This window comes from Streptomyces sp. NPDC027663, assembly GCF_055566415.1.
The window spans coordinates 1-113,875 of sequence record NZ_JBVHSK010000016.1; the positions used below are offsets into that span (position 1 = coordinate 1).

A 113,875-nucleotide genomic window follows, 5' to 3' on the forward strand; every position below is an offset into this window, starting at 1 on the left:
CGCGGACGCCCGCCACCACGCGAGCAGCTGCTTCAACGGGCGCGGAGTCTTCTTCTCAGGGCGGGTGTCCTGCGCCGCCTGCCACCCGAGGCCGTGGCGGGCGCGCTCGCCGGGCAGCCGCCCGTGCTCCTGCGCGAACTTGTAGGTAAGGCCCTCCAGGACATCCTCGATCCGCTGACGGCGGGTGGAGGACCAGTCGATGAGCTCTGAGTCGACACCGGCTATCTCCATCACCGGGCGCAGGCCCGGCGTCACCTCCCGGGGCGCCGTCGCCAACCCCAGCTCCTCACACACCTCGGTCGTCATCGCGAGGGTGTAGAGCGTCCCGGCCGACACCACATTCGGGTAGAGACGGAAGGTGTCCAGGGCACCCCACACCGGCTCGCCGTCGTCGTCCAGGCGCTGCACGCGGTTGAGGACCAGGCAGTGGTCGTGCAGGAGCGGGAAGCCGTCCCGGTTGTCGAAGTGCCGGAAGGCGGCAACCACGAGGGCCGGGGTCTTCGCGCGGCCGCGGCCCGAGGACCACCGGGTCTCCGCGACCTCATCCTCCAGCCAGCGCAGCGCCTTGGCGATGGCCCGCTCGTGCGCCCGCTCGATGATCCGCCGCGTCTTGGCGTCTCCCAGCGCCCACAGCACGATCAGGGACGCCTGCGGACGGAAGGTGAAGTCGAGGGCGATCAGCGGGGTCTGCTTGCGCGCCTCGATCTCTTCGATCGGCTGCCCGAGCACGGTGGCCAGTCGTGCCGTGGCGGGGTCGGCGCCGTCGTCCAGGAGGCCGCGCTCGATGCGGTCGGCGTCCGGGTGCCGGCCCTGTCCGAAGACGAGCTCCATCTGCCGCTCGGAGACCTCCTCGCCCTCGGTGAGCCCGAGCGCGGCCAGGCCGCGCCCCAACCACCTTCCGGGCGGGAGGCCAGCCATCTCCTGGGCGTCCTTCAACGACTGGCCGACCGGACGACGGCCATCCCCGAACGCGACCCCGCGCACGTAGTACCGCCACGCATTACGCCTCTGAACCTTCGCAACACTCAGCATCCCCACAGGGGACACCGGCTCTGACCTGCGGAAAAGCACGATCCCGTGAGCCGGGAGAGTTCACCGGAACTTCACGACCGATCCCGTACGCCGGGCATCCGCGGCGACACCGTGCCCGCCTGGCGGACACCGCCGGGGCCATGCAAATGCTGCGCGGGGCTTCTTGCTGCCATGTCATACGAGGTTGCCATCGGATGTGCAGTGCCGGACTCATCCTGATGCGACCCATAGTTGTCAACTCGGGGAGTGAACTCGGCTAGCGGCAACGGTCGTTGTGCTAGCTTCGGAGCAATCTCAGGCCGGGCCCAGTGCTCGGTCTGTCCGCGCCCTGGGCGGCCCGGCTTAGTGCTGGGGTGCCAGGAAGGTTTCCACAGAACCGTGTCCGCCTCCGACACAGGCGGCCGAGGAGTGGATTCGAACACGCAGGCACCCAGGCCTGCATGCACCACCCTGCAAGAAGCCCCCGGGAGCTTGTCCCGGTCTGAGTTCTTGGTGTCGGCAGGAAGTCAGTTCTATCCACGCCCAGCGTGGTCGAACTGAGCCTGCCTTCCAACCGGTTCGACCACTATCACGAAAGGTCAGCCGGTGAGCGACTCAGCGGTACTCACGCTCCTTGCAGGCGCAGGTGTTATCTCCGTTTTCCTGTTCGCTGTGCGAGGCATTCTGGAGCAGCTGCCTGACGTTCTCCGGTCATGGCAACGGGTCCGTCAGGCCTGGCGTGACGCGGCATCCGATGATGACCAGCCTGCTCCGTGACACGGCGACACGTGCGTAGGTGTCCAGGCGTTGGTAGCTCCAAGAGCCACCCAGGTGGCGCTTGATCTTCTGGCAGCCCTATAGACAGACCCGTCACTCGGGCCAGAGGAAACCCGCCTGGCACTTCATCGGAAAGCAGGTCGCTGAGTGCGATGTCCAGCGAGGCGACGAGATGTGTAGGCCAACGCAGGGGGGCGGTAGCCGGGAGTCCCGGATACCGCCTCCGACAAGCCCGATGCTTACTGGTAAGCACCCGTCAGCCGACGAGTAGCTCTACGAGCTCTTCGATCTGCTGTGATGTGAGGCGTCGCTTCAGATCTGCGGCGAGTGCCGTCACATCCTCTTTCGTCCGTTGTGCACTGGCGGCGGCTGCAGGGTCGCCTTGACGCTTGGGGGCGGCCGGAGGGGTGCTTACCGGGTAAGCACCCCTCGGCTTCCGGCTGGACTCGCTCTTCTGCTGAGCCCGCTGCGCGAGTGCCTCTTCTGCGGCACTCTGCTGCTGCTGTTCGGGCAACTGCCCGACGGTGCGGGCGATCTTGACCGGCAGTGCCTTGTCTTCCAGGGCCTGCTTGAGTTCCGGTGTGAGCTTCAGCAGCGCAAGGCGTTGGGTCACCCATCCGCTGGACTTGCCCAAAACCCGGGCCACGGCACGCTGGGAGCCGTGAACCTGCACAAGCCGTTCGAGGGCTTTTGCCTCGTCGAGCGGCTCCAGGTCTTCGTGCTGGACAGCTGCGATGAGTGCGGTCTCCAGCAAGGTGTCGGCGTCGTGGGCGAGCGCGTCGTCGACATGGACGGGAACCTCGTCAAGGCCGGCGAGCTTCGCGCCGGCGAGGCGGCGGTTGCCGTCGACAACGACGTAGTCGGCTGATGCGAGTTCCTGTGCGTGGTCGGGGTGTGCTGCCAGGAATGCTTCGCGTGTGACGACGGTGAGGGGCTGGATGATGCCCTTGCTGGTGAGACTGTCCGCCATCTCCTCTATGGCCGCGAGGGTGGCGCGGGGGTTGTACGGGTTCGGTGCCAGCCGGTCGACAGCAACCCGGAGTGAGCTGTGGGTGGCGGGTGCGGCCGGGGCCGCTGTGGTCTGTCCGGCAAAGGCGGCGAAGCTCGCGGCGCGGCTACTCATCGGTCGGGCGACGGCATCGAACGTGGCGGAGCCGCCGAGGGCATCGGCTTTGCTCATGTCAGCCTCCGAGCGATCTCACGCATGTGGTGGGCCTGGTCGGATTCGGGGGAGTAGGCGAGGAGTGCTCGCTGAAGCCGAACTGCTTCGCGCTGCTCTTTCAAGTCGCCGATGACCGCGAGGACGGGCGGTGCCCCCAAGCTCCTCCATTTTTCGAGGGAGGAGGTAGCGATGTAGCCGCGTCGCGAGTCGTATTTGTTGACTACGAGGCCGAGCTGGTCCACGTCGATGTCGTAGTCGGTGGCGAGGGAGTGGACCTGGTTGATGAGCATGCCGTACGCCTGCGCGGAGGTGTCCTCTGCTTCGACGGGGATCACCAGGCCAGAGGCGCCGGGCTTCTCTCCCTCGCGGCGACGGCCGTAGTAGATGGCGGCATCCATGGCCAGCCCCAGGCTGGGCGGTGAGTCGATGACGATGACGTCGAAGTGCTCTTCGAGTGGGGACAGTGCTCGCTCAAGGGCAGCGTGCCGGGGCCCGCGGAACATGGTGAGGCCGGAGTCGAGCAGGAAGGCGTCGAACGCCGCGGGCAGGATGCGCAGCCGGTCACCGAAGCGGGCTTCCTCTATGGTGACGGTGAGGTCGATGAGCGGGGTGCGCGCCTGCTCCCTGTTCAGCATGTGCGTGATGAGGCTCTCGCTGCCGGCAGGGATGGCCTTCAGACCCAACTGGTGGGAGAGGTGCCCCTGGGGGTCGTAGTCGACCATGAGGACACGGAGTCCAGCCCGTGCAGCGGCTTGAGCGAAAGACGCGGTGTCGTCTGTTTTGCCCGGCAGCGCGTGGGGGTCTTCTGCAAGTGCCTGCGCGAGGCCGGCGGTGACGGCGGTCTTCCCTACGCCGCCTTTCTGGTTGCAGACGATGATTCGCCGTGTGGGTGCGGCTTCTTCGTCTGCGGGATTTTGCTCGAGCCACAGTGCCACGGACTGGGCAAGCCCTTGGATGTAGGAGACGCCGCGGGTGGCGCAGTCTCGCTTGAAGTCGTCGTAGAGACCTTCGGGTAGCCATGTCCCGAATGACTCGGCTCCCGCCGTGTCGATGGCGGGGAGCGGTTCGGAGTGGGCGCGCCATGCCTGGATGCCATCGGTGACAGCGTCTTGCACGTCGGTACTGAGCTGCGCTGCCCGGACTTTGAGGGCTTGTCGGAGGGGGGCGGGCAGCTTCGATGCGAGCTTTTCCCGCTCCCCTCCCGGTGCCGGAGACGTCATGCGCGGCAGCATACTGCCGCAGGAAGCTGGATGAACGTGAGGGGAGTGGGTGATTCACTCCTTTTGACGTCAGTTCCTGCATGCCAGGGGGTGCTTACCGGGTAAGCACCTCTGCATGCGTATCCGGTTGCTGTCAGTCCCCAGTCATAGAGTCGACCCGACAACGAGGAGGACTTGTGGCTGACCACGGCAGCGAAGCCCGGAACTACGCGAACTTGGCCGACCAGGAACTCGCACAGGTCACGGATCCTGGTCAGCGGGCGACTGCGTACGCCCTCTTGGCCCTGACTCACGCAGTGCTCAGCGGCGGAGAAAACGTGAGCAAGATCAGCTCCACCTTGTGGGAGATGGAAGACGTCTTCCGCGGCTGATGCAGCAGCAGACAGCACGCTGATCCGGCGATGCGCTGTGATCCGCGTCGGTGGCCGATCGGACCGGGATACGGCTGGAAACGCAAGAAGGCCCGTGCCTCCCCGTCAGTTCACGGGGAGGCACGAGCCTTCACTAATTGCAATCACGGCCTGTCAGGCAGACCAGGGCGCAGGTTCATCCAGAGCGCCCGGTCGGTGTAGTCGGTGAAGTTGGCGAGCAGTTCGCGGGCGCCGGGGGTGTTCAGGACGACGTCCTGGACGCGGGGGTTGAGGCCGTCGAGGTCGAGGATGTCGCGGGCGGCGGCCGGGTCGCGGAGTCGGTCGCGGACGTCCTCGATCCGGTCGGCGGCGGGCGGGACGGGGGGCCGTACGGGCCGGTGGGCAGGTGCAGGTAGCCGAACGAGATCAGACGGGTCGTGCGCAAGGGAGCCTCCTGCTGGGGGTGAAGGGCGGGAACGTGCGGAGCGCCGCGCCCGGCCGGGAAGGACGGGGCGCGGCGCTCCGCGGCGGTGCTACTGGGTGGTGGTGTCGGTGACCACGAGGAACTGGTCGGTGCGCAGGTCCATGACGACCTGAGCGTCGGTGCCCTGGGCGCGCTGGTTGGCGGCGTACTCTTCGGCCGGCCAGGAGCCGCGGGGGCCTCCGGCGGGAAACCGCTCCAGGATGGTCCGGGTAGCCTGCACGGTGGTGGTGGCCATCAGGCGTCGCCGCCGTTCACGCGCCGCTCGTGGATGTCGATGAGGGTGACGATGGCGTCGGGGTTGTCCGCGCGGCCGACCCACTGTCCTTGCGTGGTGAAGACGGGGATCTTGTCCTGGTCGGCGTCGAAGATGACGACGTAGTCACCGTACCTGTCGAGCACCATCTCCCGCAGGACCGGGACCAGCGCGGTGTCCAGGACCTCCAGGGCGTCGACGGTGAGCCGGGCGGGCTCGCCGGGCGCCGGCGGCTGGACCAGGGTGCCGGTCGCGCGCAGCAGGTCGCCGGGCTGTATGCCGTTCAGCAGCTCGTGGGTGATCCGGGGGTCTCCGCTGGTGCAGGTGACGACCGTGTCGGGGGCGTCGTCGGGAAGCGTGTCGATGTCGGCGGGCCGGACGACCAGGTCGAAGGAGACGGTGCCGCGCGGGCCGGGGACGGGGATCGCGTCGACCCAGCCGTCGACGGCGCAGTGCTTGGTGTCCATCAGCTGGCCTCCGCCAGGGGCTCGGTGGGGTGAGGGGAGCGGGGTCGGGTGGTGCGCTGGGCGATGTCCAGCAGCTCGCGGTTGCGCCGCTGCTGTTCGGGGGTGAGCGGCCGGGCCTTCGCGCCGTGGCGGTGCCAGAGCGGCGAGGCGGGCGGCTCGGGGTAGGTGAGGGCGTGGTCGACGTCGCGTTCGGTGCTGCTCATGGAGGTCCTCCAGGTGGAGGTCAGGCGTGGTCGCCTTGGCCCTTGGACTTGGGCTTCGGCGCGAGGTCGGAGGCGAACCGCCCGAGGCGGGCCTCCACGGGGTTGGCGGTGAGCCAGTCCTCAGCGCATGCCTTGTGTACGGGCTCGCCGGAGTGGGAGCGCATGGGCGTGGGCTGGCCGCACAGCGTGCAGGGGAGGTCCTGCCAGCGGTCGAAGTGCTGGCCGTCGCGCCAGACGAGAAGTTCACCGGGAGCCGGGATCAGGCCCGGCTCGAACGGCGGCTTCTGCTTCGTGCGTCCCCTGCGGGTCACGGCCGGAAGGCGGCAGCTGCTGGAACACGCGGTCCAGCAGGTCCTCGGTCGGCTTCCAGGGCCCGAGCTGCCCGGCGGTGGGGACCGGCAGCGGCAGCTCCTGGACGTCCTGGAGGACCAGGTGCCAGGTGCCGGCCTGCGCCCACGGCGTGCAGGGCTCGGAGCCCTCGGGGTCCTGGTGGCAGTCAACCAGGCGCGCGATGCCGATCACGGCTCCGGTGGTCAGCTCCCGGCCGCGGATCGTGCGGGCGATCAGCGGGACGCGCAGGGCGGGCCGGTCGATCCGCTGGCCCGCGTGCAGGATCATCCAGCCTCGCCAGCTCCAGGGCCTGGGGCGATTCTCAATGCCCTTGGCGCCGGTCAGGATGCAGGTGGCGTGAGGCTGCTGAACGCTGATGCCGCGGATCCAGTCGCCCTGCGGGAGGGTCGCGGTGCTCATGCTGCCCGCCCCCATACGGCCGTTCCCAGGCGCCCGGTGCGGCGGCCGTTGATGGACGGCACCGTGGTGTGGGCGGTGTCGGCGACGGCCGCGCGGCCCGAGTGTTTGCCGTCGTACAGGGCCGCGTCGGCGGCCCGCTGCAGCACGGTCAGGTCGCGGGAGCCGACCGTGTGCGGGGTCGCGGCGCCGACCGAGGCGGCCACGTCGACGGTGCGGCCGTCCTCGAGGACGACGGGGGCGTGCAGCATACGGACCAGCTGCGCCAGGCGCTGCTCCAGGCGGCCGGCGGGCAGCTCCAGGACCACGGCGAATTCATCGCCTCCGAGGCGGCCGACGGCGGCGCGCGGTCCCGCCCACGCGGTGAGCCGCGCGGCGGTCGCCGCGAGGACGGCGTCTCCGGCCGGGTGCCCGAAGTCGTCGTTCACGGCCTTGAAGTGGTCCTGGTCGACCAGGACCACGGCCGTGTCGTCACCGTGGCGGGCCAGGAGCCGGCGGGCGCGGGCGGTGTAGGCGTCGCGGCGCAACAGGCCGGTCAGCGGGTCGCGGCGGGTGGCGGCGAGCTGCCGGTGCAGCGTGACCGCGTGGACTGCCCAGCCGGTCAACGGCACGGCGGCGGTCGTCAGTAAGAGGGTGCGCTGGCCGATCCGGCCCTGAACGCGCAGGAGGGACGACATACTTGGGTTCTCCGTCTCGTCTCGTGCGGGATGGATGGGCCCGGGGCAGCCGTCCAGCCGCCAAGCAGAGCGGCTGTCCCGGGGCGGAGCTACAGCGCGAAGTCGCTGCGGTTGGTCCAGCTGACGGGGTTGTGCCAGAGGCCGGCCTTCGCGGCGGGCCACTCCATCTGCCAGCCGGGCCGAAGCCCGCGCGCTCCCCAGCTGTCCGGCTGTTTGCCGGGGATCTCGAGTCCGGCCGTGTGGGCGGCGAGCGCGGCGTCGTACACCTCGTGGGCGCGGCGCAGGGCAGCGGCGGGGGAGTCGGCGACGCCGGTGAAGACGTGCACGCCGTGCCGGTCGGGGTGGTTGGTGTCGTGTATCGGGACGTCGACCTCGTAGATCCGCAGGTGCATGACGTCCAGCTCCTCTCGTGCTCGGTGGTGAGGGACCACCGCGACCGCCCCGGCCTCCGTCGAGCAGGGAGGGCCGGGGCGGCACGGAACGTCCGTCACGCCGGTGAGGGCGGGTTCAGAACTCCAGGTGGATCGTGATTGGGCGCCGGGAATCACCGGCGCTGGTGTGGACGGTGCGGCGGTGCGCGGCGAGGCCGGCGGCCCCGCCCTGGATCGGCAGGTGGCAGTCCCGGCAGCCGTGCCACCACTCATCCCTGGCCGGGAGTTCGGCCGGGGTGAGCGGGTGCGGGTGCGGGCCGTCGGCGGCGCGGCTCACGCGACCGCGTCGGCGTACTGCGCTTCCAGGTCCACGCGGCCCTCGGGTCGTCGGCGACGCCGTCGCCGTGGACGGTGCAGACGATGTCCGGGTCGCTGTCCATGGCGCCGGTCAGCGCCTTGTGCAGGTCGGTGACCGAGTAGACCGGCGCCCACGCCTGCCCGGCGCACTCCGGGTCGAGGCCGACTCCAAGGCGTCATCGCTGCTGCTCTGGCTGTCCCACCAGCAGCCGAAGCAGATCCTGCGCACCCTGGCCGAGGGAACGGGTCCAGTCACACACGCCACATTGGACGAGATGCCGGCATCGAGGGCCGTGACCTACTTGCGAGCCGCTCTCGCGGCCACCGAAGTGCTGCCCGCTCGAGATGAGCAACTCGCGTCGCTGGAGCGCTGGCTGAGCGCGTTCCTCCAACGAGTGGAGGACTCGCAGGAGCGAGCGCTCATCAGCCGCTTCGCCACATGGGTACACCTGAGGCGTCTACGGTCCCGCGCACGGCGCCGCCCCATCACGCACGGGCAGTGCCAGACCGTGCGGCACGACATCTACGCGGCGGTTGCTCTGCAACGCTGGCTGCGTCAGCACGGAAGCAGTCTGTCGACCTGCGACCAGGCCCAGATCGACGAGTGGCTTGCTCAGGCGGGCCGAAAGCACATTCAGGCCCGGAGCTTCCTCGCGTGGTCCGCGGCGCGAGGCCACATACCCGCGGTGCACGTTCCCCCGCGCGGCACGTCGCGCGGCGCTGAGCAACTCGCTGAAGAGGACGAGCGCTGGCAGATCAGCAAACGCCTTCTCCACGACACAGATCTCGCCCTGACCGACAGGGTGGCCGGCTGCCTCGTCGTGCTCTACGGCCAGCCGGTATCGCGCATCGCCCGGCTCACCACAGACAAGATCCTGACTGGAGCCGAAGGGGTTCAACTTCAGTTGGGGTCACGTCCAGTGGAAATTCCTGAGCCGCTGGGGTCATTGCTCCTGGAATCACCGAAAGCCGCCAGGCTTTCGGTGTCCTGGGACAGAACGAGCAAGGTCCGTGGCTCTTCCCGGACGGTCGCGCCGGACAGGCCATGACCGCAAGTCACCTGACAGTACGGCGCAACAGGGTCGGCATCCGCGCTCGTGCCAGCCGCAACACGGCACTGCTGGATCTTGCAGCTCAGATCCCGGCGTCGGTGTTGAGCGACGTACTGGGCATATCTATCACCTGTGCGGTGGCCTGGTCCCACGACACTGGCAACACAAGGCTCGGCTATGCAGCGGACTTCGCACGTCGGGAATTCCGCAAGTCCGAACAGCCGCAGTTGCCTGTACGCCCAGGGAAAGTGATGTCACACCCATCATGACAGGTCAGAGCTCGTTTTCGTAGGAGGAACGGCACAGGTGAGGAGCCTTGTTCGGCCCTCTCTGGGGCACCCAGAATCTCCGTCATGAATCACTCGGGGAAAGTCGATCAGGACGACATTGTGCGAGCGCGGAATGTGCTGCTCGCATCGGGGCGCCGCACGCCGCGCGAGGAAGTCGACGCCTACCGGGTGCTCGCCCAGGTCAGCCCCGCCTCATACCTGCCGCTCTTGGCCAGGGCGCTGCAACGTCTGAGTTACGACACGAGCTCCGGCAAGAAGCACGCGGCCTGCCTCGCACTGTGCGAGGAGGCGGTGGCCGTGGCGCGGTCCATCGATCAGGCCGAACCTGCCCGTGCGGATGTTCTGTACGAGGCCCTCAACACGTGCCAGAGAGAGCTGTACGACCTGGGGCGACGCGCCGAAGGGCTGGCCATGCGCACCGAGATGCTCGCCATTGGGCGTGCGCAGGCCGAACTGTCCGAAGACTCCGTGGTCAAAGGACTGCGTGTATGGGCTGCCGGTCTGTCCGAGGAAGGCCGGTATGCCGAGGCTGCCGATGCCATGACCGAGCTGGTCGCAGCGATCCTGCCCGATGGGCCCGCCAGCGGGGGTCTCGCCTGGACACTTCTGGAGTGGATCGCCGCTCTCCATGACGCTGGTCGGTCCGGCGAAGCACTCGCCGCGTTCGAGACGCTCGTCAGTATGGAAGCGGCCGAAGCCGCGAATGACCGCGGTCCGATGGCCTGCCATCTCTACTCCCTCATCGGGTACGCGCAGATGCTCGACACCCACGGCCGAAGAGGGCAAGCGGCCCTCGTGCGGCAAGAGGCACTCGCTTTGCTGACGGAGCTGGCCGACACCGGTGAGCGGAAGTCCTGGAGTGGCTACCAGGCGTCGTTCTGGGCGGTGCTGCTGACCTTCTCCGGTGCCGAAAGCGATCGGCCTGCACCCGATGGACCGCGTCCGCCTTCGGGGGCGGCGCCCATGCAGTGGTCACCCGATGCCAAGCGGCGCTACTTCGACAGCCGTCACGCCCTCCGTGAAGAGGTGGACACCCTTGCTGCGCGAGCCACCGAGGATCCGGACCAGCATCTGGCCGAACTGGTCCGGCTGCATCGGGTCCTCACCGTCCGCTCCGCCGTTTACTGGGAGAACCGTACCCATCTGTTCGCGGAGCGAGTGCGCTCCCTGTTCGATGACGGAGTGGGTCTGGCCCGTCGGTTGTCTCAGCACGATCCGACAGACGGAACGCGAACACTGGCCAGGATCCTGATCGACCGATCGACCTTCCACACCGCAGCCCACGAGTTCGGGGCCGCCCTCGACGACTTCCGCCAAGCCCTGAGCTACCTGGGGGAGGCGAACTAACCCGAGCCGGCCGACGTCCGCCCCAGGACTCGTACACACGAGCCGCTCCGCCAGACCGAGGAAGATCGGCGATTCCGCAACTTCCAATAGCCCGGATTACCAGTATCCGGCAGGTCCGGGTACAGCGGCATGAGCGAGGTCATACGTGATCTCCTTGCAGGTCGAGGAACGGGTCGCGCAGCTCAGGGGCAGGGCGTCGTCGGTGATGAGCGCGGCGGTCTCGTGCACGTGGCAGGAGGCGTCGTCATCGCGGGCGTCGGGGCAAGGGTCAGCTGATGCGGATGCGGAGGCGCCTGGCGGCCCACTGCCGCAGCTGGTCCCAGCGGGTGGGGTGTGTGTGCCGCCAGGCAGTGCGGTCCAGGCCGTGCTGCGTGGGGAAGCTCCGGGAGGCGCCGCAAGTGCACGTCCATGCGTAGGGCTCGGGACGCGTGTCGTCGCGGGTGGCGGTGACCGTGACCTGGGTGCCGTCGTGGCGTCCGTGGTAGGTACCGACCCAGAACTGGGTCTTCTGGTCCTTCATTGGATTTCCTTCGGGTTCGGGTTGCGCCCCCAGGGCGCGCCGACGTGAAAGCCAGCGGAAGTGGTGTCGTCGGGTCCGTGCTGAAGCCGGTGGACGTTGTCCGTTTGGTCGTCCAAGCCGTCGGGGTCGGGGCAGTCGGCGCCGGGATGTGGCTCTCGGGCCGGACGTCGATCTGGGGCTGGATGGCGGGCGCCTGGATGACGGCGGGCGCAGGCTCGGGCGCCCGCGAGAGGTCGGAGCGTACGCACCGGCCTGCGTGCGACACCGCCCCCGCCCTCACCGCTCGGATGCCGCGATGACGGCCGCGACGGTCTCCACGGTGTGATGGAACGCCTGGTCAGTTGACTGCACTAACTCAGGCCACGGCTCGACTCTGTCGCGGTGTGTCAGGAGCATCTGGGCATGTCGTTGTCGCATGAGTTCTCCCGTGTACATCGAGATCTGATGGACGGCCGTGTACGGCTGTCGAGGATCGGGGCGGTTGCTGCGGGTACGTCGGTGTCGTTGCCGTGGCTTGTGGTGGATGGCGCGGGGTGTGAGGTTGAGCCAGTCAGCAGCTATCTGCGGGACCGTTTGCTGGGGGACGTGAGTCCGCTGACGTGTCGGAGTTACGCGTACGACTTGCTGCGCTGGTTCCGAGTGCTGTGGACGGTGGATGTCGGCTGGGAGCAGGCCACGGAGGCGGAGGCGTCCGCGATGGTGGGCTGGCTGCGGTCGGCCCGCAATCCTCAGCGGCAGCGCCGACGTGAGGGCGGCTATCCGCCTGGGGCGGTGAACCCCACGACGGGCAAGCGGGTCCTGGCGGCGGGCTATGCCCCGGCCACGATCGCGCACAGCCTGTCGGCGGTGCACGGTTTCTATGCCTTTCACCTGCACTTCGGGCGTGGGCCGGTGCTCAATCCGGTGCCGGAGAATCGGGCCCGTCGCGCGACGCTCGCGCACCGGTCGCCGCTGGAGGTTCCTGGCCGGCATCGCCGGGGCCGTCTGCGCCCGAAGGTCCCGGTCCGTCAGCCGCAGGCGATTCCCGATGCCCAGTGGGAGGAGTTGTTCGCGCGGATGCGGTGCGCCCGGGATCGGGCTCTTCTGGCCTGCTGCGTCTCCTCCGGAGCTCGGGCCACCGAGCTGCTGGGCGTCGGGCTTGCCGATGTCGACTGGCAGAAGGGCCGGTTGTGGGTCGTTTCCAAGGGGACCCGGGACCGTCAACCGGTGCCGGTGTCGCCCGAGGCTCTGGCCTACCTGGCGGTCTACCTCGACGATGTCGGCCTGCCTGACGACGGCGGGCCGATCTGGCGCACTCGTCGGGGCGAGACGCGCCCGCTGACCTACTGGGCGGCCCGGCGGATCCTCCAGCGGGCGACCGAGCAGTTGGGCATGAACTGGACACTCCACGACGCGAGACACACGGCGGCAACGCGGTTCGCCCGGGACCCTGCGATGACTCTGGTGGAGGTGCAGACGATCCTTCGGCACGCGCATGTCACCACCACCGCCCTCTACACCGTGGTCGGCCTGGAGGACCTGGTCGACAAGCTCGCCGAGCACTACGGCCGCCCTGCCCAGCCAGCCGCGTGGTCTCAGCAGTACGACCCGCAGGACGTGGCGGTGGTGTTCGGTGCCCGGTAGTCAGGCTGGCAACAGCGCCCGGGTGAAGGGCCCGACCACCGGGCGGGTGCGCCGTCATTCAGTGGAGATCTACGAGCGGGACTTCAGCTTCAAGCCGACCGCGGTGGAGCCCGCGCTGCCCAGCGGCCCGTCCATCCGCCCAGGCCGCTGGGCGAGTTGTCGACCGCCGCCATCGAGGACATCGCCGAACTGGCCGGGTCAGTCCTCGGGACCGGATCCGGTGTCGCGAAGTGGACCACGGCGATGCAACGGCTGCTGGAACACCTGCAGGAGTTCCCCGGCACCACGTGGCAGGAAAGGTGGGAGGCCGCCGGCCTCAACGAGCGGGGACGCCAGGCCCAGCAGCTCTACAAGGGCCGCGGCAAGGCAATCAAGAGCACCATGAACACCGCCGCAGGTCACGCATTTGCGATGCGCCTGATCCAGCCGTCGCTACTCGCCTTCCGCTCCTACCGCTTCTCCCACTACCTGCGCTGGTTCCGCACCGTCGCCAAGGACCCCGTGCTGGAGGCGTTCTGCGAGCGGACCCTGTCTCTGAATGTGAGCCGTCAGTCGATCCGGCGGGCACAGTTCGACGTGATCGTCCCGTTGACCGTCTTCGGGATCGACATCGCCGACCTGACGCCGGAAGCCCTGCTCTACTACGCGACGGAGTCCAGGAAGTACGGCGTTGTCTCCGGAGAGGCGGGCGGGGACGGCTGCTTCGCCGCCACCCAGGCCTGGCCGATTCTCTCCGACATGGGGCTCTTCCCGTCGTCGACCCCAGGCACGCTCCGGGCCGCCGTGGTCAAGGGCCAGCGTCCCGTCGCCGAACTCGTTGACAAGCACAAGATCCGCAACCAGGGCGTCCGCGACCTGCTCATCCACTACATCAGCCGACGCTCGGTCGAGGTCGACTACTCCACCCTCACATCCCTGGTCACCAACCTCGTCCGGCTGTTCTGGAAGGTGATCGAGGACTTCAACCCGCACCAGCCCGACCTGCGGCTGTCCTCCGAGGCAGTCACCCACTGGAAGGAGAGCCTGCTCGTCCGGCCGGACGGCAAGCCGCGGCTGCACATCGAGGGCCCCTTCCTCGCGGTTCGCGCCTTCTACCTGGACCTGCACACCTGGGCGGTCGCAGAGCCGGAACGCTGGGCCCAGTGGGTGGCCCCCTGTCCGATCCGCGATGAAGATCTGCGCTGGTTCCATGTCCGCCGGCGCCATGTTCAGGAGCGGATGGCCAACCGCACGCGGGAACGCCAGCCGCTGCTGCCGATCCTGTCCCAGCACGTCACCGATCAGTGGCAGCGGCAACGCACTCTGCTGGAGAGCGCCCGCGCGGTCGGGCTCGGAGAGCGTTTCACCGTCGATGGGACCGAGTGGCAGCGTGTCTCCGCGAAGATCGACGCTCAGCGCCGGGACCCGATGACCGCACCGATCCGGGCGGTGAACCGGGTGACCGGGAAGTTGGTACAGCTCACGCACACCGAGAACCAGGCGTTCTGGCAGTGGGCGATCGTGGAGACGCTCCGCTTGGCCGGCCTGCGCGCCGAGGAGCTGACCGAGCTGACCCACCTGAGCGTGCGCAACTACCAGCGGCCCAGCGGTGAAGTCGTCGCCCTGCTGGTGATCACGCCGTCCAAGAGCGACCGGGAACGGGTGATCCCGATGTCCGCGGAGCTGTTCCACGTCATCGCCCAGATCATCCGCCGTCACATCAGCGCGCACGGCACCGTTCCGATCTGCATGCGCTACGACCTGCACGAAAAGGTCTGGAGCGAGCCGCTGCCCTACCTGTTCCAGAACGTGCACGCCGGGGGACTGAGGGCGATGTCCACCACGACGATGTGGCGGATGATCCGCCGGGCCGCCGAGGGGCTGGTCGACACCGACCCGCGGTTCGCCGAGGTGAAGTTCGCTCCCCACGACTTCCGCCGGCTGTTCGCGACCGAGCTGGTCAACAGCGGCCTGCCCATTCACATCGGTGCCGCTCTGCTCGGTCACCTCAATATCCAGACCACTCGCGGCTATGTCGCGGTCTTCGACGACGACGTGGTCCGCCACTACCAGCAGTTCCTCGACCGCCGACGGGCTCAGCGACCCGAGAGTGAGTACCGCGAGCCGACCAAGACGGAATGGTCGGAGTTCAACGAGCACTTCGACAAGCGCCGGGTCGAACTCGGCTCCTGCGGACGTCCCTACGGAACTCCCTGCCAGCATGAACACGCCTGCATCCGCTGCCCGATGCTGAGCATCAACCCGAAGATGCTGCCCCGCCTGGATGAGCTGGAGGAGGACCTCCTCGCCCGCCGTGAGCGAGCCGTCGCCGAGGACTGGCGAGGAGAGATCGACGGCCTCGACCTCACCCTCACCTTCCTGCGCAGCAAGCGAGAACAAGCCCGGCGCTTCGAGCGAATCGGTCCTGTCCCGCTCGGGCTTCCCGCAGTTCCCCATCAAAATTTCCAGCTCACAGAGAGGTAATCAGGCGGGCGGGTTGGAGGCGGCAGTCTGACGAGCAGCAAGAAGGTGATCTTGGAATTCTGCGTGCCGGAATTGATAAACCGGGCCAACGGCACGCAGGAGACCGAGTCGATGGGCGTCGTCAAGGAATGGCATCAGGCTCAGGGGAAGGTCATCGCGCGCGACCAAATAGCAGGTGGCAACTCGGTGGGCAAACCATGCTCGACGGCTGCTGAACAGTCCCACCGACAGCCCCAGACTGCCAGCAAATGCCGCTCCCAAGACAGCCAGGTCCCACTGGTGCTCGACCAGGCCGCAGAGGCTGCCCAGGATTGCGCTGAACACAACGTAGGCCACGAGTCTGACGAGGGATGCATCGCGATCTGCCCGCCAAGATACGAATGGGGTATTCAAGCGGCGGGACCTTGGGGAGAACTCAGCCCATGAGTCCAGGGCGAGCGCCAGGGCTGCGGCAACGGCTCCCGGGAAGTACACGAAAAAGCCAACGGTGGGCGGGAAATAGTCGAGCCATGGCAGATGCGGTCCCTCCTCCCTCCGGTGATACGCTCGCTGGTTCAACCAGGAGAAGAAGACACCAAACGCCGCGCCGCCGAGCAGCCCCAAGCAAAGATGCAGCGCGAGCCGTCCGAGTTCCCTGGGACTCCGCGGGTCAGCGGTGAAAGGGGCATGACCAAATGCCTCGTCCGCTTTCGCGGCAGGCCAGCAGCCCACGAATCCACCGAGCAGCCCGCCGAGCAGGGTGAACAGGAGCACGCTGGCAGGGCCGCCGCCGAGGATTTCGCGGTTCATGCTCAGCGCAATGACCGCTCCGATGAACGCCCCCAGTGGTACGCACATCAGTGCGGTGAGCAGGGGCAGGGCTCGACGCGGCAGAGCCACATAGGGCAGCCGTGGCCAGTGGAAGTCGCGGTTGCCGTGCGGCGGCGGCTCCGGTGCTCGATAAGGGTGGAGCCCGCCCCGAGGTGCCGGGGGCATCTGGTCCAAGTAGAAGGCGAGCGACTCCATCCACCGACGGACGTCAGCAGGGGAGTACTCGCGCCGTGGCAGGAAAGGATGTCCGCCGCCCTGGGCGGGCTTCCTCGCGCCTAGGAGCGCGGGAATCAGCTGGTCGAAGAGGTGACCGCGCACGGCCTCGACGGAGGTGCGTCGGGCGCTGTCCAGCAGCGCGGTGGAGTCGGACTGCGGATCGGCGTGTGTGACGCGCAGCAGCCACAAGCCGAGTGGTGTCGAGACGACCTCAGCCAGCGCAGTGGGTGGGTCCACCGCCTTAAGCACGTTGAGGATCGGTTCCTGTTGCGCGCTGGGTGGGTGCCAGGCACGGCCCAAGTACTCAGCGGCCTCGGCCGGTGTGAGCGAGGTCGGCTCGACAACCGCCGTAGCTGGCAGTGCCTGCCCCTGCAGGGCTTCGCGGTAGTGCTCCGTACGGCAAGTGAGGATGAGTTGCTGGTCGTTCACTTCCATAGCCTCGCGCAACACGGACATCACCTGTACACGCAGCTCGTCGGGCAGTTCGTCCAGCCCATCCAGGACTGGCAGGACACCTATCGGCTTGACCAGCTCATCCAGCGTCTCCCTACCGAAGGTCGGCAGCGACGGGTAGTCCCGAGTGAGCCGTGCCTTCAGCCATTTCCGGAGCCCCTCTCTGCCTGTGTCCTCGGGGTTCCAGCCAGTCAGGGTCAACAGCACAGGAACTGGTTCCCCCGCTTCCCGGGTGCTGAGCAGGTGCCGGAGGAGTTGCACTGCCAACGTGGTCTTGCCCGCCCCAGGGCCGCCGAGGATGACCAGCCGACGTCGCGGCGAGGCTCGGAACTGCTCGGTCAGTTCTTCGATCTGGTGACTGGAGCCCGTCGGTGGGGTGCCGATCAGATCGGGGTGAGCAGTGATGCGGTGCGCGGTGGGTCGCCACTGCACAGGCATCAGATGAGTGTCGCCCAGCCCCAAACGGGCCTCCTCATCCTCCCAATGTTGCCATACAAGATCGGCGAGCTCCTTCCGAGCAGCCTCCAGCTCAACTGGCGACCGTTGACGGGACCACACCCACAGTCCCCAAGCGAGCCCCGGGAATACTGTGAGGGCAGCCACCAGAGCAGCCACCTTCCCGGCGGTGTCGAGATCGCGCAGCAACACTGCCGCACCGATCGCAGTCAGCCCGGCGGCAAGTCCCAACATCCCGGCGAGAAACAACTTCTGTCGCCTGCCCGTCCCCCGCATGCCCTCATGATGGCGGGACCCGGTCACGATGTCCCTCCTTTTCAGCGTTTCTACGTCGTGCCTGGTGGTGAAACCGTCCCGTCGTCGGTGAGCACGAACCCGGCCGCTGCTTATGTCCGGTGAACACCCCGTCGTCGTTGGGATGCAAGGTCACCGGAGCTCCCAGCAACCACCGACTTGGTGCAGAGAACGTCGAGGTGGAAGGCGCCGTTCATGCCGAAGTCGGCGAGCTTGTAGAAGCCGCCCTTGCCGGTCTTGGTGGCGATCCTGTCCAGCAAACCCTTGCCCGGGACGCGTCGGTCCGCGGCGTAGTGGGTGCCGAAGGAGATGGCGAGCGCGGCGGCGGCGGCGGCCGGGTGGACCCGGATACCGAGCGCGCGGGCACCGGCCCCGGCGACGATCGCCTGCGTGGCCGTGTAGGTCAGGCAGTGCTGGAGGCACGCCTTGCGGCCGTCGGCCGTGCCGTGGGTCGTCTTCTCCTCGGTGACCGGGTCCTGGTAGGTGACCGGGTGGTCGTCGGAGGCGCCCTTCACGCGGGCACAGAAGTCCGACTGGACCCAAAAATCACCGACGGCGCTGGCCGCGCGGGTCAGTCCGAGCAGGGCGGCGAAGACGGCGGGACGGTGAGCATGCATGCTGGGGTTCTCCTGATCTCGAAGGGTGAGGGAGCGGGCGGCCGGCCTTTGCCGGTGCTGCGGCCGCCCGGATGGGCCCCGTCCCGGCCTGTGTGGCTGGGACGGGGTTCGCGCTATGCGGCCAGCCGGTGGAGGACCGGGGCCGGGGACGCCATGTAGGTGTCCGGGCTGGGCTCGTAGCCCTTGTCGCAGGGGTCGCAGACGCCCTGGGTGCGCAGCGGGAGGCAGAAGTAGTACCTCCGGCGACACTGGGGGCACGTGGCCCTCGCGGCCATCGCCCGGTCCAGCGCCTCTTCCTGCGCGAGCGTCGGCACCCGCTTCGGCCGGGCGAGCTCCACGCTGTAGAGCCAGGCCCGGGTGGGGTGGATGCACGACTGGTCGGGCCGGTAGGCGCACGTCTTGCAGCGCAGCACCGCGACCGGGCCGTGCCCGCCGGGGCTCAGTCCTCGCTCGCGTAACTGCCGCCGGGTGACCAGGCCCTCTGGACAAGCGCATCGGTCGAACTCCGGCAGCGTCGCGTCGCTGCGCGGCACCCGTTTCACCTCGCGGCGGCGCTTCTTCCTCGGGCGCGGCATCACCTGCTCCAGGCGCCGGGCAGCCGGTCGGGGCGGTGCGGGTAACGAGGGCCGGGACGCTGCGGGCGGGGCCGGCCGATCCGGCGGCGCGGGCGGGGGATGAGCACGAGTGATCTCCTCCAGTCGTCGGGTGACACCGCTGCGCCCCGCCGACGTCGTGCTGGTGTCGGCGGGGCGCAGCGGGTGGTGCGTTCGGCCAGGCGGCCTGTCCGGTCCTCGCCCGCCCTCGGCGTGCGGGGGTGGGGCGAGGACCAAGCAGGGCGCCGGGTCAGCGGGCGGTGCGAGCGCTGAACAGGCGGGCGGCCCATGACCGCAGCCGGTCGAAGCGGGTGGGGTGGGTGTGCCGCCAGGCGGTGGGCCACACGCCGTCCTCGGTCGGGAAGGAGCGGGACGCGCCGCACGTGCACGTCCAGACGTACGGCTTGAGGCGGGTGTCGTCGCGGGTCGCGGTGACCTTGGCGGGGCGGCCGTCGTGGCTCCCGTGGAAGGTGCCGACCCAGAACTCGGTCTCTTCCAGCTGCGGCTTCATCGGATTCCCTGCGATGCTCGGTGCTGGTGCTGGTGCTGGACGGGGCGGAAGGCGGGTCAGCGCTGGAGCCGGTGGACGTTGTCGGGTTCGTCGTCCAGGTCGTCGTGATCGGGCGCGGGCTGCGGCGGGAAGTGGAACGCGGGGTAGATGTTGACCTGCGGCGTAGCCGGTTCCGGGTTGTTGATGACCGGGCGCAGGCTCAGGCCGCGCAGGGCGAAGACGCTCGCGAGGGCCCACAGGAGGGCGGCGATGCCGGTGGCGACGATGCGGCTGCCGTCGGGCGTGGCGGACCACACCATGGCGACGCTGGAGAGGCCCCACCCGGTCCAGAGGATGCGCGCGCCGGTGCTGCCGGCGAATCCGCCGATGAGGCCGATGAGCCCGGTGAACTGCCAGAAGGCGTAGACGGCGGTGCCGGGCACGGTGAGGCCGACGCTGTGCTGCCCGATGTAGGAGCGGATCGGGTTGTCGATCACGCCCCACAGGCCGCTGGTGGTGTCGACTCCGGGGGGCTCGATTACGTGCGGGTGGCGGACAGGCGGTGCAGCACGGCGCTGACGATGTCGCTGGCGGCGTCCAACAGGACGATGACCGCGCAGACCCCGGCGAGGCTGAGCACGGCCTTGATCCAGTTGGCCATCTCATGCCAGCCGAGGCGCCGGGCCTCGAACAGCTCCTGCCACCGCTCGTACAGGAAGCCGCCCTGCTCCCAGGACGCGTCCCATGCCTCGCGCAGCCCGGCGAAGCGCTTCGTGCGGGGCACGTCCTCCACATCGGGCAGCGGCGGCGGGGGCGTCTGGTCGAACAGGTCGAAGAAGCTCGGGCTGTTCGTGTCCTGGCCGTTGATGGGCTTGTCGTTGGACTGCATGGCGGGGCGACTCCCTCGCTCGGGTTCGTGTGGTGGGCGGTGGTGCGCAGGCCGGACGGCCTGGCCCGCACCCGACCGCGAGGGTTCGGGTGCGAGGCAGGTGGTCCGGAGCAGGGGTTAAAGGCCGCGGGCGTCGGCGAGGCCGGCGGCCTGGTCGAGCATGCGGATCGGGACGCGGCCCGTGCCGTGCGCGTCGTTGAAGGACGGCACGGAGGTGACGTCGTCGCCGAACTTGCGGCGGATCGCGTCCAGGAGCACGGCGGCCGCGCCTGCTTCCAGGCCGCTGTCGCCGCGGGCCTCGATCCGGATGGCCCCGAGCATGCAGCGGGCGCCGTCCTCGTCGACCAGGGCGTCCTTGCACCAGCCGCCGGTGAGCAGCCGGTGGTGGGCGCGCTGCAGAAGGGCCGCGACCGAGGTCGGGTACAGGTCCGGCAGCGGGGCAGGCCCGGTGTCGACGGGGCCGGTGACGACGTCGGCCAGGTCCACGGGCTCGATGTCGATGTGCGCCGTGTTGACCTCGTATTTGACCGCCGCTTCGTCCAGCTTCACGGTCATCTCCGCGTCGATCAGGGTGAGGCGTTCCTCGAGGGACAGCTCCGCTGGCGGCGCGGGCGCTGGGGCGGTCTGGTCTATGGCGGTGACGGGGTGGGTCTGGGGCATCGGGGCTCCCTGGGGCGTCGAAGTCGCGGGCGGGTGGCTGCTTTCGACGCCGGCGGCCGGGGCGGTGTCAGATGCTGGAGATCCAGCCGGTGACGGTGCTGATCGCGTCGTTGATGGCGGGGGCGGCGCCGGTGGAGGCGAGGAAGAAGCCGAACAGGCCGCAGGCCAGGGCCGGTCCGAGGCGTACGTAGCCGCCCCGGATGAGGACGAAGACGACGATGCCGAGCAGGACGACGGCGGAGATCGATACGGCCACGAGCGGTGTGTCCTTCCAGGTGTGAGCAGGGCCCGGCCGGTGCGGCCGGGCCCTGCGGGGGTTGGGGTGCGGGGGTGGGTCAGACGCCGGAGAGGTTCTTGATGGCCTCCAGCGCCTGGCGGGGCGAGGTGACCGCGTCGCGGCGCGCGGCGGACTTGCTGCCGCCGCGGCGCTTGCCGCCGCCCTTCTTGGGCGCACCGTCGTCGCCACCGTCTTCGTCGTCGCCCGGCTCGGGGCCGAACTCGCCGGGCCGGGGCGGTTCGGTCCAGTCGAACCACAGGTCCCGCGCTTCGAGCTCGCGGATCTCGTAGTCGGTCAGAGTGGCGATGGTGTCGGGGAAGTAGCCGTCGATGCCCGCCTTGAAGTCCATGAACAGCGTGCGCAGGACTTCAGGCTGCTTGCCTTCGACGATCCAGCCGGCGCCACCGGTGTTGGAATCGGCGGGCGGCTCGGGCTCGCCGCGCATGATCCGCTCGATCCGGCCCTTCTCTTCGGGGGAGAAGGAGCGGGGGAGCGGGTCGGGGATGTGCTCGGGTGCGATGCCGAGGGCCTTGAACATGTCGGTGACCTTCTTCGGCGCGACCTTCAGCACGACGGGGATGCAGTTGTCGCGCAGGTTCTCGCACAGCAGCTGCGTGAACCCGTCCTGGACGTAGATGGACTGGCCGGCCACCTTCAGGCCGACTCCGTACTTGCGGCCCTTGACCGACACCAGCTCCGCGAGGTCCATGATCTCTGCGCCGTAGTCGCCGTGGCGGGCAGCGGAGAGGAACTCATCGAGGTACGCGGACAGCATCCGGTAGGGGCAGCCCGGCCGGGTCGGGTCCCACTCGTGGACCTGGCCGTCCTCCCACGGCATCTCGCCCCGGATCTCCATGAGCGCGACCATGGCCCGCAGGAGCCGGATCATGTAGAGCGCGCCGACGCCGTAGCGGGCGGTGTGCTTGCCCAGGGCGGCCGTCTTCTCATCCGGTGCCTCCGTGGCCAGCATGACCACGGCCCCCCACAAGGCATCGGCTGCGGCGTGCAGGCCCATCAGCTGGGTCTTGCCGCCGCCGGAGGGGGCCACGAAGATCCCGTGCGCGGCTCCCCGGTCGGTGTAGACGCGGTTGCGGGCCGGCTGGCCGTTGCCGAGGTAGCCGGTCACCCAGCGCCCGTCCTTGTCCGGGGTGAGCAGCTCCCTCGTCGCGGGGAAGACCTGCGCGAGCGGGCTGGAGTCCCACAGGGAGACCAGGACCTGGTTGCCGTCGACGGTGACGAACAGTCGGCCTTCGTCGTACTTGGTGCGCAGCGCGGCCGCCAGGGCGTGCTTGTTGACGCGGGGCTCGCCCATCTCGTCGGGGACCTGAGCGATGTAGTGGGTGACCCGGCGAGCGTGGTCGCGGACTTCCTTGACGAACTCCGAGCCGGGCACGGGCCCGCCGACGCAGCCGATCCGGTCGGCCCACCACTCGTGGGCGGTGGGGGCCTTGCGGCGCCGCTCTGCGGCATCGGGGGTGACGTGGACTTCCTTCCAGCCGGGCCCGCCTCCGCGGCCGTGCTGCCGGGCCACGTCCTCGATCCGCACATCAGTGACGTCGACTTCGAACGCGGCGGCGACGTCCTCCTCCTTGAGGCCGGTGATGGGCCGTCCGGCCTCGGAGGCGCGCAGCAGCAGCGAGAGGTCATGTCGCATGCCGGGGTGCGGGGTGGCCTTGATGACGATGGTGCGGCCGGGCAGGCCGCGGTTCTCCCACAGCTGGCGGACCTGGCGGGTGAAGTGGTCGGCTCCGTCGTCCGGCTGCACCAGCGAGGGCTCGGGCGCGGCGGGCTCGAGCTGCGGCGCGGGGGCCGGGGCGGCGAGCGCGGGCCGGTGTCCCCGGCGAGTGTGCCGGGAGAACGGCATCACCAGCAGGCCGGCCGCCGCCCACCCGGCGGCGAGCAGGGCGTCCATGCACCACGGGCCCCAACCGATGGTGTTCTTCGCGGCGACGTCGACGGCGGCGGCGAACACGAGCGGCGACCAGCGCAGGAACTTGCGTCCCGTGCCGGGCTCGTCGCTCTTGTACGCCAGGACCCAGCCGCCGATGCCTGCGGCGCCCGCCATCTGCACGACCGTGTTGACGGGGCTGTCAGGGGCGATGTTCGGGGCCGCGGCGAGGACCGGGGCGGCCAGGCTGTACAGGGTGCGCTCCAGGGCGACGCTGCGCGGCACGGACACGGGGTTCTCCTTCGAGAGATGGCGATGGGCGGCCCGCCGTCGTTGGCGGGCCGCCCATCAGGGGTGCGGGGGGTCGGGGGTCAGTGGGCGAAGAAGCCCGGCTTGGGGGTGCGCTCCTTGCGGCCGGAGCGGACGGTGTCCAGGCCCTCGTACAGCCGCGCGTGCGTACGCCGCGCGTCATGGGCGAGACCGGACACCTCCTGGGCCGTCTCGTTGAGCTTCTGGACCTCCACGGCCGCGCCGCCCAGGGCGACGGCCACCTGGTTCGTCATCTCCACGAACTTGCGGTCCAGTTCGGCGTTGGCGATCTCGACGGCCAGGCCCTCCGCGCGCTGGGCGTTCATGCGCATCCCGCGCAGCAACGCCTCCAGCTCGTTGTGGGCCATGTCCATCGCCTTGCCAAGCGTCTTGAGCTTGTTCTGGACAGCCTTGTAGCGGTTGTCGCCGTCCGTGTGGACAGCAGCGCCGCCAGTTGTGGGCGCGAGGTCGCTCACAGCGAACCTCCTTCCTAGTCGTGGTGGGCGGCGGCGGAGGCGTGGGCCAGGCCCGCGTCGTCCATGGCCTGGATGTCCTCGCCGTAGACGCGGCCGACCGACATGGCGGCGATCCGGGCGGCCTCCGAGGCGATCTCGCACTCAGTGGCGCACCGTTCGGCGAGCTGCTTCATGCGGTCCGCGGCGTCGGCCAGATCGGTGATCTGGCCGACGACCTCGGTGACGATGTTGTGGTCGCCGACCAGGTCGGCCGCCATGTCCCGCAGGGCGTCGGCGACCTTGCCGAGCGCGATGGCCAGGTCCTGGGCGCGGTCCTTGTCGAGTGCGGCGGCGATCGCGATGTTCACGATCTCCATCAGGTACTCGCCGAAGGTGATGTCGGTGCGGTGCTTGGCCGCCATGCCGGCCTGGCCCGACGTGGGCCTGCTGACCTCCGATGCCACGGGGTCCTCCTGTGCGGTGGGTCGGGTGGTGCCGGGACGCTGGGTGTGGGGCTCCGGGGCCCGCGGGAGACTCGCCGGGCTTGAGACGGTGGCTCCGAAGGGGTCGGCCGGGTCGTCGACGATGACCGCGTCCGGGATTTCTTCCTCAACCGGCTCGGACTTCGGAGACGAAGTCGGGCCGCCGGGGCGGTCCATCGTGACCCCGAGGTCCTCCGGCGTTGCCCTGCTGGAGGGCTCCCCCGCCTCGGGCGGGGTGGTGTCCTCGTCTGGCTTGGCGAAGAAGTCCTTGAGCTTCTCCTTGAAGGAGCGGCCGTCTCCGCTGTCGTCCGTGCCCGGCGGGTCCTTGACGTCGTCGGGCTTGGGGCCGTCGTCCGTCCCGGTGCCGCCCTTCACGTCCTTGTCGCCGGAGCCGTCGGAGGGCTTCTCGCCGCTCTTCTTGCCGTCGTCCGGCTCCTTGGTCGCGGAGTCGTCTTTCGGGCCGTCAGCGGCCTTTTCGGGGCCGTCCTTGGGCATCTTCTTGGTGGTGGCCTCGGAGTCCTTGTCGTCCTTCGCTGCCTTGTCCTTCTCGGCTGCGCGGCGCTTGTCCCAGCGGCGCTGTGCTTCCTCCGCCACGGCCTCACCGAGGGTGGTGCGGTCGTCGGCGGCCTTGGCGGCCTCCCGCTTCGCCTTCCTCGCGGCCTTCCGCTCGGCTTTCGCCGCGCGACGCTGCTCCCGCTCTGCCTGCCGGTTGACGCGGTCCCGGTCGCGGTCCTTGCTGCGGTCGGCGAGGTTGGCGGCCTGGTCGGTGCTGCGCCGCTGCTGCCGGGCGGCCTGACGGGCCGCGGCGCGCTCCTGGCGGCCGCGGGCGCGTTCGGCCCGGGGGCTGGAGGCCGACGAGTTCTGCGTCCTGCCGCCGTCGCCCTTCGAGCCGCCCTTGCCGGAACCCGAGTTGCCCGAGCTGTTCTTGCCCGGGCCGCCCGAACTTCCCTTGCCTGTGCCGGACTTGCCCGCGCTGGAGCCTCCAGAGCCGTTCTGGCGGCCTTTCGGGCCCCCGGACGAATCATTGCCCTTCGAGGCGCCCCCACGGCCGCCAGCAGAGCGATCAGAGCCCTTCCCGGTGCCCTTGGGGGAGTTGCCGCCCCCTGAACCGCGACCCGTGCCGCCGGACCCGTTCGTTCCCGAGCGCCGGCCACCGCCAGTTCCACCCCGGCCTGAGCCGCCAGAGCTGCCGCCGCCTGAGCGTGAGCCGCCCCCGCCGCCGGCCTTCGAGCGGCCGCCCTTGTCGGCGCCCATGCCGGAGCTGGAGGACCGCGCCGCGTCGGCCTTGCCGCGCGCCGCCGCCTTGTCGGCCTTCGCTTTCATCTGCGCGGTGTGGAGCTTGGCGTTCTGCTCCATCATCGCGGTTTCCTGGGCGGTGCGGGCTTCCAGCAGCGCGGCCTTTCGCGCTATTTCCGCCTCACGGAACGGCGCTTCGGAGGCGTGCCGCTCCCTAGCCATCTCGATCCGCAATTCCAGCCAGTCACCGAGCCGATCGGCGAGAGAACGAGGCTGGACGTATTCGCCTTCCTCATATTCTCCGTCGCCGGAATCCGGCGCGGCGGGCATTCCCGTTTCCCGCAAAGCGGTTTCCGGAGAAATGGGCCCGCGAATGGGCGGCAGTTCCATGGTCGTCTCCGCCGGGGACTCCGGGGGAACGACGCTGCCCCAGCCGCTGTCGGGCGGTTCGGAATAGAAGAGATCCCCGCCGTCGGGAGCGTCCGGCATTCCTCCGGAATCACTGCCCCGGGTGGGGAGGTGAAGCACGTTGCTGTCGGTGTCGTCGGACACGCGACCCCTCCTCCTGGGCTTGGCAGTCGGCACCGGCCGCGCGTACGCGCGTGCGCGACACGCGCGGCACGCGTCACGCGCGGCACGCGTTGGGATCGCCGAAGGGCCGCCCCCGGGGATCGGGGCGGCCCTTCCTGCGGGACGCGGGGAGCTAGCCGCCGTGACGGCTGTAGACGTTGTGCAGGGCGAGCGTCACCTCGCGGATGAAGTCCTTGTTCCCTGCGCGATAAGCCTGTGTGCCTCGGATATTCACAATCCGAAGCCAGGCGTAGAAGGTGCCGAGGTCTTCTCCGTGCTGAGCGATCAGTTCTTGCTTGATTTTCCGCTCGTGTTCCGCACGGTTGAATTTCTTCCGCTCTGCTTTCGTGAGCGGGCGACCTGCACTCACGCTGACTCCCTGCGGTCCAGGTTGTAAATCGACGTGGGACCACCATAGCCCATATTCGGGCTCTGCGGACCCTGCTGTCCCGGGTTTTCCGGGGCGGCCTGGAGCGGCGGATGGTTCTTCCGCTCCTTGAGCAGCGCCTTTTCCTTTCGCTGCTTCTTGACCTCCTTCACTTTTTCGTCGTGGGCGTGGCGCTTATGGGCACTCTTTTCGAGACCGGAAGTGACGCCCTTGAGGTGCTTGATGACGTCGTTCAGCGACTTTTCCACCGGGAAAGAGCGCAGGAAAGCCTGGCCCATCTTGTCGCCCTCCACGCGGGTCCCGCGGCAGTGCACGCGGGTCTCGCGCTGGAGGACCTCCAGCTTGGCGGCCATGTCCAGCACGACCCGGTGGAAGTCCGCGAGGTAGTGCGCGTAGGCGGCCGGGTTCTTTGCGATCTCGCGCAGCGCCGCGTTCGGGTCGTCGAAGAAGGGCTTGTCTTCGGTGCTCACGGGGTCCTCCGTGGGGGTCGGATCTGCTGTACTCGGGGTGCTGTTGACTGCTTCCGGCAGTCGCAGCGAGGGCCAGCCCGCTTCCTTCGGGCTGGCCCTCACTGATGTGTGCCGGACGGTGGATCAGGGGCGGTAGCCGTCGGCGAGTAGCGCGACGGCCTCCTGGCGGTACTTGGACGCGGTGTCCGTGGACGACACGTCGAACTCGCGCTGGACGTCGGCGATGGAGATCCGCTCGCACAGCTCGTGGTGGATGTCGTCGTACGCCAAGCCGTCGGGCACAAGGCCGGCCGCGAGCGCCAGGCGGGCGACCTTGCGGACCGCGCGCTGCCGCGAGGTCAGCTTCGCCTCGTCTTCGATTTCGACCGCGCGCCGCTCGACTTCGGCGGCGACGAGCCGGGTTTCGGCAGCGGCGAGCTCGGTTTCGGCTTCACGCTTCCGGGCGGCCTGCGTGTTCGCGTCGGCTGTCGCCTTGCGCTCGTTCTCCTCTGCGGTGAGCCGGTCGGCTTCGGCGGCGCGGCGGCGACTTTCGGCAGCGGCCCTCTCCGTTTCGGCAGCGGCACGGTCGGCTTCGGCAGCACGCTGCCGGGCCTCCGCGATCTCTGCCGTCTCGATGGCCTGAACCTCCGCGGTGGCGACCCTGTCGGCCTCCGCTGCGAGCCTCCGCTTCTCCGCCGCCTGGCGCTCCAGCTCCGCTGCACGGACATCTGCAGCGGCCTTGGCCTCGCGCTCGTCGGCCTCCTTGCGCTCCGCCTCCGCCTGGCGGGCGCGGGCTTCGGCGATGAGCGCGGTCTCCAGCGCTGCCTCCTCCAGCTCAGCGGCCCGCTCTGCGGCGCCGACCTGGGCTCGGGCGTGCGCGCGGGCCTGGCCGGTCTCGCCTTCCACCCGTGCGCGGACGGCTTCGAGCTTGCCCTCCGCCTCGAGCCGGTCGGCCTCCGCCTGCTTGCGCGCGAGCTCCTGGCGCGTCTCCGCGTCCAGGCGCCGGCGCTCGGCTTCCTCCGCCCGCTTCTCAGCCTCGCGTTCCTGCTGCTCAGGCATGGCGAGGGCCTGCGCGACGGTGTAGCCGTAGGCGGCCATCTTCATCGGCAGCCGCTCATCCTCGCTCGCCTTGCTCAGGTCGCCGTCGTACTTGCGCTTGAGCCACTGCTCGTAGGCGATGAGGTCCTGCTGGCGCCGGATCATCTCGGGGTAGCTGGTGACCCCGTAGAGCCGCATCCGGCGGTAGAACCGCGGGGTGGCGATGGGGGAGAGGATCCAGCGGTGCAGCGGGATGCGGTCGGTGACCGTACCTGCTTCGAGCTGGGCTTTCTGGATGAACAGGCGCCGGGCGGCCTCCACGCCGATCACGAACAGGATCGGCATGACCCCGTGGCTGGCGGCCTTGACCGGGTCCGCGCCGATGTCGCCCTGGGCGCTGGCGTTGAACCAGATCGTGGCACCGGTCATCCCGTGTGCGGCCATCCGCAGGAGGGGCCATGGGATGCCCTTGAGGATCAGGTACAGGTCCAGCGCGAGGAACGCCAGGATCGAGGCGTCCACGCCGACCGGGAACCAGGGGGCCAGATCCTCACCGAATCCCCAGCTCAGAGCCTGCTTGGCGAGGGTGTGGTACGAGGTGGCGAAGCCGATGCTGCCAACCAGCGTGCTGAACACTGCCGCGAAGTACGGCAGGGCCGCGGTGAAGCGGTCGCGCCTCGCCTTGATCGTCTTCCGCTTGTCCGGGTGCGAAACGCTTCGGGGTGCTCCCGAAATCGTCTCCGGTGCGTCCGAAGCGAGGCCCGGCGGGTGCGAAACAGGGGCGTTGGGGGCCGCAGTCTGCGGCATGTCAGTGATCGTCATGGGGCTCTCCGGAATGAGCGGTTCAGGGGGTGAACGAAACAGTGGAGGCCGCTCCCGAAATGCGGGCGGCTGCTCCCGAAACGGCGGTCGGCGTAGCCGAAACGGCCGCGAAGCAGCGGCCCGTTGAGGGTCAGACGAGCGCGCGGCGAGCCGGGTCGGTGTCACCGGCGAGGGCTGCGACCTCGCGCAGCCGCTCCTGCTGCTCCTCGATCAGCTGCGTTGCCGAAGCGGCCAGCGGGGTGGCCCGCCCGTAGTGGTCGACGCCGTCCCGGACGATGCGGTACTGCGGGAGCGGGTGGGTGTAGTCGTCGACGTGGTGGATCTTCCAGTCCGACGCGTCGCACCCGAGCTCCCTCGCGACCTTCGTCAGCGACAGCGCTTCGTCCCACCCGGCGACGTCGACCTGGTCGGCGGCGGCCTGAGCGAGCTGGAGAGCGACGCCGTCGAAAGCGTCGGCGGCCTCCTTCGCGGCACGCTCCGCGTCCGTCAGACGCATCAGCTGCGCCCGCCAGTGCCCGTCTCCGGTTCCAGAACTGCGCGAAGGTGGCGACCAGTTCGTCCCGAGCCGCCGTCCATGCCGATCACAGCGGCGCTGCCTTGTGCAGCAGCGGCGTGGGCTGGCGGCGCAGTCGGGACTGGGACCAGAGCACGCGGGCAGCGGTGTACTGGTCGCGCAGCTGATCGCGCAGCTCCCAGTTCATCGCCGGGTCGTCGTACGCGGCGGCCGGCATCTCCGGCTGCGACTCGAAGCCGCTGAAGGCCCTGAAGCGGAAGGCGATGCTGCCGCCGTCCGGAGCGGGCCGGGCGTCCACGAAGTGCGGGTGGTAGTACCGCGAGGCGTCGGCCGGGGCGGTGCTCGCCGGGTTGGCCGGGGTCTCGCGGTGGGGCAGGCCGGTGTCGTCCAGCGGGGTCTCGAGCGGGATGGTGTGCGACATCGGTCCTCCAGTGGAGAGCAGCAAGCTCGGGATCGTTCCCGGGCGGAGCCGTACGGAAAGGCCAGCGGCCCGGCGTGCGGGCGAGCGGCGTGGTGGTGTGCTGCGAGGCGGGAGGGGAGTTGCCCTTGGCTCCCGCGCAGTGGGACTGCTCGCGCTGTCCGGCTCCCCTTCACCGCCCGCACCGTCGCCGTGGTCAGCGACCGGCGGGGGCGGATCAGGCAACCGCCAGAGCGGTCAGGCGGCCTTGCGGTTGCGGGCAGCGCGGCGCTTGATGCGACGGCGGTCGTCCTCGCTCATCCCGCCCCACACGCCGTGGGCCTCGCCGCTCTCCAGCGCCCAGTTGCCGCACGTCTCCAGGACCGGGCACCTGCGGCAGACCGACTTGGCCTCCTCGATCTGAAGGAGCGCCGGGCCGGTGTTGCCGATGGGGAAGAACAGCTCGGGGTCTTCGTCCTGACAGGCGCTCTGCGCGCGCCAGTTCGTGTTGACCGCCAGGTCGGCAGAGGGAGCGTAGACGGTGCGTACGATGGACGTGCGATTCATCAGGGCCTCCCCAGAAGGTCCGGACAAGAGGACAGCCCCGGGGCGGCATCCCTGGGGCTGTTCGCGTGTTGGCGGCCGGATGGCCGGAGCGGGGTGATTTCCGACGCTCTCCGCCGGCCCCGGCCGGGAAGGCGCGGGGACGACGGGCAATGCCGGGGATCAGTGCTGCTGGACGTCGGTCTGGCGGGTGCTCATCGGCGGTTGGCCTCCGACCTCTTGTTCTGCTCCCGGTTCTTCTGGGAGAGCGCCTCGCGTTCGGCGTCGGTTAGGCGGAGGATCACGCCGCCACCCCCAGATCGGTGATCGGCGCGAGCGCCAGGACGACGACGTCGACGGTGGCCTCGGGCTCCGGGCCGTCGGCGTTGTCAGCGTCCTCGATGTCGTCGATGACTTCCGTGAGCCCGGCCGTCGGCTGAGCGCCGGAGCGTGCCATGCTGTTCCGCATCAGGTCCTCCGAGTCAGGTCCTGGACAGCCCCGGGGGTCTCAAGTCGCCGGGGCTGTCGCGCTGTTCTGGCCGTTCGTACGAGCGGCCACGGCCCCGGCCTCCCCGAGCGATCGGGATGGCCGGGGCCGTGGGCGTTCGTGTGAGTCAGCAGGCGGGGTGGAGGGTCTCGAGCGGCACGCTGCGGGCCTCGGTCGGCGCGTCGCCGACGGGCAGCTGCGAGCGCCGGGTGTCGGCGTCCTTGACCTTCGGGAGTACCGCAGCCCACTCGGACGTCCGCTTCGCGGGGGCCGCCGCGGCGTACTGGCGGTCGAAGCGCCGTCGTTCCCGGGCGAAGAACTCGCGGACGGCCTGACGTTTGGGCTCCTGGCGGTACAGCCGGAGGAAGGTCACGGCCAGGCGTTCGCCGTCGTGGCAGGGCAGCGGCTGTCCGTCGCGGCCGGTGGCCTCGCCCTTGCAGGCCGGGCACTGCTGCTGGTGATTCCGGAACGCCTGCCGGATCTGCTCCGCGCTGAGCGGGGCGGGCTTGATCTGGCTGGCGGCCGGGGCGGGCTTCACCTTGGGCTTCGGCAGCACCTTGGTGGCGCGCCGAGAGGCGGTGGTCGGGACTGCCTCGATCAGCGTCGTGCGCCAAGCGTTGACCTCAACGTCGACGGTGACCTTGCGGTTGCTGCCGGCCGTGCAGCGGCGCGGTTCGGCGGCCTTGGCGCGGCCGGTGTGGTGGGGCACCAGCTTCGGCGTGCCCAGCATGCCGGTGATCGGTACCCAGGTGGAGCATTCGGGGCAGACCAGGTGCTCCTTGCCGGGGGTCAGGTCGATCTCGTTGGCCTTGAGGTGGGAGGCGATGATCGGCGTGAGGTGGTTCACGTTCGAGGTGCGGGTCTTGCGGCGGCGCTTGCGGGCCTTCGGCATCGCGGGCGTCGTGGTCGTCATAGGGGACTCCTCGTGGTCGGAGGGACAGGGCGCGTCGCGGTGCTCTCTCCGCCCGTCAGGCGGCATGGGTCGATCCCGGCGTCCTGATGAACGGACAGCGCATCTGCGCTGCGACGTGCAACGCGGGAGCCACACCAGCCAGGGGGCTGGTCCGGGGGATTTGGTGGAGCTATCAACCCCGGCCCTCCCCGTGAGGGGAAAGGGCTTCCTGCGGTCGAGCGGGGCGCGTAGCCCCTGTTCAACGGAGCGTTAGGGCTATCGCTATCGACTAGTAGAGACCATGAGGGCGTACCGAGTCAATAGCGATAGCTCTATTCGTGTCGATCACTTGTGCTCGCCCGTCGCTGCCTGATAGAGCTAGCCCTAGAATCAGATCCGAGCAGCACTCCGAAAGGTGGCTCCGATGCCCGTCTCGTACCGCGATATCGCCGCTGACCTGCGGCAGCAGATCAGCGAGGGGCGGTACCTGCCGGGCGACAAGCTGCCAATGCTGACCGAACTTCAGGAGCAGTACGGCGCCGGCTACCAGACGGTGCGAAGCGCCATCACCCTTCTGGAGCAGGAGGGCCTGGTCGTCGCGGTGCGCCGCAGAGGGACCATCGTGCGCGAGCGTCCGGAGAGGCGGCGCATCACCCGGTCGCGGCAGGTCTTCCGCGACGAGATCGGCTACTTCTTCGACCAGACCGCCCAGACTTGGGCGGCGCTGGAGGCGCCGACCATCCGCTGGGGCGTGATCCCCGTCGACTTGGCTGGCCTTATGGGTCTCGACACCGGCGCTGAGGTCCTGATCCGAGACCGAGTGATGGGCGATCCCGAGACGAGGAAGCCGAAACAACTGGCGACCAGCTACCTCCCTGCCGACATCGCTCGCGGCACCCAGCTCGCGGAGGCCGACACTGGTCCCGGCGGCATCTACGACCGCCTGGAGGAGATGGGACACCGTCCGCTCCGCTGGAGCGAAGGTGTCTCGGCTCGCATGCCCTCCCCAGAAGAGGCGGAGGCACTGAACCTTCCGGCCGACGTGGGTGTTCCGCTCCTTCGCGTCGTGCGAGTCACAACGAGCCCTAACGGCAGGGTGGTTGAGCTCAACGACACCAGGATGAGCGCCGAAGAGTTCGAGATCGGCTACTCGATCCGCCGCCATGCGAGCGCTCGACTCGCTGATGACGACGGAGAACCTGACGACGACCACTGACCACACCCCCTGACCGGGCTCGACTGCTCAAGTCGGTTCTAGTTGCGGGGGAGATGCGAGTTCCAGATCTGACATGTGGCCGGGTGAACTGGCCACACTGGCCACAGGGATTGGGGCGGGATGGCGCAGAAGGCGAACGAGCTGACCCCTTGGGTGTCGCCGTTGCACAACTGGGGATACCAGCTGCGCGAGCTGCGAAAGACACGCGGCCTGAGCCTGCGAGGTCTGGCCGAGCGAGCCAGGATCGACCACAGCCACCTGGCACGATTCGAGCGCGCAGAGCGGCAGGCTGACCGTGCGCAGGCCGCGTTACTGGACCGCGAGCTGGGCGCGAACGGCATGCTGTTCCGGCTGTGGGAGAGCATCGACGACGACCGTGGCCATGTGGCCAATCCGTCCGCTCATGTGGCCAAGTCCTCTGTCGATCTGGCCCTGGCCGTGCCGGACGAGGCAGCGTCGGACGGTGAAGGGATCTCTGTCCCGTGTCGTCTAGCTGATGGGTCGGTGGTTTGGGTGGCTCTGGATCGGCGTGCGCTGCTGCGCGCGGGGTTGGGGCTGGGAGCCGCTGCGGCGGTCGGTGTCGGTTCGCCGGCGTCTGCGGCTTCGGGCTCGGTACCAGGGCTGGTCCGCAAGGCACGTGCAGCGTCGGCGTACGGCTCGACACCAGTGGAGCACCTGCGCCGCACCCGCCGTGTGCTGATCGACACCGACAACCTGCTCGGGCCACACCGTGCGGTTAGCGCAGTACGCGACCACATCGAGGTCATCCAGGTACTCCGGCGTGAAGCCAAGGGCGTCGACCGGCACGACCTCATGGAGCTGCAGACCCAGTACGGCGAGCTCCTCTCCTGGCTCTATCAAGACCTGGGCAACCCGAAAGCCGCGTCGTACTGGCTGGACCGGGCAATGCAGTGGTCGCAGACAGTCGGCGACGGCGATCTCAGCACGTACGTCATGGCCCGCAAGGCACAGCTGGCCGGAGACACCGGGGACCTGGTCGACGTGGTCGACCTCGCCGAAGCTGCCCAGCGGATGGCGCGGCCGCGCAGCCGGCTCGCCGCCGTCGCGCGCACGTATGAGGCGTACGGACACGCCCTGCGTGGTGACGCTGACGAGAGCGAGCGGGCGATCGACGACGTCCGCAACGCCCTCGATGGCGCCGCCGCCGACCCGACGCCGTGGGGCGTTTGGCTGAACGCGTCGTACGTAGAGATCCACCGCGCCCAGGGCCTGGAGGCTCTCGGCAAGCACGACCAGGCCGCGGACGCGTTCGCCGATGCCATCCGGCTGATGCCGGACGGGTACCACCGCGACCGTGGCGTCTACATGGCGCGGCAGGCCGTTGCGCTGGCCGGCGCCCACGCCCCGGAACAGGCCGCCACCATCGGGATGCACGCGCTCACCGTGGCGGAGGACACCGGCTCCGGCCGTATCACCAACGAGCTCGCCCGCCTCGACAAGGCCCTGATCCCTTGGCAGCGCGAACCGGTCGTGTCCGAGTTCCGCGCCGCCTTCGACTCCACCCTCTTCCACGAGACTGAAACGGAAGCCTGAGCAGATGACTGCCCGCCCGTACGTTCTGCTGTCCGCCGCCATGTCGGTCGACGGCTACCTAGACGACGCCAGCCCCGAGCGGTTGCGCCTGTCCAACGCCCCGGACTTCGACCGTGTCGACCAGGTCCGCGCGGAATCCGACGCCATCCTGATCGGCGCGAACACCATGCGCCGGGACAACCCGCGCCTCCTGGTGAACAGTGAGGAGCGGCGCGCACAGCGTGTGGCCGATGGCAAGCCGGAGTACCCGCTCAAGGTCACGGTCACCAAGTCCGGTGACCTCTCCGCTGACCTCAAGTTCTGGCACTTCGGCGGTGACAAGCTCGTCATCACCGTGGACGACGCGGTGGAGAAGGTCCGCGCGACGCTCGGAGACCTCGCCGACGTCGTCAGTGTCGGGCCAGACCTCGACTGGGGCCTGGTCCTCGATGAGCTCGGGCGTCGCGGCATCCGCCAGCTGATGGTGGAGGGCGGCGGCACGATCCATACCCAGCTCATGGCACAGAACTTGGCCGACGAAGTGCACCTCGCCATCGCGCCGCTGCTGGTGGGGCAGCCCGAGGCGGCCCGCTTCCTCGGCGCGGCTGACTACCCCGGCGGATCAACCGCCCGGATGAAGGTGCTGGAGGTCCGCGCGATCGACGATGTCGTGCTGATCCGCTACGCCCCGAAAGAACGCGGCTGATGCGCTGTGACATTCGGCGGTGACATCCAAATGTCACCGCCGAATGTCACCAGACACCTAGTCAAGTCCCATGTCACGCTATCCGCGTCCGTGCTGCTGCCCGACCTATAGGGGGTGTGAAGTGCCCATGCGACAGATGACTTTCCCGTGTGGCGGGCAATTTGCTGCGCGCTTCCCGTCAGGCGGGCTCGGCATTCCGGGCACCTCGGACTCTGCGCGCATTCGTCCCGCAAATCTGTCGGGTCGTGCGGCAAGGCTGTGTGCAGAAGTGATCCATAACGGCGAGAACCCCAGGGACCGGGCCTGGTCCACTGGGGCTTCTCGAACGGGGCTCCGCCTCGTTGGGCGACACACCTGGTTGGGAGGTGCTCGCGGGATGAAGGCTACCCGCCCGCGCGGAACTACACGCGCAGCTACGCCGTTCCTCCATCGCGGCCGCACCATCCGGACCGTGTGCGCGCATGCTGACGCCAGCCTCCGGATTAGGGGGTTGGGATGACCTAGTGGCCATCGGCCGCGCGCACCAAGAGAAGTGGACTAGCCATCCCCTTCGGCCTCGCGCGGCCCGTCTACCGCCTGGATTCGCCACCAGAGCGGTCCGCTCAGATCCCGGCTGTCACCGGTTCTGAGCTGCGGCTTATCAAGCCGCTCATTTTCACCCAGCCCCTCATCAGGGCCAATGCAGTACCCGCGGGCCCCCGCCAAGGGGCTTCGCGGTCGCAGTACCGAAGTACCGCCTCGCCGTTTCGAGGCCCGGCCAAGGGCTTCGAAACACCAGCACCAAGTCCACCGACGGAAAGGAGATCCGCCTCTGGCCTTCGTACTGCCACCCACCACACGAGTCATCGAGTCGAGCCCCGGCCAAGGGGCCCGTCTGCGTTGATCCATATGGAAGGTCGGTATCGCCATAGTGCACGAGCCTGAGTCGTCTTGTCAGGTCGACCACGACCAGGTCAGTACCCCCTCTGGGGGGATTGCCGCAGGTTGCGGTGTCCCCCCTGGCGGAAATGTGACGTACATCACACCCCTTCACTGTCACACGGATGTCGCCGGTTCGGCGGCCCGCCTGACCTGGGGGGTGTCTCTGTGAGCGCGTTCGCGGCGGAGGCCGCGATGCTGCCGGAGTCCCTCTACGGCGCCGCGGTCGACGCTCCGGTCCTTCCCGGGCAGCGGAACGCGCTGCGATCGGTGCCGGCCTCCGGGCAGCCGGTCGAGGGCGGCATGGAGGACCCGCTGCGCCTCGGTCGGAAGATGCGGCTGCGGCTGCTCGCCGCGGTCCAGGGGCTGCTGTCGGATCCGTCGATCGCCGGGCTGAAGGACGCGCCGAAGTTGGCGGCGGTGGTGCTGTACGCGAAGTCGCGGGCGCCGCAGGGCGAGAAGGACGACCTCCAGACCTCCATCTGGGGCTCGGAGCTCGGTCGGTGGATGGGCGTGAAGGAGTCGACCGTTCACCACAAGGTGCTGCCTGTGCTGCGCGGCTCGGGCGCGCTGCGGACCCGGGTGGTGACGGACGCGAAGGGGCACCCGACCGGGCTGGACTGCCTGGTCATGCCGCTGTGGAACGCCCACCACGGCGGGGGAGCGGGGCACCCGCTGGCGCTGTCCAAGGCGGAGCTGGCGACGCTGCTGCGCCTCATCGAGGCGCTGTTCGGGCACGGCTGGACGCCGGAGAACCGGGAGGCGACGCCGCCGGGGCTGCTGGCTGGCCGCACGGGCAAGGGGGCCGCGACGGACCGGCTCGGGCTGCTGCTGATGGTGCTGAACACGCGGGCGTCGGGCTGGCTGCAGCTGTGCGGCGGCTCGGTCAAGAAGAAGGAGGGGCGCGGGGCGGCGACGCTGGCGCGGCTGCTGGGCTGCTCGCCGTCCGGGGCGCGGAAGGTCCTAGCCAGGTTGACGCAGGCCGGTGTGGTGGCCCGGCAGCGCAAGTCCACGACGACGCGGATGAACGGCCGGGGCAAGGTCATGCTGCTGCCTGTGGCTCGTGCGTACGGCCGCACCTTGGCCTCTGTGGAGGCTGTTCAGGGGTCCGATCCTGAGTTTTCGGCGCGTCCTGATGGTGCGTGCGGAGATCATGCTCCCGCTGATGTGACCGGTGCCCTTGGTACGCCTGGGATCGGTGGTGCTGAGCAGGGGGGCAAGGCCGGGGATCAGGAGCGTCCCGATGGTGCAGAACTCCACGCAGACCACGCTTCTGTGGTTACTCCCGTAGTTCCCCCGCAGCTCTCTTGTGGTTTTTCCGGCGAAGGCGGTGGGACTGAAGGCCGTCGGCCGGAACGCGCGTGCGTGCGCGAGGACCAGGCCGCCGACGGCGAGACGGCCGTTGCCGAGTCGGCGCCGCCGGTGGCCGAGGACGGCCCGCTGCGCGGGGAAAAGCCGGAAGAGTCCCCGGTCGAAGGGCGTGATGGGCAGCGTGCTGCCGGGGCCGTGGCCGGTGGCCGGCCGAAGGCCATGGGGTGGGAAAAGGCACAGCAGCAGCGGAGCGTGGGCCTTCCGGCTGATCTTGGTCTGCGGGTGGCTCTGGGGCCGGTCGCGGGGCTGTGGGCGCGGCTGTCGGGCTGGCAGCAGGGCCAGGTGGAGGCGGCGGCACAGGCGGAGCTGACCCAGCTGGCGGGCATGCTGGAGCGGCCGGAGATGGCGCCGCGGCTGCTGGCCGACCGGTTCACCGACCGGCTGGCGGAGACCGGCGGCGAGGCCTTGGTCTACCGTCCGTTCCCGTGGTTGATGCGGCGTGGCCTGGTGCAGCGTCAGGCGTGCTCAGACCGCCGGTGCGATGACGGGATCCGGCTGGACACGGGTGGTGAGTGCGAGAACTGCGGCAACGTGGTGCACATCCGCCGGGCCCGGCGGGCGAAGATCGCGGCGGAGGTCGACCGGGAGCTGCCCGGCCTGACCGAGGGCGAGCGCCGCCGGGTCCTCGAGGAGCGGCTGCGGGAGCAGGCGGCCATCGAGGCGGAGGACTTCGTGTGGCGGCGGGAGCAGGCCCGCGCGGAGCAGGCCCGCCGTGATGCGGCCCGTGCGGCTGCCCAGGAGCGGGCGGAGCGCGAGCGCCAGGCCGCGGCCGCCGCAGACGCGGTGCGCCAGGCGCTGCCGTGCGAGGACTGCGGGCTTCAGCGGTCGGCCGGCCTGTGCGAGGCGTGCGGTTTTAGGCGCCGGACCGAGGCGGCGATCGTGGAGGCCGGGCTCATCGCCGCGACCTGGTCGGCCGACCTGGACGACCCAGGCGACGTCGCCGCCGTCGCCGCCCACGTCCGGGCCTCACTGGAGGCCGACATCGAGCGGGCGCGGCGTGGGTTCCTGGAGCTCATGGAGCCGGGCGCGCTGGAGGCGGACCCGGTCCTGGCGGCGTCGGCGCTCGCCTTTACCGCGCTTCAGGCCGTGGAGCAGGCCTTGCCGGGGCACCGCAGCAGCGCCCTCGGACGGCTCGGACGGACCGAGGAAGCCGAGGCGGAGGCGCGGCGGGCGTACAAGACCGAGCAGGGGCGCCGCTGGTACAAGCACAATCCTCACGGCGCGGACGCCATTGAGGCCGCGACGAAGGCCGCCGACGCGGCCCGGGAGCGCACCGCGGAGTACCTGCTGGTGACGCGGCTGGAGCAGCTGCGCGAGCGGGCGGCAGCACGGACGGATGCGGCCTCGCCGTGGACGGACCGCTCGCCCGAGCTCGCCGCCCGCCCGCTGGACGGCAACGTCGTCGGGGCAGTGATCGCGTGAGAGCCGAGCTGGAGCGGGGTCATCCTCGCGCGCCAGGCACTGGTCGGGGCCCGGGAGGCACCAAGGAGAGCAGGGCCGCCCAGAAGAAGCCGAAGCAGGCTGCTGCCGGGCGTCTCGGTCCTGTGCTCCCGAAGCTGGGGACTATCCCCGCGGGTGCGGGGAGCAGGGCTGGTCATCGGCCTGACCCTCGCGGGCGGGGGGGGGAGCAGGGCAGCACGGCGCCGAGCGCGGCGACGGCGATGGGACCATTCCCGCGAGCGCGGGGAGCAGTTGGCGCCGCTGAATAGCTGGGCCGCCTGGCCGGGACCATCCCAGCGGGCGCGAGGAGCAGGCGGCCGTCGGGTCAATGGTGAGCGGGGTGGAGGGACCATCCCCGCGGGTGCGGGGAGCAGCAGGGCGTGCACGGACCGTCCGGAGGGCGCCTGGGACCATCCCCGCGGGCGCGGGGAGCAGCAGGGCGTGCACGGACCGTCCGGAGGGCGCCTGGGACCATCCCCGCGGGCGCGGGGAGCAGTGGAGGCGGAGCAGTTCGGTCCAGCAGGCGTAGGGACCATCCCCGCGGGCGCGGGGAGTAGTCCGCACCCGCCGGGTCCTGCCGGCGCCGCGCGGGACCATCCCCGCGCGGGGAGCAGGCACCAGGATTGAACGCCGTCGCCCACATGTGGGGACCATCCCCGCGGGTGCGGGGAGCAGCTGGCCGGTAGCCGGTGGAGCCGGTGGTGTTGGGACCATCCCCGCGGGTGCGGGGAGCAGTGTCCGCCCGCGCTGGCCCGCGCGGTGAAGGAGGGACCATCCCCGCGGGTGCGGGGAGCAGGGGTGTGCCGGACTGGGCGTGCACGTTGTGCCGGGACCATCCCCGCGGGGGCGGGGAGCAGTTGGCCAGCAGGGCGCGCGAGCGGGAGCTGTTGGGACCATCCCCGCGGGTGCGGGGAGCAGTGACGGTCGACCAGGTATCCGTACAGGAGGTCGGGACCATCCCCGCGGGTGCGGGGAGCAGCCGCCCGGGACCTTCCTGCTGCCGACCTCCTCGGGACCATCCCCGCGGGTGCGGGGAGCAGCGGATGCGGCCCTGGTTGCCGAGGGTGTAGCCGGGAACATCCCCGCGGGTGCGGGGAGCAGGGGCCCTACTTGGGCCGGTTGTTGCTCGCCTTGGGAACATCCCCGCGAGTGCGGGGAGCAGACCGAACCCTGCGGCGGGGCCTGCCCGATGGCGGGACCATCCCCGCGGGTGCGGGGAGCAGCGGAGCGACCTGCGAAAACAGGCATCCGCGCAGGGACCATCCCCGCGGGTGCGGGGAGCAGGCCAACGTCCAGGACGCCCCGGAAAGCGTGCAGGGACCATCCCCGCGGGTGCGGGGAGCAGTGCGAGACGCAGTACTTCGTGCACACCCCGATGGGACCATCCCCGCGGGTGCGGGGAGCAGGGCTCCCACTGCGACGCTGGCGCCCACTCCGAGGGACCATCCCCCGCGGGTGCGGGGAGCAGAACCCCACAGGGGCGCCGCAGTGCGACGTGGAGGGACCATCCCCGCGGGTGCGGGGAGCAGATGTGCTTCGGAGTCAGGGGCGATGACGCCGGGGGACCATCCCCGCGGGTGCGGGGAGCAGGGAATCCCAATTCGTGCACCGTATGTGGATCAGGGACCATCCCCGCGGGCGCGGGGAGCACTGCCGGGAAAAGGGGCGCGGAGTGTTGTCTCCGGGACCATTCCCGCGGGCGCGGGGAGCACCGTTACAGCACCCTGGAGCCGAAGATCTTCAAGGGACCATCCCCGCGGGCGCGGGGAGCACCGGAACTGCCTGTACCCGGGCTGCCTTCGCGAGGGACCATCCCCGCGGGCGCGGGGAGCACTCCGGCCTCGAAGCCCTGGTCGCCGACGACAAGGGACCATCCCCGCGGGCGCGGGGAGCACACAACTTCCGCAAGGCGCTGGCGCAGGACCGCGGGACCATCCCCGCGGGCGCGGGGAGCACACTCACTGACCTACATTCTTACCAGCGCCATCGGCTCCCTTTTCACCACTTTCATCGAACCCGACCTACGAGCTAAAGCAAGCTTCGAGGCGGATCGCCGTCAATCGCCGACGCGAACGCTGCGGCAGCCCGGCACCTGTGGGCCAAAGCCCGACGCCTCCCGGGATGGCGGTGGAGTGACCACGCGCACCGGCCCGGACATGCCTAGGGCCCGTCTTCAGAGTGGATCATCTGATGAGAGATCATGTCGTGTGTGGTGCGTCGGCATGAGCTTTCCGATGCAGAGTGGGAGATGCTGTCCCGGCTCCCCCCCGCCTGCTGGTTTTGGGCGGCCCCGGATGGATGACCGGGTGGTGTTGAACGGGATCGGGTGGAAGCTGCGGACCGGGTCGGCCTGGCGAGACGTGCCGGCGTGCTACGGCTCGTGGCAGACGCTGTACACGCGCTTCCGCAGGTGGGCCCTGGACGGGACGTTCGGTCGCATGTTGCAGGCGATCCAGGCGGAGAAGGACGCGGCCGGCGACATCGACTGGCTGGTGTCGATCGACTCCACGATTGTGCGGGCCCACCAACACGCCGCGGGCGGCAAAAGGGGGCTGGTGATTGTGAGGAAGCGGGTGATCACGCCCTCGGCCGATCCCGTGGTGGACTGAGCTCCAAAATCGACCTCGCCTGCGAAGGACGCGGCCGCCCACTCGGATTCGTTCTCACTGGCGGCAACACCAACGACTGCACTCGGTTCGAGCAGGTCATGACCGAGATCCACGTCCCTCGCACCGGTCCCGGGGCCGTCCCCGCACCACGCCGGACCACGTGATCGCCGACAAGGGGTACAGCTCTCGCAAGATCCGCACCTATCTGCGCAGACGCGGCATCCGCCACACGATCCCCGAACGCAGGGACCAAGCCGCCGGCAGCCTACGACGTGGACCCGCCGGCGGCCGACCACCCCGCTTCGATAGGGCCGTCTACCGCCTCCGCAACGTCGTCGAACGCTGCTTCAACCGCCTCAAGCAATGGCGCGGCCTGGCCACCTGCTACGACAAGACCCGCGAGTCCTTCCAGGCCGCCGTCACCATCGCCTCAATCCTGCTCTGGATCTGAACCTTGAAGACGATCTCTAGTCCCGGATCCCCAGGTCTTCCCTCATCAGTGTCCGCATCACTACCAGCCGGGGCTCCGCCTGCTTTACCTCGACGAGTAGGTGCTCTGCACTCTCGCCGTCACACGCGAGGCCGCGGTCAATGCGCTTGGCCGCCGCGTCGATCTCAGCGAGCACCTTGTTGAGTTCTCGCGAGGCCTCCATGATCCGCAAGGGGACGATCATTTGGGCTGCCGCGTAGCGGTCGCGGTACTCCCTGCGGGAATCCTCAAGACGGGTACGGTCCTCCTCGGCATAGACGCCGTCACGGATGCGGTGCAGGGCGTCCTTGAGGAGCGTGTGAAATTGCTCTGAGGCACGGTTCATGGCCGTGTATGCCTCTCGCCGCTCCTCAAAGGACCTTCTGCGGTCGGCGATTTCGGCCTCGGCGGCGCGTTCGCGGGCGTTGAAGCGTTGCGGGAGTACCGAGCCGAGAAGCGCTCCACCGAGGCCCGCCGCCGCAGTGATCGCGGCCGCTATTGCGTCTGACATGCCCGGACCCTATCGCCATCCGCACTGACGCGGCTTTGCACGCACGGGAGTTGGGGGGCGGGGCGGTGCGGGTGGCCTAGAGGGTCTGCCCGGCCCATCCCCGCACTGGCGGGGAGCAGTTGCCGGTGCCGACGAGCGCCATCACCGCCATGGGGCCATCCCCGCGGCCGCGGGGAGCACGTGATGCTGATGCCGGAGATGACGCACACCGCGGGACCATCCCTGCATGCACCGGGAGCACTCGGATCTCCCGATGACCCCACCACAGGGCTTGGGATCATCCCCGCACGCACGGCGAGCAGTCGACCTCGCGGCCGGCCTCGATGAGCTTCTCGAAACCATCCCCCGCATGCGCGGGGAGCAGTATCCGGCAAGCTCGATACCGAGGCCGTCAGAAGGATCATCCCCGCACGCGCGGGGAGTAGGAGACCAGGATGCCGGTCCGGACTCGGAAGGGCCACCCCCGCGGGTGCGGGGAGCAGCTCCACACGTCCGTACCGCGGTCGTCGCCCCGGGGACCATCCCCGCAGGCGCGGGGAGCAGGGCAGGGTCGAGATGACGAAGGCGCCGTCGGCGGGACCATCCCCGCGGGTACCGGGAGCAGGCCAGGACGCGCGAGTCGCCGCCGCCCGCGTCGGGAGCATCCCCGCGGGCGCGGGAAGCAGAGCGCGGGCACCTACGACGTGGACCTGGAGTAGGGACCATCCCCGCAGGCGCGGGGAGCAGTTCGCGAGGTTGGACACGGGCGCGCGGGTGAAGGGACCATCCCCGCGGGTGCGGGGAGCAGGGGCAAGGCGATCGTCTCGCCGGAGGTGACCCGGGACCATCCCCGCGGGTGCGGGGAACAGCGAGCCCGGTGCCTCCTCGGCCTGCTGGAGAGGGGACCATCCCCGCGGGTGCGGGGAGCAGTGCTCACCGGTGCCGCCGGTGTAGAGGTAGAGGGGACCATCCCCGCATGCGCGGGGAGCAGGCGGCTTTCCAGTTCCGTGGCACGAGCGCGGAGGGACCATCCCCGCATGCGCGGGGAGCAGCTGCCCAGCCAAGGCCGCGGCATCCCGGCCTTGGGACCATCCCCGCATGCGCGGGGAGCAGTGCGCCATCTGGGGACGACAGACGCTCGTCTTGGGACCATCCCCGCATGCGCGGGGAGCAGTCGGCGGCCTGCCGCATCCCGCGCGTGTACTGGGGACCATCCCCACATGCGCGGGGAGCAGCTGAACGGCGCGATCATGGACGCGAACTCCATGGGACCATCCCGCATGCGCGGGGAGCAGCTGAACGGCGCGATCATGGACGCGAACTCCATGGGACCATCCCGCATGCGCGGGGAGCAGCGGGTCCGAGTCAACTCCCCGGGCGGGTCAGTGGGACCATCCCCGCATGCGCGGGGAGCAGCTCGTCCATGTGTTTCCGGGCGCGCTCCGACAGGGACCATCCCCGCATGCGCGGGGAGCAGTACTCGACAAGGCGGTCACTGCCGCCGGTGCCGGGACCATCCCCGCATGCGCGGGGAGCAGACCCGGCCGGAGCAGGAGTTGGTTCCCGACTCGGGACCATCCCCGCATGCGCGGGGAGCAGTCCCGAAGCCGTATGAACAGCTGATGCTGATCGGGACCATCCCCGCATGCGCGGGGAGCAGGGCTTGCCGGGCTTGTGCGGCACCGGGAAGTCGGGACCATCCCCGCATGCGCGGGGAGCAGGACCGCACGAGCAACTTCCGGCTGCGGCTGCTGGGACCATCCCCGCATGCGCGGGGAGCAGGGCGCGATGACCGAGTAGAACAGGTCGATCATGGGACCATCCCCGCATGCGCGGGGAGCAGGCTGACGGTCAGATCGACGTGTACGGCTCGGGGGGACCATCCCCGCATGCGCGGGGAGCAGAGCGGTACGGCGTCGAGCGGCGCCGTCAGAAGGGGACCATCCCCGCATGCGCGGGGAGCAGGGCTCAGCAGGTAGCAACGAACGGCCCCGTGCGGGACCATCCCCGCATGCGCGGGGAGCAGCGGGTCACGGTCGCACCGGTCAAGGGAGCGGAGGGACCATCCCCGCATGCGCGGGGAGCAGTCCTCGGCCTGGACGATGTCCTCCCTGTCGGCGGGACCATCCCCGCATGCGCGGGGAGCAGCTCTTCGAGATGGAGATCGACAAGGTCAAGGTGGGACCATCCCCGCATGCGCGGGGAGCAGTCGGTCAGCAGGTGCACCGTCCCCGTGGGGGTGGGACCATCCCCGCATGCGCGGGGAGCAGGTGACGACTGGATCGTTTGCGATGAGCGGGGCGGGACCATCCCCGCATGCGCGGGGAGCAGGCCGTGATGACCCTGTGGAAGCACTGCGCCTGGGGACCATCCCCGCATGCGCGGGGAGCAGGGCGATGGCCGCCGGCATCGACAAGACCAAGGGACCATCCCCGCATGCGCGGGGAGCAGCCGGATCCGAGTGAACGACCTCCCCAAAGACAGGGACCATCCCCGCATGCGCGGGGAGCAGCCGGTCCGGCTCTTGCTGGCCGGGGTCGTTTCGGGACCATCCCCGCATGCGCGGGGAGCAGAACTATTCCCAGAACAACCCTGAGGGCGACCAGGGACCATCCCCGCATGCGCGGGGAGCAGACCTCACCGCCGTGGTACCACAGGACGTTGGAGGGACCATCCCCGCATGCGCGGGGAGCAGGTGTCGATGGCGTTGGCGGTGCTGGGTTCGTCGGGACCATCCCCGCATGCGCGGGGAGCAGGACGTCGCGGCGATGTGCCGCCAGTACTGGGAGGGACCATCCCCGCATGCGCGGGGAGCAGCGTCAGGGTGTGGCTCAGCCCCAGGCGGTGTCGGGACCATCCCCGCATGCGCGGGGAGCAGTGGAAGGGTCCGAAATGACCCTTCTTGTACGTGGGACCATCCCCGCATGCGCGGGGAGCAGTGTTGCCTCGGGTAACTGATGCACGCGCATCGGGGACCATCCCCGCATGCGCGGGGAGCAGACTCACTGACCTGCGTTCTTACCACGCCATCACATCCTCTTGCGCGACTTTCATCGAATCCGACATTTAGGCTAAAGCGGGCTTTCGATGCCAGGGGTAGTGGGTGTGGACACGGGAAGAGCACAGCACGTACCCACACCCGCACGGTGCAGGGAGCAACTCCCGGCCCAGTCACCGCCGGTCGCGGCGGGACCATCCCCGCGGGCACGGGGAACAGACGATTCGCGTCAGCCCTTCCTCCGCAAGCTTGGGACCATCCCCGCGGGCGCGGGGAGCAGAGCCGGCCGACCCGGTACGAGGTGATCAGCCCGGGACCATCCCCGCCGGTGCGGGGAGCACGGCTGCTCGTCGCCACGCTCTACGACCTTGCCGGGACCATCCCCGCGGGCGCGGGGAGCACCGCTGCCGTGCTGCTGGCTGCGATGGGCTCGGGGGACCATCCCCGCACGCGCGGGGAGCACTCGGGTCGGTCCAGCTATATGGAGAGCAGGTCGGGACCACCCCCGCATGGCGCGGGGAGCAGGTGATGGTGAACGCCTCACCGGCGGTGGACGGGGGGCCACCCCCGCGGGTGCGGGGAGCAGAAGTGGGCCAAGCTCGCCTCGTCGTACAGGTCGGGACCATCCCCGCGGGTGCGGGGAGCAGATGGACAGCGCGGCCTACGTGCTGGATTACGCGGGACCATCCCCGCGCGGACGCGGGGAGCAGGCGTCCAAGACGCGCTCCGGACGGCCGGTCTTGGGACCATCCCCGCCGGCGCGGGGAGCAGGTCTGGTCGTCGGCCTGCAGCGCGTCGTCGTAGGGACCATCCCCGCGGGTGCGGGGAGCAGATAGGGCCGGCGCCAGTGCCGTCCTTCGCGTGGGGACCATCCCCGCGGGCGCGGGGAGCAGCTCAGCAGAGCCGAGCCGTCGGAGAACGGAAGGGGACCATCCCTGCGGGCGCGGGGAGCAGCTTTGAGGTATCAACTGCCTGTGTGTGCGGTTGTGGACCATCTCCGCGGGCGCGGGGAGCAGTGGAGCTCGGCCTTCATCGCCCTGCCCCTGACGGGACCATCCCCGCGGGTGCGGGGAGCACACGCGCTGTCCGGCCCGGCACATGGCCTGGTTGACAGCGCGGCCTACGTGCTGGATTACGCGGGACCATCCCCGCGCGGACGCGGGGAGCAGCGGCAGTGGGACACCGTGGCCGCCGAGCGGGAGGGACCATCCCCGCGGGCGCGGGGAGCAGATGGGGCTGGGTGCTCGCATCGCGTAGCCATCGGGACCATCCCCGCATGCGCGGGGAGCAGGTTGGATCGGACGGCCGGGTTCTCGTCGGCGAGGGACCATCCCCGCGGGCGCGGGGAGCAGGGTGGTCTCTGAGACGCGGTAGGTGGAGCAGAGGGACCATCCCCGCGGGCGCGGGGAGCAGAACACCGGCCGCCTCGAGCTGGACGCCGTCTGGGGACGCGGGCGCGGGGAGCAGCGCGGGTCCGAGGGCGCCTTGAGTCGCAGGATGGGACCATCCCCGCGGGCGCGGGGAGCAGTCGGCGGTGCCCTTGCCGTCGAAGATGCGGACGGGACCATCCCCGCGGGCGCGGGGAGCAGTATCGGCACTAGCCAAGTCGGGTTTGCTGTGAGGGACCATCCCCGCGGGCGCGGGGAGCAGTGCTGCGAACACCGGGCTCGTTCAGCCGGCGAGGGACCATCCCCGCATGCGCGGGGAGCAGTACAGCCTCTCCCCAGACCCGTACGTCATCGTGGGACCATCCCCGCATGCGCGGGGAGCAGTCCGCCGGCACCTACGACGTGGACCTGGAGTGGGGACCATCCCCGCATGCGCGGGGAGCAGCTTTCGGCGATGGTCCAGGTGATGGCCGGCAGGGGACCATCCCCGCGGGCGCGGCGAGCAGCGTGCCTTGCGGATGGCTTTCATTGCGTCTCCGGGACCATCCCCGCGGGCGCGGGGAGCAGAGCGGGGCGTGCTTCGGTGCCGTGGACCTGGCGGGACCATCCCCGCGGGCGCGGGGAGCAGAACGTCAGGCCGCTCGACAGCGGAACGCCGTGGGGACCATCCCCGCGGGCGCGGGGAGCAGCTTTCGCCACTTCTCGGTGGCAGCCAGCGACTCGGGACCATCCCCGCGGGCGCGGGGAGCAGCTCAGCAGAGCCGAGCCGTCGGAGAACGGAAGGGGACTATCCCCGCGGGCGCGGGGAGCAGGGTGCGGCGCCGGAACAGGATCTCCGAGTGGGGGGACCATCCCCGCGGGTGCGGGGAGCAGTCGGGGAAGGCAGGAAGGCCATACCCGTAGGTGGGACCATCCCCGCGGGCGCGGGGAGCAGTCAGGACTCGAAGCGGTCATCGCAGACGACAAGGGACCATCCCCGCATGCGCGGGGAGCAGGGCAGCGAGGCCGCGGTCACGAAGTCGCCCTCGGGACCATCCCCGCATGCGCGGGGAGCAGCGGGCGTTGCAGCGGTCGGCCAGCGCGCGGGTGGGACCATCCCCGCATGCGCGGGGAGCAGGCGAGCGCGGCCGGGGTCTTCAGCTCGATCTCGGGACCATCCCCGCATGCGCGGGGAGCAGGGATGGCCGGCCTGCCAGTTGCTGTCCCACTTGGGACCATCCCCGCATGCGCGGGGAGCAGCCGTGCGGTCGCCCGCTCGGCCTCCGCGGCACGGGACCATCCCCGCATGCGCGGGGAGCAGTCCGGCAGCAGCCGGCCGATGACTTCGCGGTGGGGACCATCCCCGCATGCGCGGGGAGAAGACTCACTGACCTGCGTTCTTACCACGCCATCACATCCTCTTGCGCGACTTTCATCGAATCCGACATTTAGGCTAAAGCGGGCTTTCAATGCCAGGGGTAGTGGGTGTGGACACGGGAAGAGCACAGCACGTACCCACACCCGCACGGTGCAGGGAGCAACTCCCGGCCCAGTCACCGCCGGTCGCGGCGGGACCATCCCCGCGGGCACGGGGAACAGACGATTCGCGTCAGCCCTTCCTCCGCAAGCTTGGGACCATCCCCGCGGGCGCGGGGAGCAGCGGGGGCGTCGCGCATGGCGCCCTCCTCCTCACTGGGGACCATCCCCGCGGGCGCGGGGAGCCGGGCGATTGCGGGATCGACGGCGAAATGGTTCTCGATGGGACCATCCCCGTTGGGTGCGGGGAGCAGACGTGGCCTTCCACGTGGACCTGGACGGTGGGATCATCCCCGCGGGTGCGGAAGCAGTGCTCGATCAACGGCCGGGCCTGGTCCCGGGAGGGACCATTCCCGCCGGCGCGGGGAGCAGACCGTCGGCCGGTCCACCGTCCGCACGCTGGCGGGACCATCCCGCGGGCGCGGGGAGCAGGTCGGCCGAGATCAGCTTGAATCCGAGCCTCGGGGACCATCCCCGCGGGCGCGGGGAGCAGCCGGCCCCGGCCGAGACCGAGCCGTACCAGATGGGACCATTCCCGCACGCGCGGGGAGCACATGGCGGTCTTGGGAGCGCCGGTGTCGTCACGGGGACCATTCCCGCAGGCGCGGGAAGCAGTTAAACACCTCGTGCACGGCCCGGAACGTGGGGCCATCCCCGCGTGCGCTGAGAGACGACGGACCGGTCTTTGGAAGCCCAGCCGGTCTGCGGGCCATCCCCACATACGCGGGGAGCTCTTGGTCCGGCATGGCGGTCGTTTCGACCACCGGATCATCCCCGAGTACCGAGGAGTGTCGCGGGAGATGGCTTCTGCGGTGACGGAGAGTGCATTCCGCGCTCTAACTAGCGTGAGGGCGGGGCGACATGATCATAGGCGTTCCAGTCCGGTGGTGTGGTCATAACGGAGCATACCGACGGGGCCGCTCAGACACGTGCCAGCCGGAGAGAGCAGGATGACTGGTTTGTTTCTCAGGGCGGGCTGTGGGTGGTGGGGCCAGTCTGCGATCGGTTGCAGGCTGTCTCGGCCGTCCCACCAGCGCGCGGGGAGCGCGAGTGTGTTGGCGAGTATGTCTTTTTGCTGGCGCCGGTAGGCGGTTACGTTGCGGCTCGGGGAGCGCTGGCTAAGGTCGGCTCTTTGCAGGCCTTCGTGGTCGTAGGTGATCGTGCCGTTTGGCTGCTGGTACAGGATCAGGCAGTCGACGGACTCTTCCCCGAGGCGGGAGACGGCTGCGATACCAGTGACGCCGCCGTTGTCGCCGTCGCCCTGGTTGTTGCCGGAGGCGAGGTCGTAGGTGGCTACGGGGGTACGGCGTCGGCGGGTGAAGGGTCGGAATAGTCGGGCTTCGGCCTGGAGCGCCTCGTCGGCGAGGGCGTCGAGGTGGGCAGTGCGGGTGCGGTCGAGGAGGGCTTGTATCGGCCCCGCGCCCTGGATCGCTTCACCGTAGACGCTCTCCAATGCCCAGGCAGAATCACATGGAGTCTCGAGCCGCACTATCCCGTCGGGGTCGCGGTGCTGTGTGAGCGTGTGCCAACTGGCTGCCAGGACGTAGGGGGCGTAGACCAGGCCGTCGTAGGTGCCGATGGGCCGTCCAGCCGTGAAGTCCGGCGGTTCCACGATCGGCAGGCCGTCTGTGCCGGGCTGCCAGAGCATGGTGAGCCGGGGCGTGCGGCACCAAGAGGATCGGTACGGATCATTGGCGGCGTGCCGGTGGATGCGGCCGCGGAACTGGACGGCCACGTCGATGGGGCACAGGTCTGTCACGCCGTGATCGAAGTCCAGGTCCAGGGACTGTTCGATCACTCCTGTCGCGAATACCAGAAGGCGGCCGGGCCGGTTGGGGTTGCGTCGTCCTTTTGGGCCGGGCCCAAGGATGCCGGCGAGTCGTGTTTCCAGGTGCAGGCGGTGTCGCGGGAGCAGCATGCCGTGGAGGATGAGTATCTCGTCGGGCCGCCAGCCGTATGTGCTCGCGAGCTGGAGTGCTTTGCGGTAGCGGGAGCGGCATGGGTCGACTCGGGTGCTGCGGACGACGACGCATCCGCCGTTGCGGGCCCGGTCGAGGAGGTGGGCGACCAGGTCCGTGTCGCCGGGATCTTCGTTCAGTTGGATGTCGGTCAGGAGTTTGGGGGTGTGCGGATCGTGGGGTAGAGGGCCGCCGCGGCTGATCCGGCCCTTGTGGTCGACGACCATGATCGGTCCTTGGGTTCCGTCGTCGTGGCCGGTCGTTCCGAGGCCGCGCCGCCAGGCGGTGGTCAGCTCGTTGCGGATGCTGCGGGGGAGGGTCGCCGACAGCACGACCAGGGAGGCGCCGCCCTCTGCCAGCCATTCGACTGCGGCGCTCAAGAGGTTCTGCTGGAAGAGTTCGTAGGCGTGTGCTTCGTCGATGATGACGACTTTGCACATGAGGGCTCCCAGGCGCAGGGCCCAGTGTCGTGATCCTTGTGGGGCGAGGGCGATCTGGTCGACGGTGCCGACTCCGAAGCCGGCGACCAGTGCGAGGCAGCGTCGCAGGTACCACGGGTCCAGGACGGCCTGGCCGCTGTCGGTGCAGGTGAGGGTTTCTATGGTGCTGGACAGGTCGGTCAGTGGGTCACCGTGTGCCTGGTGTGCGTCGATCAGTTGGTGCACGAGGTCGGTTGCCTGGGCTGTGCCGTGTACGAGGGCCATGTCCCGTACCTCGCCGGGAGCCAGCACGGCGTGCAGGAATTTGCGGAGTTCTTTGGCGACCTGGTTGCCGGCTGCTCGGGTGGGCAGGGCCATGTACAGGCCGCTGTAGCCGCAGGTGCGTGCCAGGTGGTGGGCCATCCAGAGGGCGAGTCTCGTCTTGCCGGAGCCGGTGTCCGATTCCACGACGATCATGGCCTGTCCTTCGGCGGGTGCGAGGTGCATGCCGTCGGCCTGGAAGGCGCGGGGAGAAGGGGTGTCGGGCCACATCTCTTCCCAGGTGACGGGTCGCGCCTGCCATCTGGTGAGGCGCCGGGCGTGAACGGCTTGGTCGGCCTCCCGTAGGGCGGCCTGCCACCAGTGGGTGACAGGGGTGGTGTGGACGCGGAAGTGGAAGAATTCCGTGTCGGAGGCGACCCAGTCCGCCAGGTACATCAGGTACAGAAACGCAACTCGGGCCGATGGCCGGACCGGGTTGACTGCCCTCGCCACGATGTCGAGGTCGAGTCCGACGGTCTCGGCCACTGTTTGCACGATGGCCGCGTGGACATCCCCCCATTGTCTGACGGACGCGGCTCCGCGGGCCCGGTCGACGGTTTCCGGGTTGGGGATGTGGCCGTGGTGGCCGCCGAGGAGCGCCCCGGCATCGTGCAGTCCTTCGTGGCGTGCGCCGCTGCCGCCACATTCTGTGCAGGCGCAGCCCAGCAGCCGGGGGAGTGCTGCGGCGGTGATGTGCTCGTGCCGGGCGTAGTAGGCGTGGTCAAGGTCGTCGCCGAGGGGGAGCCCAGCGGCGCGGGCCTGCTCCTCCCAGACCTTCGCGTGCGCCTTCAGCTGGGATTTTCCGCGGCCGTGCCGCCACTGTCCGAGGAAGCAGTCTGAAGCCTTGCCGAGGTCGTGGAGGGCTGCGAGCAGCATCACCACCTGCCGGGCCGTCGTCTCGTTCCCGGCGCCGAACGCTTCGGTGAGCCGCTGGCGGATGTGCGGAGGGAGGTGCCGGCCCCACAGGACGCCCGCGGTGGCGGCGACGTCCAGGAGGTGAGCGAGCAGCGGGGTCCAGGCTGGGCCTCCGCGCCGGGTGCTGTCGCCGTTCTGGTCGGTCTTCCCCCATGCCAGTACCACGGACTGGAGCAACTGTTCAAAACGGTGCACCCTCAACTCCTCGCGCTGCTAGCGTCGTTGACCCGCACACCACATCGATCCAACGATGCGCACGAAGATATACATCTGGAGGAGGCGACGTGGTTCCGTACTGGGATCCCCGCACCCAACCTTGCCTTGCGGCACTGACAACGGCCGGTCTCCCCAGCCGTCTCGGGCTCATCGAGGCGTTCGAGAAGGCCGACGACCACTCGGGCGTGGGCGGACGCCATCCTGGTGAGACCCTCGCCATGCTGGAGCTGCTCAGGGCCGTCGCGTATGCGGCCGACGTCTATCCGGAGACCAGCAGCGAGTGGCGGACCTGGGTCACCGGCCGGCGGCCGTTCACGGACGTCGCGGACTGGCTCAGGCAGCAGCCCGAGGAGCAGTGGAACTTCTTCCATCCGGTCCGGCCGCTGTTCCAGAACGCGCTGCTGGCCCCGTTCATGGACGAACACGGTGTTGGTACCTCGCAGATCGTCATGCACCACGTCGGCGACTACGTGCAGCTCTTCGACCGGCACCACCTTCACCACGGCGAGCCCCTCACCGCGACCGACGCCTTCATGGCAGTCATCACCCAGCACGTCTGCGGCAATGGCGGCCGCGGCATGATCCCCGGCAATCTCCTCGGCGCCGCCCTCAACAACCAGGCCATGTGCCGTGCCGGCACGCGCGTCCACGTCACCGCCCTTGGCCAAACCCTCGGTGACACCCTCCGCCTGAACCTGCACCCCCACGACGGCGACCCCGGTACCTTCAACTACACCTGGACCGACCGGCCGCGCCGCTCCTTCGCAGCCAAGCCCACCGCTCGCACCCCCGACGGACCGGCAGACCTGCACAGCATCCTGGGCCGGTCCATCCTCGCCCGCCCGGCCCGCCAGCCCGACGGCAGTTGGGGAGTCGACCGCGTCCTGATGGGCGCCGGCGACATCGTGGACGTCACCCACGCCAGCGCCCTCCAGGACGCCGTGATCGAGAAGAACGCCCCGCTCAAGGCATCCGCCGCCCGGGCCCTGTGGAGGGAAGCTCACTCCCTGTATGCGGCCACCGCCCGCCGGGAAAAGGGCATGGACCTGTACGGGCGCCTCGCCCTGCTGCCCGAAGGGCACCGCGTCACCCTGTGGACCGTTGGCCTCCTCGCCAAACCCGGCAAGCTCATCGCCTGGGTCAACGACGCCTTCCCCTACATCCCGGGCCGCGAAAGCGCCCTGCGCCAGGCATCCGAAGAAGGCTGCGCCATCGCCGAGTACGTGGCGGCAGCTCTGGACGACGCCGCCTACGCCGCCTGGCGCGTCGCCTACCCCAACCCCAAACCGTCCGACAAACAAGCCCAGCTGGCCCGTTTCAAAGCCTCCGGTGAACACTTCGCGGCGACCGAACCCCTCTTCCACGAACTCCTGGACGAGACCGCCGAAGGCACTCCCGTGCCCGAGGCTCTGACTGCCTACGCCGCACAGGTCCGTTCGAACGCCGAAGCCTTTCTCACCGACCGGCTCCGCTCTCTGCCTCCCAGCAGCCGGGGATACCAGGCCAACACCGAGGCCCGCGAAAAGCTCGCAGAGGTCCTGAACAACCCCCGCAAGGCGCCCGTCTACCTGCGAATGGAGCAGCCCGCATGACCCTGCCCCTCTTCGACATCCCCCATCCCAGCCCTCCGCCCGACGCAGAGGCAGTACTCCCCGCGACCGTGGAAGCGGCGGCCGCATCGGTCCAGTACATGGCCTGGCTCGGCAGCCTCGTCCACACCCACCAGTACGGCAAACTGGCCGACCTTCGCCGGCCTCCGACCGCCGACAGCCCCACCCACTACGAAGCACGCGCCTTCGCACCCACCGAAGATTCCCGGGCCCTCTACCGCCAGGTCGGCTTCCTCTTCGCCCGCTACCATGCCGGCCGGGTCAAGCCGCACTACGGCTACGGCAACATGGGCCGCGCGATCCGCTCCATCGGCTACGACGGAGCCCGAGGCCCCGCCAACCCCGGCGCCGAACGCCTCATGATGCGCATCCTCCCAGCCCGCCAGATCCCCTGGCGCCACCTCCAGCACGCCATCGAACGTATCCGCGCCGGCGAGACCACACCGCCCTCCTGGGCCGAACTCATCACCGACCTCACCGGGTGGACCGACCGCGGACGCCCCACCCCTGAGAAGTGGGGCGACGCCTTCTACAGCCGCGGCCGCACTTCCAGCCCTACCGCCCGCACGAACGGAGCCATCAAGTGACCACCTCCAAGCCCCAGTACCTCTCCCTGCACGTTCTGGAAACCTTCGCGGCCGCCCTCCCCGTCCGCGACGAGAACGGCCAGCCAAAGGCGTTCGTCTACGGCAGCGCCGAACGAACCGCCATCTCCGCCCAAGCCCGCCGCCGCGCCGAACGCACCCACTCGCGCCGCCGTGCCAACCAGGGCGAAGGCCCCCTCGCCTCCTACAGCAGCGGCCGGCGCACCCGCGAATGGGCCCTGTTCACCCGCGACGCCCTCATCAAGAACCATGACTGGGACGCCGACCAGGCCGTCTACGCGGCCAAGGCCGCCCTCGAAGGCCTGGGACTGAAGTTCGGCGAGAAGGACTCCACCGCCCTGCTCACCAAGGTCCTCATCTACGCATCCGAGGACGCCGGCGACCGGATCGCCGAGCACATCAACACCCATGCCGACGCCTTCAACGCATGGCTGAGCGAGTACACGGCCGCCAAGGCGGAAGCCGCGGCGAAGGAGGAAGCCAAGAAGAACGCGAAGAAGAACGCCCGGAAGAAGAACACCGAAACCGACGCCGAAGCACCGGCCGGACCCGCCGTCAAGGACAGCAAGGAAGAGGAGGTGAAAGTCCCACCGCTGCCCAAGGACCTGCGCACCGGCATCCTCACCGCATTCGCCCCCCGCGACGCCATCGACATCACCGTCTTCGGCCGCTTCCTCGCCGAAGTTGCCGAACTGCGCACCGTGGACGGCGCTGCTCAGCACTCCTGGGCCTTCACCATCGCCCCCGCCGAGCACATCGACGACTTCTACGCCGCCGCCGACGACGCGAAACTCGAGCGCCGCGACAACGCCCTCGACTTCCTCGACGCCGCCGACAACGCCGGCGCGGGCATGACCGGCTACCAGTCACTCATCTCCGGCACCTTCTACCGCCACGCCGCCCTCGACCGGCACAAGCTCCGCGTCAACCTGCAGGCCTCAGGCATGACACAGGAGGAGGCCGAGACCGCCGCGCAAGCCGCCGAAGCCGAGTTCGTACACGCCTTCGTTGACGCCGTCCCACGCGCCAAGGCCAACAGCACCGCCTCCACCGGCACCCTGCCCAACCTCGTCCTGGCCCACGAAGGCGCCCGACCCTACTTCTACGCCGCCGCCTTCCAGCGCCACATCGACGAAACCTCCGACGGGCCCGCCGCCCTCGCCGGCGCGAAGAGGCTCCTCGACCACCACCGCCTCATCACCACCAAGCGCTCCGACGCCACCCCCGGACGGCTCCTCACCTACGACCTCGACATCCAGGAACTGATCGACCAGCTCGCCGCAGACGGCAAGCTTCCCGCCGCAGAAGCCACGACCCTGGAGCAGCTGACCGCATGAACGCCACCAATCCCCGCACAAGCAGGGAAGCGGCGACACTTCTCATCCGCCTCGTCGCTCCCCTCCAGTCCTGGGGAGCATCCGGGGCATTCGAACGCCGCGCCACCGACATGCGGCCCACCAAATCAGCCGTCATCGGCCTGATCGCCGCCGCCCTCGGCTACGACCGCGAAGACCCCCTCGGCCCCCTCACCGAACTCCGCTACGGCGTGCGCGCAGACAGCCCCGGCACCCCCTACCGCGACTTCCACGTAGCAGGCGGCGGACCCTACCCCCTGCGCCCCCGCGACCTCATCACCGACCACCGCCGCGCCGCGAAAGCCACCTCACTGGAAGACGCCACCGGTCCACACTTCGGCCACCACCACGTCGACGGCTGGTACGGAGCCCCCAAATACATCGAACCCGACCCCGACACCGGCCACCTCATCACCGCAGCCAAAGCCGTCCTGCGCAACCCCGCCGTCAGCGAACGCTGGTACCTCGCCAACGCAGCATTCGTCGCCGCCGTCCAACACCACGACACCTCCCTCCTCAACACCATCTCCCACCAGCTCGAACACCCCCGCCGGCTCATCTGGCTCGGCCGCAAGTCCTGCCCACCCACCGGCGACCTCTCCGGCGGCGTCCACACCGGCACCCTCGAACACGTCCTCACCCACGCCCCCCTCCTCCCCGAAGCCACCACCCAACGTCCCTGGGCCTGGATCGACTCACCCCCCGGCACACCCCGCGCCGTCCCCACCGACGACCAGCCCGTCACCTTTCACCCCGACCACCGCACCCACGTCACTCGTTGGGAAACCCGCACCCGCATCACTCCGGCCCCAACCATCGAATGGACCCCCACCCCGTGAGCACACCCACGCGCTTCGTCGCCACCCAAAGTGTCCTCACCCTCGACACCCGCCACCCCGACGTCATCCGCGCCATGAACGACGTGCACGACATGCACCGCCTGGTCATGAGCGGCCACCGGGGCTGGGTGCCCGAAGGCGAAGGCGACGCCCGCTCACAAATGGGCCTGCTCTCGGCGTGGACCGTCAACCTGCGTACTCAGACCCTCACGCTCATCACCCAGGCCCGCGTGACCCCCGACTGGACGCCCGTCCCACGCGCCGCGCTCCTGGAAAAGCCGCACATGATCAGCGTCGATCAGACCATCAAGGCCGGCGACACCTACACGTTCCGCGCGTTCATCAATCCCATCCGGTCCGTCATGCCCACCACCGGCCCCAAGACAGGCCAACGCGGACGGCGCATGGCCAGCATGTCCCCGCATCACGCGGCCGAGTGGTTCATGCAGCGGCTGCAGCCCGAAGGCGAGCCTCCCGTCGGACCATCCAGCATCAAGCGGATCGGCGCCAATGCCGATCCGGCCCGCCTCACCACCACGATGCTGCCGCCACTCGTCTCGACGGTGAAGAAGGGCTTGAAGGTCGTCCGGGCCGAAGTCCGGGGACAGCTCACGGTCACCGACCCGGCCACCTTTATTCGCACCCTCAGCGACGGGATCGGCAAAGCCCGCTCTTACGGAGTTGGCCTTGTCCTCGTACGCAAGTAACATCCCACCGGCCGGGCTCCCGGATTCCGGCGGACACACTCTCCGCACAAGCGGAGATCGGCCAGATGCACACGAAGACATCGACCGATTCCCCGCGTAGGCAGGGACCAGCACCAATCCTCACCCCATGCCAGCAGCCCATGGCCATCGTGACCTCCCCCTCGGGCTCGGTGGCTCTTGCCGCGGAGAGCATGGTGGCTGGCTTCCGTCCTGTGCTCGATGCTCATACGCAAGCGAGCGGGGACCAGCGCAGCCTCGTCTTCGGCAAGCGCGGCGTACCCGGCCGCGTCACCCTCACCACTGTCACCTACGACGGACGGCTGCAGGTCACCGACCCCGACGCACTACGCCATGTCCTCACCAGCGGCCTGGGCAAGGCCAAGGCCTACGGCTGCGGGCTGATGACGCTCGCCCCGGCGGGGTGAGCCGGTGACGACCGTCGGCCGCAGGCCTGCGAGCGGCCCGCGCGAACTGACACGGGCTGCCGACCGGGCCAGTTTCGTCTACCTCGAGCGCTGCACCATCCACCGCGATGCCAACGCCATCACCGCCGAGGACGCCGGAGGAACCACCCACATTCCCTCCGCGACCATCGGCACCTTGCTGCTTGGCCCCGGCACCCGCATCACCCACCAGGCGATGAGCGTGCTCGGCGAAACAGGGGCCGGTGTGGTCTGGGTCGGCGAACACGGCGTGCGCTACTACGCGTCCGGACGGGCATTGTCCCGTTCGGACGCCCTCGCCGAAGCACAGGCCGCCTGCTGAGCAAACCGCCGCACCCGTCTGAACACCGCCCGCGCGATGTACCGGCTCCGCTTCCCCGACGAGGACCCCTCCGGCTGCACCCGCCGGGAACTGCTCGGCCGCGAAGGCCGCCGCGTCAAGGACTGCTACCGCGCCCAGGCCCAACGCACCGGCATCCCGTGGCACGGACGCCGCTACACCCCTGGCGACTTCGCCTCCGGCGACCCCGTCAACCAGGCCATCACCGCGGCGGCCCAGGCGATGTACGGCGTCGCCCACGCCGTCGTCACCGCGCTGGGCTGCTCACCCGCCCTCGGATTTGTCCACTCCGGACACGAACTTTCCTTCGTCCTGGACATCGCCGACCTGTACAAGACCGAAGTGGGCATCCCCGTCGCCTTCGACGCCGCAGCCGCCTCACCCGAGGACGTCGGCGCACGCACCCGCCGCGCGCTGCGCGACCGCATCCAGGAACTGCGGCTGCTGGACCGCGTCGTCACAGACATCCACCACCTGCTCCTGCCCCACCGCGCCGCGCCCGCCGCGTTCGATGACATCGACGAGGTCACCCTCCACTCCGACCGGGGCCTGCAGGTCGCCGCAGGCGTCAACCACGACCTGGGCAGCAGCTGGTGACGGTAGTCGTGCTCACCAACTGCCCCGCCGGCCTACGCGGCTTCCTCACCCGCTGGCTGCTCGAAATCTCACCCGGCGTCTTCATCGGCAATCCCTCCGCCCGCGTCCGCGACGCCCTCTGGCACGAAGTCCGCCAGTACTCCGGCCAGGGCCGCGCCCTGCTCGCCCACACCACCAACAACGAGCAAGGCTCACCTTCGACACCCACGAACACGCCTGGCACCCCGTCGACCACGAGGGCCTCACTCTCATCCGTCGCCCAAATGACCGCGCCTCCAACCCCTCCCCGGCGCCCCCACCCCGCCCAGGCTGGAGCAAAGCAGCCAAACGCCGCCGCTTCGGCAACCAGTGACCACCCGGACGGCGATATGCACAGACTCACACCAGATGCCGGATTCTGCAAAACTGCTTAATTCCAGTGACCCGCTGTCATAAACCCGCAGATCACAAAGTGTGCTCCCCGCACCCGCGGGGATGGTCCCGCCACGCGGCGCGGGACGGCGAGGAACTCGGCGGTGCTCCCCGCACCCTCGGGGATGGTCTCGACATCCGGCTGCTCATCGACAAGGACGGCATGAGCTCCTCGCACCTGTGGGGATGGTCCCTCGTCCATCGTCACCATCCAGGGCTGGTACCGGTGCTCCCCGCACGCGCGGGGATGGTCCCGGTGGATCACCGAGGAAGAACGCAAGCAGCAAGTGCTCCGCACGCGCAGGGATGGTCTTCGGCTCAGCGGCGAGCCGGACGACGCCTGCAATCTTTGGGTGGAGCCGGCCGACCCGGGCCACAAGAGGGGCGGCGGGAGCATTAACAAGAAGGACCCGGTGGAGACGAACCTGCACACCGCGGTTTGCTCCGGAAAGGTCACCCTTGCTGCGGCACATCAGGCCATCGTCACTGACTGGACCACTGCCCTGGCCAAGGTGGGCCTGAACTGACGCCCGGTCGGCCTGCGGGGGCAGCTGAGCGGTCACCACTCAGCTGCACCCTCGCTGTGTTCGAACACGTGGGGCGCGCGGGTGGCTCGGGGTGGCGGGCCCTGGCGAACACCTGAACAGTAAACGTGATGCTGATCACAGCACGATGCGTGGGCGCAGGTCACACGGTGAGTCACAAGCGGATCGTTGCGCTCCGTCGAAAACATGTGCCGCAGAGTTAACTCCCGAAGGCCTCCCCAGCGGTGTAGGGGATGAGACCGCGAGGTCTCCCCCCGCTCAGCAACGACGCAGTGCGGGGGCCAAGTTGAGCAGAAGGAGGGTCCGTGGGGCTTCACTGGGCCTGGCACGTGCTGGCGGTGGCCGGCGCCTGCCGGATGACCGCAGTTGCCTTCGACGCCGTCGTCCGACGCGTCGTCCGCATCGCCTCGCTGGCTCGCGACGAGCACCGCTCCCGCGCACGCGTTTTCGCACCACCCCCCGTCCTGCCCGCCGGACTGCGCCCCACTGCGGGGACCGCCGTTCCACCGCCCGCCGTGGAGGAGCTGTGACCAGTCCTGACGAGCAGGACTTCGGCGTGATCGAGCCCGCCGAACTCCCGACGGACTTCGAAGTGTTCTTCACCGGACACAAGAGCGAGTTCATCAGGGTCGCCGGCGCTCGCACGCGCAACCCGCACGATGCGGATGAGGTGCTCATGGACGCCGCGGTGGTGATGTACCGCAAATGGGAGCGGATCCTGGCACATCCCAACCCGATCGCGCTCGCTCACCGCATACTCGAGAACGCGATCGCCGACTTCTACCGGCGCCGTGCCCGCACCACCGACCGGGAGGTCAGCTACGGCGAACTCAGCTACGCGGACGTGCCCACGGCAGACGATCTGCTGCTGCTACGTGGCCATGACGGCCTGGACCGCGCCCTGGCGGAACTAGAACAGCGCGCTCCTCTCCAGGCGAACTGCGTGCGCCTGCGCTACCTCGCGGAACTCGACTTCGCTGAGATCGCCGCGCGCCTGGACATCACGGCAGGCGCCGCGAAAGCCAACGTCCACCTCGGTCTAAAGAACCTCTACCGCCTCATCGGTCTCCCGGATTCGGGGAAAGGGAAGTCCTGATGCTGGAAGATCTCTTGCGCGCCGAAGCGCAGGCCCTGCACCGCACCTACGACAATCACGACACTGACGACTTCATGCGACGCCTGGCTTTGCGCATCGCCCAGGAGTCCGCGCGGCCGCCCCGAGTCACCCGTGCCGTCCTGGCTCCCACCCTGCAACGCACCCAGGTGCCGCCGCCCGCGGCGGCACCCGCGCCCAGCCGCCCGGCAGGGACACGGCCGCGCACGCGCCGCGGCCTGCGCCGGCGCCCCACGCCGATCCTCTGCCCGGACCCGGCCGTCAGCCCAACGGCTGTGGTCGATCACGTACGGCGGCTATGCGAGCTGGTGCTGCGCTCCAACGACATCGACTCCCTGGCCGACTTCGCTGCCGATTACGACCCCAGGGGCGCGCGTACCTTCGCCTGCCTGCTCTACACACTCGACCGGCGCGAAAGCGCGCTGTACTGGTGGCGATTTGCCGCCGGCGGAGAGGACCCCCTCGCCGCCCACTTGCTCGCCGCCCACCACGCCGCCATCGGAGTCAGCCCTGACGCCCGCCTATGGCGGGCACAGGCCCGCATGCTGGGCTTCACCCGCGACCGCCACCTACCTCAAGCTGTACGACCTAGCACTCATCTCGCCGAAGGGTTCGCCCGCGCCGTCCCCTGGGGCAACGAGTTGAGCACCTTCATCAAGACTGCGCGCCTGCCCAGCGAACTGGCAACCCGCTGAACCGGCTGATCAGCAAGGCAGGACGGCTGCCAGTACGCCCGAAATAGTGCAGTGAGGGCTGCACCCAGGCGCAAGCGCAGCCCTCACTCGAAGGATGAAGCGGGGCCTCACCAACTTCCACCGGCAGACGATGCCGGGTTAATCCAGTGGGGAGGGCGCAGCGATGCCCAAACCTTCCAATCTTGAGTTACGAGGTCGCGTTCTACCTGCAAGCTCCACTGCGTCGGCCAGCCAGTGCTCCAGGGCGTCAGCGGCGCTGCAGAGGTGCTCCGCGCGGCCGTCGCTGCCCTGTGCCTCCACGGCGTCGAACAGTTTGTCCCTGACGTTCCAGCAGACGGTCACGTGGTCGGCCGGCTAGTGCTCTGACCACATAGGTTCGCCGGGTTGGCGGTTCTGGCGGTTGGATGTCCGGTGACGTTCCATCCGATCGCTGGGGGTGTGGTGGCTGAGCCTGTCCGTGTGCGCAGGTTGACCGACCAGGAAGGGCAGAAGCTGCAGCAGATCGTACGTCGGGGAAGCACCAGTTCGGTGCGGTACCGGCGCGCGATGATGCTGCTGGCCTCGGCCGGCGGGAACCGGGTCCCGGTGATCGCCAAGCTGGTGCAGGCCGACGAGGACACCGTCCGGGACGTGATCCACCGGTTCAACGAGATCGGCCTGGCCTGCCTGGACCCTCAATGGGCGGGAGGCCGTCCCCGCCTGCTCAGTCCTGACGATGAGGACTTCGTCGTCCAGACGGCCACCACCCGCCCCACCAAGCTCGGCCAGCCCTTCACCCGCTGGTCCATCCGCAAACTCGCCGCGTACCTGCGCCGCGTCCCCGGCCATCTGATACGGATCAGCCGCGAGGCGTTACGCTGCCTGCTCGCCCGCCGCGGCATCACCTTTCAGCGCACCAAGACCTGGAAAGAGTCACCCGACCCGGACCGCGACACCAAGCTCGACCGCATCGAGCACGTACTGGACCGCTTCCCGGACCGCGTGTTCGCCTTCGACGAGTTCGGACCGCTCGGCATCCGCCCCACCGCCGGCTCGTCCTGGCAACCTGCAGGTCACCCCGAGCGGCATCCCGCGACCTACCACCGCACCCACGGGGTGCGCTACATCCACGGCTGCTACTCGATCGGCGACGACACCCTCTGGGGCGTCAACCGCCGCAAGAAGGGCGCCGCGAACACCCTGACCGCACTCAGATCAATCCGCGCGGCCCGCCCGGACGGCGCCCCGATCTACGTCATCCTGGACAACCTCTCCGCCCACAAAGGCGCGACGATCCGGCGCTGGGCGAAGAAGAACCGGGTCGAGCTGTGCTTCACCCCGACCTACGCGTCCTGGGCCAACCCCATCGAGGCACACTTCGGACCGCTGCGGCAGTTCACCCTCGCCAACTCCCACCACCCCAGCCACACCGTTCAGACCCGCGAGCTGCACCGATACCTACGCTGGCGAAACACCAACGCCCGCCACCCCGACGTGCTGGCAGCCCAACGCCGCGAACGCGCCCGGATCCGCAGCGAGAAGGGCATCCGTTGGGGAGGACGGCCCCTGGCCACGGCGGCCTGACCATCCCGGCGCTGCGGTCATCGCGGCAGGCAGCCGGGCTGCCGATCAGCTGACATGTGTGGCGATGGTCTGTGCGCACTCCATCGACTCGGCATGCGTGGTGTCCACCTCCAGGTCATAGACCATGCCCCGGTGGACCACATCCGCCTGGGACGCCGCCATTCCGGTGACCCGGTCACCTCGTGCGACCTCACGACCTGCGGCAACCGTACTGTTACACCGGACACCGACCCACAGCACCCGCAGTTCCCCCAGAGCCTTCTGCCATCGCTTCTGCGACTCCGCTCCACCGAGGAAGACCTCATCAACGATGACCCGGGCACCCGCACGGGCCATCGCGGCGACCCCCTCAATCCATGCCGCTTCCAGCGTCCGAAACTCCGGGCCGACGATCACCTGTCCGTCCAGAGCGAACTCGATCCCCGCATCCGACGCCTTCATGGACGCGGGCATCGCGTCGACCAGCGTGTCCGTCCCGAGGGCCAGCCACGGATCCGGCAGGACCGCCTGCAGGCACCGGGCGATCCCGGACTTTCCCGAGCTGGAACCACCGTTGAGAACGATCACCTCAGTCATCACCGCGCCACAGTAGAGGCAGCGCAGCAACACTCGAAACGGATTTCCGCGACCGCGGTCCGTCCACCCCAACCCGGTGATCGTTTTCGGTCAGAGCACTAGAGGTCCGGCCCCGGGTCAGTGGTCCGCCTGCTCCAGCACGCTGCGGCAGTAAGCCCAGGCCGACTCCGACAGTAGCGACCGCCACCGAGTGAACAGGTCAAGCAGGTCCGCTCCGTAGCGCATGCGGACCTCTGGGCTGACTGCAGCAATGTCCAGCTCGTTGGCGGCGGTGAGTTCGGCAAAGTCCCGACGCGCTTCGAGTTTCGGATGCATCGGTGTACCAGTGAACCGGTCGACGAACGTGCCTCCGATATCAGTCAGCCCCGGGTAAGAGGACTTACGGTCGCATGAGGCGTAGAAGTAGACGAGTGCTTCGGCCTCGGCGCCGATCGCCTCGACCAGTTCCGCCCGACGTCCCAGGTCCAGCAGCGCGACCGGAAACCCGTCGGTCCCGTAGAACGCATGACATAGTCCGGCCGACACCAGCGCCGAGCGAGCACCCCACGCAGCGAGAAGGGCGCTGACTCGCTGCAGGTGCGCCAGCAGAGTTCCGCCGGGGTGCTCGATCTGCTCAGCCCCGGCCGCCCGCAAGATCGCCAGCGCTTGTGCGGTCATCGCAACATCACCCGTCCGAACGATCGTCGTCTGATTTGACGCACCCGTGATCCTAGGACGAAGAGCTGCCGATCACGCTGCCATCGCCTCATCGGCTCCAACCAACGGGCCGCGTTCGGGCCGCTGCGCGGGCCGCCGACGTCGGCGAGGGGATGTGAATTCGGAGCCCTTTATGGCGAGCAACAATTACTTGTACCCGGACCCGAAGAACGAGGCCGAACGCGCGGCGAACCGCAAGGTCGCCGACGACTACCAGCGCCAGGAGGAGGAAGGCGCCGACTTCCTCGACTGAGAGAGGGAGCTGGGTGGCGCTGACGGAACTCGAGGCGCACGCGGCCCGCGTGCGCCTCGACCTGGCGAGCGCAGGCGTCCCCCCGGTGGCACCCGACCACGAGGACGACCCCGAGGGTGGCCTGCTCGTCTTCGTCCACGAGCACCACGTTGCCGTCAGCTGGGGTATGCACGACCAGCTCTGCGAGGCGGCGACCGACATGCAGGGCGCCGACCGTCAGGGCGAGGACGTGGTCCTCCGCTACGAGACCACCCGCCCGGTGATGCACCTCGCGCTCGGCAGCACCCTCAACGCCTTCGGTTACCACGCCAGGCCGCACGCCCTCGGCTTTGGCCACATCATCCGGCCAAGCACCCAGTAGGAGGGGATCTGTCCATGCCCGCATCCACGGCCACCCGGCGCGCGTACCGTGAGGAGACGATCCGCCGGGAGGACCAGATGAGCGCGCAGCCCGACCACGCACCCGTCACGCCGTACGCCCCCGCGCCCGGAGCACCGGCAGAACTCCTCGCCCAGCTGCGCGCCGACCGGCGCGCGGACACCTGGGTGCCGGCCTTCGAGCGGGAGTGGGCGGCCGCGCTGGAGGAGTCCCGGCACACGTTCTCCCTCGCGCCGCTGTACACAGTCGTTCAGGAGTGGCAGGGCCGCCTCGCCTCCGCCCCGGCCGTCGACGCGTTCGTCGCCTCCGGCTACGACGACAGCGACTTCATCGACATGGCAGAACTCCGCGGACGGCGCCGGTGACCGCACAGCAGCCGTACGCGGTCCGCTTCTCCGCCCCGGCCGCAAAGGTCCTCGCCACTCTGCCCGAGCACGTCGAAGACATGGTGTGGGACGTCCTGGACGCCGCCGCCGGCGACCCGTGGGGCTTTTGGCAGTGGAACGCCGACGACCCCGAGGGCGAGGACATCCGGCACGCCTCCGTCGGCCAGCTCTCCCTCACCTACTGGGTGAACCGCCCCCTGCGCCGCCTGTCCGTCCTCACCATCACCTGGCTCGGATAGCCACCCGTGACAACGCGCCCTGACCCCGGCATCGCAACTGCCGTGGTCAAGACGTTTCGCATCGTAGCCACCTCTGATCCCTGGCCGGGCCGGAGCGGCTAGCTATCTATTCCGCTAGCTGATCAGCGGACCGCTCGCCTGCAGCTGGCCAGTCCCCCCTCTGCACGCAGCCCCTAGTCGCTGGCCTGCATGAGCAAGTCGTCTCGGATGCCGTCATAGCGTTCCTGAGTCTCGCGGATGATCGAGACGAGGAGCATGACGGCGATGATGCAGTGCCCTGGGCTCAGGTGGGACAGGGGCAGGTGGTGCACAACAGCATGCCGGGAGAGAGTCGTCGGGACCGCATCGCCCTTACCCGGGTCATAAGGGGTATAGAAGGCATTGAGCGGTGCCAGGACGTACTGGTGCTTGGGCAGGTAGTCGTTCGGCTTCTTCTTGCCAGCCTTCTGCAGCCTCCCGTGAGCACCTCGCCCGCGGGGGACCTGAGTCAGGTTGTGGAGCATCTGCTCGACCCCGGCGACGGCGAGGCACGCGGCGGCCTCCCGGTGACCGTCGGACCATGCCGCCATGGCCCTCTCCCCTGCCTCGACTTCACCGGCGATCCATTCATCGGTGCACTCATCGAGCTTGAGGCGGCACAGGGCCTGGATGCCGTCTTCGTCGTCGACCAGGACGGCGAGCTTGTCGTCGTGGTCGGCACCCGCTGCGGCCAGACTGCTCAATGTCTGGGCAGGCGTGACCCACGCGACCGGTATGCCGTGCCTCTTGGCCAAGTCGAGCAACACGTCCACCTGCTCTGCGCTGCCCCACCAGTTCTCGTGCCGTACCGCGGTGTAGAAGTGCGGCATTCCGTGGCCTCCGTGGACAGCCGGGTCGTACGTGTCCCAGATCAAGCCCCAGTCACGGAGCTGGGTAAAGGTGGCCGTGAAGTGGCCTGCGGAGGGATCGCTGAAGGTCATGAGCTGATCGTTCCGTGTAGCCGCGATCCGTGTGGCTAAGAGCGTGTCCCATGTGGCCGTGGTCTAGGTGTGACGTCGCGGTTGTCCCGTCCCGCTGGACGTTCTCCCTGTCACTGTTGATCTTGGTGGTTTAGTTGCCCTGGCACCTCACTGCCGGAGGCGGTTGCTTGTTACTCTCTCCGATCATGCGAGCCCTCTTCCCAGGATCCTTCGACCCGGTCACTCAAGGGCACCAGGACGTACTCCGGCGCGCTGCCCTCTTGTTCGACGAGGTCGTCGTGTGCGTGATGTTCAATTCGAACAAGACCGGCCGCTTCCCCATCACGGAACGACTGGACCGGCTCCGCGCGGCAGCAACTGACTTGAGCAACGTCACGGTCGACTCCCACACCGGCGGCTTGCTGGTCGACTACTGCCGCCGAGTCGGAATCGACGTCGTCATCCGTGGAGTCCGCGGCGTTCGCGACCTGGACTACGAAATGCCGATGGCCCGCATGAACCACGAGCTGGCCGGAGTCGAAACGTTCTTCATCGCTGCCGACCCCACCCTGGCCCACATCTCCTCCACCCTTGTCACCGCGATGAGTCAACAGGACCGTGTCCCGAATGACGATTTGAGCGAGCTTCTTCCAGCAGGTGGAGGTGGCAGCGAGGGTTTCTAGGACGAGCCCTGCGTGGTGAGGCGGACGAGTCGTTTGTAGCAGCAGAGGGCTGCTGCGAGGCCGAGGAAGGCCAGGTAGTTGCGGGGATGGCGTTCGTAGCGGTGGTTGAGTCGGCGGTAGCCGGTCAGCCAGGACATCGTCCTCTCGATCACCCACCGGCGCCGTCCGAGCCGTTGCGATGACTCGACGCCCTTGCGGGCGATGCGGACACCGATCCGTTTGCCGCGTAACCATTTCCGCAGGTGGGGCATGTCGTAGGCCTTGTCGGCGTGGAGGCGTTGTGGCTTGAAGTGGCGGCCGCGGTGGGGGTCGTGTCTCGTTTGGTGACCCGTGATCATGGGCTTCAGGGCGAGGCTGTCGTGGGTGTTGGCCGCGGTGACGCCGACGAGGAGGGGCAGCCCGTTCGCGTCCGACAGGACGTACATTTTCGAACCGGGTTTGCCCCGGTCCACGGGGCTCGGACCTGTGAGTTCACCCCCCTTTTAGCGCGGACGTGGGCGGAGTCGAGGACGGCACGTGAGAGGTCGAGGAGGCCGGCGTCGTCGAGCCGGTGCAGGATCTCCTCGTGGAGCCGACCCCAGACTCCGGCCCTCGACCAGATCAGGAAGCGCCGATGGGCCGTCGACTTCGATACCCCGAAGCAGGGTGGTAGAGCCCGCCAAGCGCACCCGCTGACAGGACGTAGATGATGGCCGCGAACAGCGTCTCATCAGGAGTGTCCTGCGTCCCCCCGCCCTGTGGCCGGACCCTCGACGGTGGGATAAGTGGTTCTGCGATCTCCCACAACCCGTCCGGAACAATCCAACTCCACGTCCCCCGTCCCATACCGAGACCAACGACGCCTCACCACATAGGACATGGTCTAAAGCAGCAAAAGAGCGCGCGTGTGCGGCAGGTGGGCACCGCCGATAGTGGGCCGAACAGGCACTGACGCCTGCGTCCTGCATGGCCTGCCACTGCCGTTCCGCCGCTCTACGCCCAGGGCGGAGCGGTGATCTGCATGTTGGTCCTGCCGAGCTGCCAGCGGCCGGGCGCTGCCTGGTGGAAGGCGGGGAAGCGGTGCAGGAGGCGCCCCAGTCCGTCCATCTGCCGGCGCTGCGGTTCCTGTACCGAAGCGGGGAGCGCGGCGAGGATGTCGGTCCGGGTCATCGGCTCGGGCGCGCGGGCGAGCAGGCGGGCCACCTGCGACAGCACATCGTCCCCGGCGGTGCCGCGCTGCGCCTGAGTCCAGTCGCGGCCGTGCACCTCGTGCTGGACGAACGGCTCGCCCAGGATCCTGAAGGCCTCCGTGCCGAACCGGGCGAGCTTCGCACGGGTGTCGCTGGAGAACCGGCTGCGGTTGAGGTACGCGTAGGCGCCAGCTGCGGCAACCGCCACTCCGGCGGCCACCGGGTGGGCTCGGGCCAGCCGCACCGCTCCGGCCAGGCCGTATCCAGCTCCCACGATCGTGCTGGTGCTGCCCTGCATGCCCGCCTCCGCCCTGCCGATCCTCCCCAGCACACCCCCGAACGGCTTCCCAGTTCGGGACGGCGACGCCCTGGCGGATCAGGTCACGGTCGGCGGCCAGGAGGACGACGGGGGCGAGCACGCCGGCAAGCTGGAGGATGCCGACGTCGCTCAGGTCCTCGTGGGCGAGTTTGTCGGCGGCCGCCGTCATGGGCAGCCCGTCCCCACAGACGACGTGCAGCAGCGGCACATACTGCTGCCACCACAGCCGCTCCGCCCGGGCGAGATCGAAGGCGCCGCCCTCCCGCTTCCGGTCAGCCAGCACACGGGGGACCTCCGCCCACACGTAGTGCGGGATGAACCCGCGCAGCGTCCCGTGCCGCATCCCGGCAAGGATCGAAGACGGCTGGCCCCGCTTCAGCGCCGCGGTGACGTCCGAGGTGAGCACCGAGGTGTCGAAGACTCCGAGCCGGAAGCCGCCACCGGTCAACGGCACGGGATAGGCGCTGCTGTACATGACGAGAGCGTAGGCCCCCAACAGGGCCGTTGTGTACGGGGTTTCTCCCGTGACGGAACGCGGGCGGGCCAGAGCCCGGCTCGTCCTAAAGGCCATGACGTCGTCAGGGCCTGTCCGTATCGTCTTCCCATGAGCGCGAACCCGGGCAACCAGAAGCTGAAACGGCATCACCACACCGTCCCTCGCCTGCTTCTGCGACGGTTCGCGGACGGCAAACAGATCATGCGGGTCCCACTCGACGGCACTGATCCCAAGCCCATCGGCATCGGTGACGCGACGGTCCGCAGCCACTTCTACTCGATGCAGGACGAGACCGGGCAGCGCGACAACACGATCGAGGACCTGTTGTCCGATCTCGAAGACCAGGCCGCCAGGGTGCTCAAGAAGGTCATCGACGAGCGTGTGTGGCCTCTGCCCATAGCCGACCGGGCGGTCCTGGGGGAGTGGGTCGCAGCGCAGTACGCGCGGATTCCGGCGGTACGGCGGGCGAACAACGAGATCGCCGACCAGCTCCTGAAGATGGAGATCGCCCTCGGAGGGAAACCCGAGGTACGCCGCCGCATGGAGGCTCAGGGAGAGGGGCCGGTGTCGGACGAGGAGGTGGACGCCGCTTGGGCCGAGCTGACCGACTTCTCCGGCTACTACGTTGAGCTGCCGGTCAATGACCACCTGCTCACCATGGCAAACGCGATGGCCACCGCCTACGAGAGGATGATGGCCCGCGCCTGGAAGCTGTGTCGGTTCGAGCACAAGACGCTGCTGCTGCCCGACCACCCCGTCACCTTGCTCCGTGACGAAAACGAACCGGAGTGGCAGGGCGTCGGTCTCGCCAACGCCGCCGCGATCATGGTTCCGATCGACCGCCAGGCGGCCATCATCATGGCGGCACCCGGTGGACCGGACGGCATGTTCCCCGCCAACGCCCAGGTGGCGAACGAGCTGAACCGCCGCTTCGCATGGAACTCGCGCATCGAGCTGTTCCATCACCCGGCCGACAATCCAGTCGCCGGGATCAAACTGCCCCCAGTCCGGGACCGCGAGGCCGAGTTCAGCCAGACCGCCGATCGCTTCCTCATGCCAGATGGCCCGTCGGAGGCGTTCAAGCTAATCCCGAGCGAAGGACCTCCCCCTAACGCCACAGCACCTCGACGCGGCCGGGGTTCCAATCGTTGAAGGGCCGGGTCGCGGGGCGAAGTCGCCCCGGCCTACCTCTCGGACATCGAGGCCGCCGACGCCCTGCCGCTGCTGTGGGTATGACCTGTGAGGCACGGGCCTGCAGCAGCGAGATGCTGCTGCTCCTGGTCGTGCTGCTCGCCATTGCGTGCAGCAGGTCGCTACCCGGCAAGCAGCAGCGGCCATCGCGGGGTGCCGCTCATGGTCCTGGTGGTGGTCCTCGGAGTGCAGCAGGGCGATGTCTCGGGTGCAGCGGTGCAGCATTTGCATGGGCCAGGCGGCACACGGGTGCTGCACGGGTAGCAGGCCGAGAAATGTTCGGGCTCTGGATCCGGCGCCGGCGATGTTCGATGCGATGCTCGCGGGCTGGATGCGGCAGCAGCAGAGCCGCCTTCTGGCGCAAAAGACGATCGCCGACCGAATGAGTCACGTCGGGGTGTCGGCGGATGACATGTCCGGGCGCGTACGGTGCCAACGTGCTGGGTGGCGCCAGCGTCCGGCACCGTCGCGAACGACGTCGACGCCGACCTCCACCACTAGCTCCGGCGCCACGAGGGTGACGTGCAGGCTCTCGCCCGAGCCCCACCCCGCGCTGAACGTCCATCCCGTCCACGGGTGGTCTGCGACCGGGGTGAGGAGCCCGGCGAGCGCCCGGCCCGCAGTATGCGGGAGCGTCGTGCTGCGTCCGATGTACCGCAGGCGCCCGCCGGTGTCGTACCGTCCCAGCAGCAGTGTGCGGGGAGCCGCCGGCGGCCCGGTGAACGCGCCAACGATAGCGTCCTCGGTCTCCCTGACCTTGCATTTTTTCCAGCCGCCCAAGGACGGCTCGTACACACCCTCCAGCCTCTTGAACATGACACCTTCGAGACCGACCGCCGTCCAGTTGGTCAACCACTCGCGCACGGTGGCCGGGTCGGTGGTCGACGGGCACAGCGTCCAAGGCACGGTGAGCCGGTGATCGGCGAAGAGTGCCTCCAGCGCGGCCCTGCGGCGGCTGTAGCTCCATCTGGTCGTGTCCGTGCCCGAGACCCTGAGCAGGTCGAAGGCGGCGAAGTGCGCCGGCCACTGCTCGGCCAGCCTGAGCGCGCCCGCGCCGCGCCGCTGCAAGCGGCCCTGCAACCGCTCGAACGCCAGGCGGCCCGCGGCATCCCATACGACCAGCTCCCCGTCCAGGGCCATCGCGTCGGGGAGCTGCGCGACGCCAGAGCGCAGCTCAGGGAAAGACGGTTCGAGGGCGGTGCCCTTGCGGGAGCGCAGCACCAGGCCGTTAGCGTCCCACGACAGCAGTGCACGCCAGCCGTCCTTCTCCAGACTTTGAGGTGTCTCATGAGACATCAGCTCGCGCCTGGGCCCCAGAAAGGATCAAGCACTGCAGGGGTCGCTCGTGTCAGGATGCTGGGCATGTCTGGTCGCGCTCTGAGTTTCGGAGTGGTGGCGGCAGCATACGAACGGTTCCGGCCGGGGTATCCCGCGGAGCTGTTCGACATGGTGATGGCATACGCGGGGCACCCGGTTCGGACCGCCCTCGAGACCGGCGCTGTGACAGATTTCTGTGACTCTCTCCTGTATCGACCATTTGGGGCACCGATGCACCATGTTGACGGCCCAACAGATACCGGGAGCCTGGGAACACCGGCCTGTGGTAACGCACCGCCAGCGCCCGCCACCCCACGGAAAGCACTCACCCGAAGTGAGTCGCGGGCACCGGCAAGACCCCTACCGTACCGGGTTCACCGAGCGGCCCAAGGGGCGCGGCCTCCCACCCAGAGATGACGTCCCGTATGGGGCGCGAGGTCGGGCGGGAGGCGTGCTCGCCGATGGTCAGCGGTACAGCTTCTTGGAGGACGTGTAGATCATGCGTCCGACACCGGTCATGTTGCCGACGTGCGACCAGCGCTCCTGGCAGTTGGACCACCGCTGGTAGCGCTTGATGGCCCAGGTCTGCTTCCAGATACCCCGCTTGGCGATGAAGATGCTGCGGGCGGGGATGGTGTACTTGATGGTCTCGGCGTCGCTGATGTTGGCGGAGAGTTCGAACTCGAAGCCCGCCATGGCAGCGTCCTTCTCCTTGTTCTTCTTGTTGATCTTGGCCCGGGCCTTGCCTCGCAGAATGGACAGGGAGGGCAGCTTGCCGGTGACCATGCCACGGCCGGCGTAGGTGTGGGTGAAGGTGAACTGCTGCTCTTGCGGGGCGTCGGCGCCGTTGCGCCAGGTGAGCTTCTCGGGACGGCTGTCCCAGCCCTCACGGATCAGGATGGGCGTCACGCGGTCGACAGGCTGGCAGGTGTCGCCGCCCGGCGCTCCGGCGAGGGCGACCTGGTCGGATGTGCCGCCCCGGCCGAAGGCGGAAGTGAACACATCAGTCACCGAAGTGCCGGCGACGACGCCCGCGACGAGCCCGCCGGTGAGTACGGCGACGATCAGCGGCCGGGTCTTACGGTTCGTGACAGCAGACATGCAGATGCTCCCTCAAGGAACGAGTCGATGAAGCAGCCACCCCTGGGCGGACGCTCAAGAGGTGGGCCGTGTGGACGGCAGCTCGCCCCGGTCGTCGACACCGGCAGATGGCGAGAGAAGACGCGGCGGACCCGGATGCGCCGTCGACGTCTGGCGCGGCCTGGGTGAACCGGTCGATGGCCAAGAGCCTGCCGGGCACAGCCACCGGGGACAACACATCACGGCGGACGGGACAGTCCCGCCTTGTCTGCGCAGGTCAGCGATAGTGTCCGCAACACGCCAGCCGGCGTCTTGGAGGGGTCTTCCGGTACTGGACGGGCCGGGACTGTCCCGGACGCCCGAAGATCTAGCGGGACAGCTGCCAGGCGAAACAACCTCCTTGCCGAGTCGCGAACCACGCGGCTGGTGAAGGAGAGTGTGATGGAACAGCAGACCGTGCTCCCGCCCCCGCGGAAGGCACCCACGAAGCAGACCGCGGCGAAGGGACGTCGGCCGGCCCCGGTATCGCACCGCAAGCGCCGGGCTCCCCGGGCGGGCGTCAAGAAGATCGTGGCGGCTGTGGCGGGACTTGTTGCCGGGTTCGTGCTCTCGCTTTTGGCCGGCATGCTGCTGGCCATCCACGGCCCCTCGGACTCGTCAGTGGCTGGCGGCCCGTCGGTCACTCTTCGGCCGGAAGCCCCGGCAGCGCCCAACCCCGCGCATGCAGAACCGACCAAGCCCGCCAAGCCCCGTCCGGTCAAGGCCAGGCCCGCGAAGGCCAAGAAGATAGTGCTGCGGTCCGGTGACACGCTGTGGGAGCTGGCGCGCACGCATGGCACGACCGTGAAGGCGCTGCAGGGGCTCAATCACCTGGGAGCGTCGACCCTGATCTACGCCGGACAGACGCTGCACGTTCCCGTGAAGCCGGACGCTTCCGGTTCCGCCCGGCCCCCGGCGGGCACACCACCGGCCGCCGCGGCTTCGACGGGCCGGCTTCCGGGCACGACCCCCACCATGAAGCCCGCCAAGCCGGCCAAGTCCGTATCGAACGCCGTCATCGCTTATGCAAAGGGCCAGCTGGGCAAGCCCTACGTCTGGGGCGGCACCGGGCCTCGCGGCTTCGACTGCTCGGGGCTGGTGATGCGGGCCTGGGAGGCAGCCGGGGTGACGCTGCCGCGCACCACATGGGGGCAGATCCACGCCGGGACCGCCACCACCCGCAGCCGCCTGGTGCCCGGTGACCTCATCCTGTCCTACGGCGGCGGCCACGTCGGGCTGTACATCGGCAACGGGCGGGTCATCCACGCGCCCCGGCCCGGCACCGTGGTCACCATCGCGCCGCTGCCCAACTCCGCCCACGTCGTCGCCTACCGCCACATACCCCGGTGAACGATCGAGCTGGCAGTGCGGACGATGTGTCCTCGTGGCAGCCGCCCCGCTCCTCGAACTTGGCTGAACAATGCTGGAGAACCGCGCTGATGTACGGATCAACTGCATTTAGGCTCCCTTGGTATTCACGAGACAAGGGAGTGGTGATGGGACAGGGGCCCGACCCCACAGCGGCACACAACACTGCACAGTTCATGGAACTGATGCGGCAGTTACGCCGCTGGGCGGACCTGAGCTACCGGCAGCTGGAACGCAACGCCACCGACGCAGGCGACGTCTTGCCACGCGCGACGATCTCCGCCGCGCTCAGCCGCGACGAGCTGCCCCGGGCCGAACTCCTCGCCTCCTACGTCCGGGCGTGCGGCGGCGACGACGCCACCGTGACCGCATGGCTCGACACCCGACGCCGCCTGTCCATATCCACCACCCCGACACCGCCGCCCGCCGACGACACCGCATCGCGAACCACTGCCCATAAGGACGACGACCCGCCGCCGAAACCGGCGCAGGCCCCCGCCGAGGCAGCCGCCATAGGAGCGACCGCCGAGACGCAGGGCCCGGACACCGATCCCGTCGGCGTACCGAGTACCTCGCCACCGGCACCCCCGCATCCGTCCCCTGCGCCGCCCACCTCCGCGTCACCAACTCCCATGCCGCCGACCCCTGACAGCCCAGCCGACAACGCCGCTCAGCCAGCAAACGCTCAGTCGAACTGGCGCCGGCAAGGGCCACTGGTCGCTATCGCCGCGTGCACGGTCATCGGAATAGTCACCCTGGCCCTATGGCCGACCCATGGCGGGCCGAGCACAGACGCCAGGGGCACGCATACCAGCACCCCGCGCAGCAACACCTCGCCCAGCGCACAGAAGCAGCAGACGTCATCGCCCGCCAAAAGGCCGACCACCGACACCAAACACACAGCCTCCCCCACCGCCTCACCAGCCGAACACGAAAAAGCGCCCGCCCCTCGTCGCGGCCACAACCCGACGCCCGTTTCCGCTCGGCTGCCAGCGGCCGGCTGGACCCGCATCCACCCCGCCTCCTCCCCCTCTCTCTGTCTCACCGAGGGACGCGAACGCAACGGACGCACCCAACGTGAGATCGCTGTTCAGCACTCATGCGCAGACGCCCCTCTGCCTCGCGTCTACCTTGAGAAGCTGAGCGGATCCACCTATCGCATCCAGTGGCACAACCCCGACCCCGGCAAAGGCATCGGCTGCCTGGCCGTCGACGGAGCTTCAACCGCCCCCGGAGCCCTGCTCGCTCCGCGTAACTGCGCTGAGACTGGCAGCCAGAAGTTCCGCCTCGAAGCCTCCGGCACCGGCTTCCGCCTCCGGCCGCTCCACAGCGGCCTGTGCATCGGTTTCCTGCCCCCCAACACCGACGGCGCGGAAGCCGCGCAAACCGACTGCACCGAAGCCACCAGCGAGGCATTCACCTTCACCACCAGCTGAGCCGAACACCGTGACGCACGACGCCCGTCGATGGCGCGCACGCACGCAGTCGGCCGAGACGGCCGCGGTGTACCGCTTCCGGACGACGGTGCTCTGAGGTCACCTGGCTCGGGTAGTGGGCCGGGCACATCGTGTGGTGGTGGGCGCTGGCTATTACGCCGTAATAGGCAGCGACGCCATTACGGCGTAATGGCGTCGCTGAAGGCAGGTCAGGCTCCGCTACCGTCCTGCGGCGGCCCGGCTGCGCCCCGCTCCCCCGTTGGTGGAGGAGGTCGGGGCGTCGGTGGAGGTTGCCGTGGGAGCAATGAAGACGTCTTGGCGAGCGCACCTCATGTACGTGACGTCAATCAGGGGCGCTCTGTGGGACGTCAGGTCGCACGGCGGAGAGGGACGACGACGTTCTCCCCCATGCGCTTGGGCTCGAGGCGGTAGTACTTGATGTGCCCGATTCGCTCGGTCTCCTCGAGCCAGCCGGCCTCGATGACCTGTTTGCGGGTCCGGGAGAACACGGGCGGAGCCATGCCGACCAGCTTGGCCAGGTTGGCGGCGGTCTCCAGGACGGCGCCGGACCGGTCGGTCGGATGCAGGGCGTACAGCATGACGACGAGTCGCTGGTTGGCGGTCATGCCGACGGTCTTCTCGAGAAGCTCGAGGTTCTTCTGCTTGTCCTCGCTGCTGATCACTGGGCCTCCCACCGTGCAGGGGCGTTGTCGTCGAATCCTGGGATGTCTGGCGGGTTGCACGTCTTGACGGCTTCCCGCTGCTCGAGTCCTGTGCCATGGAAGGCGATGTACGGGCTGATCCGGTAGAAGTTGTAGTTCCCGATGCGTCCTCGGACGACCAGGATGCGGTGCTTGGCCAACTTCCTGTTGATCTTCCCTACCGCGTCGGTGGACATTCCTACCCTTTTGGCGATGTCCGCTCCGGTGGCCCTCAGCGGCTCCATGCCTTCGGGCGACACCCCGATCCACCACAGAACCAGGAACTTCTGGCTCGGCGTGAACGCCTTGGACTCGCTGATCGCCTCGACGCGCGCCTTGTCGACCTGTGTGTGCCTGCCGGAGAAGGCGTACGGCGCGTAGGGGATCGGCTCGCCGGTGTCGGCGTCGACCAGCCTGCGTACTGCTCCCAACGGTCCCTCCGTGCAAGGGGGGTTTGGCGGTTCATGAGGGGCGGCCGTGAAGCCGACCAGATGAACCTAACGTACATGAGCAGGAAGTCAATCAACTCCGCCTGTCAGCCGTGTCGTCTGCCGTGACGCTCATGAATCGAGCCGCCCGGACACGGCAGTTCTGCCGCCGACTCATGTACGTCACGTCAATTTGCCGCTGTTGCAGGAACTGGGTACCCAGTTCCTAGGAACGCCCTGTACGGCCACAGGAACTGCCTGGCAGTTCTGCCGATCGTGGTTGTTCGAGGAGTTCCTGCAGGTCAGAGGCCTCTTTGGGGCCGTGCTCTCTTACTATGGAAGCCGCCCCGCCGTTCGGCATCGGTCACTGCAGCCGGGCGACCAGCGGGAGCGGTCGTCGGAAACCATCACCAGGAGCCAGCGCGGGCAGGACGAATGAGCCTCAGCTCCCTCACGGGTCGCCCCCGGGCCCGCCGGTTCACACTGCACCGGACCCCGCCCGTCGCGGCCGGCTGGCGACACACAACGCCCATGCCGACCCCACCGCTTTCCGGCGCGCACGGTCCGGAACACGACGAAACGGATGCGCGCCGGGAAGTGGTGGGGCAGCGGGGTCCAGGGGCCGGCGAAGGCCCCTGGTACCACGCTGCCCCACCACTTCCCGGATCGGACCACGTACCCGAGCTGCTTCACGGAGGGTGTGTTCTCTGCGGCATGGGCGTTTGTAACCCGCACCCGAGGGGCCACAGGTTCCAGCAGGAGACTTCTGGGCGATTGGGTTCGGCGTGGCTATTACGCCGTAATAGAGGGCACCGCAGCCGCTGCGCCGATGTGGCGTCAGGCGCGCGATGGTGGCGCTCAGTCGACCGCTGCGACAGCCGGGTGACTGCCGGTTCGATGTCACCGAGTCCGGCTATTACGGCGTAATAGGTCGTGGATGCTGTCCTCAGGGCTCCTGACACCCAGAAAAGATCCATCAACTAACGTATCGATGCTTCAATAGATCTTGAACGTTAGTAAGGTGTCATCCATGAGTTCGCCAGCCACCTCCAGCGACCGCGAGAAGGTCGTCTCCAAGCTGCCGGGATGGCTCCGGCAGAAGCTCAAAATCCGAGCCGCGCAGCACGGCGTCGAGATCCAGGCAGCTGTCGAGGAAGGCATCAGGGACTGGTGCGGTCTCGCCTCCACTCCCGCGACGGTCGACACCGCAGGTGCCGACTCGTTCTCGACCTTCCTGCCGCCCGGTCAGTGGGATGAGTTCCGTCAAGTCGCGGCCGACCGCCGCGTTTCCCTGATTCAGGGCCTCGCCCAGTCCGTCCAGCTGTGGCTCGACTCGAACCCGGTGCCGGACATCGCACGGCCTGAGATCACCCGTCGCATCATCGTCTGCAACCAGAAGGGCGGTGTCGGCAAGACGGCGATCACCGCCGGTCTCGGCGAAGCACTGGCCGAGGACGCGAACAGCCTGCACGCCGTCCGGGTGGCGAAGGCGCTCGCCGAGGCGCTCCGCGACAGCGACGATGAGGCCGGTGACGACCCGCTGAGCATCGAGAGCCTGCCGGGGCTCGGACTGCGGGTGTTGCTTGTGGACTTCGACCCGCAGTGCCACCTCACCAACCAGCTCGGGGCCGCGCCTCTGCCGATGAACGGTGACAGCCTCACCAACCACATGGCGGGCGATCCGAAGGGTGACCTCCGCGATCTCATCGTCTCCGTCGACGACGAGACCTTCGGCGGCCGACTCCACCTTCTGCCCGCCTGCAACGACGCCTTCCTCCTCGACGTCCGCTTGTCCGCCGTACGGGCCAGGGAAGCGGCGCTGGAGCGTGCGCTTGCTCCGCTCGAGGCCGATTACGACGTGATCCTCGTCGACTGCCCGCCCAGCCTCGGCCTGAGCATGGACGCCGCCGCGTACTACGGCCGCCGGCGCGACGGCGAGAGGCCGGGTCAGTCCGGCGCTTTGATCGTGGTGCAGGCCGAGGACAGCTCGGCGGACGCATACGAGTTGCTCACCACGCAGATCGATGACCTGCGCGGCGACTTGCAGGTCGACATCGAGTACCTCGGCATCGTCGTCAACCTCTATGACTCGCGCCGCGGCTTCATCGCCACCTCCTCGCTCCAGGGGTGGGTCGACATAAAGGATCCACGGGTCGTCGGGCTCATCGGTGACCTCAAGGAACAGAAGGAAGCAGTCCGGATGAAGCGGCCCCTGCTGTCCTACGCACCCAAGTCGCAGCAGGCGATCGGCATGCGCGCACTGGCCCGGGAGATCGCATGAGCAAGGCCGATCAGCTGGGAGCGGGCCGGTTCGGCGGGGGAGTGCGCTCCGTCAGCGCGCGCCGCCAGGCCGTCGCCGCCGCCACTGGGGTACCGACCGAGGGTGTCGCCCCGCCCACCGAGCTTCCGCCACATCGCATCAGCCTCAACCCGGACAATCCCCGTTCCAGCCTTGGTGATCTCACCGATCTCGCGGGGAGCCTGAAGACGCACGGCCAGAAGCAGGCGATCACGGTCATGAACCGTGACGCCTACATCAAGGTCAACCCCGAGCGCGAGGCCGACCTCGAGCCGGACACCGCGTACGTCGTCATCGACGGCAGCAGCCGTCTCGCCGCTGCCCGCGAAGCGCAGCTCGCCGCTGTGAAGGTGATGGTCAGCGACGACCAGGGCACCAACTCCGAGGAACTCCTGGAGTCCGCCCTTGTCGCCAACATCCACCGGCACGCCCTCGGTGAACTCGATGAGGCTCGGGCTCTGCGACGCCTGCTGGCCATCCACGGCAGCCAGACCGCGCTGTCCAAGCGGCTCCACCGCTCGCAGGGCTGGGTGTCGCAGCGTCTGGCCCTGCTCAATCTGACCCCCGATCTGCAGAGCCGTATCGGTGAGGAGCCCATCGATCTGCTGCGAGCCGTGGCCAACAAGCCGGCCGCGGAGCAGGAGGCGGCGCTCCAGGAGCTCAAGAACGAGCGGGCCCGGAAGGAGGAGGAGAAGCGCGACCGGAAGAAGGAACGCGAGAGCGAGACGGCGTCGTTCGCGTCTCTGCCGCAGCCGGGGGAGCCGGAGGGCTATTACGGCGTAATAGGAGACGGCGAGCCGAGCGCACCGGCGGGGACCGGTCAGGGGGAACGGAGTGGCGGTATAGGAGCCGGTCGGCAGGCTGGGATGCCCGATGGCTATTACGGCGTAATAGGGGGCGCCGAGCCGGGCGCGTCCGCCGCGGGGGAGTCGCCCGCTCCCAGTCAGTCGTCTGGTGAGTCGTCGGCCCCGGGTGGCCCGTCGGCTTCGGAGGCTTCGTCGGTTTCAAGTGCCTCGTCGGCCTTGGGTGCCTCGTCGGTGCCGGGCGCTGAGGAAGCGGATGTGCAGCAGCCGGTGCCGGAGCCGCGGACGGAGGCGTCCGTTTCCAGGGCGCAGGTGGAGGCCTCGGCGGGCGCCTATGCCCGCCGGGTGCCGTACAACGAGCCGGGCACCCTCGCCATGCTTCTGGACCGGAACATCGAGAGCGACGACGACTTCTTCGACTTGATCCGGTTTCTGAGCAAGAAGGGGCAGGAGCGGGACCCCGCCCGGCTTGCCGAACTGGCGCAGCACTTCGCCGAGCAAGCCGCCGTGCAGAGCGAATGATCCGTACGGACTGAGCGGAAGGGCCGACCCTCACAAAGGGTCGGCCCTTCCGCTTGCACTGCCTCCGGCTATTACGCCGTAATAGGTCGGCCCCGCCGTACGCCGCAGCGGCTCTACAGGGTGATGTCGATCTGTTCGACGTCGGTGAACTCCACATCCAGGCCCTGGGCGCGGGTGTTGTCTGCCCGGAAGTACATCTCTCCGAGGCCTTCTGCCGCGATCCGCTGCAGCTGGTCCTCGGTGGCGCCGGCGTCTCGCGCCTGGAAGAGCCGTTCGGCCCACTGCGGGGGCAGGGCCTGGGTGATGTCGCGGATGCGGGCGTCGTCGGTGGTGCCCGGGGCGGCGGTGAAGCCGAATCTGGCCCGGGTGGCGAAGACCAGGCCGTCGGTGCTGGCGGCCTTCTGTTTCGCCCGTGCCCGGACCTGCGGCTGCCAACGGCGGCGTACCTCGCGCTCCAGGCGGGCGGCGAGATCGCGGCGGGGTTGCTTCAGCCGGCCGGTCACGTACCGTTCCACGGTGCGCTGGGAGACGCCCAGCAGTTCGGCGACCCGTCTGGTGCCCTTGAGCTGCTTGACGAGGTAGCGCATCTGGGCCGGGGCGCTCTTGGGGATGGGGCGGGTGAACGCCTGCTCCAGCGCCCGGTCCAGGCTGTCCCCTACCGAGTCCATCGTCGGCTACTCCCCTTCGGCGGCGGTGCCGTCGTTCTTGATGTGGTTGGCGATGTTGAAGACACCGCCGTGCTGCTCGAACTGTTGCTCCGCCCACAGCACGGTCTGCGTGCCCTGATGCTTGACCATGCCGGGGCTCACGCCCAGGCGGAATGTGCCGGGGGCGGGCTTGCCTTCGGTGGTGTACGGCAGGAAGTCCAGCGGGCTGGGGCCGGGGGAGGGGTAGACGAGGGCATCGGTGCCGATGGCCACGGGGTAGCGGCCGGTGGCAGCCGCCGTCTTCATGATCTTGCGGTGCATATTGACCCGGACGGTCGCCAGGACTGCTGCCCGGATGTCAGGGCGCCAGGTGGGGCGGGCGAGCGCCGGCCACGGCTCGTAGTACGGCACCTGCCCGCGATTGCGCTGGCGCAGTTTGCCGATGCCGCCCTTGGCCGTGGCCTTGATGGCCTTGAGCACGAGGGACAGCGTCGGGTCGGCGTGCCGGGAGCGGGCCATGGCCTGCAGGAATGCCTCACCCTCCAGGGCGGTGCTCACCCCGAGGTCTGCCATGGTGGCGATGTATGCGTCGCGCAGCCGCTTGTACCAGGGGTCGAGGTAGCGGCCGGTGCGGGTACGGACGTAGGCCTCGACCGGCGCGACCTCGAAGCCGAGTTCCCGTGCGTAGGCCAGGGTCGGTGTGGCGTACCAGGCGGGGCCCTCGGGCCGGTTGCCTCGTGGCGTGAACGGTGACGGGAGCCGGCCGGCGTCCAGCGTGCAGCCGTTGACCTCGACCTGGGAGAGGTCGAGGTGGGAGAGGTCCACCAGCCATGAGCCGGGCAGCGCGGGGTCGAAGCGCGGGTTGCCGGTGAGGTGGGTCGGTCCGTCCAGCCCGACGGTCAGGCCGTTGGCGGCCGCTGCGAACGCCATGTTGACGTCGATGGCGACCAGGTACGGCTCCATGCACTCGTCGTCGGTGAGTTCCCGGCACCAGTCGTACGGTTCCTCCAGGAGCATCTCGGCCGGGGTCCGCTGGTGGTGGCGGGCAAATCGGCCCTTGAGCAGCGGGTGCTCGTCCGGGACCTCGCACTCGACCACGTCGTACACGTGGGTGAGGGCGTCGGTGTTGAACGCCTGCTGGAACTCTCCGGTGCCGGGGTCCTTCTCCGCGCGGGTCGGCGGGCGCAGCGCCGTCATCAGTTCCAGGCCGGTGACCGCGGTGGTGCCGCGCGGGGTCATCACCCGCTGCGCGTAGGTGCCGAGGAAGCGTGCGAGGTCGGCGGCGGGCATGGTCGGCAGGCGGGGGGCGTTCTTGTCGTCCCACTCCTCCACGGGCAGCGCGCCCCAGGACGGGATGCACAGCTGTACGCAGCGGCGGCGGGCGCCTTCGGGTTCGCGGTAGATGCGGGCCCACGAGCCGAAGCCGAGCTGGGTCAGCTGCAGGTCCGCTTTCTTGACCTGTTTGACCACCTTGTGGCTGTCCTTCAGCCGTCCGGCGCGTCGTTCTTCGGGAGAGAGGGTGACGGGCAGGCCGTAGCGCTCCAGGGCCGGGGGGGTCAGGACGAGGACGGGGTCGGCGTCACGGCCGTTCCGGTGCAGCCGGGACTGGCCGAGCCGGGCCTCGGTCAGCGTCCAGTCCACCAGTGCCGCAATGCTCTTGGCGGGTACGTCCAGGACCAGGCCTCCCACGCAGTAGGCCACCATCTGGTCGCCGTCGAGGTCGATGACGGCGAGGGGGCCGTTCTCGAAGCGGGCAGCGGTGGTGTCGGCCGTGGTCGCGGACGGGGCCACGGCCTGGGAGTCGGCCGGCTTCCTCGGTGCGGGCCTCGGCCTGGGCGGGGTCGTGGGCGTCGGGCTGGTCCGTAGAGGGGGCTCGGGCGCGGTGGTCGCCGTGGTGCGCGTGTCCTGCTGCTGGGGGGCAGGGACTGGGGGTGGCTGATGGTCCGTGGGTGCCTTGGGTGCGGGGTGCTCCGGAGGCTCCGGGCGCTCCGGGGGAGTGGTGGACGTCTCCTGCGGCGCCTGGGGCGGTACGGGGAACCGTTCGGCGAGCTTTTCCAGGAAGCGGGCGTAGGCGGCCCGTTGGGGCGGGCGGGGCTCGTTCTTCCCGGATTCCCAGCTGGCGACCGTCTCGCGGCGGGTCGCCAGCGCGGCCGCGACCTGAGTCTGGCTCAGTCCCGCGGCCTCCCGCAGGCGCCTGCGCTCGGCGGGCGACGGCAGGTCGTTCTGGGCGACTTCTTCCAGCAGCGCGTCGACCGCGCTGAACAGCTCGTCCTGAGTGGGCACGAAAGCTCACCTCCCAGGCACACCCTATCCCGGCCGCTCTCTAGATCGCCCATCGAATCGCTTGCGGATCGCACATGACTCCGGTGGGGGGACTGGCGGGGAGGCCTGTGGCGGGGGTAGGGCGAGCCGGGCGCCGGGGCGCGGAGAGGCGAGGGCGCTAAACGGTAGGGACCGGGGTGGTAGGGACCGAGGGGTCAGGGACTGAAGCTCCAGGGTCCGGAGGGACTTTGGTCCCTGAAGAGTTTTGCCTGGTCAGGTGGGGTGGCCCTTCCCGTTCAGGGACTGTAGGGACTCAACTTCGCCATTATGACGGGAACATGGATGGACATGCGTATGCGGGCGCGCGTGTGAACACACCACAAGATCAGTAGTGCAGGTACAGCTCATAATTAGGCACTCTTGGTCCCTTCAGTCCCTGTTCACGTCCGGGAGGCGCCTTTGACCTGCGCTTTCCTCGCAGGGACGCAAGGGTCCGAAGGGACCCGGCGCAGGGACGGTCTTCAGTCCCTGCCGGGAGAGGCATGCCCCCGCCGGAGGTTCGTTCGAACCCGGGTCCAAGGCCCCGTCGCCCACTCGGGAAATGCGACGAACCGGCTTCTTCCAGTGCGTCCGTGGGGCGTTGCCCCCCTCCGCAGGGACTCAAGGGACCGAACAGTCCGATACGGCGGCACGCGGGGGAGGTGGCTACGCAGCCCGGGGACCCGGCGGCCCTAGACTCTGTGCGAAAGACAGTCCCTTCGGTCCCTCGGAACGCCTCACGCCCCTGCCTGGCCTGGTGGTTCGCCCCCGTGCAGGGACCGAGTACAACAGCGACGAGGACGATCCACGTGCCGAGCCCCGGTGAGACCCGCGCGCCTGCCGCTCAGGCCGGTCCGGGGACACCTCACGCCGTGGCCCGCTGGTGCGCGGCGCAGGGCTGGCCGGTCCATCCGCTCGCACCGGGGCGCAAGACGCCTGCCGCGAACTGTCCGGCCTGCAGGGACCGGCACCACGACCCCCGGACGTGTCCGTGCCGGGCGGCGGGCCGGGCCTGTCATGGTTTCCATGCCGCGACGACCGATCAGGAGCGCATCGACGCCTGGTGGGGGCAGAGTCCCTCGGCCGGTGTCGGTGTCGCCTGCGGGCCCGCGGGACTCGTCGTCATCGATGTCGATGCCCATCCGGCCCCGGTGCCGGATCGCGGCCGGCTGCTCCCCGGCATTGCGATTCACGAGACCGTGGACCTGGGCGGTCTCGCCTCGGGATTCGACACGCTGGCGTTGCTGGCGGCCTTCCGCGGGCAGCCCGATCCGGCCCGGGACGAAGGCACGCTGCGGGTGCGGACGCCGTCGGGTGGCCTGCACATCTGGTACCGGGTCCCCGAGCCGGGCACGCGGTTGCGCTGCTCGACGGGGTCCAGTCCGAAGGTGGCGCTGGCCTGGCAGGTCGACGTACGAGCACACGGCGGGTACATCGTCGCGCCCGCCACACGCACCGCCCAGGGCACGTACGAGGCGCAGGGCCCTGCCCGGACGCCGGCGCCGCTGCCTGCCTGGCTGCACGCGGAGTTGGTGCGGACCGGCCATCTGATCGCTCCGCCTGCGCCGGGACCGCCGGCGAGCGGCGGGGCGGTACGGCGCACACGGCGGGGCACGTCGGCGCGGCGGGTTCTCGCGCCGTTGGTGGAGGAGGTCGTGCGCTGCGGGACCGCGCCGGAGGGCACCGGTTTCACCGGGAAACTCAACCGGGCCGCCTATACGGCAGGTGGGCTCGTGGCCGCCGGGCACCTCGAGCAGACGGAGGTGCGTACGGATTTGCTGGCCGCGGCGCACAGCGCGCGTCCCTGGCAGGAACGCCGTAACGAGAAGATCATCGATGAGGGGCTCGCCGCAGGGGGCGCGCGCCCATTCCACCTCGAAGGACGTACATGAGCAGCGCCGAGAGCACGCCGCGGTTCGATCCCCAGGCTGCCGCTCAGCAGATGCTCGAGCTGCAGGAGCACGAGCCGGCCACCGCCGTCCTGCCCGCGCAGGTCTCCCCGCCTCAGACCCTCTCGCCGCCGGACAGCGTGCGGCAGGAGCCGGTGCTGCTGCCGCCGCACCTGAGTGACCGCGGCAACGCCCGTCTGTTCGTGCAGCTGTACCGCGACCGGTTCCGGCATGTCGAGGGCCTGGGCTGGTTCGCGTGGGACGGCTACCGCTGGAAGCGCACAGGCGGGGAGAAAGCGGCCCTGTGGGCGGCCGGCGAGATGGCCGAGGACCTGCCGGAGACCGACCCGCTCGGACGGTACAGGGACCGCGAACTGGCCACGCACAAACGGCGGACGCTGTCCACGACGGGGATAAAGGCGCTGCTCACCCAGGCGAAGGCCGCTCCGGATCTGTCGGTCGATCCCGACACGCTGGACGGAGACCCGTACACGCTGTGCACCCCGGCCGGCGTGGTCGATCTGCGCACCGGTCAGCTCCACAAGCCCGACCCGAAGCGGGACTTCCACTCCCGCGCCACCAGTGTCGCGCCGCAGCACATGCCCACCCCCCGGTGGGAACGCTTCCTGGCCGACACCTTCGGGGACGACGGCGAGGGCCGGGAGATGATCGGCTTCCTGCACCTGCTGCTGGGCTACTCCATCACCGGCGACGTCGGCGCCCAGGTGCTGCCGTTCCTGCACGGCGAGGGCAAGAACGGCAAGTCCGTCCTGCTCGACACGATGATCCAGATCCTGGGCGACTATGCGGACGCCGCACCTCCGGGCTTCTTGATGGACCGCGGCGCGTTCTCCGAGCACTCCACCGAGCTGACGGAACTGCACGGCCGGCGCCTGGTGGTGTGCAGCGAACTGAAGCCCAACGACAAGTTCGACGAGGCCCGGGTCCGCCTCCTGACCGGCGGCGACAAGATCAAGGCCCGGCGGATGCGGCAGGACTACTTCTCGTTCACGCCGACCCATCATCTGTGGCTGCTGGGCAACCACCGTCCCGAGGTGTCGACGGGTGGCTTCGCGTTCTGGCGGCGCATCCGGCTGATCCCGTTCATCCGGATCGTGCCCGCCGCGCGGCGCATCGACAACCTCGCCTTCGAGCTGGTCCGTGACGAGGGTCCCGGCATCCTCAACTGGCTGATCGAGGGAGCGCGCCGCTACCTGGCCACCCGGGATCCGCTCGACGGGCCGGACCGGGTACGGGTGGCGACCACGGAGTACGCGCAGACCGAGGATCACATCGGCCGTTTCCTCAACGAATGCTGCATCCGGGAGACCGCCGGCCAGGCCGAGCTGCGGGTCGAGCAGGGCCTGCTGTACAGCACGTATCAGGGGTGGTGCACCGCGGGGGAGGGCATCCGGCCCGCCAGTCCGCGGGCCTTCGCCACGCGCGTCCGGCAGGAACTGGGCCTCACCTCTCCCGCCGCCATGATCAAGTCCAACGGCCGCAAGTACTACCCGGGGATCGCCCTCACGGGGGCCGAATGACCACCCCGTCCCGTCGGCAGGCCGTACGGCGGCCCCCCGGCCCCGCCAGGTGGCCCTTCTACGATGGACAGCGAACGGCCGTTTCCGCGGCCGGCTCCCGCCCGGCTCGCCGGGACGCCCACAGCACGACACATACACACCGGGCCGGACCCTTCGGCGGGGCCCGGCCGACGAAGGAGGGGCTGGAGCCATGAGCTCGCTTCTGAACGAGAGCGACCTCATCCACGAAGCGCAGGTGGTGTGGCTGGAGCCCCTGGACGGCCTCGACTACGTACGCCAGGCGCTCGACAAGACCAGGCGCCGCAACACCAAGCCGCCGTACGCCCGGGACGGGCGCATGGTCGGCTACGCCGTCCTCGACGACGGAGCGGAGGCCGATCCCGACAGCGGGCTGTACCGGCGGCGGGTGTTCTTCCTGCTTCCGCACGACCGGGACAGCCTTCCCGAGGGGCTGTACCGGGAAGGGGCGCCCGGCGAGGCCGTGGATCCGCGCACCATCGAGCCGAAGAAGCCCGGGAGCAAGACGCCCCGGTCCCAGAGCGGGCCGTCCGCCATAGCCACGGTCGCGTCATGAGCCGCGGTGCGGTAGCGGTGCGGTAGCGGTGCCGAGGGCTCCCGGACACGAAGTCAGGCGGCTTGGAGGTCTTCGGGCGGCTGGGAAGGGTCCGGGCGGCCGGCCGCTTCGGTCGCTCGTGCGGTGGAGGGTTCGGGTGGAAGGCCTCGGTGAAGAAACGGTCATCCAGGTTCGGTCGAGAGTCGCTTGAGTCGCTACGAGTACAGAGGCCCAGAAACGGCGATCGGGGGTCAGCGACTGAAGGACAGCGACTGAGCGAGGCCTGCGTAGCTGTTGGGTCGCTGCTCGGTAGCTGTGTAAAAGACCAGGTCAGGGGCCGTTTCGGAGGCGAACAGCGACTGAAGCGACTCAAGTTCCGGGTATATGGATACATTCGTGTGTGCGTGCGTGCGCGTGTGTGCGCGTGTAGGCGTTATATGTAGGGAACTTGAGTCGCTTGAGTCGCTGTTTGGGGGTTTTCAAGGCTTTGACCTGCAGGTTTGGCAGCGACTGAAGCAGCGACTGAAGCAGCGACCCAGGGCTTTTCGGTCGCTGCGGGTTCCTCTTCGGTCGCTGGCGCACTCCCGAGACGGAGCGCTTTCTGCGTTCACCTCATCCCGCCTTTACGACTCCTTCGCTACTGTGTTCCCATCTTTGAGTCGCTTCGGTCGCTAACGGGGGAACACATGACCGATGAGCTGCGGGTTTTGCGCAGCGACTCACTGCAGCCCGCCGCAGTCGAAGCGGGTGCCTTGCAGTCCCTGGCCATTGCCCGATGGTGTGCCAGCCGCGGCTGGCCGGTTCATCCACTGGCCCCGGGACGCAAGACGCCCGCAGGTAACTGCGCGCTCTGCCGTGAGCCCGGGCACACCTACCGGGAATGTCGATGTGCTGTTGACGGGCGCTGGTGCCACGGTTTCCGGGCCGCCACGCTGGACTTCGCCCGTATCGAGCAGTGGTGGGGCACCCATCCCGAGTTCGGAGTGGGGATCGCCTGCGGACCGGCCGGACTGGTCGTCGTTGACATCGATGCCCATGCCCGTGAGCTGCCCGGACGTGACCGTCTGCTGCCCGGCATCGACATCGCCGACACCGTCGACCTGACCGGGCTCGCCAATGGGTTCCACACGATCGGGGTGCTGGCCGCGCTGCGCGGTGAGACCTCGCCCGCGGACGACGACGCGACCCTGCGGGTGCGCACGCCCTCCGGCGGTCTGCACGTGTGGTACCGGGCTTTAGCAGGGCACCGCTGGCAGTGCTCGTCCGGCTCAGGCGGCGGCCGCGCACTGGCCTGGCAGGTCGACGTACGGGCGCACGGCGGATACATCGTCGCCCCGGGGACGGTCACCGCTGCCGGTACGTACGAGGCCGTGGGAACGGCGCGTGAGCCCGCACCGCTGCCGGCCTGGCTCGCCAGGGAACTGGAGCGCACCGGCCACCTGCCGCCCGCGTACCTGCCCGCGCCCCGGCCGGTGCCGCCACGGGCCCGGCAGGCGGTCCTGGCCGCCGGAGGCGGATCGGGAGCCGCAGACCGGGTGCTGGCCTCTCTGCTGGCCGAGGTGGCGGCTTGTGGTGCCGTTCCGGAGGGAGCGGGGTTCACCGAGAAGCTCAACCGGGCCGCCTATACCGCCGGTGGGCTCGTCGCCGCGGGCCTGCTGGACGACGACGAGGCCGAGCAGGCCCTGCGGGAGGCGGCCGCGCAGGCGAGGCCCGGGCAGGAACGGCGATACGGCGCTGTCATCCGCGGTGGACTGAGCGCGGGCCGCACCCGTCCGCTGGCCCCGGGAGGCCGCCGGTGACGCGCGGCCATGACAACGCCCTCTTCGACGCCAGCTCGGTCGCCGCGCAGATCCTGTCCCAGACCCTTCCCCAGGCACGTACGGAGGCCGGGATCCTCCCCCCACCGCGTACGGAGGCTCCAGGCGGGCCTCAGCCGCGTACGGACGGCCAAGGTGGCGCCCTGCCGCGTACGGACGCCCAGGGCGGCGTCCTGCCCGCCGGTGAGGCCACTGCCGACGGGCTGCTGCCCGACACCCTCAGCGATCGTGGCAACGCCAAGCTCTTCGTGAGCCTTTACGCCAACGACTACCGGCACGTGCCGGGGCTCGGCTGGTTCCGGTGGGACAGCACCCGCTGGCAGATCGACGAGGACGACACCGTGCTGTGGGCCGCCGGGGACCTGGCGGAGTCTCTCGCCACCAACGACCCGCGGGGGGTGCACAGCGCGACCGCCCTGCAGCAGCACCGCCGGCGTGCACTGAGCACCAGTGGGATGAACGCGATGCTCACCCAGGCCAAGTCCGCGCCCGGCATGGTGCTGAACGCGGCGCTGCTGGACGCCGATCCGTACGCGTTGTGCACACCCGGCGGCATCGTGGACCTGCGTACCGGGCTCAAACGTGTGCCGGACCCGAACCGGGACTTCCACTCCCGCTCCACCACCGTGACGCCCGAACCGATGCCTACGCCCCGCTGGGACCGGTTTCTCGCCGACACCTTCGGGGAGGGCCCCCAGGGCGCGGAAATGATCGGCTTCCTGCACCTGCTGCTCGGCTACTCCATCACCGGTGACGTCGGTGCTCAGGTGATGCCCTTCCTGTTCGGCTCCGGCAAGAACGGCAAGTCGGTGCTGCTGGATGTGGTGATGAAGCTCGTCGGGGACTACGCGGACGCCGCGCCGCCCGGCTTCCTCATGGCCCGCCCCTACGAGGGACACCCCACCGACCTGGCCGAACTGCACGGGCGTCGGGTCATCGTGTGCAGCGAGGTCAAGCCGGGGGACCGGTTCGACGAGGCTCGGGTGAAGCTGCTGACCGGCGGTGACCGCATCAAGGCCCGGCGGATGCGGCAGGACTTCTTCAGCTTCCAGCCGACCCACAAGCTCTGGTTGCTGGGCAACCACCGGCCCGAGGTGGGGACGGGCGGTTTCGCGTTCTGGCGACGGATGCGGCTGATCCCGTTCGAGCGGGTCGTACCGGACCACCGAAAGGTCGACAATCTGGCGGACATCCTGGTCACGGAGGAAGGGGCGGGCATCCTCAACTGGCTGGTCGCCGGGGCACGGCGCTACCTGAGCGGGGAGAGGGACCTGCTGGGCCCGGAGCCGGTGCGCATCGCCACCACGGCGTATGCGGAGACCGAGGACCACATAGGGCGCTTCCTGGGCGAGTCCTGTCGGCGCGAGCCGGGCACGAGGACGGAACAGGCCGGTCTCTACGCGGCTTACCGGACATGGTGTCAGAATGAGGGAGTCCCGGCCGTCTCGTCCCGGTCTTTCGCCGCGCGGGTCCGGGAGGCGGTAGGACTGACGTCTCCGAAAGAGATGATCCTTTCCAACCAGCGCAAGTACTACCCGGGCATCGGGTTGGTCGCTGACGAGGAGACAGTATGAGTGCTCTCATAGCCGAGGACGAGATCGTCCACGAAGTCGACCTCGTCTGGCTGGAGGACATCAGCGGGCTGGACTATGTCCGTCAGAGCCTGGACCGGCTGCCGACCCGCCGGGGCAAACCCGCCTACCACCGCGACGGGCGCATGGTCGGCTACGCACTGCTGGGGCCGGAGGCCAAGCCGTCCCGTTCGTCCGGGACCTTCCGCCGACGGGTGTTCTGGCTGCTGCCGCACGACCGGGACACCGTTCCAGACGGGTTGTACGCCACGGGGGCACCCGCTGAGGCCATCGATCCGCGCACCCTGGCGCCGGGCAGCAAGGGACGCAAGACGAAGCGGTCGGAGGGCGGGGCGATGCCCTCGCCCTTGTAGGCGCCTAGCTCAGGAGGCGCCGGCCTCGGCCACTTCCTGCAGGGACGCCTGTACTTCGGCGAACACCCTGGCCCCTCGCGTCTCCGACAGGTCCAGAGAAGTGATCAGCGAGGGAATGACGACGCTCGGCAGTATGTGGCGCAGCAGGGCGGAGGTGCGCTGCATCAGGTCGTCGTAGTCGCTCAAGGCGTGCGACATGGACTGGATGCCTGCGAAGGCACCGGTCACCAGCTCGGCCGTCTCCTGTGGCTCCACTTGGGGAAGCAACTCGTTCTGCCTGCCGGCCTTCTCGAGCAGTGCGCGGGCAAGGCCGCCCCACCGGAGGAACGGGCCCCTGCGGTCCAGCCCGTCGGCTGTCTGGTCCATCGTCAGCCGCACGCCCGCCCGCACCATGGAGTCGGTCTGCAGACGGTGCGCGTGGAGCATCACCACGTCTACGAGCTCCTGGACCTTGCTCGCGCGTTGGGGGAGGCTGATCACCTGGTCCTGGGCGCTCAGCACCCCTTGCGCCAGGTCTTCTTTGGAATGGAAGTGGAAGTAGAGGGCGCCCTTCGTCACACCGGCGGTCCTGAGGACCTCGCTGATGGTCGCCGAGCGGTACCCGCGGGTCTCGAAGACTTCGGCTGCGGCTGAGAGGATCTTCTCGCGAGTGCGGATCGCACGGTCTTGCATTGCCATGAAAGCCACTCCGTCCGGTGCGCCGTACTCCCTTTTCCAGGCCAGAACAAACCGGCCAGTATGTATATTACACGCCGCGAAGTGAATCAGGCAGCGCCGCGGGATGCGGCCACGCTGCCCGGAACGAAGCGGCGGTTGCCGACAGGGGGAGGGAGAACCGCATGATCCTCGTCACCGGGGCCACGGGCACCGTCGGAGCGGAAGTGGTACGTCGGCTTCCGGCCGATCGGGCGGTGCGCGTCATGACCAGGAAGCCCGAATGTTTCACCCGGGTGCGCCGTGCGGTGGAGGTGGTGGGCGGGGACTACGGCGACGAGCGCTCGCTGGCGCGCGCCGTGGAGGGCGTGGCCTGTGCGTTTCTCGTCACCAGCCCCGTCGCCGAGGGGGATGACGAACGGTTCGTGCGCGCCGCGCGTCTGGCTGGAGTCCGGCGGATCGTGAAACTGTCGGCCGCGGCCGTCTCGGACCCGGGCGCGGACGACCTCGTCACCCGCCGCCAGCGCGCCCGTGAGGAACTGCTGCGCGCCTCGGGGCTGCAGTGGACCCTGCTGCGTCCGCGCTCCTTCATGTCCAACACCCTGTCCTGGGCACCGTCCGTCCGCGGGCAGGGTGTGGTGCGGGCGCTGTACGGCTCCTCGCCGAACGCCTGTGTCGACCCCCGGGACATCGCGGACGTCGCCGTCCGGGCTCTGACCGAGGAGGGCCACGAGGGCCGCAGCCATGAGCTGACCGGCCCCGAGGCGATCACCGCTGTCGAGCAGACGGCCCAGCTCTCCCGACTGCTGGGCCGTCCGCTGCACTTTGAGGAGCTGAGCGAGGACGCCGCCCGCGCCGCGCTGCGGGCGCGGTATCCGGAGCCGGTCGCCGAAGCGTTGCTGCACAGCGCCCGGCGCCAGTTCGAGGGCGCGAAGGCCGGGGTGCGGTCGACGGTGGCCGCGGTGACGGGCCGCCCGGCAAGGTCTTTCCTGACCTGGGCCGAGGATCACCTCACGGCTTTCGTCTGAGACCGGACGGACGAGGCCCGCTCGGCGGCCGGTCTGTCGCCGCAGGCCTCAGGATCCCGGGTACGAGGCAACGGCGGTCACCAGACATTCGAACACATCTGTTCCGTTCTGCCGGCCCGTGACCCGGACGGACTCGGTCGTACCGTCGGCCGAACGTCCCTGGGACGAGGCCTCGATCAGGCAGGGTGCGTCCAGTTCGACGTACCGCTTGAAGGTGCTGCTCATGCGGAGAGGGGACAGGGAGGTACGGGCCAGCACCTCGGCGGTCGCCTGCCGTGCCGCCTCGAGCAGGACCATGCCCGGCACATGGTCGACCGGGTGGTCGAACAGGACCGGATGGCGGGTGTCCACCCTCAGCTGCCAGCGGTGCGGCCCGTCGACAGGTGACAGCACGACATCGACCGGCGAGGTGCGTCCGACGCTCTGCGGCGAGGCGGGCGCGGTGAGCGGCAGAGCGCGGACGCGGCTCAGGTCCTGGCGGCCCCGCAGCCGGCGGTACACCGCCGGGGTCGCGGTGCTGAACGAGGCGGCTCCCTGCGCGACGGGGGTCCCGTCCCGCATGATCGTCGCCTCGTAAGCGAGCTGGGCAAGGCTGCCGCCGCGATGTTTGACCTCGGTGGCGGCGACGGCGAGTTCCAGGGAGGCCGGCGCGGTCCCGACCAGGAGCCCCGCGGGCTCCACGGTGATGTCGAGTCCCCACATGAGGAATTGGTGCCCAAGGGGGACCCCGTACTCGGCATGAGCCAGAAGCGAACCGACCTGCCGGACCGTTTCAGCAGCAATGAGCGGGTCGTGCAGCCCGTTCTCGGACGGAGTGAAGAAGCTGTGGGCGCGCGGCCATTGGGCGGTGACGGCGAAGCGGGTGTCGTCCTGGCGCTTCCAGCCCGTCAGCATGACCTCGGCGACTGCCGCGCGGTGGACGAACTCTTTGGGAACGGTCGTGGTCAGCGAGGGATAGGCGAAGGCCTCGCGGAGTGGTGTTCGTTCGACCTGGAACGTGATCACAGACATGGCTTCCCCCTGATGCCGTGGCAATGGATGGTCTGGTACGGGTGGTCTGGCTCCAGACCAAAGAAGATACATACCAACCGGTTTCGTTTCCAGCGGTAGCGGGGACTCCGGATGGCTAAGATGCGGAAGCGATCCATCCGTTCAGCTGTTCACCGGTGTTCTTCTGCGTATTTCCGGGAAGAGCGGGTCGTCGGCGAGGCCGCGCTCAAGTCATCCCAAAGCGCTTTTCGAGTGCCGGTCGGACGGTGGCCGAAAGTCGATGGATGATGGTGCGAAGCGGTTGGTAATCACCAGCTCACGCCGCGTGCTTGGATCGAGGGGGAGGGGGGCGGAAGTGTGATGCGGGAGGAGTCGCCCTCGGCGCACCGTTGGGGCGCTCAGGGCCGGCGCGGGAATCGACACCAGGCCGGTGTTCCGGAAGCGCTCTGGGTGTCGCGACTAGGCCCTCCCCCCACTACAAACCGTCCTTGCGGTTTGTTAATGTGGACCGCGACGAGGTGCTGATCGACTCCTGGGCGCGCCTGTGCGACGAGCGCACCGACTTGCTGGCCAGGAAGCACGGAAATCCCCTCAGTGACGGAGTGCGTGATGGTCAAGCAGGAACGGGCGGCCCGGACGAGGGAGAAGCTGATCATGTCCGCTGCCGAGGTCTTCGAACGCGAGGGCTTCGCCGTGGCCTCGCTCACCGCAATCAGCTCGCAGGCCAGGGTGAGCAACGGTGCGCTGCACTTCCACTTCTCCAGCAAGGAGGAGCTGGCACGAGAGGTCGAGGGGGCCGCAGCCGACGCCGTCGAGAAGGTGGCGGAGGGGTGCCGCGGCTCCGCCGACACTTTGCTGCAGTCGCTGGCGATCGCCACCTCCCGGTTGCTCGCCGCTGTCACCGGCGACCCGTTGATCAGGGCCGGCTTGAGGCTGAGCCGCGACCCCTCGCGCAAGAGCGGGGAAGGGGGCGTGTGGCGAGGGTGGTTTGCGTGGGTGCAGGAAGTGGTCGCCCAGGCCCAGGAGGAAGGGGAGCTGGCGCAAGGGGTTTCTCGCGAGGACGCCGCCGCGGCCGTCGTCGCCGCGACGATCGGCTTCGAAGTGCTGGGCACCTGGAACACGGACTGGCTGTCGTGCGAGCGGATGACCCGCTACTGGAGTCTCCTGCTCCCGCAGTTGGCCGCCTCACCCCACCGGTTCCCCCTCGACCGTGACAGTCCGGCAGGGTCGGGCGACGCGGGGTCGACCACCGGCTGAGCGGACGCAGGCCGGACGGACTGTCCCGGCAATGTCCCGGTCACGAGGCCGCGGCAACTGGTGGCGTATCAACATACCGCTCATGCTGTTTTCTGCCGCGAAGTTCCAGCCGTGGCGCGGTGGGCTGTCACCGTGTCACCTTGTGCCCTTTCCAGCACGAATCGAGCTTCCCTCAGGCCCGGCCGTGCAGCGTTGATCAGACCTGGAGGAGGGGATCGGGCATGTCGTCGCAGCGAGTGCACTCCGCCCAGCACACCGTTCCGGTCGCGGCCCCCGTCGGTGTCGTCTACGGACTGCTCGCCGACGCCCCTCGCTGGCCGGTCCTGTTGCCCCGCTACGTCCACGTCGAACGCATCGACTTCGACGCCACCGAAGAGGAGCTGCGGCTGTGGGACCTGCGGTACGGCCGTGTGCGTTCCTGCCTCACCCACCGGGTGCTGCGGGCTCGCGAGTGCCGCATCGACTTCGAGCAGCGGGACGCCATGCTGTCTGAGGGGCCGACCTTCGGCAGCTGGAAGGTGGAACCCGACGGCGACGACCGGTCCCTGCTGACGCTGCGCCAGCAGCGCCCGGCCGAGCCCGGGGAAACGCTCGGGGCCCTGGAGACGGACGTGCGGGCCGAGTCGGAGGAGCTGCGCGAGGCGGCCGAGCGCTGGGACCGGCTGGACGAGTTGATGCTGTCGTTCGAGGAGAGCGTCTATGTCTCCGGCTCCCCGGAGCTCGTCTACGACTTTCTCTACGGCATCGAGGACTGGGACGAACTGGTCCCGCACGTCGAGCGGGTCGAGGTCATCGAGGACCAGCCGGGAGTGCAGCAGACGGTCCTGCACCCTCGTGCCCCGCAGACGGGGCAGACACAGGTGTCCGAGGCCGTACGGCTGTGCTTCCCGGCCGCAGGTCGGATCGTCCACAAGGAGACCATGACGCCCGATCCGGTCGCCGCGCACTACGGGGAGCGGTATGTGGAGCCCGACGAGACCGGAAAGCGGGTCGTCTCCGCCCACCAGGTGATGCTCCGGCCGAGCGCGGTGGAGGCCGTCCTGGGCGAGGGTGCACTGCTCGTCGACGCCCACCGGTACGTGCGCGAGTGGCTGGGCCGGTCGAGCACGCAGGCCCTTGACCTCGCACGGTGGCACGCCGAGAGCGCCGTACGCAGACTGCGATGAGCGCACCGGAAAGAGACTGCGCGGCGACCGGTACGGCGGCGAGGAGATCGGCGCCGGCCCCGACCCGGCCGGTCCCGTGTGCCGGCCGGCCGCCGACGGCCTGGGCCACTCCTGGCCCCGCAGATGAACCGGACGGCGCGGCGCAGCAGGCGGCGCGCCGCGAAGCCCTGCTCGGCGACCCCCGGGGACGAACGGTTCCGGGGGCACGGTTGTCGGCGGTCGGTTTCCGGTGGGACGCCAGGGGCACGGCCCGGCTCACCGTGGACACAGCGGGGAAGTGGGCCCTTGCCGCCCATCTCGTCGAGGGGCGCTTCCCGGTGAGCGAGGGGCACCGGCAGGACGCTGTGCCGGCGGTGCCGGCTGCGAGGCGGGCCCCGTCGCTCGCGGACGAACCGCGGCGGCCCTTGGCGGAGCCGGTGCGGGGAACGCGGGTCATCGGTTTTCCAGTGCGGCGGGGTCCCCGGGCAGGGGTGGGCGGACGCGTCGGCAGGGGCAGCCGGGTCATGGCCGGACGTGCTGTGCAGGAACGATTCGAAAAGGAGGTGGGGATCTCGGACACGGCTGTTGCGGCAGGGGTGTCCGGTATCCCGGGGAGCGGATGAGAAGTCGTCACTCGCACGCGGGGACCGTCATCACCGTGGTGCATGAACCGCTCGGCACCCAGTCCTGGTCATCGCTCGTCTTCGAGCTGTGCGGACTCGCCCGCACGGATGCCGAGGGAGTCGCCGCCCGCGTCGCCGAGCGCCACAGGGCGTACGACGTCGAACTGGACGACGTCGAGCCGGATGGTGTCGTGCCGGGCGGCGTGCCGGACGCCGGGCGCCTCGGACGGTTTCTCCTGCGGCTCACCCCTCACGGCCCGGCCGAACCCGGCGAGTCGCTCACCGACGACCTGCTGGCGGACCTGCTGGCGCCGCTCGCGGCGGGCACGATCGCCGTGACCGGGCATCAGCGGGCGCTGCTCGCGGCAGCGGTGGACGACCGGGGCGGCCCCGGCCGGTACGTGGAGCAGCTCTTCTGGGACTGGTCAGGGCCGTTGGACCTCAGCCGGTTCGTCAGCGCCTGGCAGTCCGTCGCCGAGAGGGAGGCGGTGCTGCGCGCCTCCTTCGACTGGGCCGGCGCGGCCCGTCTGGTGCTCCACGACCGCACCGTCGTGGAGGTCGTACGCCATGTGCACGCCAACATCGGATGGAACGAACTCCTCCGGCAGGACCGGGCCCGCGGCTTCGAGCTGTACCGGCCGGGTCTGCTGCGCGTCTCCCTGCTCGACGGGCAGCCGGAGACGGCCGGCGCCGGGCGGGCGTCCACCCGCCTGCTGGTGTCCTATCACCGGGCTCTGCTCGACGAGCGTGGGGCACGTCTGCTGGTGCGGCAGTTCTACCGTTCCTACCTCGCCGGCGGCGTGCTGCCCGGCGGGGACCGGCGACCCGACATCCGGGATCACACGCAGTGGCTGACCCACCAGGACCCGGCCGGGGCCCGGGAGTTCTGGTCGTCGGCCGCCCCGCCCGCCGACGCCGCCGTCAGCCCGGGCCGCGTCGGCGGCCCACCGCAGGGCACTGAGGGGCCCGGCCGGATCCAGCGTCGGCTCGGGCCGGCCCAGACCTCCCGGCTGCGTGCCTGGGCCGCGGGCCGGGGCGCGGGGGAGAGCAACGCCCTGCATGTGGTGTGGGCCCTGCTGTTGTACCGGGCGGCCGCGGCGGACGGGCCGCTGCCGGTGGCCTTCGGCGTGCACCTGTCCGGGCGGGACATGTCGCTGCGGGCCGCTGCCGACGTCCCCGGACTGCTGGGGACCCCGCTGCCGATGACGGTCACCGTGGACCCCGCCGCGCCGCTCGTCGACCTGCTGCTGCAGGTGCGGGACGCCGCGCTCGACCTCCACCCCTACGCCTGGGTCTCCAGCGACCAGATCCGGGAGTGGAGCGGGCGCGCTCCGGGACCCGAGCTCACCGAGACCATCGTCCGCTTCGACACCCACCCCGAACTGCCGGACGACCTGCGGGACGAACTGGCCGCGGAGGGCGTCCGTGTGGGCGCGCCGCAGAGCGCCGGTGGTGACACGACACTGCCGATCACGCTCGTCGCGCACTACGACGCCGACGACGCCTTCGTGCTGACCGCCCTCTACGACCGGGCCAGGCTCACCGACACCGACGCCTCCGACACCCTCACGCAGTGCCTGCAACTGCTGCGCAGTCTGCCCGAGCATCCGGACCAGGGGTTCACCGTCGGGGACGCCCTGCGGTTGCTCGGGACCTCTAGGGTGCCCCGCATCACGCTGCCCGCTCCTGGGGGAAACCAGCTCGCGCTCGCGGTACTGCGGCCCGGGGAACCCGAGGCGGACGTCGTGTGCCTGGTCACCGTCCCCGGCGTCACGCCCGGCGTGTACGACACGCTCCTGCGCGGTCACGAGGGACCGGAACGGATCATGTCGCTCAGCGTGACGGACCGACGGGTGCCGCCCGGACCGCTCAGGGAACTCTTCGACGGCAAGGGGCGGTTGACCCTGTGCGGTGCCGGTCCGGCCGGCCGGGTCGCCCACGAGATCGCCCGCCGGACGGCGGAGCGGACGGGAGAGTCTCCGGCCGTGGTCATGACCGGGGTCGGCGGCGCCGCGGAGAGCGCGGAGGCGTTGTCCCGGGCCCTGCGGCTGGTGCGGGCGCGCAGCACCTGAGCGTGGCGCCGCAGCCCGTGCGTCCAGCGGGCAGCTCGTCCAGCGGGCGGACAACAGACAGGACTGTACGGTCGGTTTAATGCAGTCTTGACGAGAACGGCCGGTCACTTCCTGCGCCTGTGACGCCTCCCCTCGGGGGTCGCGTGCCGGTTCACGCTGGTGCGCGCGGTGCCCCGACGCTCCTATCAAATCGAGGAGTTCACAGGTGAACAGCTGTCTTCACGGTTTGCTGCACCACCACTGGAACGATCACAGAAACAGGGCGTACAGTCTCGTATTGACATACCGATCGCGCTGTTTTTAAATCGTGGAGTGCCGGCAGCGCACGCGGACTAGGGGGAGACGGCGTGGACATCGACGTACTGGGCGCACTGGTCGTGAGGGAGAACGGGGTGTCCATCGTCCCGACGGCGCCGAAGCCACGCCAGGTGCTGGCACTGCTCGGACTGCACGCGGACCGAGTGGTGACGGTCGACTCGCTCATCGAGGAACTGTGGTCGGGCCGGCCGCCGCGCAGTGCGCGCACCACTCTGCAGACCTATGTGCTGCAACTGCGCGAACTCATTGCGGCGGCGCTGGCCCGCGGCACCGGACAGCCCGGCGCGGAGCCGGAACGCCGTACCGCCAAGGACGTGCTGCTCACCCTGCCGGGCGGATACCTGCTCGCCTCCGGTGGCGGCACCAGTGACGTCCGGGAGTTCGAGCGATTGGCGGGCCTGGGCTACCGAGCCATGGACGCCGGTGACTTCGCGGGCGCCTCGCGCACCCTCGGCGCCGCCCTGGACCTGTGGTCGGGATCCGCCTTCGCGGACGTGCAGACCGGGACTCAGCTCGCCATGGAGGCCAAGCGCCTCGACGAAAGCCGGCTGTGCGCACTCGACCAGCGCATCGAGGCGGACCTGCGGCTCGGCCGGCACCGCGAAGTGCTCGCTGAGCTGACGGTGCTGACGAGCCGTTATCCCACCCATGAAAACCTGCACGCCCAGTTCATGATCGCCCTGCACCGGTCCGGGCGGCGCAGCGAGGCGCTCAACGCCTACCTGCAGCTGCGCACCACCCTCGGGCGCGAGCTGGGCCTGGAACCGTCACCGCGGCTGCGCCGGCTCCAGCAGTCGATCCTGATGGCAACGCCCGAGACCACCCTGGGCCCGGCGGCGCCGGCCCTAGCCGCCCGAGCCGCCCGAGCCGCGCACGTCGCGCCCGCCGGATCGCTGGCATCGACCCAGTGACCCAAGAGGTGCCGGTCCTTTTGGCTTGGTCCTTTTCACCGCTGCATGGCGCTGCCGCCTTTCGGACCGGGGTACCGGAAAAGGGCTGATGCGTCGCTGCATTGTCTGCCGCCCCGAAGCCCGGACCGGCATTCGCGGTTGATTTCCATTACTGGTGAAGGTGTTCTTCAGATCCGCACAGGCTTCACGCAACAAGCCGCTTGGAGCACTGCTAGAGGACAACTACAGGACATCGCTCGAGGGACACGGATACGGCTAGCGTGCTTAGTGGTGGATATTTCCGGCCACCAGAAGGAATCAGACAAGGAACTCGACGAAGTGGGGAGGACACCATGAAGATCAAGCTTCTGGGTCCGTTGAGTGCCGAGGTCAACGGGGGGTCAATCGTTCCGACGGCCAGCAAACCGCGGCAGATTCTGTCGCTGCTGGCGCTTTATCCGGGACGGGTCATCCCCGTTCAGACTCTCGTGGAGGAACTCTGGGGAACCGAGCCTCCAGCGAGCGTACTGACGACCCTCCAGACATACATACTTCAACTCCGCAGACGGCTCGGCACGGCCATGGGACCGGGCGCGCCGACCGGAGCCAAGGACATTCTTGCCACGCGGCACGGCGGATATCTGCTTCAGATCGACAAGAGCTGCGTCGACGTGAACCAGTACGAGGAACTGGTCCGTCAGGGCCAGGCCGCGTTCGAGGCGGGTGACGACGAGGTGTCCGCGGCGCGTTTCGGCGCGGCACTCGACCTGTGGACCGGCGTGCCGCTGGTCGACGTGAAACTCGGGCCGGTCCTGGAGATCGAGGTGATGCGGCTGCAGGAGAGCCGGCTGGTCACCGTGGAGCGGCGCATCGACGCCGACCTGAGGCTCGGCCGCCATGCGGAGCTGATCGCCGAGCTGACCGAGCTGACCGCTCGCCACCCGCACCATGAGGGGCTGCACTCCCAGGCCATGCTGGCGATGTACCGGTCGGGCCGGCAGGCCACCGCGCTGGAGGTCTACCGACGACTGCGCATGCGGCTCATCGACGACCTGGGCGTGGAACCCTCCCCGCAGCTGCAGCGCATGCACCAAGCCATGTTGGCCGTGGACCCGCAGCTGGACGTGCTGGCGGGGCCGCGCCACACCTCGACCTTCGCCTTGTTCGCGGCGTGATGGGCGGCACCGCCCGGCCCACGGCCGGCGGCCTGCCGTACCCTGCCCGCACACTTCGGTGCAACAACGGCTGTGCCGGTCCTCGACACACGGCGGACCAACCCCCGCACGGTTCCGCGGCGGGACCGGTCCGCCGGTCCGAGGGGCTGTCCTGGCATGTGGCTTCCATCCGCGGCGGGCATGCTTGAGGCGTAAGCGAAAGCCGCTCGAGCCGAGCCCCGGGGGGTGTCCATCCCGCGTCCGGATCACCGAGGCAGAAGTGGAGATCCCGACCGGCGAGCCGGTGGGAGCCGCCAAACGTACGTTCCACAGCCAACGGTTCGCCGCCCTGTACGCGGAGGCGCAACAGTTCTACGTGGAGCAGATGCGGATCCTGGACGCGCACGACACCGACCGCTGGGCGGGCACCTTCACCGAAAACGCCGTCATCGAACTGCCCTCCCTGCCCGGGCCGGTGCGTGCCCGCGCCGGGCTCGCCCGCTACGTACGGGCTGGCGCGGCACGGCAACGGCGGGCCGGCAGCCGCCTCACCCACTGGGTCGGCATGCTCGATGTACGGCCCCAGGACGACGGGTCACTGCACACCCGCTGCTCGGCCCTGGTGTACGCCACGCCGAGTGGAAGCACTTCCGAGGTGCTGTACGTGTGCGTCATGGAGGACACCCTGATCCGCGCCTGCGACAAGTGGCGCATCGCGCACCGCCGTGTGACCCGCGACGACCTGGCCTGAGTGACCGCGCGATCCGCGAGCGGCAGCTGCGGTGGAACTCCGCTGCAGCTGAACTCGAAGTTCCGTCCTGCGCAAAGGACTTGGAGCCGACCCTTGCCTAGAGTGAGCCGTGCGCATCCCCTCCCTGTCCGCGCCCGCCTGCGTCACCGACGAGGGCGGGCGCGTCGACGTCCGGGGGAGTCTCCCGTGCCGCACACCTTCCCGCGAGAGCCGGTGAGCTGCTTGGAGGAACGCTCGAACGCGGATGGGGGGCCGGGATGCGGCAGGTGGGCCGGACTACTGTGTCGGACGTCCGCCCACGACCCGGATGCCGCGCCCGGCCGACGTGCAGCCACCGCTGCCCGGCACCCCTCCGACCACGGGTGACCGGCCTGACCGGGGTCTGACGACGGCCCGTTCGCGGGTCCGAGCGGCCGGCGCCCCACACCTCGCTGCGCCGAGCCCGCATCCCTCTCTCACGAAGAACCCAAGGAGGAACCCACCATGGCTTTGAACGGCGCCGCAGCCGACGAACGGGCACCCCGCGCGGCACGGAAGGTGGTTCCGCACCGCCTGCTGATGTGCCGCCCGCAGTACTTCGACGTGACCTACAGCATCAACCCGTGGATGAACCCGGAGAAGCCGACGGACACCGAGACGGCCCTGCTCCAGTGGGAACAGCTTCGGGATCTGTACCTGTCTCTCGGGCACACGGTCGAGGTGGTCGAGCCGATCGAGGGCCTCCCGGACATGGTGTTCGCCGCCAACGGCGCGACCGTGGTGGACGGCAAGGTCCTCGGCGCCCGGTTCCGGCACCAGGAGCGGACCGCGGAGGGGCCGGCCTACCTCGACTGGTTCGCCCAGAACGGCTTCCGCGAGCTGCTGTGGCCGGAGCACATTAACGAGGGCGAGGGCGACTACTTGCGCGTGGGACGCCGGATGCTGGCCGGTACCGGCTTTCGGACCGACCCCCGCTCGCATGCCGAGGCCCAGGAGTTCTTCGGCATCCCCGTGACGGGGCTGACCCTGGTCAATCCGGACTTCTACCACCTGGACACCGCGCTGTCGGTGCTCTCGCCGGAGGAGATCATGTACTACCCGGCGGCCTTCACCCCGGGCAGCCAGGCGGTGCTGCGGGAGATGTTCCCGGACGCGATCCTCGCCTCGGACCAGGACGCCGCGGTGTTCGGCCTCAACGCCTTCTCTGACGGGCTCAACGTGCTGTTGCCCCAGGCGGCCACCGGCCTCGCCGACCAGCTGAAGGAGCGGGGCTTCAACCCGATCGGAGTGAGCCTGGGGGAGCTACTCAAGGCGGGCGGCAGCGTCAAGTGCTGCACGCTGGTGCTGTCCTGACCCAGCGCTGAGTGGCCGTCGTCGGCCGGTGCTCCGGAGCACCGGCCGACGACGGCCCGGCCCGATGCTCAGTGCAGGCCGGTGAGCGCGGCGACGACGTCGTCGAGTTCGTGGGTGTGCACGGTGAGCGACTCGGCCGTGATCGCCGCTGCGTCGAGGACCGCGATCACGGCCCGCAGGGTCGTGATGCTGGCGTCGCCCGGGATTCGGAGGGTGAGTGTCGCCGAGTCGCTCCACGCGTCGCCGAAACCGTGGCGCGATCCCGCACCGAAGGCCGCGCCGGCGCGTTCGAGCGTGCTCGCATCGGCGAACCGCAGGCGGATCAGACCGTCGGGCGGACCGCCGCCGGGCGTGGGCCAGGGCTCGGGATTCCCGTACTCGGAACGGCCCGCCGGCCGGCCCGGGCCGGGCTCCTGCAGCGTCGGCAGGAGGGTCGGGCCGGAGGGAGGCGGGGCGGCCACCGTGAGACCACCGGAACCGTACCCCCCGGCATGGCCGGTCTCGTGCGACACGCCGGCTTCGGCCAGGGCGCTCAGCAAGACGAGCCGGGCCTCGGGCGAGAGAGACACAGCGAGTTCGCGCGCGAGTCCGCGGGCCTCCTCCGGATCCCTTGCGGCTGCGACGGTCAGTTCATGGCAGCGGAATGGCGGCTGCGGTGTCGCGTCCACCGCACGCGTCGGGCGGCCGGACACCGGCAGTCGCCGGACGACGTCCGCCGGTCCCCGGGCATGGTGATCCGCCGCCTCGGATGCCGGCAGGGCGTGGACACGGCCGTCGGGAGAGGGAGGAGACAGGGTCAGGTGCGTCACGGGTACTGCCCTCGCCTTCGCTCGAGTGCTGCTGTTGGGGTGCCGGTGAGCCGGCATCGGCCGTTACGCGGCCATGCCGAGCAGACGCGGCGCCATTGCCACCGCTCGTTCACGCACCGACCTCCGCCTCGTCCGGGTCCGGCACGATCACCGTGCCGACCTCGTCGTCGGTGAACATTTCGAGGAGGACCGAGTGCGGGATCCGTCCGTCTATCACCCGGGCCGCACCCACGCCGCCCTGGACGGCGCGCAGGCAAGCGGTCATCTTGGGCACCATGCCGTCGCTCAGTTCCGGAAGAAGCTTCTCCAGCTCGCCGGCCGTGAGCCGCGGGATGACCTCGTCACTCTGCGGCCAGCCTGCGTACAGACCGGGCACGTTCGTCAGCATGACGAGCGCCTCGGCGCGCAGCGCGGTCGCGAGCGCTGCCGCCACGGTGTCCGCGTTGACGTTGTAGACCAGGCCGTCCTCGGCGCTACGGGCGAGCGGCGAAACCACCGGGATCCTGCCGTCCGCGAGCAGGCTGTCCAGGGCACCGGTGTGCACGCCGGTGAGGTCACCGACCCTGCCGAGGTCCACCGGCTCCCCGTCGATCCACGGTACGTGCCGCACTGCGGTGAGGGTGTTCGCGTCCTCGCCGGTCAGGCCGACGGCGAGCGGGCCGAAGCGGTTGATCAGTCCGACCAGTTCGCGCTGCACCTGGCCGGCAAGAACCATCCGTACCACGTCCATGGCGGGCGGCGAGGTGACGCGGAGCCCGGCTTTGAACTCGCGCTCCAGTCCGCGCCGCGCCAGCTCGGCATCGATCTGGGGGCCTCCTCCGTGCACCACCACGGGCCGCAGCCCGGCGTAGCGCAGGAAGACGAGGTCGCGGGCGAAGGCCGCCGTGAGGTCGTTGTCGACCATGGCGTGTCCACCCAGCTTGATGACGACCGTCCGGCCCTGGTGGCGAGCCAGCCAGGGCAGGGCGTCGCCGAGGGACTCGGCCTTGACCTGGGCCGGGTGCACGCTGACGGTCATGAGAGCCTCGCACGCCGGGGGACGAGGCCGCCGACCGGGCAGTTGGTGCTCATGGGCACGACTCCTTCTGTGGCGATCCCCGGCACTCGGGGTCGGCCCCGACGACTGGTGGACATGCCCTTGAGATCGGCATGAAAACACTTGGCTGTGCTGCGGATGCTTGGAACAGTGATACCTGTCGGCCCGGGCTCGATCGCGGCGCAATCACCCACGCCGGCCGCAGGCCGACGGAAGTGGATTCCCGTCAAACTGCAGGAAATGGCCGACTGTTTCTCTCGCTTGAGATGATGATTCACGCTCTGCTCGAATGCGGATCGTGGACGGCTCGAACGGGGGAGGCGGTGGACGCCGGCACGCGCGCCGCCGACGCCGCGTGAGTGACCGAGGGACACCCCGCGAGCGTCGTGGTGTGGGCCCCGGTGCCGCTGCCACGGCACCGGGGTTCGTCCCTCGGGGCGTAACCGCCTCAGGCGGTCGAGGGCGCGAACCCCACGGGGCGGGTACGGTCCAGTTCGCGCTCGGCGCGCCGCAGCACGATCGAGTCGGCGATCTCGCCGCTGCGGACCGCGATGTTCGACAGCAGGGACGACGACAGGCCGTGGCTGTGCTCGGTGCCGCCCTGGAGATAGACGCCGCAGGTCAGTCCGGATGCGGAGACGAGACGGTAGTCGCGTTCCATCCGGTGCTTGCCCGCCGCGTCGCGCTGGAAGTGCCGGTCGAAGTCGCCGAGCAGGTGGGCCGGGTCCATGCCGTCGTAGCCGGTGGCGAACACCAGCGCGTCGACGGCCAGTTCCTCCGTCCGGTCATCGAGCAGCGAGCGGAGGACCACTCGCGTCGCGCTCCCGAGTTCTCCGACCTCCTCGACCCGGGTGAGGTTGCGGAAGTGCAGCCGGTGGCTGCCGCGCACCTGCTCGTCGTACGAACGCTGGTACAGCGCCCGGATGACGTCGGCGTCGACCACCGAGTAGTTGGTGTTGCGGTGGTAGCGCCAGAACGCCTCCTGCGCCCGCTCGGTGCCGAAGTAGTACTCGTCCACCGCGCCGGGGTCGAACACCTGGTTGGCGAAGGGGGTGTCGTCGGCGACGGAGTAGCCGTAGGACGGGATGACCGCGGAGACCTGGGCGTGCGGCAGTGAGTCGAAGAGGAATCGAGTGATCTCGGCGGCGCTCTGGCCGGCGCCGACCACGACCACATGCTTGAGGTCGTCCGGGTTCTGTGCGTTGAACCTGCTCAGGAATTCCGAGCTGTGCCACACCCGTTCGCCGGACGTGACGCCCTCCGGCAGGCGCGGCACCAGGCCCGTCGAAATGGCCACGTTGCGTGCGGTGACCACGTCGGTCGAGCCGTCACTGCCGCGCACCTCGATCTCGAGGAGGTCGAGCGTCCCGTCCCCGGCCTCGGCCAGGGGCCGGATCGAGGTGACCTCGGCGCCGTAGGTGACCTGGTCGCCGAGGCCGGCGGCCGCCCACTCCAAGTACTGGTGGAATTCCTGCCGGGTCGGGAAGAAGTCCTGGTTGTTCACGAACTGCACCAGCCGGTTCGAGGCGTGCAGATACGAGACGAAGCTGAACCGGGACATCGGATTCCTGAAGGTCGCCAGGTCCTTGAGAAATGAGATCTGCATGGTCGTTGACGGCAGCAGCATGTTCCGGTGCCAGCCGAACGAGGGCTGCCGCTCGAAGAAATGTGACCTGACCTGATGCTGCGGAGCGGTCGCCCCGTGCTCCTCCAAGGCGATCGCCAGCGACAGGTTGGACGGGCCGAACCCGATGCCTACCAGGTCGTAGATCTCTTGGTTGCGCCTGCCCGTTATACCCATAGAAACTTCTCCCGCTTTGCGTCTGGAAAACTAGGCCAGTGGCCCGAGAGACCGTTCTGCAGTGTGCTCCGGAGAGTGTCTGGAAGGCAACTCGAAGGCACCATGAGGTCCTTTTGAAGGCCGCTATAGAGGTGCTTGGCTCCAAAAGCTTTGTCCTGCTGACGGGACGGCTATATGGTCGGCGCGGATTCTCAGAATCCCCGCATGGCACGGCTGGCTGCGTATATGCCTCACGTGGGGCGATCACTCATGACCTGAGCCACAGCCATGCCTTGAGCCACTTTCCGAAAGGGTGAATCCGGATGTTTGTGCCCAGCTTCTACCGCGAACCGGAGAGTTCATGGATGGTGAACATGATCCGTGATAATCCGCTGGCGCTCGCAGTGGCAAACGGCAGCCCGGAGGGCGGTCCGTTCGCCACGCATCTGCCGGTCATCTTCGACCCCGAGACATTCGGCGACTGGTCCGGCGAGCTGCCGGGGGCCACGCTGCTCGGGCACATGAACCGGGCCAATCCGCACTGGGCGGCACTGGAGACGGGCAGCGTCCTGCTGCTGACGTTCACCGGTCCGCATTCCTATGTGTCGCCCACGGTGTACGAGAAGACCCCGGCCGCGCCGACGTGGAACTTCACCGCGGTGCATGTCCGGGGCGTGGTCGAGAAGATCGACTCGATCGAGGAGACGCTGGGCGTGGTGCAGTCCACCGTGCGCGCCTACGAGGGGGCCTTCGGCAACGGCTGGGACATGACCGAGTCGCTCGACTATTTCCGCAAGATCGTGCCCGCCGTAGGGGCCTTCCGGTTCTCGGTGACCGGGGCCGAGGGCATGTTCAAGCTCAGCCAGGAGCAACCGGGCGAGGTGCGCGACCGGGTACAGGAGTCGTTCGGGCAGAGCGCGTGCACGCACAAGCGAGAGATCGCCGGGCTGATGGGCCGGCTGCCGTGACGTGCCGGAGGCCTCGGCGTCGGGGGACTCGGACGGCGGGAACTCGCATACCGGGGACTCGGGCGCCGGGGCTCAGGCGCCGATGGCCACCGGCGGGACCTGCTCGGCGATGCTGCCGGGCCGTGCGTTCTCCTCGGTGACGCCCGCGCCCGACTCGGCCAGGCCCTTGATGCCCTTGAGCCCGGAGATCTCCGTTTGCTCCCCCGGCCCGCCGAGGTCCTCCAGGGCGTTCGCGGCCGCGCTGTCCAGCGTGGTCATCACCCACTGCTCGAAGTCGACACCCAACTGCTCCGCGGCCTTGTGCCACCACTGAAGACGGCTGCCTGGAACCTCCAGGCGGCGGCTCGGCTCGGTGGGAGTGCGTCGCTGCTGCTCGTCCTGGCGCGCGGCGCGGAGCGCGCTGCGCAGCTGCTTGGTGGTCCACTGCCGCTGCTCGGCGCGGTCGAGCCAGAAGTCCTGTTCCTCGACCGGCATGGAAGCCAGCTCGGCGTGGTGCTGGAAGCTCAGGGCGGGCCGGCGCCGAGTGAGGTCGAAGCGTCGTGAGACCCACGCGTAGTTGCGCAGGGTCTGGTACGACAGGCCGACGGCGCGTATCCCGCGCTGGTACCGGTCGGTGTAGTGGTCCTTGCCGTAGACAAGCCAGTCGCCCAGCCACCAGGAGGACGAGTCGAGGACGCCGGCGAGCTGACGCCCGGACCGCTCCCACTCCTCGTAGGCCATCCCGGTCGGCATCTGCAGACCCACCTTGGTCGTCAGCACCTGGCCCCGGCCCGGCCCGGCCCCCGCGGTCTGCGACGGCCATGACGGGGGCTGCGGGAGGGTGGTTGTCGGACCGCTCTGCGGTCCCGGGGTTCGACCGGCCTGACGCGCCATCGTGCCCTCCATGAGTTGGGTGCATATAACCGGCCAGAAGACTCGCGGGACGGGCTGAAGGGGCACTGGAGTGGCACTCGAACGGTTGCACGGTGAACGTTTGCATGGCGTGGCGCCGGTCGTCCGACGGCATCACCGGCGAGCCCCCGGGCGGCCGGGAAGGTGATCGGTGCAGGCTGACCGCCCGGGGGCTGTCCCGGCGACGGGACTTCATCGTCGTCCGTCCGCAGGGGCTGATCGATTCCGGCCAGAATCCATCGCCGGGGCATGAGACTGCTGCCGGAGCGGACGGCCCGGCGGGGAAACCGCCGACGGCCGCGCCATGTGCGCGCCGCCGGCGGGTCCGCCGACTGCGGACACCGCCTCGACCGCGGGGACGCGCGGGGCCGACGCGCCGAACGCGCGCCGCCGACGAAGTCGCCTCCGCGACGGCGGCGGATCAGCCGTGCGGCAGGGCGAGGGAGAGGCCGCAGTGCCCCCTTCGGGCTGCGGGCTCCTCGGCGCGCCTGTGGCCGGCCGGCTGTCAGTCGGTGTCGTGCCCGCCCTCCGACCACCCGAGGCCCTGCCCGGCCCCAGCGCTACCTGCCCGGCCCCGCGAGAAGGATCCGCAGGTTCAGGAGCGCGTCGCGCCCGCCGCGTCGAGCGCCGTGGTCGCGTCCCGTTCGATCTGCCGCAACAGCGGACCGGGATCGTCCACGAAGTAGAAGTGACCGCCGTCGAAGACCCGCAGCCCCACGAAGTGCTCGGTGTGCTCTTCCCACCCCGCCATCCGCAGCGGTGAGGCGGAGCGGTCTTCGCCGCCCGCGTAGGCGGACAGCGCCACGGGCAGCGGGCCGGAGTCGGGAGCGGGGCGCCAGGTCTCCAACAGGCGCAGGTCGGCCCGGATGATCGGCTCGTACAGGGCCCACAGTTCCGGATCGTCGAGTATCCCGTCGGGCGTGCCGCCGAGCTGCTTCAGACGGGTCCGCAGTTCGTCGCCGGACACGTCGTTGTACCAGCTCCGCTGCACCGCCAGCTGCGGTGCCACTCGTGCGGAGACACCCACCCAGACCGGCGGCGGCAAGCCCCGGTCGACGAGCCGCTGGGTGATCTCGTACGCCATGAGGGCACCCATGCTGTGCCCGAAAAGGGCGTAGGGGCAGGACAGTTCGGGCTCGATGCTGCTCAGCAGAAAGTCCGCGAGACGGCCGACGTCCGTGATCTGCGGCTGGTCGAGAAGCTGGCCGTGGCCTGGGGCGTCGAGCAGCCGCACGTCCCAGGTGTCCGGCAGCCGGGCCGGCCAGTCGCGGTACAGCAGGTGTGAGCCCCCTGCGTGGTGCAGGACGAACAGGCGCAGGTCAGGTCGTGTGCTGGCCATCGCTCTCTCTCGGATCGGGCGACACATCATCGCCCATGGAACGGTCTCCGGCCGCCAGGGCGCCGTCACCAAGGGTGGCTCCGCTGCATGGAGCGACTCTGCAGCGATCCTCAGGCGGCCCGGGCCGGCGGGCCGGGTGCCGTACGGCGCAGCTGCCGGTGATCGACTCCAGATGCGGCCCGGCATCCTGACACAGCAAGCCGGCGGGGTACAGAGGATCCCGGCCGGTGGAGATCCGGGCGGGTGACCGGTTGGCCTGCGAGCATGCCGGCCTTGTAGCGCTGACGGTCGAGTCCTTACGGTGTCGTGGCAATGCCGAGGTCGCCACCGAGGCCGGATGTCCTGTCGACCGGACAACGCCGACAGGCGACCCGCGCCCGGTGCCTTCCCGCACCCGGCCTGGCGATTCCCAATCCCGAGTCATTCCATGACGGTTAAGGACGGTGCCAGTTGAGCACGAACCCATTCGACGACGAGGACGGCCGCTTCTACGTTGTGGTCAACGACGAGGAGCAGCACTCCCTGTGGCCGGTGTTCGCCGAGGTCCCCGCAGGCTGGCGGGTGGTCTTCGGCGAGGCGGCCAGGGCCGAGTGCCTGGAGTACGTCGAGCAGAACTGGACCGATCTGCGCCCCAAGAGCCTGCAGGAGGCCATGTCGGCGGGCTGAACGCCCGTGACGTCTCGTTGAGTTCATATGGCGCAAGCCGTCGGCGTCGCTCGAGCGACGCTGCTGACGCGACAGGGCCGTACGGCACGCCCCCGCGGTCGTCCCGGATCAGCGGCTGTCCGCCGAGGGGGAGGCTCCTTCCGCAGAGGCTGCCGGAGCGGTCCTCGGAGCTGCCGGGAGCCGCCTGCGCGAGCTGGTGAACTCCCCGGCGCGGTGGCTCACCGGCCGGCTGGCCCACGGGGAGGCCGCCTACGGGTGGCGGCGGTACAAGGAGGCGATCGAGCGGACCGGGCTCGACTACCCGACCTCGCGCACCACACGTGGGCGGCCAGGCGGTCCGAGCACCACCGCAGGCGGAACGGCCTCCGCTTCGCCCAGCACACCGACCGAGGTATCGAGCTGTCCGCCGGCCGGCCGGAGTTCCACTCGAAGGCGGCTGCCGCGCACGGCCCGCCCGTCCACACGTGGGTGCCCCAGGCGCTCGACACCGCCGATCCGCCCACCGCTGACCGGAGCACCGCCTGACAACGCGCCGCTCGAAGGTGTCGGCAAGCCTGTCCCCCGCGGTGCGCCGGCGGCTCGTCCGACCGGACACCTCTCATATCGGAGCCAGTTGATGATCCTTCAGGGAAAGCGGGTCGCCCTGCCCCCGGAGCCCGTCGTCCACAAGCAGTTCGAGGCGCACGCGGAAGCCACCCCCGACGCCGTTGCCGTCTTCTGCGCCGGACAGCAGGTGACGTACGCGGAGCTGGACGCGAAGGCGAACCGGTTCGCCCACTTCCTCACCACGTGCGGACACGGCCGCGGTGCGAAGGTCGGCGTCTGCCTCGATTACTCGATCGACATGGTCGTCGCCATCCTCGGCACGCTGAAGGCAGGCGCGGCCTACGTACCGTTCGACCCGGCCTACCCGGCGGCGAGGCTCGAACTGCTGCTGGGCCAGGTGCCCGACCTCGCCCTGATCGTGGCCTCCCCGGCGACGGCCGGGCTCCTCCAGTCGGCGGCCGTCGAGGTCATCGATCTGGAGGAGCTGTCCGGTTACCTGGCAGGTCTCCCGGCGACCGCGCCCGACGTCTCCGTCACCGGGGACGACGTGTGCTACGCGGTCTTCACGTCCGGGTCGACCGGGACACCGAAACTGACCGCGGTGCGGCACGAGGGCTGGTTCAACCTGATGAACTGGCTGATGCTCGAGTACGGCCTGCACCGCGGGTCGAACAACCTGGTCGTCAGCGCGTTCGGGTTCGACCTCTCCCAGCGCAGCCTGATGACGCCGCTGTTCTGCGGCGCCACCCAGTACCTCATGGCGAGCCGGAACTTCGACGCCCTGGTGGCGTACCGCATGCTGACCGACCACGACATACGCACGGTGCATTGCGCCTCCAGCACGCTGTACCTGCTGGTGGACTGGGAAACCGCACGCGGAGGTGAGGCGCTCGCCCGGCTGGACTACGTGCTCTTCGGCGGGGAACCGCTGAAGGTCGAACGGATCGCGGACTGGGCGCGGCGTGAGGGGAACACGTGCACCCTGCTCCACCAGTACGGAGTCGCCGAGTGCACGGATGTCGCGACGTCGTACGACCTCGCCGACTACCGACCCGGCGAACACGAGATCGCACCGGTCGGCAGGCCGGCCCACAACACCGAAATCCACCTCCTCGACGAGCACATGCGCGGTGTCGCGGCGGGGGAATCCGGCGAGATCTGCATCTCCGGGGCCAGCGTCGGAGCGGGATACCTCAACGGCACAGGCCCCGAATCCGAGAAGTTCACGACGATCGTGGTCGACGGTGAGTCGCGCAGGCTGTACCGCACGGGCGACCGCGGCTACGTGACCGAGGCCGGCGAACTCGTCGTCCTGGGCAGGATCGACGCGCAGGTGAAGGTGCGGGGAATGCGCATCGACCCCACCGACATCGAGCGCGCGCTGGGGAGGCTGGACGGGGTCCGGGAGGCCGCCGTAGTGATCGCCGACTCCGGTGCCGGCGAGGCGGAACTGGTCGCGTTCATCGTCCCCTCGCAAGGCGAGCCGGCCGAGAGCGACGTGCGCGCCCGCCTCCTCCGGACGCTGCCGCGGAACATGGTTCCTGCCCGGTGCATCAACATTCCACGGCTTCCGTTGAGCCCGCACGGAAAAGTGGACCGCAAGGCGCTGGTCGACGCCTGCCGGAACCAGTTCGCCGTCATCGGTACGACGGCCTAGTCGACGGACCTTGATGACAACCGAGAGGACTGTGATGATTGCCGAGCGGGTGCGCGCCATATGGTGCCGGGAACTCCAGCGCGACGACATAGCGGTGGACGACGATTTCTTCGCCCTCGGCGGCCAGTCGGTGACCATGTCCAGGATCCAGATCGCCTTCATCGATGAGCTGGGCGTCGAAGTCACGATGGATCAGATGTACCTCAACCCGACGGTGGCTTCGATTTCTGATTACATCGAATCCATGGATTCGGTGACCTGATAGCGTGATCAGAGCGCCCATATGAATTGGTGCGCGGCAGCGGAAATTCCCGGCCGCGGCATCACGGTGCTCAACCCCAATGACTCTTCCGGCTGCGGCCGTTGAGACCTTTAAATCTATTCGGTAAGAGAGGCGCCATGTACGATGTGATTGTCATCGGTGCCCGTTGTGCGGGTTCGCCGGCGGCCATGTTGTTCGCGCGGCAGGGATATCGCGTCCTGCTCCTGGAGAAAGCGAAGTTCCCGCAGGACACCCTGTCCTCGCACTACATCCACCAGCCGGGCGTGGCGTTGCTCGATCGGTGGGGGCTGCTTGACGAACTCCGTAACGCGGGTTGCCGGCCGATCAACCACCAGAGCTATGAGGCGCTCGGTGTCCGGCTGGAGGGGTTCTCCCTGCCGGTCGACGGCCATCGGACCACGTACGCGCCGCGGCGGTTCGTGCTCGACCCGATCCTCGCGCGCGGGGCCGTCGCCGCGGGTGTGGAGTTCCGCGAGGGCTGCGCGGTCAACGACCTGCTGTTCGAGGGCGACCGGGTCGTCGGGGTGCGGTACACGACACCCGACGGCGCGGAGACGACGGAGCGTGCGCGACTGGTCGTCGGCGCGGACGGCATGCGGTCCCTGGTGGCCCGCAAGGTCGGTGCGCCGAAGGTCGTCGAGCGCCCGCGGATGACCTGCACCTACTACAGCTACTGGGAGGGCGTCCCCGCCCACTTCGAGCTGTACGAGCGGCCGGGGCGCTGGATCGCGCTCGCCCCCACCAACGACGACCTCACGCTGATCATGACC

The 113,875-nt window shown here is 69.4% G+C and carries 98 protein-coding genes, 4 pseudogenes and 5 CRISPR repeat arrays (1 of these 107 cut by a window edge); of the genes and pseudogenes, 51 read left to right on the forward strand and 51 right to left on the reverse strand.

Annotation, left to right across the window (positions count from 1 at the left end; genetic code table 11):
• From mobF to ACZ4SF_RS31205, 3 genes are all read right to left on the reverse strand, one after another.
• On the reverse strand, positions 1 to 1,032 hold a 1,032-nt coding region (gene mobF / locus ACZ4SF_RS31195), incomplete at its 3' end, for a MobF family relaxase (RefSeq protein WP_468390995.1).
• A 1,012-nt stretch (positions 1,033 to 2,044) separates the two neighbouring features.
• Positions 2,045 to 2,968 (reverse strand): ParB/RepB/Spo0J family partition protein, encoded by a 924-nt coding sequence (locus ACZ4SF_RS31200; protein WP_468390998.1) that lies wholly within the window; start codon positions 2,966 to 2,968, stop codon positions 2,045 to 2,047.
• Complete coding sequence (locus ACZ4SF_RS31205) at positions 2,965 to 4,170, reverse strand: ParA family protein (protein ID WP_468391001.1); 1,206 nt, start codon at positions 4,168 to 4,170, stop codon at positions 2,965 to 2,967. The genes ACZ4SF_RS31200 and ACZ4SF_RS31205 overlap by 4 nt, the downstream gene beginning before the upstream one ends.
• A 176-nt stretch (positions 4,171 to 4,346) precedes the next feature.
• On the opposite strand from ACZ4SF_RS31205, the gene ACZ4SF_RS31210 reads away from it, so the two are divergent.
• Positions 4,347 to 4,541 carry a hypothetical protein gene (locus ACZ4SF_RS31210; RefSeq protein WP_468391004.1) on the forward strand — a complete coding sequence of 65 codons (195 nt, stop codon included), beginning with the start codon at positions 4,347 to 4,349 and terminating at the stop codon, positions 4,539 to 4,541.
• A gap of 512 nt (positions 4,542 to 5,053) precedes the next feature.
• Here the strand turns inward: ACZ4SF_RS31210 and ACZ4SF_RS31215 are convergent.
• The 8 genes from ACZ4SF_RS31215 to ACZ4SF_RS31250 form a co-directional block, all read right to left on the reverse strand.
• Positions 5,054 to 5,239 (reverse strand): hypothetical protein, encoded by a 186-nt coding sequence (locus tag ACZ4SF_RS31215; RefSeq protein ID WP_468391007.1) that lies wholly within the window; start codon positions 5,237 to 5,239, stop codon positions 5,054 to 5,056.
• Positions 5,239 to 5,724 carry a hypothetical protein gene (locus ACZ4SF_RS31220; RefSeq protein WP_468391009.1) on the reverse strand — a complete coding sequence of 162 codons (486 nt, stop codon included), beginning with the start codon at positions 5,722 to 5,724 and terminating at the stop codon, positions 5,239 to 5,241. Before ACZ4SF_RS31220 ends, ACZ4SF_RS31215 begins: the two co-directional genes overlap by 1 nt.
• The gene (locus ACZ4SF_RS31225; RefSeq protein WP_468391012.1) at positions 5,724 to 5,927 is read right to left on the reverse strand and encodes a hypothetical protein; all 204 of its coding nucleotides are present in this window, start codon (positions 5,925 to 5,927) and stop codon (positions 5,724 to 5,726) included. Before ACZ4SF_RS31225 ends, ACZ4SF_RS31220 begins: the two co-directional genes overlap by 1 nt.
• 20 nt (positions 5,928 to 5,947) lie before the next feature.
• On the reverse strand, positions 5,948 to 6,238 hold the full coding sequence (locus ACZ4SF_RS31230; RefSeq protein ID WP_468391015.1) for a hypothetical protein: 291 nt from the start codon (positions 6,236 to 6,238) through the stop codon (positions 5,948 to 5,950).
• Entirely contained in the window at positions 6,171 to 6,677 is a 507-nt protein-coding gene (locus ACZ4SF_RS31235; RefSeq protein ID WP_468391018.1) for an ASCH domain-containing protein, read from the reverse strand. Before ACZ4SF_RS31235 ends, ACZ4SF_RS31230 begins: the two co-directional genes overlap by 68 nt.
• Complete coding sequence (locus ACZ4SF_RS31240; RefSeq protein ID WP_468391021.1) at positions 6,674 to 7,351, reverse strand: GGDEF domain-containing protein; 678 nt, start codon at positions 7,349 to 7,351, stop codon at positions 6,674 to 6,676. Before ACZ4SF_RS31240 ends, ACZ4SF_RS31235 begins: the two co-directional genes overlap by 4 nt.
• 89 nt (positions 7,352 to 7,440) lie before the next feature.
• Positions 7,441 to 7,743: a hypothetical protein gene (locus tag ACZ4SF_RS31245; RefSeq protein ID WP_468391023.1), complete on the reverse strand. Its 303-nt coding sequence runs from the start codon at positions 7,741 to 7,743 to the stop codon at positions 7,441 to 7,443.
• A gap of 115 nt (positions 7,744 to 7,858) precedes the next feature.
• On the reverse strand, positions 7,859 to 8,059 hold the full coding sequence (locus ACZ4SF_RS31250) for a hypothetical protein (protein WP_468391026.1): 201 nt from the start codon (positions 8,057 to 8,059) through the stop codon (positions 7,859 to 7,861).
• 67 nt (positions 8,060 to 8,126) lie between these two features.
• Here ACZ4SF_RS31250 and ACZ4SF_RS31255 point away from each other — a divergent pair, with 67 nt between their 5' ends.
• Positions 8,127 to 9,128, forward strand: coding sequence for a hypothetical protein (locus tag ACZ4SF_RS31255; protein WP_468391029.1), 1,002 nt, complete (start codon positions 8,127 to 8,129; stop codon positions 9,126 to 9,128).
• Between the two features lie 356 nt (positions 9,129 to 9,484).
• Entirely contained in the window at positions 9,485 to 10,768 is a 1,284-nt protein-coding gene (locus ACZ4SF_RS31260) for a hypothetical protein (protein WP_468391032.1), read from the forward strand.
• Between the two features lie 268 nt (positions 10,769 to 11,036).
• On the opposite strand, the gene ACZ4SF_RS31265 is transcribed toward ACZ4SF_RS31260, so the two are convergent.
• On the reverse strand, positions 11,037 to 11,288 hold the full coding sequence (locus ACZ4SF_RS31265; RefSeq protein ID WP_468391035.1) for a hypothetical protein: 252 nt from the start codon (positions 11,286 to 11,288) through the stop codon (positions 11,037 to 11,039).
• A 402-nt stretch (positions 11,289 to 11,690) separates the two neighbouring features.
• Between ACZ4SF_RS31265 and ACZ4SF_RS31270 the strand changes: the two genes are divergently transcribed.
• Positions 11,691 to 12,911: a tyrosine-type recombinase/integrase gene (locus ACZ4SF_RS31270; protein ID WP_468391037.1), complete on the forward strand. Its 1,221-nt coding sequence runs from the start codon at positions 11,691 to 11,693 to the stop codon at positions 12,909 to 12,911.
• Positions 12,912 to 13,067: 156 nt separating this feature from the next.
• Positions 13,068 to 15,374, forward strand: a complete 2,307-nt coding sequence (locus ACZ4SF_RS31275) for a tyrosine-type recombinase/integrase (RefSeq protein ID WP_468391040.1) — start codon at positions 13,068 to 13,070, stop codon at positions 15,372 to 15,374.
• Here the strand turns inward: ACZ4SF_RS31275 and ACZ4SF_RS31280 are convergent, their stop codons facing one another.
• From ACZ4SF_RS31280 to ACZ4SF_RS31370, 19 genes are all read right to left on the reverse strand, one after another.
• Positions 15,375 to 17,612 (reverse strand): NACHT domain-containing protein, encoded by a 2,238-nt coding sequence (locus ACZ4SF_RS31280; RefSeq protein WP_468391043.1) that lies wholly within the window; start codon positions 17,610 to 17,612, stop codon positions 15,375 to 15,377.
• An 83-nt stretch (positions 17,613 to 17,695) separates the two neighbouring features.
• The gene (locus ACZ4SF_RS31285) at positions 17,696 to 18,220 is read right to left on the reverse strand and encodes a hypothetical protein (RefSeq protein WP_468391046.1); all 525 of its coding nucleotides are present in this window, start codon (positions 18,218 to 18,220) and stop codon (positions 17,696 to 17,698) included.
• A gap of 113 nt (positions 18,221 to 18,333) precedes the next feature.
• A complete protein-coding gene (locus ACZ4SF_RS31290; protein ID WP_468391049.1) occupies positions 18,334 to 18,795 on the reverse strand; it encodes an RRQRL motif-containing zinc-binding protein in 462 nt (153 codons plus the stop codon).
• A gap of 268 nt (positions 18,796 to 19,063) precedes the next feature.
• Entirely contained in the window at positions 19,064 to 19,324 is a 261-nt protein-coding gene (locus tag ACZ4SF_RS31295) for a hypothetical protein (protein WP_468391052.1), read from the reverse strand.
• A gap of 56 nt (positions 19,325 to 19,380) precedes the next feature.
• On the reverse strand, positions 19,381 to 19,800 hold the full coding sequence (locus tag ACZ4SF_RS31300; protein WP_468391055.1) for a hypothetical protein: 420 nt from the start codon (positions 19,798 to 19,800) through the stop codon (positions 19,381 to 19,383).
• A gap of 41 nt (positions 19,801 to 19,841) precedes the next feature.
• A complete protein-coding gene (locus ACZ4SF_RS31305) occupies positions 19,842 to 20,192 on the reverse strand; it encodes a hypothetical protein (protein ID WP_468391057.1) in 351 nt (116 codons plus the stop codon).
• Positions 20,193 to 20,309: 117 nt separating this feature from the next.
• Entirely contained in the window at positions 20,310 to 20,852 is a 543-nt protein-coding gene (locus tag ACZ4SF_RS31310) for a DUF6197 family protein (protein WP_468391060.1), read from the reverse strand.
• Between the two features lie 67 nt (positions 20,853 to 20,919).
• Positions 20,920 to 21,108 carry a hypothetical protein gene (locus tag ACZ4SF_RS31315; protein WP_468391063.1) on the reverse strand — a complete coding sequence of 63 codons (189 nt, stop codon included), beginning with the start codon at positions 21,106 to 21,108 and terminating at the stop codon, positions 20,920 to 20,922.
• Positions 21,109 to 21,187: 79 nt separating this feature from the next.
• Positions 21,188 to 23,308, reverse strand: coding sequence for a chromosome segregation protein ParM (locus tag ACZ4SF_RS31320; protein WP_468391066.1), 2,121 nt, complete (start codon positions 23,306 to 23,308; stop codon positions 21,188 to 21,190).
• An 80-nt stretch (positions 23,309 to 23,388) separates the two neighbouring features.
• On the reverse strand, positions 23,389 to 23,802 hold the full coding sequence (locus tag ACZ4SF_RS31325; protein ID WP_468391069.1) for a conjugal transfer protein TraB: 414 nt from the start codon (positions 23,800 to 23,802) through the stop codon (positions 23,389 to 23,391).
• A 14-nt stretch (positions 23,803 to 23,816) separates the two neighbouring features.
• A complete protein-coding gene (locus ACZ4SF_RS31330) occupies positions 23,817 to 26,051 on the reverse strand; it encodes an ATP/GTP-binding protein (protein WP_468391072.1) in 2,235 nt (744 codons plus the stop codon).
• 151 nt (positions 26,052 to 26,202) lie between these two features.
• Positions 26,203 to 26,439 carry a hypothetical protein gene (locus tag ACZ4SF_RS31335; RefSeq protein WP_468391075.1) on the reverse strand — a complete coding sequence of 79 codons (237 nt, stop codon included), beginning with the start codon at positions 26,437 to 26,439 and terminating at the stop codon, positions 26,203 to 26,205.
• Complete coding sequence (locus tag ACZ4SF_RS31340; RefSeq protein WP_468391078.1) at positions 26,436 to 26,927, reverse strand: hypothetical protein; 492 nt, start codon at positions 26,925 to 26,927, stop codon at positions 26,436 to 26,438. The genes ACZ4SF_RS31335 and ACZ4SF_RS31340 overlap by 4 nt, the downstream gene beginning before the upstream one ends.
• 123 nt (positions 26,928 to 27,050) lie before the next feature.
• The gene (locus ACZ4SF_RS31345) at positions 27,051 to 28,931 is read right to left on the reverse strand and encodes a DUF2637 domain-containing protein (protein ID WP_468391081.1); all 1,881 of its coding nucleotides are present in this window, start codon (positions 28,929 to 28,931) and stop codon (positions 27,051 to 27,053) included.
• Complete coding sequence (locus tag ACZ4SF_RS31350; protein WP_468391084.1) at positions 28,897 to 29,262, reverse strand: hypothetical protein; 366 nt, start codon at positions 29,260 to 29,262, stop codon at positions 28,897 to 28,899. The genes ACZ4SF_RS31345 and ACZ4SF_RS31350 overlap by 35 nt, the downstream gene beginning before the upstream one ends.
• Before the next feature lie 85 nt (positions 29,263 to 29,347).
• Positions 29,348 to 29,701, reverse strand: a complete 354-nt coding sequence (locus ACZ4SF_RS31355) for a hypothetical protein (protein WP_468391087.1) — start codon at positions 29,699 to 29,701, stop codon at positions 29,348 to 29,350.
• A 234-nt stretch (positions 29,702 to 29,935) separates the two neighbouring features.
• Positions 29,936 to 30,244, reverse strand: a complete 309-nt coding sequence (locus tag ACZ4SF_RS31360) for a WhiB family transcriptional regulator (RefSeq protein WP_468391090.1) — start codon at positions 30,242 to 30,244, stop codon at positions 29,936 to 29,938.
• Between the two features lie 277 nt (positions 30,245 to 30,521).
• Positions 30,522 to 30,689: a hypothetical protein gene (locus tag ACZ4SF_RS31365; RefSeq protein WP_468391092.1), complete on the reverse strand. Its 168-nt coding sequence runs from the start codon at positions 30,687 to 30,689 to the stop codon at positions 30,522 to 30,524.
• A gap of 145 nt (positions 30,690 to 30,834) precedes the next feature.
• Positions 30,835 to 31,620, reverse strand: coding sequence for a hypothetical protein (locus tag ACZ4SF_RS31370; RefSeq protein ID WP_468391095.1), 786 nt, complete (start codon positions 31,618 to 31,620; stop codon positions 30,835 to 30,837).
• Positions 31,621 to 32,023: 403 nt separating this feature from the next.
• Here ACZ4SF_RS31370 and ACZ4SF_RS31375 point away from each other — a divergent pair, with 403 nt between their 5' ends.
• The 5 genes and pseudogenes from ACZ4SF_RS31375 (at position 32,024) to ACZ4SF_RS31395 (ending at position 41,843) form a co-directional block, all read left to right on the forward strand.
• A complete protein-coding gene (locus tag ACZ4SF_RS31375; protein WP_468391098.1) occupies positions 32,024 to 32,815 on the forward strand; it encodes a GntR family transcriptional regulator in 792 nt (263 codons plus the stop codon).
• 120 nt (positions 32,816 to 32,935) lie between these two features.
• Positions 32,936 to 34,369, forward strand: a complete 1,434-nt coding sequence (locus ACZ4SF_RS31380) for a helix-turn-helix domain-containing protein (protein ID WP_468391101.1) — start codon at positions 32,936 to 32,938, stop codon at positions 34,367 to 34,369.
• Between the two features lie 4 nt (positions 34,370 to 34,373).
• Positions 34,374 to 35,054 (forward strand): RibD family protein, encoded by a 681-nt coding sequence (locus tag ACZ4SF_RS31385; RefSeq protein WP_468391104.1) that lies wholly within the window; start codon positions 34,374 to 34,376, stop codon positions 35,052 to 35,054.
• Positions 35,055 to 36,305: 1,251 nt separating this feature from the next.
• Positions 36,306 to 38,765 (forward strand): hypothetical protein, encoded by a 2,460-nt coding sequence (locus ACZ4SF_RS31390; protein WP_468391107.1) that lies wholly within the window; start codon positions 36,306 to 36,308, stop codon positions 38,763 to 38,765.
• A 241-nt stretch (positions 38,766 to 39,006) separates the two neighbouring features.
• A CRISPR array of direct repeats spans positions 39,007 to 39,341; the repeat unit is 29 nt; unit sequence GGGACCATCCCCGCGGGTGCGGGGAGCAG.
• 88 nt (positions 39,342 to 39,429) lie between these two features.
• A CRISPR array of direct repeats spans positions 39,430 to 40,739; the repeat unit is 29 nt; unit sequence GGGACCATCCCCGCGGGTGCGGGGAGCAG.
• Positions 40,740 to 40,995: 256 nt separating this feature from the next.
• Positions 40,996 to 41,843 (forward strand): annotated as a pseudogene (locus tag ACZ4SF_RS31395) (IS5 family transposase).
• A gap of 16 nt (positions 41,844 to 41,859) precedes the next feature.
• Here the strand turns inward: ACZ4SF_RS31395 and ACZ4SF_RS31400 are convergent.
• Both ACZ4SF_RS31400 and cas3 read right to left on the reverse strand, forming a co-directional pair.
• Positions 41,860 to 42,372 carry a hypothetical protein gene (locus tag ACZ4SF_RS31400; RefSeq protein WP_468391110.1) on the reverse strand — a complete coding sequence of 171 codons (513 nt, stop codon included), beginning with the start codon at positions 42,370 to 42,372 and terminating at the stop codon, positions 41,860 to 41,862.
• Positions 42,373 to 43,738: 1,366 nt separating this feature from the next.
• Positions 43,739 to 45,352: direct repeats of the CRISPR family, unit length 29 nt; unit sequence GGGACCATCCCCGCATGCGCGGGGAGCAG.
• A gap of 739 nt (positions 45,353 to 46,091) precedes the next feature.
• Positions 46,092 to 46,427: direct repeats of the CRISPR family, unit length 29 nt.
• Positions 46,428 to 46,848: 421 nt separating this feature from the next.
• Positions 46,849 to 48,099: direct repeats of the CRISPR family, unit length 29 nt; unit sequence GGGACCATCCCCGCATGCGCGGGGAGCAG.
• A gap of 1,018 nt (positions 48,100 to 49,117) precedes the next feature.
• Positions 49,118 to 52,060: a CRISPR-associated helicase Cas3' gene (cas3, locus tag ACZ4SF_RS31405; RefSeq protein WP_468391113.1), complete on the reverse strand. Its 2,943-nt coding sequence runs from the start codon at positions 52,058 to 52,060 to the stop codon at positions 49,118 to 49,120.
• Positions 52,061 to 52,149: 89 nt separating this feature from the next.
• On the opposite strand from cas3, the gene ACZ4SF_RS31410 reads away from it, so the two are divergent.
• From ACZ4SF_RS31410 to ACZ4SF_RS31470, 13 genes and pseudogenes are all read left to right on the forward strand, one after another.
• Positions 52,150 to 53,673: a type I-E CRISPR-associated protein Cse1/CasA gene (locus ACZ4SF_RS31410; RefSeq protein WP_468391116.1), complete on the forward strand. Its 1,524-nt coding sequence runs from the start codon at positions 52,150 to 52,152 to the stop codon at positions 53,671 to 53,673.
• On the forward strand, positions 53,670 to 54,278 hold the full coding sequence (casB, locus tag ACZ4SF_RS31415; RefSeq protein WP_468391119.1) for a type I-E CRISPR-associated protein Cse2/CasB: 609 nt from the start codon (positions 53,670 to 53,672) through the stop codon (positions 54,276 to 54,278). The genes ACZ4SF_RS31410 and casB overlap by 4 nt, the downstream gene beginning before the upstream one ends.
• A complete protein-coding gene (locus ACZ4SF_RS31420; RefSeq protein WP_468391122.1) occupies positions 54,275 to 55,633 on the forward strand; it encodes a type I-E CRISPR-associated protein Cas7/Cse4/CasC in 1,359 nt (452 codons plus the stop codon). The genes casB and ACZ4SF_RS31420 overlap by 4 nt, the downstream gene beginning before the upstream one ends.
• Complete coding sequence (gene cas5e, locus ACZ4SF_RS31425; protein WP_468391125.1) at positions 55,630 to 56,490, forward strand: type I-E CRISPR-associated protein Cas5/CasD; 861 nt, start codon at positions 55,630 to 55,632, stop codon at positions 56,488 to 56,490. The genes ACZ4SF_RS31420 and cas5e overlap by 4 nt, the downstream gene beginning before the upstream one ends.
• The gene (locus tag ACZ4SF_RS31430; RefSeq protein ID WP_468391128.1) at positions 56,487 to 57,197 is read left to right on the forward strand and encodes a type I-E CRISPR-associated protein Cas6/Cse3/CasE; all 711 of its coding nucleotides are present in this window, start codon (positions 56,487 to 56,489) and stop codon (positions 57,195 to 57,197) included. The genes cas5e and ACZ4SF_RS31430 overlap by 4 nt, the downstream gene beginning before the upstream one ends.
• A 140-nt stretch (positions 57,198 to 57,337) precedes the next feature.
• Positions 57,338 to 57,622, forward strand: a complete 285-nt coding sequence (gene cas6e / locus ACZ4SF_RS31435) for a type I-E CRISPR-associated protein Cas6/Cse3/CasE (protein ID WP_468391131.1) — start codon at positions 57,338 to 57,340, stop codon at positions 57,620 to 57,622.
• 4 nt (positions 57,623 to 57,626) lie between these two features.
• Positions 57,627 to 58,577 (forward strand): annotated as a pseudogene (gene cas1e, locus ACZ4SF_RS31440) (type I-E CRISPR-associated endonuclease Cas1e).
• Positions 58,574 to 58,929, forward strand: a pseudogene (cas2e, locus tag ACZ4SF_RS31445) (type I-E CRISPR-associated endoribonuclease Cas2e). Before cas1e ends, cas2e begins: the two co-directional pseudogenes overlap by 4 nt.
• A 412-nt stretch (positions 58,930 to 59,341) precedes the next feature.
• Positions 59,342 to 59,515 (forward strand): hypothetical protein, encoded by a 174-nt coding sequence (locus ACZ4SF_RS31450; protein ID WP_468391134.1) that lies wholly within the window; start codon positions 59,342 to 59,344, stop codon positions 59,513 to 59,515.
• Between the two features lie 323 nt (positions 59,516 to 59,838).
• Entirely contained in the window at positions 59,839 to 60,063 is a 225-nt protein-coding gene (locus tag ACZ4SF_RS31455; protein ID WP_468391137.1) for a hypothetical protein, read from the forward strand.
• Positions 60,060 to 60,629 carry an RNA polymerase sigma factor gene (locus ACZ4SF_RS31460; protein ID WP_468391139.1) on the forward strand — a complete coding sequence of 190 codons (570 nt, stop codon included), beginning with the start codon at positions 60,060 to 60,062 and terminating at the stop codon, positions 60,627 to 60,629. The genes ACZ4SF_RS31455 and ACZ4SF_RS31460 overlap by 4 nt, the downstream gene beginning before the upstream one ends.
• Positions 60,629 to 61,342 carry a hypothetical protein gene (locus ACZ4SF_RS31465; RefSeq protein ID WP_468391142.1) on the forward strand — a complete coding sequence of 238 codons (714 nt, stop codon included), beginning with the start codon at positions 60,629 to 60,631 and terminating at the stop codon, positions 61,340 to 61,342. The genes ACZ4SF_RS31460 and ACZ4SF_RS31465 overlap by 1 nt, the downstream gene beginning before the upstream one ends.
• Before the next feature lie 441 nt (positions 61,343 to 61,783).
• Positions 61,784 to 62,905 (forward strand): IS630 family transposase, encoded by a 1,122-nt coding sequence (locus ACZ4SF_RS31470; protein WP_468391145.1) that lies wholly within the window; start codon positions 61,784 to 61,786, stop codon positions 62,903 to 62,905.
• 45 nt (positions 62,906 to 62,950) lie between these two features.
• Here the strand turns inward: ACZ4SF_RS31470 and cpt are convergent, their stop codons facing one another.
• Together cpt and ACZ4SF_RS31480 are read right to left on the reverse strand one after the other, a co-directional pair.
• On the reverse strand, positions 62,951 to 63,481 hold the full coding sequence (gene cpt, locus ACZ4SF_RS31475) for a chloramphenicol phosphotransferase CPT (protein WP_468391311.1): 531 nt from the start codon (positions 63,479 to 63,481) through the stop codon (positions 62,951 to 62,953).
• Positions 63,482 to 63,598: 117 nt separating this feature from the next.
• A complete protein-coding gene (locus tag ACZ4SF_RS31480) occupies positions 63,599 to 64,138 on the reverse strand; it encodes a DUF6817 domain-containing protein (RefSeq protein WP_468391147.1) in 540 nt (179 codons plus the stop codon).
• A 305-nt stretch (positions 64,139 to 64,443) separates the two neighbouring features.
• Here ACZ4SF_RS31480 and ACZ4SF_RS31485 point away from each other — a divergent pair, with 305 nt between their 5' ends.
• From ACZ4SF_RS31485 to ACZ4SF_RS31495, 3 genes are all read left to right on the forward strand, one after another.
• On the forward strand, positions 64,444 to 64,791 hold the full coding sequence (locus ACZ4SF_RS31485) for a hypothetical protein (RefSeq protein WP_468391150.1): 348 nt from the start codon (positions 64,444 to 64,446) through the stop codon (positions 64,789 to 64,791).
• A gap of 77 nt (positions 64,792 to 64,868) precedes the next feature.
• Positions 64,869 to 65,174 carry a DUF6247 family protein gene (locus ACZ4SF_RS31490; protein WP_468391314.1) on the forward strand — a complete coding sequence of 102 codons (306 nt, stop codon included), beginning with the start codon at positions 64,869 to 64,871 and terminating at the stop codon, positions 65,172 to 65,174.
• A complete protein-coding gene (locus ACZ4SF_RS31495; RefSeq protein ID WP_468391152.1) occupies positions 65,171 to 65,434 on the forward strand; it encodes a hypothetical protein in 264 nt (87 codons plus the stop codon). The genes ACZ4SF_RS31490 and ACZ4SF_RS31495 overlap by 4 nt, the downstream gene beginning before the upstream one ends.
• Before the next feature lie 173 nt (positions 65,435 to 65,607).
• On the opposite strand, the gene ACZ4SF_RS31500 is transcribed toward ACZ4SF_RS31495, so the two are convergent.
• Positions 65,608 to 66,393, reverse strand: a complete 786-nt coding sequence (locus ACZ4SF_RS31500) for a hypothetical protein (RefSeq protein WP_468391155.1) — start codon at positions 66,391 to 66,393, stop codon at positions 65,608 to 65,610.
• Positions 66,394 to 66,578: 185 nt separating this feature from the next.
• Here ACZ4SF_RS31500 and coaD point away from each other — a divergent pair, with 185 nt between their 5' ends.
• Entirely contained in the window at positions 66,579 to 67,055 is a 477-nt protein-coding gene (gene coaD / locus ACZ4SF_RS31505) for a pantetheine-phosphate adenylyltransferase (protein ID WP_468391157.1), read from the forward strand.
• On the opposite strand, the pseudogene ACZ4SF_RS31510 reads toward coaD, so the two are convergent.
• Positions 67,052 to 67,880 (reverse strand): annotated as a pseudogene (locus ACZ4SF_RS31510) (IS5 family transposase). The gene coaD and the pseudogene ACZ4SF_RS31510 overlap by 4 nt on opposite strands.
• Positions 67,881 to 68,027: 147 nt before the next feature.
• Positions 68,028 to 68,522 (reverse strand): hypothetical protein, encoded by a 495-nt coding sequence (locus ACZ4SF_RS31515; RefSeq protein WP_468391159.1) that lies wholly within the window; start codon positions 68,520 to 68,522, stop codon positions 68,028 to 68,030.
• A gap of 625 nt (positions 68,523 to 69,147) precedes the next feature.
• On the opposite strand from ACZ4SF_RS31515, the gene ACZ4SF_RS31520 reads away from it, so the two are divergent.
• Positions 69,148 to 70,191, forward strand: coding sequence for a DUF4238 domain-containing protein (locus ACZ4SF_RS31520; RefSeq protein WP_468391161.1), 1,044 nt, complete (start codon positions 69,148 to 69,150; stop codon positions 70,189 to 70,191).
• 426 nt (positions 70,192 to 70,617) lie between these two features.
• Here ACZ4SF_RS31520 and ACZ4SF_RS31525 read toward each other — a convergent pair whose 3' ends face one another.
• Together ACZ4SF_RS31525 and ACZ4SF_RS31530 are read right to left on the reverse strand one after the other, a co-directional pair.
• Positions 70,618 to 71,526, reverse strand: coding sequence for an ATP-dependent DNA ligase (locus ACZ4SF_RS31525; protein ID WP_468391163.1), 909 nt, complete (start codon positions 71,524 to 71,526; stop codon positions 70,618 to 70,620).
• Positions 71,527 to 72,012: 486 nt separating this feature from the next.
• The gene (locus tag ACZ4SF_RS31530; RefSeq protein ID WP_468391166.1) at positions 72,013 to 72,648 is read right to left on the reverse strand and encodes a hypothetical protein; all 636 of its coding nucleotides are present in this window, start codon (positions 72,646 to 72,648) and stop codon (positions 72,013 to 72,015) included.
• Positions 72,649 to 73,068: 420 nt separating this feature from the next.
• Here ACZ4SF_RS31530 and ACZ4SF_RS31535 point away from each other — a divergent pair, with 420 nt between their 5' ends.
• Both ACZ4SF_RS31535 and ACZ4SF_RS31540 read left to right on the forward strand, forming a co-directional pair.
• A complete protein-coding gene (locus ACZ4SF_RS31535; RefSeq protein ID WP_468391169.1) occupies positions 73,069 to 74,016 on the forward strand; it encodes a C40 family peptidase in 948 nt (315 codons plus the stop codon).
• 146 nt (positions 74,017 to 74,162) lie between these two features.
• Positions 74,163 to 75,470 carry an RICIN domain-containing protein gene (locus tag ACZ4SF_RS31540; RefSeq protein WP_468391172.1) on the forward strand — a complete coding sequence of 436 codons (1,308 nt, stop codon included), beginning with the start codon at positions 74,163 to 74,165 and terminating at the stop codon, positions 75,468 to 75,470.
• A gap of 368 nt (positions 75,471 to 75,838) precedes the next feature.
• Here ACZ4SF_RS31540 and ACZ4SF_RS31545 read toward each other — a convergent pair whose 3' ends face one another.
• Both ACZ4SF_RS31545 and ACZ4SF_RS31550 read right to left on the reverse strand, forming a co-directional pair.
• On the reverse strand, positions 75,839 to 76,150 hold the full coding sequence (locus ACZ4SF_RS31545; RefSeq protein ID WP_468391317.1) for a replication initiation protein, RepL2: 312 nt from the start codon (positions 76,148 to 76,150) through the stop codon (positions 75,839 to 75,841).
• Complete coding sequence (locus tag ACZ4SF_RS31550; protein ID WP_468391175.1) at positions 76,150 to 76,602, reverse strand: MarR family transcriptional regulator; 453 nt, start codon at positions 76,600 to 76,602, stop codon at positions 76,150 to 76,152. Before ACZ4SF_RS31550 ends, ACZ4SF_RS31545 begins: the two co-directional genes overlap by 1 nt.
• Positions 76,603 to 77,629: 1,027 nt before the next feature.
• On the opposite strand from ACZ4SF_RS31550, the gene ACZ4SF_RS31555 reads away from it, so the two are divergent.
• Positions 77,630 to 78,880, forward strand: coding sequence for a ParA family protein (locus ACZ4SF_RS31555; protein WP_468391178.1), 1,251 nt, complete (start codon positions 77,630 to 77,632; stop codon positions 78,878 to 78,880).
• Entirely contained in the window at positions 78,877 to 80,223 is a 1,347-nt protein-coding gene (locus tag ACZ4SF_RS31560) for a ParB/RepB/Spo0J family partition protein (protein WP_468391181.1), read from the forward strand. Before ACZ4SF_RS31555 ends, ACZ4SF_RS31560 begins: the two co-directional genes overlap by 4 nt.
• 113 nt (positions 80,224 to 80,336) lie before the next feature.
• Here the strand turns inward: ACZ4SF_RS31560 and tpg are convergent, their stop codons facing one another.
• On the reverse strand, positions 80,337 to 80,891 hold the full coding sequence (gene tpg / locus ACZ4SF_RS31565) for a telomere-protecting terminal protein Tpg (protein ID WP_468391184.1): 555 nt from the start codon (positions 80,889 to 80,891) through the stop codon (positions 80,337 to 80,339).
• 6 nt (positions 80,892 to 80,897) lie between these two features.
• Positions 80,898 to 83,153: a telomere-associated protein Tap gene (tap, locus tag ACZ4SF_RS31570; RefSeq protein ID WP_468391187.1), complete on the reverse strand. Its 2,256-nt coding sequence runs from the start codon at positions 83,151 to 83,153 to the stop codon at positions 80,898 to 80,900.
• Positions 83,154 to 84,043: 890 nt separating this feature from the next.
• Here tap and ACZ4SF_RS31575 point away from each other — a divergent pair.
• From ACZ4SF_RS31575 to ACZ4SF_RS31600, 6 genes are all read left to right on the forward strand, one after another.
• A complete protein-coding gene (locus ACZ4SF_RS31575; protein ID WP_468391190.1) occupies positions 84,044 to 85,063 on the forward strand; it encodes a bifunctional DNA primase/polymerase in 1,020 nt (339 codons plus the stop codon).
• The gene (locus ACZ4SF_RS31580) at positions 85,060 to 86,601 is read left to right on the forward strand and encodes a DNA primase family protein (protein WP_468391193.1); all 1,542 of its coding nucleotides are present in this window, start codon (positions 85,060 to 85,062) and stop codon (positions 86,599 to 86,601) included. The genes ACZ4SF_RS31575 and ACZ4SF_RS31580 overlap by 4 nt, the downstream gene beginning before the upstream one ends.
• A gap of 190 nt (positions 86,602 to 86,791) precedes the next feature.
• Positions 86,792 to 87,175 (forward strand): DUF6009 family protein, encoded by a 384-nt coding sequence (locus tag ACZ4SF_RS31585; RefSeq protein ID WP_468391196.1) that lies wholly within the window; start codon positions 86,792 to 86,794, stop codon positions 87,173 to 87,175.
• 665 nt (positions 87,176 to 87,840) lie between these two features.
• Positions 87,841 to 88,953: a bifunctional DNA primase/polymerase gene (locus tag ACZ4SF_RS31590; RefSeq protein WP_468391199.1), complete on the forward strand. Its 1,113-nt coding sequence runs from the start codon at positions 87,841 to 87,843 to the stop codon at positions 88,951 to 88,953.
• Complete coding sequence (locus ACZ4SF_RS31595; protein ID WP_468391202.1) at positions 88,950 to 90,545, forward strand: DNA primase family protein; 1,596 nt, start codon at positions 88,950 to 88,952, stop codon at positions 90,543 to 90,545. The genes ACZ4SF_RS31590 and ACZ4SF_RS31595 overlap by 4 nt, the downstream gene beginning before the upstream one ends.
• On the forward strand, positions 90,542 to 90,916 hold the full coding sequence (locus tag ACZ4SF_RS31600; RefSeq protein ID WP_468391205.1) for a DUF6009 family protein: 375 nt from the start codon (positions 90,542 to 90,544) through the stop codon (positions 90,914 to 90,916). The genes ACZ4SF_RS31595 and ACZ4SF_RS31600 overlap by 4 nt, the downstream gene beginning before the upstream one ends.
• Positions 90,917 to 90,925: 9 nt before the next feature.
• Here ACZ4SF_RS31600 and ACZ4SF_RS31605 read toward each other — a convergent pair whose 3' ends face one another.
• Positions 90,926 to 91,594 (reverse strand): ScbR family autoregulator-binding transcription factor, encoded by a 669-nt coding sequence (locus ACZ4SF_RS31605; RefSeq protein ID WP_468391208.1) that lies wholly within the window; start codon positions 91,592 to 91,594, stop codon positions 90,926 to 90,928.
• Positions 91,595 to 91,755: 161 nt separating this feature from the next.
• On the opposite strand from ACZ4SF_RS31605, the gene ACZ4SF_RS31610 reads away from it, so the two are divergent.
• Positions 91,756 to 92,598, forward strand: coding sequence for an NAD(P)H-binding protein (locus ACZ4SF_RS31610; protein ID WP_468391211.1), 843 nt, complete (start codon positions 91,756 to 91,758; stop codon positions 92,596 to 92,598).
• A 48-nt stretch (positions 92,599 to 92,646) separates the two neighbouring features.
• On the opposite strand, the gene ACZ4SF_RS31615 is transcribed toward ACZ4SF_RS31610, so the two are convergent.
• Positions 92,647 to 93,609 carry a ScbA/BarX family gamma-butyrolactone biosynthesis protein gene (locus ACZ4SF_RS31615; RefSeq protein WP_468391213.1) on the reverse strand — a complete coding sequence of 321 codons (963 nt, stop codon included), beginning with the start codon at positions 93,607 to 93,609 and terminating at the stop codon, positions 92,647 to 92,649.
• Between the two features lie 588 nt (positions 93,610 to 94,197).
• On the opposite strand from ACZ4SF_RS31615, the gene ACZ4SF_RS31620 reads away from it, so the two are divergent.
• The 7 genes from ACZ4SF_RS31620 to ddaH all read left to right on the forward strand — a co-directional run bounded on the left by ACZ4SF_RS31620 (position 94,198) and on the right by ddaH (position 103,130).
• Positions 94,198 to 94,845, forward strand: a complete 648-nt coding sequence (locus ACZ4SF_RS31620) for a ScbR family autoregulator-binding transcription factor (protein ID WP_468391216.1) — start codon at positions 94,198 to 94,200, stop codon at positions 94,843 to 94,845.
• A 221-nt stretch (positions 94,846 to 95,066) separates the two neighbouring features.
• Positions 95,067 to 96,011 (forward strand): SRPBCC family protein, encoded by a 945-nt coding sequence (locus tag ACZ4SF_RS31625; RefSeq protein ID WP_468391219.1) that lies wholly within the window; start codon positions 95,067 to 95,069, stop codon positions 96,009 to 96,011.
• A gap of 637 nt (positions 96,012 to 96,648) precedes the next feature.
• Positions 96,649 to 98,685, forward strand: coding sequence for a condensation domain-containing protein (locus tag ACZ4SF_RS31630; protein ID WP_468391222.1), 2,037 nt, complete (start codon positions 96,649 to 96,651; stop codon positions 98,683 to 98,685).
• 347 nt (positions 98,686 to 99,032) lie between these two features.
• Positions 99,033 to 99,914, forward strand: coding sequence for an AfsR/SARP family transcriptional regulator (locus ACZ4SF_RS31635; RefSeq protein WP_468391225.1), 882 nt, complete (start codon positions 99,033 to 99,035; stop codon positions 99,912 to 99,914).
• Positions 99,915 to 100,246: 332 nt separating this feature from the next.
• Positions 100,247 to 101,068: an AfsR/SARP family transcriptional regulator gene (locus ACZ4SF_RS31640; RefSeq protein ID WP_468391228.1), complete on the forward strand. Its 822-nt coding sequence runs from the start codon at positions 100,247 to 100,249 to the stop codon at positions 101,066 to 101,068.
• A 259-nt stretch (positions 101,069 to 101,327) separates the two neighbouring features.
• Positions 101,328 to 101,798 (forward strand): nuclear transport factor 2 family protein, encoded by a 471-nt coding sequence (locus tag ACZ4SF_RS31645; protein WP_468391231.1) that lies wholly within the window; start codon positions 101,328 to 101,330, stop codon positions 101,796 to 101,798.
• Between the two features lie 483 nt (positions 101,799 to 102,281).
• A complete protein-coding gene (ddaH, locus tag ACZ4SF_RS31650; protein WP_468391234.1) occupies positions 102,282 to 103,130 on the forward strand; it encodes a dimethylargininase in 849 nt (282 codons plus the stop codon).
• Positions 103,131 to 103,198: 68 nt separating this feature from the next.
• Here ddaH and ACZ4SF_RS31655 read toward each other — a convergent pair whose 3' ends face one another.
• The 3 genes from ACZ4SF_RS31655 to ACZ4SF_RS31665 all read right to left on the reverse strand — a co-directional run bounded on the left by ACZ4SF_RS31655 (position 103,199) and on the right by ACZ4SF_RS31665 (position 106,776).
• The gene (locus ACZ4SF_RS31655; protein ID WP_468391237.1) at positions 103,199 to 103,939 is read right to left on the reverse strand and encodes a hypothetical protein; all 741 of its coding nucleotides are present in this window, start codon (positions 103,937 to 103,939) and stop codon (positions 103,199 to 103,201) included.
• 109 nt (positions 103,940 to 104,048) lie between these two features.
• Positions 104,049 to 104,957, reverse strand: a complete 909-nt coding sequence (gene argB, locus ACZ4SF_RS31660; RefSeq protein ID WP_468391239.1) for an acetylglutamate kinase — start codon at positions 104,955 to 104,957, stop codon at positions 104,049 to 104,051.
• Positions 104,958 to 105,423: 466 nt separating this feature from the next.
• The gene (locus ACZ4SF_RS31665; RefSeq protein ID WP_468391242.1) at positions 105,424 to 106,776 is read right to left on the reverse strand and encodes a lysine N(6)-hydroxylase/L-ornithine N(5)-oxygenase family protein; all 1,353 of its coding nucleotides are present in this window, start codon (positions 106,774 to 106,776) and stop codon (positions 105,424 to 105,426) included.
• Between the two features lie 302 nt (positions 106,777 to 107,078).
• On the opposite strand from ACZ4SF_RS31665, the gene ACZ4SF_RS31670 reads away from it, so the two are divergent.
• Positions 107,079 to 107,723 (forward strand): FMN-binding negative transcriptional regulator, encoded by a 645-nt coding sequence (locus ACZ4SF_RS31670; protein ID WP_468391245.1) that lies wholly within the window; start codon positions 107,079 to 107,081, stop codon positions 107,721 to 107,723.
• A gap of 72 nt (positions 107,724 to 107,795) precedes the next feature.
• Here the strand turns inward: ACZ4SF_RS31670 and ACZ4SF_RS31675 are convergent, their stop codons facing one another.
• On the reverse strand, positions 107,796 to 108,482 hold the full coding sequence (locus ACZ4SF_RS31675) for an LmbU family transcriptional regulator (protein WP_468391247.1): 687 nt from the start codon (positions 108,480 to 108,482) through the stop codon (positions 107,796 to 107,798).
• A gap of 727 nt (positions 108,483 to 109,209) precedes the next feature.
• Positions 109,210 to 109,953 carry a thioesterase II family protein gene (locus ACZ4SF_RS31680; protein ID WP_468391250.1) on the reverse strand — a complete coding sequence of 248 codons (744 nt, stop codon included), beginning with the start codon at positions 109,951 to 109,953 and terminating at the stop codon, positions 109,210 to 109,212.
• A gap of 450 nt (positions 109,954 to 110,403) precedes the next feature.
• On the opposite strand from ACZ4SF_RS31680, the gene ACZ4SF_RS31685 reads away from it, so the two are divergent.
• From ACZ4SF_RS31685 to ACZ4SF_RS31700, 4 genes are all read left to right on the forward strand, one after another.
• Positions 110,404 to 110,619 (forward strand): MbtH family protein, encoded by a 216-nt coding sequence (locus ACZ4SF_RS31685; protein WP_468391253.1) that lies wholly within the window; start codon positions 110,404 to 110,406, stop codon positions 110,617 to 110,619.
• 616 nt (positions 110,620 to 111,235) lie between these two features.
• Positions 111,236 to 112,822 carry an amino acid adenylation domain-containing protein gene (locus tag ACZ4SF_RS31690; RefSeq protein WP_468391256.1) on the forward strand — a complete coding sequence of 529 codons (1,587 nt, stop codon included), beginning with the start codon at positions 111,236 to 111,238 and terminating at the stop codon, positions 112,820 to 112,822.
• A 34-nt stretch (positions 112,823 to 112,856) separates the two neighbouring features.
• Positions 112,857 to 113,084: a phosphopantetheine-binding protein gene (locus tag ACZ4SF_RS31695; protein ID WP_468391318.1), complete on the forward strand. Its 228-nt coding sequence runs from the start codon at positions 112,857 to 112,859 to the stop codon at positions 113,082 to 113,084.
• Positions 113,085 to 113,221: 137 nt separating this feature from the next.
• Positions 113,222 to 113,875: the 5' portion of an NAD(P)/FAD-dependent oxidoreductase gene (locus tag ACZ4SF_RS31700; RefSeq protein WP_468391259.1), read on the forward strand. Its footprint extends 534 nt past the window's final position; the window shows 654 of its 1,188 coding nt (coding positions 1-654); the start codon lies at positions 113,222 to 113,224; its stop codon lies off the right edge, out of view.

Excerpts from the sequence above, each read along its gene's own strand:
- ACZ4SF_RS31555 (WP_468391178.1), top strand. The coding sequence starts at position 77,630 with ATGAGTTCGCCAGCCACCTCCAGCGACCGCGAGAAGGTCGTCTCCAAG.
- ACZ4SF_RS31590 (WP_468391199.1), top strand. The coding sequence starts at position 87,841 with ATGACCGATGAGCTGCGGGTTTTGCGCAGCGACTCACTGCAGCCCGCC.
- ACZ4SF_RS31385 (WP_468391104.1), top strand. The coding sequence starts at position 34,374 with ATGACTGCCCGCCCGTACGTTCTGCTGTCCGCCGCCATGTCGGTCGAC.
- ACZ4SF_RS31620 (WP_468391216.1), top strand. The coding sequence starts at position 94,198 with ATGGTCAAGCAGGAACGGGCGGCCCGGACGAGGGAGAAGCTGATCATG.
- ACZ4SF_RS31540 (WP_468391172.1), top strand. The coding sequence starts at position 74,163 with ATGGGACAGGGGCCCGACCCCACAGCGGCACACAACACTGCACAGTTC.
- ACZ4SF_RS31400 (WP_468391110.1), bottom strand. The coding sequence starts at position 42,372 with ATGTCAGACGCAATAGCGGCCGCGATCACTGCGGCGGCGGGCCTCGGT.
- ACZ4SF_RS31530 (WP_468391166.1), bottom strand. The coding sequence starts at position 72,648 with ATGTCTGCTGTCACGAACCGTAAGACCCGGCCGCTGATCGTCGCCGTA.
- ACZ4SF_RS31490 (WP_468391314.1), top strand. The coding sequence starts at position 64,869 with ATGAGCGCGCAGCCCGACCACGCACCCGTCACGCCGTACGCCCCCGCG.
- ACZ4SF_RS31640 (WP_468391228.1), top strand. The coding sequence starts at position 100,247 with ATGAAGATCAAGCTTCTGGGTCCGTTGAGTGCCGAGGTCAACGGGGGG.
- ACZ4SF_RS31215 (WP_468391007.1), bottom strand. The coding sequence starts at position 5,239 with ATGGCCACCACCACCGTGCAGGCTACCCGGACCATCCTGGAGCGGTTT.
- ACZ4SF_RS31360 (WP_468391090.1), bottom strand. The coding sequence starts at position 30,244 with ATGAATCGCACGTCCATCGTACGCACCGTCTACGCTCCCTCTGCCGAC.
- ACZ4SF_RS31285 (WP_468391046.1), bottom strand. The coding sequence starts at position 18,220 with ATGCATGCTCACCGTCCCGCCGTCTTCGCCGCCCTGCTCGGACTGACC.
- ACZ4SF_RS31355 (WP_468391087.1), bottom strand. The coding sequence starts at position 29,701 with ATGTCGCACACCATCCCGCTCGAGACCCCGCTGGACGACACCGGCCTG.
- ACZ4SF_RS31270 (WP_468391037.1), top strand. The coding sequence starts at position 11,691 with ATGTCGTTGTCGCATGAGTTCTCCCGTGTACATCGAGATCTGATGGAC.
- ddaH (WP_468391234.1), top strand. The coding sequence starts at position 102,282 with ATGGCTTTGAACGGCGCCGCAGCCGACGAACGGGCACCCCGCGCGGCA.
- ACZ4SF_RS31295 (WP_468391052.1), bottom strand. The coding sequence starts at position 19,324 with ATGAAGCCGCAGCTGGAAGAGACCGAGTTCTGGGTCGGCACCTTCCAC.
- ACZ4SF_RS31350 (WP_468391084.1), bottom strand. The coding sequence starts at position 29,262 with ATGCGTCTGACGGACGCGGAGCGTGCCGCGAAGGAGGCCGCCGACGCT.
- ACZ4SF_RS31205 (WP_468391001.1), bottom strand. The coding sequence starts at position 4,170 with ATGACGTCTCCGGCACCGGGAGGGGAGCGGGAAAAGCTCGCATCGAAG.
- ACZ4SF_RS31465 (WP_468391142.1), top strand. The coding sequence starts at position 60,629 with ATGCTGGAAGATCTCTTGCGCGCCGAAGCGCAGGCCCTGCACCGCACC.
- ACZ4SF_RS31370 (WP_468391095.1), bottom strand. The coding sequence starts at position 31,620 with ATGACGACCACGACGCCCGCGATGCCGAAGGCCCGCAAGCGCCGCCGC.
- ACZ4SF_RS31625 (WP_468391219.1), top strand. The coding sequence starts at position 95,067 with ATGTCGTCGCAGCGAGTGCACTCCGCCCAGCACACCGTTCCGGTCGCG.
- ACZ4SF_RS31375 (WP_468391098.1), top strand. The coding sequence starts at position 32,024 with ATGCCCGTCTCGTACCGCGATATCGCCGCTGACCTGCGGCAGCAGATC.
- cas5e (WP_468391125.1), top strand. The coding sequence starts at position 55,630 with ATGAACGCCACCAATCCCCGCACAAGCAGGGAAGCGGCGACACTTCTC.
- ACZ4SF_RS31690 (WP_468391256.1), top strand. The coding sequence starts at position 111,236 with ATGATCCTTCAGGGAAAGCGGGTCGCCCTGCCCCCGGAGCCCGTCGTC.
- ACZ4SF_RS31480 (WP_468391147.1), bottom strand. The coding sequence starts at position 64,138 with ATGACCGCACAAGCGCTGGCGATCTTGCGGGCGGCCGGGGCTGAGCAG.
- ACZ4SF_RS31665 (WP_468391242.1), bottom strand. The coding sequence starts at position 106,776 with ATGGGTATAACGGGCAGGCGCAACCAAGAGATCTACGACCTGGTAGGC.
- ACZ4SF_RS31695 (WP_468391318.1), top strand. The coding sequence starts at position 112,857 with ATGATTGCCGAGCGGGTGCGCGCCATATGGTGCCGGGAACTCCAGCGC.
- ACZ4SF_RS31600 (WP_468391205.1), top strand. The coding sequence starts at position 90,542 with ATGAGTGCTCTCATAGCCGAGGACGAGATCGTCCACGAAGTCGACCTC.
- cpt (WP_468391311.1), bottom strand. The coding sequence starts at position 63,481 with ATGACTGAGGTGATCGTTCTCAACGGTGGTTCCAGCTCGGGAAAGTCC.
- ACZ4SF_RS31390 (WP_468391107.1), top strand. The coding sequence starts at position 36,306 with ATGCGGCTGCGGCTGCTCGCCGCGGTCCAGGGGCTGCTGTCGGATCCG.
- ACZ4SF_RS31500 (WP_468391155.1), bottom strand. The coding sequence starts at position 66,393 with ATGACCTTCAGCGATCCCTCCGCAGGCCACTTCACGGCCACCTTTACC.
- ACZ4SF_RS31265 (WP_468391035.1), bottom strand. The coding sequence starts at position 11,288 with ATGAAGGACCAGAAGACCCAGTTCTGGGTCGGTACCTACCACGGACGC.
- ACZ4SF_RS31225 (WP_468391012.1), bottom strand. The coding sequence starts at position 5,927 with ATGAGCAGCACCGAACGCGACGTCGACCACGCCCTCACCTACCCCGAG.
- ACZ4SF_RS31305 (WP_468391057.1), bottom strand. The coding sequence starts at position 20,192 with ATGCAGTCCAACGACAAGCCCATCAACGGCCAGGACACGAACAGCCCG.
- ACZ4SF_RS31605 (WP_468391208.1), bottom strand. The coding sequence starts at position 91,594 with ATGGCAATGCAAGACCGTGCGATCCGCACTCGCGAGAAGATCCTCTCA.
- ACZ4SF_RS31610 (WP_468391211.1), top strand. The coding sequence starts at position 91,756 with ATGATCCTCGTCACCGGGGCCACGGGCACCGTCGGAGCGGAAGTGGTA.
- ACZ4SF_RS31200 (WP_468390998.1), bottom strand. The coding sequence starts at position 2,968 with ATGAGCAAAGCCGATGCCCTCGGCGGCTCCGCCACGTTCGATGCCGTC.
- ACZ4SF_RS31670 (WP_468391245.1), top strand. The coding sequence starts at position 107,079 with ATGTTTGTGCCCAGCTTCTACCGCGAACCGGAGAGTTCATGGATGGTG.
- ACZ4SF_RS31310 (WP_468391060.1), bottom strand. The coding sequence starts at position 20,852 with ATGCCCCAGACCCACCCCGTCACCGCCATAGACCAGACCGCCCCAGCG.
- ACZ4SF_RS31365 (WP_468391092.1), bottom strand. The coding sequence starts at position 30,689 with ATGCGGAACAGCATGGCACGCTCCGGCGCTCAGCCGACGGCCGGGCTC.
- ACZ4SF_RS31535 (WP_468391169.1), top strand. The coding sequence starts at position 73,069 with ATGGAACAGCAGACCGTGCTCCCGCCCCCGCGGAAGGCACCCACGAAG.
- ACZ4SF_RS31290 (WP_468391049.1), bottom strand. The coding sequence starts at position 18,795 with ATGCCGCGCCCGAGGAAGAAGCGCCGCCGCGAGGTGAAACGGGTGCCG.
- cas6e (WP_468391131.1), top strand. The coding sequence starts at position 57,338 with ATGGCCATCGTGACCTCCCCCTCGGGCTCGGTGGCTCTTGCCGCGGAG.
- ACZ4SF_RS31585 (WP_468391196.1), top strand. The coding sequence starts at position 86,792 with ATGAGCTCGCTTCTGAACGAGAGCGACCTCATCCACGAAGCGCAGGTG.
- ACZ4SF_RS31235 (WP_468391018.1), bottom strand. The coding sequence starts at position 6,677 with ATGAGCACCGCGACCCTCCCGCAGGGCGACTGGATCCGCGGCATCAGC.
- ACZ4SF_RS31240 (WP_468391021.1), bottom strand. The coding sequence starts at position 7,351 with ATGTCGTCCCTCCTGCGCGTTCAGGGCCGGATCGGCCAGCGCACCCTC.
- ACZ4SF_RS31220 (WP_468391009.1), bottom strand. The coding sequence starts at position 5,724 with ATGGACACCAAGCACTGCGCCGTCGACGGCTGGGTCGACGCGATCCCC.
- ACZ4SF_RS31380 (WP_468391101.1), top strand. The coding sequence starts at position 32,936 with ATGGCGCAGAAGGCGAACGAGCTGACCCCTTGGGTGTCGCCGTTGCAC.
- ACZ4SF_RS31515 (WP_468391159.1), bottom strand. The coding sequence starts at position 68,522 with ATGCAGGGCAGCACCAGCACGATCGTGGGAGCTGGATACGGCCTGGCC.
- ACZ4SF_RS31260 (WP_468391032.1), top strand. The coding sequence starts at position 9,485 with ATGAATCACTCGGGGAAAGTCGATCAGGACGACATTGTGCGAGCGCGG.
- ACZ4SF_RS31525 (WP_468391163.1), bottom strand. The coding sequence starts at position 71,526 with ATGTCTCATGAGACACCTCAAAGTCTGGAGAAGGACGGCTGGCGTGCA.
- casB (WP_468391119.1), top strand. The coding sequence starts at position 53,670 with ATGACCCTGCCCCTCTTCGACATCCCCCATCCCAGCCCTCCGCCCGAC.
- ACZ4SF_RS31615 (WP_468391213.1), bottom strand. The coding sequence starts at position 93,609 with ATGTCTGTGATCACGTTCCAGGTCGAACGAACACCACTCCGCGAGGCC.
- ACZ4SF_RS31245 (WP_468391023.1), bottom strand. The coding sequence starts at position 7,743 with ATGCACCTGCGGATCTACGAGGTCGACGTCCCGATACACGACACCAAC.
- ACZ4SF_RS31580 (WP_468391193.1), top strand. The coding sequence starts at position 85,060 with ATGAGCAGCGCCGAGAGCACGCCGCGGTTCGATCCCCAGGCTGCCGCT.
- ACZ4SF_RS31560 (WP_468391181.1), top strand. The coding sequence starts at position 78,877 with ATGAGCAAGGCCGATCAGCTGGGAGCGGGCCGGTTCGGCGGGGGAGTG.
- coaD (WP_468391157.1), top strand. The coding sequence starts at position 66,579 with ATGCGAGCCCTCTTCCCAGGATCCTTCGACCCGGTCACTCAAGGGCAC.
- ACZ4SF_RS31520 (WP_468391161.1), top strand. The coding sequence starts at position 69,148 with ATGAGCGCGAACCCGGGCAACCAGAAGCTGAAACGGCATCACCACACC.
- argB (WP_468391239.1), bottom strand. The coding sequence starts at position 104,957 with ATGACCGTCAGCGTGCACCCGGCCCAGGTCAAGGCCGAGTCCCTCGGC.
- ACZ4SF_RS31680 (WP_468391250.1), bottom strand. The coding sequence starts at position 109,953 with ATGGCCAGCACACGACCTGACCTGCGCCTGTTCGTCCTGCACCACGCA.
- tpg (WP_468391184.1), bottom strand. The coding sequence starts at position 80,891 with ATGGACTCGGTAGGGGACAGCCTGGACCGGGCGCTGGAGCAGGCGTTC.